Origin of the sequence: Actinoallomurus sp. CA-142502 (genome assembly GCF_050936355.1) — a bacterium.
Taxonomy (GTDB): domain Bacteria; phylum Actinomycetota; class Actinomycetes; order Streptosporangiales; family Streptosporangiaceae; genus Actinoallomurus; species Actinoallomurus iriomotensis.
This window is the reverse complement of sequence record NZ_JBNJMY010000001.1, coordinates 4,792,407-4,905,103: the sequence shown is the minus strand read 5'-3', so window position 1 is coordinate 4,905,103 and position 112,697 is coordinate 4,792,407. Positions and strand designations below refer to the sequence as shown.

The 112,697-nt window shown below is 69.9% G+C and carries 107 protein-coding genes and 4 tRNA genes (2 of these 111 cut by a window edge); 48 read left to right on the top strand and 63 right to left on the bottom strand.

The window, feature by feature from the left end; genetic code table 11:
• Together ACQEV1_RS23395 and ACQEV1_RS23390 are read right to left on the bottom strand one after the other, a co-directional pair.
• A protein-coding gene (locus tag ACQEV1_RS23395; RefSeq protein WP_433396094.1) for a class-II fumarase/aspartase family protein crosses the window boundary here: on the bottom strand, window positions 1-493 show its 5' end (the start). It extends 875 nt beyond the left edge of the window; the window shows 493 of its 1,368 coding nt (coding positions 1-493); the start codon lies at window positions 491-493; its stop codon lies beyond the left edge, outside the window.
• Between the two features lie 3 nt (window positions 494-496).
• Window positions 497-1,282 (bottom strand): SDR family NAD(P)-dependent oxidoreductase, encoded by a 786-nt coding sequence (locus ACQEV1_RS23390; protein WP_433396093.1) that lies wholly within the window; start codon window positions 1,280-1,282, stop codon window positions 497-499.
• A gap of 183 nt (window positions 1,283-1,465) precedes the next feature.
• Here ACQEV1_RS23390 and ACQEV1_RS23385 point away from each other — a divergent pair, with 183 nt between their 5' ends.
• The gene (locus ACQEV1_RS23385; protein WP_433396091.1) at window positions 1,466-4,240 is read left to right on the top strand and encodes a glycosyl hydrolase family 95 catalytic domain-containing protein; all 2,775 of its coding nucleotides are present in this window, start codon (window positions 1,466-1,468) and stop codon (window positions 4,238-4,240) included.
• Window positions 4,241-4,310: 70 nt separating this feature from the next.
• Here ACQEV1_RS23385 and ACQEV1_RS23380 read toward each other — a convergent pair whose 3' ends face one another.
• The gene (locus ACQEV1_RS23380) at window positions 4,311-4,832 is read right to left on the bottom strand and encodes a hypothetical protein (protein ID WP_433396089.1); all 522 of its coding nucleotides are present in this window, start codon (window positions 4,830-4,832) and stop codon (window positions 4,311-4,313) included.
• Window positions 4,833-4,957: 125 nt separating this feature from the next.
• Between ACQEV1_RS23380 and ACQEV1_RS23375 the strand changes: the two genes are divergently transcribed.
• Entirely contained in the window at window positions 4,958-5,662 is a 705-nt protein-coding gene (locus tag ACQEV1_RS23375; RefSeq protein WP_433396087.1) for a hypothetical protein, read from the top strand.
• Window positions 5,663-5,680: 18 nt separating this feature from the next.
• Here ACQEV1_RS23375 and ACQEV1_RS23370 read toward each other — a convergent pair whose 3' ends face one another.
• Window positions 5,681-6,043, bottom strand: a complete 363-nt coding sequence (locus ACQEV1_RS23370; RefSeq protein ID WP_433396085.1) for a hypothetical protein — start codon at window positions 6,041-6,043, stop codon at window positions 5,681-5,683.
• A gap of 127 nt (window positions 6,044-6,170) precedes the next feature.
• Complete coding sequence (locus tag ACQEV1_RS23365) at window positions 6,171-6,512, bottom strand: hypothetical protein (protein ID WP_433396084.1); 342 nt, start codon at window positions 6,510-6,512, stop codon at window positions 6,171-6,173.
• Window positions 6,513-6,713: 201 nt separating this feature from the next.
• Between ACQEV1_RS23365 and ACQEV1_RS23360 the strand changes: the two genes are divergently transcribed.
• Window positions 6,714-7,274 (top strand): EF-hand domain-containing protein, encoded by a 561-nt coding sequence (locus ACQEV1_RS23360; protein WP_433396082.1) that lies wholly within the window; start codon window positions 6,714-6,716, stop codon window positions 7,272-7,274.
• Window positions 7,275-7,290: 16 nt separating this feature from the next.
• Here the strand turns inward: ACQEV1_RS23360 and ACQEV1_RS23355 are convergent, their stop codons facing one another.
• From ACQEV1_RS23355 to ACQEV1_RS23345, 3 genes are all read right to left on the bottom strand, one after another.
• On the bottom strand, window positions 7,291-8,391 hold the full coding sequence (locus ACQEV1_RS23355; protein ID WP_433396080.1) for an MFS transporter: 1,101 nt from the start codon (window positions 8,389-8,391) through the stop codon (window positions 7,291-7,293).
• Window positions 8,392-8,795: 404 nt separating this feature from the next.
• Window positions 8,796-9,557 carry a glycosyltransferase gene (locus tag ACQEV1_RS23350; protein ID WP_433396078.1) on the bottom strand — a complete coding sequence of 254 codons (762 nt, stop codon included), beginning with the start codon at window positions 9,555-9,557 and terminating at the stop codon, window positions 8,796-8,798.
• A 96-nt stretch (window positions 9,558-9,653) separates the two neighbouring features.
• Window positions 9,654-10,589 carry a UbiA family prenyltransferase gene (locus tag ACQEV1_RS23345; RefSeq protein ID WP_433396076.1) on the bottom strand — a complete coding sequence of 312 codons (936 nt, stop codon included), beginning with the start codon at window positions 10,587-10,589 and terminating at the stop codon, window positions 9,654-9,656.
• A 170-nt stretch (window positions 10,590-10,759) separates the two neighbouring features.
• Between ACQEV1_RS23345 and ACQEV1_RS23340 the strand changes: the two genes are divergently transcribed.
• Both ACQEV1_RS23340 and ACQEV1_RS23335 read left to right on the top strand, forming a co-directional pair.
• Complete coding sequence (locus ACQEV1_RS23340; RefSeq protein ID WP_433396074.1) at window positions 10,760-11,539, top strand: hypothetical protein; 780 nt, start codon at window positions 10,760-10,762, stop codon at window positions 11,537-11,539.
• A 30-nt stretch (window positions 11,540-11,569) separates the two neighbouring features.
• The gene (locus tag ACQEV1_RS23335) at window positions 11,570-12,577 is read left to right on the top strand and encodes a polyprenyl synthetase family protein (protein WP_433396073.1); all 1,008 of its coding nucleotides are present in this window, start codon (window positions 11,570-11,572) and stop codon (window positions 12,575-12,577) included.
• A gap of 23 nt (window positions 12,578-12,600) precedes the next feature.
• Here the strand turns inward: ACQEV1_RS23335 and ACQEV1_RS23330 are convergent, their stop codons facing one another.
• From ACQEV1_RS23330 to ACQEV1_RS23315, 4 genes are read right to left on the bottom strand one after another with little or no spacing between them, the layout of a single operon-like run.
• Complete coding sequence (locus ACQEV1_RS23330) at window positions 12,601-12,876, bottom strand: hypothetical protein (RefSeq protein ID WP_433396071.1); 276 nt, start codon at window positions 12,874-12,876, stop codon at window positions 12,601-12,603.
• A 19-nt stretch (window positions 12,877-12,895) separates the two neighbouring features.
• Window positions 12,896-14,587: a sodium:solute symporter family protein gene (locus tag ACQEV1_RS23325; RefSeq protein ID WP_433396069.1), complete on the bottom strand. Its 1,692-nt coding sequence runs from the start codon at window positions 14,585-14,587 to the stop codon at window positions 12,896-12,898.
• Window positions 14,584-15,240 (bottom strand): nucleoside/nucleotide kinase family protein, encoded by a 657-nt coding sequence (locus ACQEV1_RS23320; RefSeq protein ID WP_433396067.1) that lies wholly within the window; start codon window positions 15,238-15,240, stop codon window positions 14,584-14,586. The genes ACQEV1_RS23325 and ACQEV1_RS23320 overlap by 4 nt, the downstream gene beginning before the upstream one ends.
• Before the next feature lie 20 nt (window positions 15,241-15,260).
• Complete coding sequence (locus ACQEV1_RS23315) at window positions 15,261-16,124, bottom strand: sugar phosphate isomerase/epimerase family protein (RefSeq protein ID WP_433396065.1); 864 nt, start codon at window positions 16,122-16,124, stop codon at window positions 15,261-15,263.
• A 169-nt stretch (window positions 16,125-16,293) separates the two neighbouring features.
• Between ACQEV1_RS23315 and ACQEV1_RS23310 the strand changes: the two genes are divergently transcribed.
• On the top strand, window positions 16,294-17,487 hold the full coding sequence (locus tag ACQEV1_RS23310; RefSeq protein WP_433396063.1) for an ROK family protein: 1,194 nt from the start codon (window positions 16,294-16,296) through the stop codon (window positions 17,485-17,487).
• Here the strand turns inward: ACQEV1_RS23310 and ACQEV1_RS23305 are convergent, their stop codons facing one another.
• The 4 genes from ACQEV1_RS23305 to ACQEV1_RS23290 form a co-directional block, all read right to left on the bottom strand.
• Window positions 17,488-17,793: a hypothetical protein gene (locus ACQEV1_RS23305; protein ID WP_433396061.1), complete on the bottom strand. Its 306-nt coding sequence runs from the start codon at window positions 17,791-17,793 to the stop codon at window positions 17,488-17,490. It lies immediately after the preceding gene.
• Between the two features lie 150 nt (window positions 17,794-17,943).
• Entirely contained in the window at window positions 17,944-18,198 is a 255-nt protein-coding gene (locus ACQEV1_RS23300) for a DUF3761 domain-containing protein (protein WP_433396060.1), read from the bottom strand.
• Between the two features lie 346 nt (window positions 18,199-18,544).
• Window positions 18,545-19,525, bottom strand: a complete 981-nt coding sequence (locus ACQEV1_RS23295) for an aldo/keto reductase (RefSeq protein WP_285619280.1) — start codon at window positions 19,523-19,525, stop codon at window positions 18,545-18,547.
• On the bottom strand, window positions 19,522-20,421 hold the full coding sequence (locus ACQEV1_RS23290) for an EamA family transporter (RefSeq protein WP_433396058.1): 900 nt from the start codon (window positions 20,419-20,421) through the stop codon (window positions 19,522-19,524). Before ACQEV1_RS23290 ends, ACQEV1_RS23295 begins: the two co-directional genes overlap by 4 nt.
• A 110-nt stretch (window positions 20,422-20,531) precedes the next feature.
• Here ACQEV1_RS23290 and ACQEV1_RS23285 point away from each other — a divergent pair, with 110 nt between their 5' ends.
• The gene (locus ACQEV1_RS23285; protein ID WP_433396056.1) at window positions 20,532-20,975 is read left to right on the top strand and encodes an Lrp/AsnC family transcriptional regulator; all 444 of its coding nucleotides are present in this window, start codon (window positions 20,532-20,534) and stop codon (window positions 20,973-20,975) included.
• A gap of 122 nt (window positions 20,976-21,097) precedes the next feature.
• The gene (locus ACQEV1_RS23280) at window positions 21,098-22,462 is read left to right on the top strand and encodes a cytochrome P450 (RefSeq protein ID WP_433396054.1); all 1,365 of its coding nucleotides are present in this window, start codon (window positions 21,098-21,100) and stop codon (window positions 22,460-22,462) included.
• A 163-nt stretch (window positions 22,463-22,625) separates the two neighbouring features.
• Here the strand turns inward: ACQEV1_RS23280 and ACQEV1_RS23275 are convergent, their stop codons facing one another.
• A complete protein-coding gene (locus tag ACQEV1_RS23275) occupies window positions 22,626-23,666 on the bottom strand; it encodes a hypothetical protein (protein ID WP_433396052.1) in 1,041 nt (346 codons plus the stop codon).
• A gap of 169 nt (window positions 23,667-23,835) precedes the next feature.
• Between ACQEV1_RS23275 and ACQEV1_RS23270 the strand changes: the two genes are divergently transcribed.
• A complete protein-coding gene (locus ACQEV1_RS23270) occupies window positions 23,836-24,381 on the top strand; it encodes a hypothetical protein (RefSeq protein ID WP_433396050.1) in 546 nt (181 codons plus the stop codon).
• Window positions 24,382-24,464: 83 nt separating this feature from the next.
• The gene (locus ACQEV1_RS23265) at window positions 24,465-25,472 is read left to right on the top strand and encodes a pentapeptide repeat-containing protein (protein WP_433396048.1); all 1,008 of its coding nucleotides are present in this window, start codon (window positions 24,465-24,467) and stop codon (window positions 25,470-25,472) included.
• Here ACQEV1_RS23265 and ACQEV1_RS23260 read toward each other — a convergent pair.
• The 3 genes from ACQEV1_RS23260 to ACQEV1_RS23250 all read right to left on the bottom strand — a co-directional run bounded on the left by ACQEV1_RS23260 (window position 25,452) and on the right by ACQEV1_RS23250 (window position 29,412).
• Window positions 25,452-26,720, bottom strand: a complete 1,269-nt coding sequence (locus ACQEV1_RS23260) for an MFS transporter (RefSeq protein ID WP_433396046.1) — start codon at window positions 26,718-26,720, stop codon at window positions 25,452-25,454. The genes ACQEV1_RS23265 and ACQEV1_RS23260 overlap by 21 nt on opposite strands.
• 368 nt (window positions 26,721-27,088) lie before the next feature.
• Window positions 27,089-28,327: a hypothetical protein gene (locus tag ACQEV1_RS23255; RefSeq protein WP_433396044.1), complete on the bottom strand. Its 1,239-nt coding sequence runs from the start codon at window positions 28,325-28,327 to the stop codon at window positions 27,089-27,091.
• Window positions 28,324-29,412 (bottom strand): HesA/MoeB/ThiF family protein, encoded by a 1,089-nt coding sequence (locus ACQEV1_RS23250; protein WP_433396042.1) that lies wholly within the window; start codon window positions 29,410-29,412, stop codon window positions 28,324-28,326. The genes ACQEV1_RS23255 and ACQEV1_RS23250 overlap by 4 nt, the downstream gene beginning before the upstream one ends.
• A gap of 1,072 nt (window positions 29,413-30,484) precedes the next feature.
• Here ACQEV1_RS23250 and ACQEV1_RS23245 point away from each other — a divergent pair.
• Window positions 30,485-32,014, top strand: a complete 1,530-nt coding sequence (locus tag ACQEV1_RS23245) for a Re/Si-specific NAD(P)(+) transhydrogenase subunit alpha (protein WP_285619353.1) — start codon at window positions 30,485-30,487, stop codon at window positions 32,012-32,014.
• A gap of 62 nt (window positions 32,015-32,076) precedes the next feature.
• Entirely contained in the window at window positions 32,077-33,534 is a 1,458-nt protein-coding gene (gene pntB, locus ACQEV1_RS23240; RefSeq protein ID WP_433396039.1) for a Re/Si-specific NAD(P)(+) transhydrogenase subunit beta, read from the top strand.
• Window positions 33,535-33,656: 122 nt separating this feature from the next.
• Here pntB and ACQEV1_RS23235 read toward each other — a convergent pair whose 3' ends face one another.
• The 3 genes from ACQEV1_RS23235 to ACQEV1_RS23225 form a co-directional block, all read right to left on the bottom strand.
• Window positions 33,657-34,100, bottom strand: a complete 444-nt coding sequence (locus ACQEV1_RS23235; protein WP_285619356.1) for a hypothetical protein — start codon at window positions 34,098-34,100, stop codon at window positions 33,657-33,659.
• Between the two features lie 156 nt (window positions 34,101-34,256).
• A tRNA-Val gene (locus ACQEV1_RS23230) sits at window positions 34,257-34,328 on the bottom strand.
• 79 nt (window positions 34,329-34,407) lie between these two features.
• Window positions 34,408-34,779 (bottom strand): TIGR02611 family protein, encoded by a 372-nt coding sequence (locus ACQEV1_RS23225; protein WP_433396037.1) that lies wholly within the window; start codon window positions 34,777-34,779, stop codon window positions 34,408-34,410.
• Window positions 34,780-34,977: 198 nt separating this feature from the next.
• On the opposite strand from ACQEV1_RS23225, the gene ACQEV1_RS23220 reads away from it, so the two are divergent.
• On the top strand, window positions 34,978-35,397 hold the full coding sequence (locus ACQEV1_RS23220) for an SsgA family sporulation/cell division regulator (RefSeq protein ID WP_285581039.1): 420 nt from the start codon (window positions 34,978-34,980) through the stop codon (window positions 35,395-35,397).
• 78 nt (window positions 35,398-35,475) lie between these two features.
• On the opposite strand, the gene ACQEV1_RS23215 is transcribed toward ACQEV1_RS23220, so the two are convergent.
• The 3 genes from ACQEV1_RS23215 to ACQEV1_RS23205 are packed head-to-tail and all read right to left on the bottom strand — an operon-like array spanning window position 35,476 to window position 39,065.
• On the bottom strand, window positions 35,476-36,309 hold the full coding sequence (locus ACQEV1_RS23215; protein WP_285581038.1) for an aminotransferase class IV: 834 nt from the start codon (window positions 36,307-36,309) through the stop codon (window positions 35,476-35,478).
• Window positions 36,306-37,280 (bottom strand): anthranilate synthase component I family protein, encoded by a 975-nt coding sequence (locus tag ACQEV1_RS23210; protein WP_433396034.1) that lies wholly within the window; start codon window positions 37,278-37,280, stop codon window positions 36,306-36,308. Before ACQEV1_RS23210 ends, ACQEV1_RS23215 begins: the two co-directional genes overlap by 4 nt.
• 15 nt (window positions 37,281-37,295) lie before the next feature.
• On the bottom strand, window positions 37,296-39,065 hold the full coding sequence (locus ACQEV1_RS23205; RefSeq protein WP_433396032.1) for a carboxyl transferase domain-containing protein: 1,770 nt from the start codon (window positions 39,063-39,065) through the stop codon (window positions 37,296-37,298).
• A 99-nt stretch (window positions 39,066-39,164) separates the two neighbouring features.
• Here ACQEV1_RS23205 and ACQEV1_RS23200 point away from each other — a divergent pair, with 99 nt between their 5' ends.
• Entirely contained in the window at window positions 39,165-40,871 is a 1,707-nt protein-coding gene (locus tag ACQEV1_RS23200) for a serine/threonine-protein kinase (RefSeq protein ID WP_433396030.1), read from the top strand.
• Between the two features lie 120 nt (window positions 40,872-40,991).
• Here the strand turns inward: ACQEV1_RS23200 and ACQEV1_RS23195 are convergent, their stop codons facing one another.
• The 6 genes from ACQEV1_RS23195 to ACQEV1_RS23170 form a co-directional block, all read right to left on the bottom strand.
• Window positions 40,992-41,378: a VOC family protein gene (locus ACQEV1_RS23195; RefSeq protein WP_433396028.1), complete on the bottom strand. Its 387-nt coding sequence runs from the start codon at window positions 41,376-41,378 to the stop codon at window positions 40,992-40,994.
• A gap of 24 nt (window positions 41,379-41,402) precedes the next feature.
• Window positions 41,403-43,541 carry a DUF3488 and transglutaminase-like domain-containing protein gene (locus ACQEV1_RS23190; RefSeq protein ID WP_433396027.1) on the bottom strand — a complete coding sequence of 713 codons (2,139 nt, stop codon included), beginning with the start codon at window positions 43,539-43,541 and terminating at the stop codon, window positions 41,403-41,405.
• Window positions 43,542-43,777: 236 nt separating this feature from the next.
• Window positions 43,778-44,905: a DUF58 domain-containing protein gene (locus ACQEV1_RS23185; protein WP_433396025.1), complete on the bottom strand. Its 1,128-nt coding sequence runs from the start codon at window positions 44,903-44,905 to the stop codon at window positions 43,778-43,780.
• A gap of 2 nt (window positions 44,906-44,907) precedes the next feature.
• Window positions 44,908-45,897, bottom strand: coding sequence for an AAA family ATPase (locus tag ACQEV1_RS23180; RefSeq protein ID WP_433396023.1), 990 nt, complete (start codon window positions 45,895-45,897; stop codon window positions 44,908-44,910).
• On the bottom strand, window positions 45,897-48,062 hold the full coding sequence (locus ACQEV1_RS23175; RefSeq protein WP_433396021.1) for a hypothetical protein: 2,166 nt from the start codon (window positions 48,060-48,062) through the stop codon (window positions 45,897-45,899). The genes ACQEV1_RS23180 and ACQEV1_RS23175 overlap by 1 nt, the downstream gene beginning before the upstream one ends.
• 243 nt (window positions 48,063-48,305) lie before the next feature.
• Entirely contained in the window at window positions 48,306-49,025 is a 720-nt protein-coding gene (locus ACQEV1_RS23170) for an ArsR/SmtB family transcription factor (protein ID WP_433396019.1), read from the bottom strand.
• A 149-nt stretch (window positions 49,026-49,174) separates the two neighbouring features.
• Here ACQEV1_RS23170 and ACQEV1_RS23165 point away from each other — a divergent pair.
• From ACQEV1_RS23165 to ACQEV1_RS23155, 3 genes are all read left to right on the top strand, one after another.
• A tRNA-Gly gene (locus ACQEV1_RS23165) sits at window positions 49,175-49,247 on the top strand.
• A gap of 28 nt (window positions 49,248-49,275) precedes the next feature.
• A tRNA-Cys gene (locus ACQEV1_RS23160) sits at window positions 49,276-49,346 on the top strand.
• Window positions 49,347-49,367: 21 nt separating this feature from the next.
• Window positions 49,368-49,442, top strand: a tRNA-Val gene (locus ACQEV1_RS23155).
• An 83-nt stretch (window positions 49,443-49,525) separates the two neighbouring features.
• Here ACQEV1_RS23155 and ACQEV1_RS23150 read toward each other — a convergent pair.
• The 4 genes from ACQEV1_RS23150 to ACQEV1_RS23135 all read right to left on the bottom strand — a co-directional run bounded on the left by ACQEV1_RS23150 (window position 49,526) and on the right by ACQEV1_RS23135 (window position 53,711).
• Window positions 49,526-49,723: a hypothetical protein gene (locus ACQEV1_RS23150; protein ID WP_433396018.1), complete on the bottom strand. Its 198-nt coding sequence runs from the start codon at window positions 49,721-49,723 to the stop codon at window positions 49,526-49,528.
• A gap of 489 nt (window positions 49,724-50,212) precedes the next feature.
• Complete coding sequence (locus ACQEV1_RS23145; protein WP_433396016.1) at window positions 50,213-51,166, bottom strand: alpha/beta hydrolase; 954 nt, start codon at window positions 51,164-51,166, stop codon at window positions 50,213-50,215.
• Window positions 51,163-52,653: a hypothetical protein gene (locus tag ACQEV1_RS23140; RefSeq protein ID WP_433396014.1), complete on the bottom strand. Its 1,491-nt coding sequence runs from the start codon at window positions 52,651-52,653 to the stop codon at window positions 51,163-51,165. The genes ACQEV1_RS23145 and ACQEV1_RS23140 overlap by 4 nt, the downstream gene beginning before the upstream one ends.
• The gene (locus ACQEV1_RS23135; protein ID WP_433396012.1) at window positions 52,653-53,711 is read right to left on the bottom strand and encodes an alpha/beta hydrolase; all 1,059 of its coding nucleotides are present in this window, start codon (window positions 53,709-53,711) and stop codon (window positions 52,653-52,655) included. Before ACQEV1_RS23135 ends, ACQEV1_RS23140 begins: the two co-directional genes overlap by 1 nt.
• 403 nt (window positions 53,712-54,114) lie before the next feature.
• Here ACQEV1_RS23135 and ACQEV1_RS23130 point away from each other — a divergent pair, with 403 nt between their 5' ends.
• Window positions 54,115-54,945 (top strand): ZIP family metal transporter, encoded by an 831-nt coding sequence (locus tag ACQEV1_RS23130; RefSeq protein ID WP_433396010.1) that lies wholly within the window; start codon window positions 54,115-54,117, stop codon window positions 54,943-54,945.
• A gap of 96 nt (window positions 54,946-55,041) precedes the next feature.
• Here the strand turns inward: ACQEV1_RS23130 and ACQEV1_RS23125 are convergent, their stop codons facing one another.
• From ACQEV1_RS23125 to ACQEV1_RS23095, 7 genes are all read right to left on the bottom strand, one after another.
• Window positions 55,042-55,185 (bottom strand): hypothetical protein, encoded by a 144-nt coding sequence (locus tag ACQEV1_RS23125; protein ID WP_433396008.1) that lies wholly within the window; start codon window positions 55,183-55,185, stop codon window positions 55,042-55,044.
• A 219-nt stretch (window positions 55,186-55,404) separates the two neighbouring features.
• Window positions 55,405-56,478, bottom strand: coding sequence for an AbrB family transcriptional regulator (locus tag ACQEV1_RS23120; RefSeq protein WP_433405953.1), 1,074 nt, complete (start codon window positions 56,476-56,478; stop codon window positions 55,405-55,407).
• A gap of 326 nt (window positions 56,479-56,804) precedes the next feature.
• Window positions 56,805-57,584, bottom strand: coding sequence for an ABC transporter permease (locus tag ACQEV1_RS23115; protein WP_433396006.1), 780 nt, complete (start codon window positions 57,582-57,584; stop codon window positions 56,805-56,807).
• A gap of 98 nt (window positions 57,585-57,682) precedes the next feature.
• Entirely contained in the window at window positions 57,683-57,949 is a 267-nt protein-coding gene (locus tag ACQEV1_RS23110) for a hypothetical protein (protein ID WP_433396004.1), read from the bottom strand.
• Between the two features lie 197 nt (window positions 57,950-58,146).
• On the bottom strand, window positions 58,147-60,411 hold the full coding sequence (locus ACQEV1_RS23105; RefSeq protein WP_433396002.1) for an alpha/beta hydrolase family protein: 2,265 nt from the start codon (window positions 60,409-60,411) through the stop codon (window positions 58,147-58,149).
• Between the two features lie 28 nt (window positions 60,412-60,439).
• Window positions 60,440-61,132: a hypothetical protein gene (locus ACQEV1_RS23100; protein WP_433396000.1), complete on the bottom strand. Its 693-nt coding sequence runs from the start codon at window positions 61,130-61,132 to the stop codon at window positions 60,440-60,442.
• Window positions 61,129-62,031: an ABC transporter ATP-binding protein gene (locus ACQEV1_RS23095; protein ID WP_433395998.1), complete on the bottom strand. Its 903-nt coding sequence runs from the start codon at window positions 62,029-62,031 to the stop codon at window positions 61,129-61,131. Before ACQEV1_RS23095 ends, ACQEV1_RS23100 begins: the two co-directional genes overlap by 4 nt.
• 80 nt (window positions 62,032-62,111) lie before the next feature.
• On the opposite strand from ACQEV1_RS23095, the gene ACQEV1_RS23090 reads away from it, so the two are divergent.
• The 5 genes from ACQEV1_RS23090 to ACQEV1_RS23070 all read left to right on the top strand — a co-directional run bounded on the left by ACQEV1_RS23090 (window position 62,112) and on the right by ACQEV1_RS23070 (window position 65,525).
• Window positions 62,112-62,411 carry a PadR family transcriptional regulator gene (locus ACQEV1_RS23090; protein ID WP_433395996.1) on the top strand — a complete coding sequence of 100 codons (300 nt, stop codon included), beginning with the start codon at window positions 62,112-62,114 and terminating at the stop codon, window positions 62,409-62,411.
• Complete coding sequence (locus ACQEV1_RS23085) at window positions 62,408-63,190, top strand: hypothetical protein (RefSeq protein ID WP_433395994.1); 783 nt, start codon at window positions 62,408-62,410, stop codon at window positions 63,188-63,190. Before ACQEV1_RS23090 ends, ACQEV1_RS23085 begins: the two co-directional genes overlap by 4 nt.
• Before the next feature lie 92 nt (window positions 63,191-63,282).
• On the top strand, window positions 63,283-64,053 hold the full coding sequence (gene uppS, locus ACQEV1_RS23080; RefSeq protein WP_433395992.1) for a polyprenyl diphosphate synthase: 771 nt from the start codon (window positions 63,283-63,285) through the stop codon (window positions 64,051-64,053).
• 6 nt (window positions 64,054-64,059) lie between these two features.
• A complete protein-coding gene (locus ACQEV1_RS23075; RefSeq protein ID WP_433395990.1) occupies window positions 64,060-64,608 on the top strand; it encodes a BlaI/MecI/CopY family transcriptional regulator in 549 nt (182 codons plus the stop codon).
• Window positions 64,605-65,525 (top strand): M48 family metalloprotease, encoded by a 921-nt coding sequence (locus tag ACQEV1_RS23070; RefSeq protein WP_433395988.1) that lies wholly within the window; start codon window positions 64,605-64,607, stop codon window positions 65,523-65,525. The genes ACQEV1_RS23075 and ACQEV1_RS23070 overlap by 4 nt, the downstream gene beginning before the upstream one ends.
• Window positions 65,526-65,539: 14 nt before the next feature.
• Here the strand turns inward: ACQEV1_RS23070 and ACQEV1_RS23065 are convergent, their stop codons facing one another.
• Complete coding sequence (locus ACQEV1_RS23065; protein WP_433395986.1) at window positions 65,540-66,226, bottom strand: phosphatase PAP2 family protein; 687 nt, start codon at window positions 66,224-66,226, stop codon at window positions 65,540-65,542.
• 142 nt (window positions 66,227-66,368) lie between these two features.
• Between ACQEV1_RS23065 and ACQEV1_RS23060 the strand changes: the two genes are divergently transcribed.
• Window positions 66,369-66,992, top strand: a complete 624-nt coding sequence (locus ACQEV1_RS23060) for a DedA family protein (protein ID WP_433395984.1) — start codon at window positions 66,369-66,371, stop codon at window positions 66,990-66,992.
• Window positions 66,993-66,999: 7 nt separating this feature from the next.
• Here ACQEV1_RS23060 and ACQEV1_RS23055 read toward each other — a convergent pair whose 3' ends face one another.
• From ACQEV1_RS23055 to ACQEV1_RS23045, 3 genes are all read right to left on the bottom strand, one after another.
• Window positions 67,000-68,130, bottom strand: coding sequence for a glycosyltransferase (locus tag ACQEV1_RS23055; RefSeq protein ID WP_433395982.1), 1,131 nt, complete (start codon window positions 68,128-68,130; stop codon window positions 67,000-67,002).
• A complete protein-coding gene (locus tag ACQEV1_RS23050) occupies window positions 68,123-70,945 on the bottom strand; it encodes a bifunctional glycosyltransferase/CDP-glycerol:glycerophosphate glycerophosphotransferase (protein WP_433395980.1) in 2,823 nt (940 codons plus the stop codon). The genes ACQEV1_RS23055 and ACQEV1_RS23050 overlap by 8 nt, the downstream gene beginning before the upstream one ends.
• Window positions 70,946-71,323: 378 nt before the next feature.
• Complete coding sequence (locus ACQEV1_RS23045) at window positions 71,324-72,601, bottom strand: ATP-binding protein (RefSeq protein ID WP_433395978.1); 1,278 nt, start codon at window positions 72,599-72,601, stop codon at window positions 71,324-71,326.
• 175 nt (window positions 72,602-72,776) lie between these two features.
• Between ACQEV1_RS23045 and ACQEV1_RS23040 the strand changes: the two genes are divergently transcribed.
• From ACQEV1_RS23040 to ACQEV1_RS23025, 4 genes are read left to right on the top strand one after another with little or no spacing between them, the layout of a single operon-like run.
• Entirely contained in the window at window positions 72,777-73,391 is a 615-nt protein-coding gene (locus ACQEV1_RS23040; protein ID WP_433395977.1) for a hypothetical protein, read from the top strand.
• On the top strand, window positions 73,391-74,068 hold the full coding sequence (locus ACQEV1_RS23035; protein WP_433395975.1) for an ABC transporter ATP-binding protein: 678 nt from the start codon (window positions 73,391-73,393) through the stop codon (window positions 74,066-74,068). Before ACQEV1_RS23040 ends, ACQEV1_RS23035 begins: the two co-directional genes overlap by 1 nt.
• Window positions 74,065-74,793, top strand: coding sequence for an ABC transporter ATP-binding protein (locus ACQEV1_RS23030; protein ID WP_433395973.1), 729 nt, complete (start codon window positions 74,065-74,067; stop codon window positions 74,791-74,793). The genes ACQEV1_RS23035 and ACQEV1_RS23030 overlap by 4 nt, the downstream gene beginning before the upstream one ends.
• Complete coding sequence (locus ACQEV1_RS23025) at window positions 74,790-77,447, top strand: FtsX-like permease family protein (RefSeq protein ID WP_433395971.1); 2,658 nt, start codon at window positions 74,790-74,792, stop codon at window positions 77,445-77,447. The genes ACQEV1_RS23030 and ACQEV1_RS23025 overlap by 4 nt, the downstream gene beginning before the upstream one ends.
• Window positions 77,448-77,467: 20 nt before the next feature.
• Here ACQEV1_RS23025 and ACQEV1_RS23020 read toward each other — a convergent pair whose 3' ends face one another.
• Entirely contained in the window at window positions 77,468-78,169 is a 702-nt protein-coding gene (locus tag ACQEV1_RS23020) for a response regulator transcription factor (protein ID WP_433395969.1), read from the bottom strand.
• Window positions 78,170-78,219: 50 nt separating this feature from the next.
• Between ACQEV1_RS23020 and ACQEV1_RS23015 the strand changes: the two genes are divergently transcribed.
• Entirely contained in the window at window positions 78,220-78,423 is a 204-nt protein-coding gene (locus ACQEV1_RS23015) for a hypothetical protein (protein WP_433395967.1), read from the top strand.
• Window positions 78,424-78,608: 185 nt separating this feature from the next.
• Window positions 78,609-79,781, top strand: coding sequence for a hypothetical protein (locus ACQEV1_RS23010; RefSeq protein ID WP_433395965.1), 1,173 nt, complete (start codon window positions 78,609-78,611; stop codon window positions 79,779-79,781).
• An 82-nt stretch (window positions 79,782-79,863) separates the two neighbouring features.
• Here ACQEV1_RS23010 and ACQEV1_RS23005 read toward each other — a convergent pair whose 3' ends face one another.
• From ACQEV1_RS23005 to ACQEV1_RS22995, 3 genes are all read right to left on the bottom strand, one after another.
• The gene (locus ACQEV1_RS23005) at window positions 79,864-80,607 is read right to left on the bottom strand and encodes a COG4705 family protein (RefSeq protein WP_433395964.1); all 744 of its coding nucleotides are present in this window, start codon (window positions 80,605-80,607) and stop codon (window positions 79,864-79,866) included.
• 114 nt (window positions 80,608-80,721) lie between these two features.
• Window positions 80,722-81,459 (bottom strand): hypothetical protein, encoded by a 738-nt coding sequence (locus ACQEV1_RS23000; RefSeq protein WP_433395962.1) that lies wholly within the window; start codon window positions 81,457-81,459, stop codon window positions 80,722-80,724.
• Between the two features lie 619 nt (window positions 81,460-82,078).
• Window positions 82,079-83,035, bottom strand: coding sequence for an alpha/beta hydrolase (locus tag ACQEV1_RS22995; protein ID WP_433395960.1), 957 nt, complete (start codon window positions 83,033-83,035; stop codon window positions 82,079-82,081).
• Window positions 83,036-83,211: 176 nt separating this feature from the next.
• Here ACQEV1_RS22995 and ACQEV1_RS22990 point away from each other — a divergent pair, with 176 nt between their 5' ends.
• Genes ACQEV1_RS22990 through ACQEV1_RS22965 form a run of 6 tightly spaced genes read left to right on the top strand, consistent with a single transcriptional unit; the run spans window position 83,212 to window position 90,852 of the window.
• Window positions 83,212-84,231 carry a LacI family DNA-binding transcriptional regulator gene (locus ACQEV1_RS22990; RefSeq protein WP_285619387.1) on the top strand — a complete coding sequence of 340 codons (1,020 nt, stop codon included), beginning with the start codon at window positions 83,212-83,214 and terminating at the stop codon, window positions 84,229-84,231.
• Between the two features lie 8 nt (window positions 84,232-84,239).
• A complete protein-coding gene (locus ACQEV1_RS22985) occupies window positions 84,240-85,847 on the top strand; it encodes an FAD-dependent oxidoreductase (RefSeq protein ID WP_433395957.1) in 1,608 nt (535 codons plus the stop codon).
• Window positions 85,848-85,857: 10 nt separating this feature from the next.
• Entirely contained in the window at window positions 85,858-87,117 is a 1,260-nt protein-coding gene (locus ACQEV1_RS22980) for an ABC transporter substrate-binding protein (protein WP_285619389.1), read from the top strand.
• The gene (locus ACQEV1_RS22975; RefSeq protein ID WP_285619391.1) at window positions 87,117-88,067 is read left to right on the top strand and encodes a carbohydrate ABC transporter permease; all 951 of its coding nucleotides are present in this window, start codon (window positions 87,117-87,119) and stop codon (window positions 88,065-88,067) included. The genes ACQEV1_RS22980 and ACQEV1_RS22975 overlap by 1 nt, the downstream gene beginning before the upstream one ends.
• Window positions 88,057-88,878, top strand: a complete 822-nt coding sequence (locus ACQEV1_RS22970; RefSeq protein WP_285619392.1) for a carbohydrate ABC transporter permease — start codon at window positions 88,057-88,059, stop codon at window positions 88,876-88,878. The genes ACQEV1_RS22975 and ACQEV1_RS22970 overlap by 11 nt, the downstream gene beginning before the upstream one ends.
• Window positions 88,879-88,923: 45 nt before the next feature.
• Complete coding sequence (locus ACQEV1_RS22965; protein WP_433395954.1) at window positions 88,924-90,852, top strand: hypothetical protein; 1,929 nt, start codon at window positions 88,924-88,926, stop codon at window positions 90,850-90,852.
• Window positions 90,853-91,218: 366 nt separating this feature from the next.
• Here the strand turns inward: ACQEV1_RS22965 and ACQEV1_RS22960 are convergent, their stop codons facing one another.
• On the bottom strand, window positions 91,219-91,455 hold the full coding sequence (locus ACQEV1_RS22960) for a hypothetical protein (protein ID WP_433395952.1): 237 nt from the start codon (window positions 91,453-91,455) through the stop codon (window positions 91,219-91,221).
• A gap of 95 nt (window positions 91,456-91,550) precedes the next feature.
• Here ACQEV1_RS22960 and ACQEV1_RS22955 point away from each other — a divergent pair, with 95 nt between their 5' ends.
• The 7 genes from ACQEV1_RS22955 to ACQEV1_RS22925 all read left to right on the top strand — a co-directional run bounded on the left by ACQEV1_RS22955 (window position 91,551) and on the right by ACQEV1_RS22925 (window position 96,768).
• Window positions 91,551-92,057: a MarR family winged helix-turn-helix transcriptional regulator gene (locus ACQEV1_RS22955; RefSeq protein ID WP_433395950.1), complete on the top strand. Its 507-nt coding sequence runs from the start codon at window positions 91,551-91,553 to the stop codon at window positions 92,055-92,057.
• Between the two features lie 209 nt (window positions 92,058-92,266).
• Window positions 92,267-92,902, top strand: coding sequence for a UbiX family flavin prenyltransferase (locus tag ACQEV1_RS22950; protein WP_285619398.1), 636 nt, complete (start codon window positions 92,267-92,269; stop codon window positions 92,900-92,902).
• Between the two features lie 119 nt (window positions 92,903-93,021).
• A complete protein-coding gene (locus ACQEV1_RS22945) occupies window positions 93,022-93,684 on the top strand; it encodes a UbiX family flavin prenyltransferase (protein WP_433395948.1) in 663 nt (220 codons plus the stop codon).
• Between the two features lie 93 nt (window positions 93,685-93,777).
• Window positions 93,778-95,199 (top strand): non-oxidative hydroxyarylic acid decarboxylases subunit C, encoded by a 1,422-nt coding sequence (locus ACQEV1_RS22940; protein ID WP_433395946.1) that lies wholly within the window; start codon window positions 93,778-93,780, stop codon window positions 95,197-95,199.
• Window positions 95,196-95,444: a non-oxidative hydroxyarylic acid decarboxylases subunit D gene (locus ACQEV1_RS22935; protein ID WP_285619404.1), complete on the top strand. Its 249-nt coding sequence runs from the start codon at window positions 95,196-95,198 to the stop codon at window positions 95,442-95,444. Before ACQEV1_RS22940 ends, ACQEV1_RS22935 begins: the two co-directional genes overlap by 4 nt.
• 77 nt (window positions 95,445-95,521) lie before the next feature.
• On the top strand, window positions 95,522-96,010 hold the full coding sequence (locus ACQEV1_RS22930; protein WP_433395944.1) for a hypothetical protein: 489 nt from the start codon (window positions 95,522-95,524) through the stop codon (window positions 96,008-96,010).
• 179 nt (window positions 96,011-96,189) lie between these two features.
• Window positions 96,190-96,768, top strand: coding sequence for a DsbA family protein (locus ACQEV1_RS22925; protein ID WP_285619410.1), 579 nt, complete (start codon window positions 96,190-96,192; stop codon window positions 96,766-96,768).
• A 244-nt stretch (window positions 96,769-97,012) separates the two neighbouring features.
• Here the strand turns inward: ACQEV1_RS22925 and ACQEV1_RS22920 are convergent, their stop codons facing one another.
• Complete coding sequence (locus ACQEV1_RS22920; RefSeq protein WP_433395942.1) at window positions 97,013-99,157, bottom strand: FUSC family protein; 2,145 nt, start codon at window positions 99,155-99,157, stop codon at window positions 97,013-97,015.
• A gap of 270 nt (window positions 99,158-99,427) precedes the next feature.
• Here ACQEV1_RS22920 and ACQEV1_RS22915 point away from each other — a divergent pair, with 270 nt between their 5' ends.
• Window positions 99,428-100,303 carry a Gfo/Idh/MocA family protein gene (locus ACQEV1_RS22915; protein WP_433395940.1) on the top strand — a complete coding sequence of 292 codons (876 nt, stop codon included), beginning with the start codon at window positions 99,428-99,430 and terminating at the stop codon, window positions 100,301-100,303.
• Window positions 100,304-100,541: 238 nt separating this feature from the next.
• On the opposite strand, the gene ACQEV1_RS22910 is transcribed toward ACQEV1_RS22915, so the two are convergent.
• Both ACQEV1_RS22910 and ACQEV1_RS22905 read right to left on the bottom strand, forming a co-directional pair.
• Window positions 100,542-100,877 (bottom strand): hypothetical protein, encoded by a 336-nt coding sequence (locus tag ACQEV1_RS22910; RefSeq protein WP_433395938.1) that lies wholly within the window; start codon window positions 100,875-100,877, stop codon window positions 100,542-100,544.
• Between the two features lie 24 nt (window positions 100,878-100,901).
• Complete coding sequence (locus tag ACQEV1_RS22905; RefSeq protein ID WP_433395936.1) at window positions 100,902-101,129, bottom strand: hypothetical protein; 228 nt, start codon at window positions 101,127-101,129, stop codon at window positions 100,902-100,904.
• A 704-nt stretch (window positions 101,130-101,833) separates the two neighbouring features.
• On the opposite strand from ACQEV1_RS22905, the gene ACQEV1_RS22900 reads away from it, so the two are divergent.
• From ACQEV1_RS22900 to ACQEV1_RS22890, 3 genes are all read left to right on the top strand, one after another.
• Window positions 101,834-102,010: a hypothetical protein gene (locus ACQEV1_RS22900; RefSeq protein ID WP_285619419.1), complete on the top strand. Its 177-nt coding sequence runs from the start codon at window positions 101,834-101,836 to the stop codon at window positions 102,008-102,010.
• A 100-nt stretch (window positions 102,011-102,110) separates the two neighbouring features.
• Window positions 102,111-102,596, top strand: coding sequence for a general stress protein (locus ACQEV1_RS22895; RefSeq protein ID WP_285619421.1), 486 nt, complete (start codon window positions 102,111-102,113; stop codon window positions 102,594-102,596).
• 20 nt (window positions 102,597-102,616) lie between these two features.
• Window positions 102,617-102,976 (top strand): DUF5335 family protein, encoded by a 360-nt coding sequence (locus ACQEV1_RS22890; protein WP_285619423.1) that lies wholly within the window; start codon window positions 102,617-102,619, stop codon window positions 102,974-102,976.
• 88 nt (window positions 102,977-103,064) lie between these two features.
• Here the strand turns inward: ACQEV1_RS22890 and ACQEV1_RS22885 are convergent, their stop codons facing one another.
• The 8 genes from ACQEV1_RS22885 to ACQEV1_RS22850 form a co-directional block, all read right to left on the bottom strand.
• Window positions 103,065-104,654, bottom strand: coding sequence for an FAD-dependent oxidoreductase (locus ACQEV1_RS22885; RefSeq protein WP_285619426.1), 1,590 nt, complete (start codon window positions 104,652-104,654; stop codon window positions 103,065-103,067).
• Window positions 104,638-105,063, bottom strand: coding sequence for a thioredoxin (trxA, locus tag ACQEV1_RS22880; protein ID WP_433395933.1), 426 nt, complete (start codon window positions 105,061-105,063; stop codon window positions 104,638-104,640). Before trxA ends, ACQEV1_RS22885 begins: the two co-directional genes overlap by 17 nt.
• Window positions 105,064-105,074: 11 nt before the next feature.
• Entirely contained in the window at window positions 105,075-107,660 is a 2,586-nt protein-coding gene (gene clpB, locus ACQEV1_RS22875; RefSeq protein ID WP_285619430.1) for an ATP-dependent chaperone ClpB, read from the bottom strand.
• Complete coding sequence (locus ACQEV1_RS22870) at window positions 107,651-107,974, bottom strand: chaperone modulator CbpM (RefSeq protein ID WP_433395930.1); 324 nt, start codon at window positions 107,972-107,974, stop codon at window positions 107,651-107,653. Before ACQEV1_RS22870 ends, clpB begins: the two co-directional genes overlap by 10 nt.
• Window positions 107,974-108,945, bottom strand: a complete 972-nt coding sequence (locus tag ACQEV1_RS22865) for a DnaJ C-terminal domain-containing protein (protein ID WP_433395928.1) — start codon at window positions 108,943-108,945, stop codon at window positions 107,974-107,976. The genes ACQEV1_RS22870 and ACQEV1_RS22865 overlap by 1 nt, the downstream gene beginning before the upstream one ends.
• The gene (locus ACQEV1_RS22860; protein WP_285619437.1) at window positions 108,929-109,417 is read right to left on the bottom strand and encodes a nucleotide exchange factor GrpE; all 489 of its coding nucleotides are present in this window, start codon (window positions 109,415-109,417) and stop codon (window positions 108,929-108,931) included. The genes ACQEV1_RS22865 and ACQEV1_RS22860 overlap by 17 nt, the downstream gene beginning before the upstream one ends.
• Window positions 109,410-111,344, bottom strand: a complete 1,935-nt coding sequence (gene dnaK, locus ACQEV1_RS22855) for a molecular chaperone DnaK (RefSeq protein ID WP_433395927.1) — start codon at window positions 111,342-111,344, stop codon at window positions 109,410-109,412. The genes ACQEV1_RS22860 and dnaK overlap by 8 nt, the downstream gene beginning before the upstream one ends.
• 225 nt (window positions 111,345-111,569) lie before the next feature.
• A complete protein-coding gene (locus ACQEV1_RS22850) occupies window positions 111,570-112,019 on the bottom strand; it encodes a DUF1931 family protein (protein ID WP_285619441.1) in 450 nt (149 codons plus the stop codon).
• A 354-nt stretch (window positions 112,020-112,373) separates the two neighbouring features.
• On the opposite strand from ACQEV1_RS22850, the gene ACQEV1_RS22845 reads away from it, so the two are divergent.
• Window positions 112,374-112,697, top strand: partial view of a GAF domain-containing sensor histidine kinase gene (locus ACQEV1_RS22845; protein ID WP_285619444.1) — the start only. The gene runs 918 nt beyond the window's last position; 324 of the gene's 1,242 nt are visible here — the first part of the coding sequence; it begins with the start codon at window positions 112,374-112,376; its stop codon lies off the right edge, out of view.

Genomic DNA, 112,697 nt, shown 5'->3' with positions numbered 1-112,697 from the left:
TCGTGGGAACCGCCTGCTGGGCGTGGGTGCGCGCGGCGATGACGGTGCCCGCGTGTTCCTCCACCAGCCGGGCGAGCGCGTCGCCGAACTCCCCGACCAGCACGAGCAGGCGGTCCAGCGCCTCCCCCATCTGAAGAGACAGGCCGCTGTCCATGATGTCCTGCGTCGTGGCGCCGTAGTGGACCCGGCCGTTGGGGCCCTCCGGCAGCGCGGCCGCGATCATCCGGACCAGCGGCAGGATCGGATAGCCCACGTTGACCGCCTCACGCCAGAGACGGTCCAGGTCGATGTTGGTGAGCACGCACGCCCCGGCGATGGCCTCGGCCTCGCTCTCGGTGAGCACCCCGGAGTCGGCCTGCGCCCGTGCGAGCGCCGCCTCGACCCGGAGCCACGCCGACACCGTGCGCTCGGCGGAGAAGACATCCGCCATGCCGCCGTCGCCGAACAGCTCGGGCAGCAGCTTGAAGGTCTGCGTCATCCTCGGCGTCGCCATCCGTCAGTCCATCTCCAGTCCGCCATCGACGTTGAGCGCCTGGCCGGTCACGTACGACGCGAGGTCGCTGGCCAGGAAGAGCACCACGGACGCGAGTTCCTCCGCGCGGCCGGGACGGCGCAGCGGCGCCCGGTCGCCGACCTCTTTCAGATAGCCCTGTCCCGCACCGGCGCCGAACCTCCGGTCCCGGTCGGCGATGATCTCCTCCCACATGGGCGTGAGGAAGACGCCCGGGCAGACCGCGTTGACCCGTACCGGCGCGAACGCCTCGGCCGCCGACTTCGTCAGGGACAGCAGCGCGGTCTTGGTGGCCGAGTAGTGCGGGGCGTTCGGCCGGCCGGACCGCGCGGCGACGGAGGCGAGCGTCACGATCGATCCGCCGCCGCGCTCCACCATCCGGCGGCCGGCCGCCTGCGTGATCCAGAACGTCGCGTTGAGATTGACGTCGACGATCCGCCGCCACTCCTGCGGTGACACCTCCAGGAACGGCGTGGTCCGCATGATCCCGGCGCAGTTCACCAGGATGTCCAGCTCGCCGACCTCCTCGATCAGCGCGGTCGCCCGTTCCTGGTCGGTCAGGTCGGTGGCCCGCACGCGCGCCTCGAGCCCGGCCGCGCTCCCGGCGAGCCGCTCCTCATCGAGATCGGTGAGGACCAGCTCGGCTCCCGCCTCGGCCAGCGCCCTGGCGCACGCGGACCCGAGACCTCCCGCCGCACCGGTGACCAGCGCGGTACGCCCCGTCAGGTCGATCGCGACCCCCATCCGGGCGTCCTCCTTCGCTTCGTTCAAACGATTGACTGGAACGTAACAGCGGAAACACGGCGAAAACAAGGGGGCGTCTGTGACGTGTGCCCGTTTTCGTCTCGCTCCACTCCTCTGGACCGCCAGACCTTGACGGCTCGACGGCACCAGGGTCACAATCCGGAACGCTCGACCTCAGTCAATCGATTGACCTACGAGGTGCATGACGTCATGAGACGCGGCCGGTTGTCCATCCTCATCGCCTGCGCGGCGGTCACGGCGGCGATGGTGGCTCCCATCGCCCCCGCCGGCGCGGCACCACCACCCACGACGGCCTGGCGGCACGGCGCGTTGCAGACGGATCCGCGCGGGGTCGTGTCACGTTCGGACCTGGTCCTCCAGAGCCCGCCGTGGCAGAACCACCAGAGCATGCCGCTCGGCAACGGCCGGCTCGGCGCCGCGGTCTGGTCCGCGGACGGACTCACCGCGCAGCTCAACCGCAGCGACACGTTCCCCGACCTCAAGAGCGCGGGCCAGCTGGTCGTCCCCGGGCTGTTCCCGCTGATGAGCGCCGCCGACTACCGCGGCCGGCTCGGCCTGTACGACGCCGACCTGGAGCAGCGCGGCGGGGGCATGACGGCGAGTGCCCGCGTCCGCGCCGGCGCGGACCAGTTCATCCTGGACGTCACCGGCGCCGACCCGGACCGGACGCAGACCGCCGACCTGAAGCTGTGGCGGGGCCGCAGCCCCGTCACGTACGCGTCGGGCGGCGTGGCGGCACTGGCCGAGACGTTCCACGACGATCCCTCCGGCACCACGTCGGGGGCGATCACCGCGGTGACCGCGGACGGACGCCAGGTGCACGCCTCGGTGACCGGCGACCTGACCGTCCACCTCACCTTCAAGCCCCGCCAGGACGGCCGCTTCCGCATCGTGGTCGGCGTTCCGGCCTACAAGGGCGGCGACGTGGCGAGTGCGGCGCGGTCCGCGGTGCGCGGAGGTTTCGACGCCGGCGCCGACGCGAGCCACCTGCGGTGGTGGCATCGGTTCTGGAACGACGCGGCGCCGATGGAGATCAGCTCGCCGGACGGCACCGGCGAGTACCTGGAGAACCTGCGGGCGACGCAGCTGTACATGTCCGCGGCGTCGATGCGCTCATCGGTGCCGAGCAGCCACGGCGGCGTCACCAGCCTGTTCTCTCCGTGGCGCGACGACATCCACTGGTCGGCGGCCAACTGGTGGCATTTCAACCTGAGGCAGCCGGTGTACACCAACCTCGGGGCCGGCACCGCCGCGCTCAACACTCCCTACTTCCGGCTGTACCTGGACCGCCTCGCCAAGATGCGGAAGTGGACCGCCGAGCACTGGCCGGGCGCCGAGGGCGTGTGCGTGCCGGAGTTCCTGCGCTTCGACGGCACCGCCGGATCGTGCGACAGCGGCATGGCCCCCGACTGGGTCAACCGCATCCTGTCGACCGGCCCGGAGGTCGTCGCCAACCTGTGGTCGCAGTACCGCTACACCGGTGACCGGGCGCTCCTCGACGCCGGGTATCCGCTGATGAGCGGGGTCGCCCGGTTCTACCTGTCCGTGCTGCGCCCCGGCGACGACGGGTACCTGCACCTGCAGCACGTCAACGCCCTCGAGGTGCAGTGGGACACCACCGACCCCACCCCCGACCTCGCCGCGATGCGGACGATCTTCCCGATCGTCGCCGGCCTGGCGGACCAGCACGGCGACCACGACCTCGCCAAGCGGCTCCGGCAGGCGGTCGCCAAGCTCCCGCCGTTCCGTACGACGACGCGGGGCGGCCAGCCCGTGCTCGCCTGGTCGGGCACGGACGAGGCGGCGCACAACACCCAGGACCCGGACCTGGAGGCGCTGTGGCCGTGGGGGCGGTACGGCGCGGACTCCTCGCTCATGCAGTCGACGTTCACCAACCGCGTGTACGTCCAGACGCGGGAATGGGCGTCGGACTCGGTGTGGGCCGCCCGGCTCGGCCGGGCCTCCGACATGAAGAACCTGCTGGTCCAGGGCACGTCCGACTTCCAGATCTTCCCGAACGGCTTCGCCGCGCACAGCCGCAACTCCGATCCGGTGCGCGGCGGCGGGTACTACGACGGATGGGGGGCCGTGGTGGCGTCCGCCTTGCAGGAGTCCCTCGTGCAGTCCTACGAGGGCACCGTCCGCGTCGCCCCGGCGTGGCCGGCGGACTGGAACGCCACGGGCGCCGTAGAGATCCCCGGCGGCCACCGCGTCAGCGTGGAGACGCGCGGCGGCACACCGTCACTCGTCGGCATCCAGGCCGGCAGCACGGACACGCTGAAGATCCAGAATCCGTGGCCCGGCCGGCAGATCCAGGTCGTGGACGGCGACTGCGCCTGCGGCCGACCCGTCGTCGCGGCGACCACGGCGGCGCAGATCACGCTGCCGATCAAGCGCGGCGCGAGCTACCTGCTGGAACGTACGGCACAGCCCTACTCGTCCTTCACGTTCGGCGAACTGGGCGGGCAGCCCGCGGACAAGGTGAAGACCCTCGGGCAGCGCACGCTCGGAGTCGCGCACAGCATCCCGCAGATCAACAGCGACCTGGTGACCGTCGAGCAGCCGGACAAGCTGCACGCCCTGGTCCGCGCGGCCGTCGGAGCCCCGGTCTACGTCGATCGCGGCTACACGGTCACGGATCTGCCGGGCGCCCTCGACGGCGCGGTCATGATCCGCGGCGCGAACGACGACTCCAAGCTGACCGAGCCCGCGGACTACCTGACGTTCGACCTGACGCGTCCGGCGACGGTGTACGTGGCCTTCGACACGCGCGGGGAGGGATCGTGGTGGCCGGGCTGGCCGGCCGGCCAGGGCTTCACGCGCACCGACATGACGGTCCAGACGAGCGACCGGCCACTCGCGGTCTTCAAGAAGACCGTGCCGGCCGGTCAGGTACGCCTGGGACCGAACTCGGGCGTGAGCGGCCAGGGCGGCTCCAGCTACGTCACGTTCGTCACCGGCTGACCGGGCCCGGCGGCGAGGCTTGTTCGGCGCCGGAGCGCGCCCGGGATTCCCGGGCGTGCTCCGGCGCCTTTCACCCGGCGGTCTCGGCAGGGTCGTCCCGCCAGCCCCGGGTCATGATCACAGCGGTTTTCGTCCGCACGGCCTCATCCAGATCGATCCCCAGCACCCGCGCGGTCTCGGCCCCGAGGTCGACGACACCCGCGAGACGCGTCGCGAGCGGCGGCCCGTCCCCGTCCCCGCGGTCGAAGGCCGCGACCACCTCGGCCGCCGCGCAGAACAGGGCTCGAACCTGCCGCAACACGTCGTGGGCCGCCGGCTCGCCGGCGGGCCGACGGGCGGCCTCCATCCCGTCGGCGAGCCCGAGGACGTTCGCGGCCACGTAGGCGGTCACGACCACGTCCGCGAGCTCCGCCATCACGTCGTCCCACGAGCCGGTACGGCGAGCCATGCCCGCCCAGCGGCGGTACGCGCCGACGAACTCCCCCGCCTCCTCGGCGAGACACAGCACCTGCTGCTGGGCGAGGTCCGTGTCCGGGAAATGCTCCCGCAGGCGTTCGGCGATCGCGGCGGCGAGCTCCTGAAGACCGGTCACTCCCGTCTCCTTCACGTTGAGCGGGGCACCACGCCCCGCGATCGTCCGGGCAGGGTCGGTCAACGGGGCCTGCCGCCAGTGCGTCCTAGTCAATACCCCGCCGAATCGGCCAGCGGAGCGTGGCAATGGAGACCAGGGCAGCACGGGCGGCGACCGTCGCGGTGGTCGCGGTGACGGCGATGACGGGATGTCACGGAGGTGAGAAGAGCGCGACGCCGGCCACGGCGTCGCCGCATGGTGGACAGAGCGGATCGGCATCCACGTCGCCGGGCCACACGGCGCGGCAGCTCGCCGGCGCGCTGATCGAACCACCTGCCGGAGCCGTCGCGGTCTCCCGAGGGAGCGGTCCGTTCGAGACGGTGACCAAGAAGCTCTCCGGGGGTGCGCCGCCGGTCACCGGCGACCTTTCGTGCGGCGGTCCCGGCCGTACCGGCATCAACGTCGCCGGCTCCGCGCCCAGCGCCTTCGTGAGTTTCGCGCAGGTGGGCCGGTCCCCTTCGGAACTGCTCGTCGCGGCCTCCGGCCCGGCGGCCGAGCAGGCGGTCACCCAGCCGATCCCGCGGGCGTGCCGGACCGTCAAGGCGCGTGCGGGCGGTACGACCATCACGGCCAAGGTGATCTCCGATCAGCCCCTCGACATCGGAGACGGCGGGCGGATCGTCCAGACCGATGAGGTCACCGGCGGCACGCGGCTGCGCGCGTGGCAGGTCCTGTTCACCGGCTCCGGGTACCTGGGGACGACGGAGCTCGTCGGCACGAACGTCACCAGGGCGGATGCCGTACGCCTGGCTCGGCAGGCGCACCGGAAGGCGCACGCGGCCCTGGAGTAGACGGGCTCCGCCCGGCCGTCATGACGACGGTCCGGCGGTTTCGGCTGCGCCTCGCTTGGATCGGCCCTCCCGGCCACACGGGGCGTACCGTGCCGGCCGTGAACGCCACCCCGCCCTCCGCACCGTCAGGACGCCATAGATCCGGTACGCGCGGCGGGCTTCCGCAGGTGCCATTCGGTCCATGTCCTGGGCAGCACGCGCAACGCCACGCAGGCGATGGCGAGCGCGGCCAGCCCGGCATCGATGACCGTCCAGGTCCAGCCGACGTGCCGTCCCGGCGATCACGGTGCCCAGCAGGATGAGCGCCCGGATCGCGCGCATCCCGGCTCCCGCGTTGATCGCGTCGGGCGGCGCCTCGGCCTCCACCGCCTTGATGACCATGAGCACCACCATGCCGGCGACCGCCTCGATCCCCCAGCGAGTACATGCCGATCAGCGAATGCAATGGCGCCGCCACCGCGAACATGACGATGAGCCCCAGCGGCCGCCCACCGGCACGGTCACACGTCTACCATCCATTCGGGAGAACGTATCCCTGCCCCTTGGGAATGCAGGTGTTCACGTTCCCGTGGAATTCACGCTTGGCGCCGTCGCTGCGCGGCCTGATCTGCGCGTATCGCTTCTTGCCGGCAATGAAGGAGTTCAAGTCCGAACGGTTCGCCGTTTTGATCAGCAGACCCGCATAGCAGTCGACCTGACCGTCCTTGTACAACCCCGGACCGACCGGGAAGAGCGAATTCTCGAGGCCGGCCTTGAGCTTCGCCCGGTCGACGTGGTCGCCGCCACAGGCGGCGGCGAAGGCAAGGATCGAGAGCACCAGGCCCGCGGTCAGCACCGCCCGCGCCGTCATCTCACGCCCCCTCTTTCGCCGGACCGCCTCCGCGGGGCCTCGGTCACGGGGGACGGTAATGACCGGCCTCTGCTCCGGCTCGCCGTTTCGCGCACGCCTTGTCGCCATTTCACGCGCTGGAAGCCCGGCGCCACCGAGACCTTCTCGCCGACACCTACTTAGTGTACGTTAATGGTCACATAAGGTGACCAGGAGGTCTCGATGAGTCACGGGTCCGCGCAGGACGGTTCCGGCGCCCGCGAGCGGGTGCTGCTACGGTTCCGCATCCTCGACGCCGACGGCAACGGCTACCTCGACGAGAGCGACTTCGACCGGCTCGCCGCCGAAGTGCTCAGCGCGATGGGCGAGCCGCGCGAGTCGGCCAAGGGCCAGGCGGTCCTCAACGGACATCGCCGCTTCTGGGCGGGCCTGCGCGCGACCCTCGACACCGACGCGGACGGCCGGATCAGCCGCGAGGAGTACCTCGCCAAGCTGGGCGACCCCGGCGACGCCGAACAGACCGTGACCGACTACGCGACCTCGATCGCCGCGCTGGTCGACCGGGACGACGACGGGTACGTCGAACGCGACGACTTTCTCACCTGCATGACCGCGAGCGGATTCCCGAGCGCCGCCAGCGCGACCGTGTTCGAGGAGCTGGACCCATCGGGCGAAGGCCGGATCGCGGTCGACCACTGGGCCGCCGCGATCGTGGACTGGTACCGCTCCGAGCGCACCGACATTCCCGGCCACGTCCTGGTGGCGCCGACGTCCGACACCTGACGCGGACTCCGGCGGGTCAGGCAGCGGGCGAAGTCGGTTCGCCGATCCGCTCGGTCCCCGGTGAGGGAGGGATCCAGGCGGCGGGCGTCGTCCGTACGGTCATGCCGGCGGCGGTGAGGGCCGCGAGCACGGTGACACCCGCGATGACCCACCGTACGTGGGTGAAGCCGGTCAGGGCCTGGTCGGCGCCGACCGGTGTGCCAAGGACGGCCACGAGCACGGAGACGCCGAGCACGGTGCCGATCTGGCGGCTCATGGTCACGACGGCGCTGCCGGTCGCGGTACGACCCGGCGGCAGATCGGAGGTCGAGGCCGACAGGATCGCGGGCAGGGCGAGTCCCACGCCGGCTCCGGTGATCAACCATCCGGGCAGCAGTTCGGTCGCGTAGTTCGGCTCGGTCCCGAGGCTGAGGACGATGACGACGGTGCCGGCGCCGAAGACGACGCACCCGGCGCCGGCGACCAGGGCGGCCGGGACGCGATGGGCGACCCGCTGGCCGACGGCCGCGAGGACCGGCAGCAGGAGCGGGCCGGGGACCACGCACAGTCCGGTGCGCAGGGCGCTGTAGTGCCACACGTCTTGGCTCCACATGATCATGCTGAGCACCGCGGCGCCGAAGGCCACGCTGAACAGCAGCGTGGTCACGTTGGCCCAGACGAAGATGCGCGGCCGGACCAGGGCGGGTTCGACCACGGGCGACGGGTGCCGCCAGGTCCGTACGGTGAACACAACCCCGGCCAGCACCGCGCAGACGAAGGCGGCCGTGATGCCGGTCGCCCGCCCTCCCCAGTCGGGTCCCTTCACCAGTCCCAGCGCCACCGCCCCGATCGCCACGGCCAGGTTGACGGCCCCGAACACGTCCGGCGTACGGCCGGCCGTCTCGTCGCGGGAGTCGGGCACCCAGCGGACGGCCCCGGCCATCGCGGCGACACCGACCGGGAGGTTCACCAGGAATACCCACCGCCACGAAGCGTCGACCAGCAGCCCGCCCACGACCGATCCGAACGCGCCCGCGAGCGCACCGATGGCCGACCAGACGCGGACCGCCCGCCCGCGCCGCTCGGGCGGCGTGGCGCGGTCGGCCATCCGGCCGAGGGGGGGCGAGCAGGGCGGCATAGACGATCGCGTAACCGTTGAGGATCCAGCTCAGGTCCGACAGCGAGGCGCCGCGGAAGGCCCAGCCGATGTCGGGGAACGCCACGTTGACGATGAGCAGATCGAGGGTTGCCATGAAGGCGGAAGCGGACAGCGCGAACGGGATGAGACCGGTTCTGGGCGGCACCGTGGAACGTATGGGAATGCCCTGAATTCCCTTTTCCATGGCCAGACCGTACGGGCCGGTCCCACCGAGGAGACGCCGGACGTGAAGACCTCACGCGAACTCGTGCGAGCGGCGCGGAACGCGTAGGCGTTCCGCACGCTGTAACCGCTGGGCGCCGCCCGCTTACCCCATGTCGTCGAGCTCAGAGGACGCGAAGCCCCGGCCGCGACCAGCAGCCCACCCCCGACCAGGCTCGGCGTCAGAACCTTACTTCGCCTTCTGGGGCCTTGTAGTCCCCGAACGGGTACTCCCACCGGGATCGGTCATAGACAGGTCCGTGCCGAAGCACGTGAAACGATGCCGACACCCAGATGCGTCCGATCGTCCAGAAACTCATCTTCTGGAGCCGCCTAGCCGACGCTATGACGAACGCAGAGAAGCAGAATATGTATGAGGCACCTGACTTGACCGCGCGTATCCCATAATCCGTATCCTCGCCGAGGACCGCGCCTTCAGCGAATCCCCCAATCGAATAGTGCACAGACTTGGTCGTAAGCAGGAAATCACCGTTGGTCACCGGTATTCGCATGAGTCTCGCCAGCAAGACAAAAAAGTACAAGACGGCGCCTAGTACGATGTCGGCGAGAGTGAGCGAAGCCGTACGGTGAGGGACGGCGAGTACGAATTTGTTTCGACCACGCACGCATTCCACCGTGGCCGCGAGCGCACGTGCCGGCAATCGGACGTCCGCGTCCAGGAAAAGAAGAAGATCGTGTGAAGCGTGCCGCACACCCAGGTTCCGCTGCGCGCCGATGTCAGCTCTCGGGGCGCGCAAGATCCTCACATCCAGCCGCGGGACGTACGCCTCTGCCCTGGCGACGGTCGAATCACTCGATCCACCGTCGACCACTAGCACCTCAAGCTCACCAGAATATTTCTGGCGGATTAAAGAATCGAGAAGGCGTGGTAAATAATGCTCCTCGTTCAGAGTGGGAATCACCACGGTCAGCGCCGAGCCCATGGCCGGACGGTAGCACCCTGCCACGAGGCTGCCAAGCTGTCCGGTGCGCCACAACCACATACGAAGCGCGACCATTGGGCCCTGAGCGGCCAAGAGCTAAGCCCCTCTCGCGATCATTCGCCGCACTTGGGACCGCAGCGTCTTACTAAACGCCCATATGGTCGTATAAAAAATCAAGATCACGCAGTAGATCAACAGCCCTGATCGAATCCACACCACCATCAACATAGCCGCAGGCCCAAGCACGACATCCGCGATGCCCAACCGCCAGGTACGATCATTCTCGGCAAACCTCAGAACGGCAACGGAAAACAGTGACATCGTCACGAGCTCCGTCAGCGCCGCCGCCACGATGACAGCCCGCGGGATCGCCTGCCCGGCTAGCATGACAGCACTGATCACAAGAACCGCCTGAGCAGCGTGGAGCATCAGCCCGTAGGCGATATATATTGGCGTGGGCTCGGTTCGTCGCTTCGCGGATGCCTCACCAAGAAAAAACGTCGCCGTGGTACGTACATGATGCGCGGAGTCATTCCGGTAATCACGAAGAGCACCATGAAAGCCATTTATAAGTGTTATATAGACAACCACTCCAAGCGTCATGAGCACAGTGGGCCAAGGCTCAAACCGCGCATTCTCCGCACCGAGAACCGTCAGACCACCCCAGCCGAATCCCTGAATGACGTCCATCACGGGCGGAAAAGGGCAGCACTTCCCGAAAAAGTTGTACGCCATGAGGCATATCACGGCGAGCAAATAGGTGCCCGCAGCCAGCACTCCATTTGCCAGCGCCACCAACGTGCCCGCTGAAATCATGCCCCCGCTCATCAAGCCCGCACTTTTCGACGAGACCTCTCCAGATGCGACGAGATCGCGAGCGCGACGCGCTTCCGTACGGTCCAGTAGAGCATCGACGGCGTCGTTGGCGATGTAAACACCAGCATGGAAGAACAGCACAGCAAGCGCTCCACGCGCCGACTTCGGCGACGGGCCCGCTCCAGCAATGGCGGCGCCAGCCACATAGAACGCCATGGTCGCGGATAACAGGGCCGGTCGAATGGATCGACCCCAGAGAGCAATGACCGATCTCGCCATACTCATCGATCCCTCGCCGTTTTAGCGCGGCATGTGAGTCTAGCGTCACCGATCCTTCCCCGTCTATAGTTGTCACGACTTACACTTTCTTGGCCGAGGACGAGCTCATGGCGAAGATGACGGCATGGACTGTGATCCTGCTGGCGGCAGGGTTGAGGTATTGCTTCCGCCGCCACGCCAACAACGAACGACGTACTGCCACCGCGCCGCGTTACACTGCTTCGCGGCAGAGCCCGAAGGCCTCCGACGACAGACGCCAGCAGTCCTTATCCGACTGGTCCGACCCCTACTGGGAGCCTTTCAAGATCGCACTGGGCACCCTGTATGCATTATGTCTGCAGCGTGGGTTCGACTCCGTCTATTCCTATTTTCAGCGGCACCCCGTCCCCTTCGACACACTGTTGACGCATAACAGTCCGTCGAGCGACAGCTCTCTGGTCGTGGCGCTTCTCGCAGGCTACGTATTGTGGCTGTCGCTGTTCTTTTTATACAACGCCCGGCTCTATATGTTGTTGCCCGAACGGCCGGCGCGAAGACGCATCATGTCGTACGCGGGCCTGACGCTCTCCTTCGGCGCCTTCTACTTCTTCGGCGCCTCCCTCGGCCCACCGTCACGAGTACAGGTCTTCGCCGTATGCCTCATCATCTCCGCAGACCTCATGCTCCCGGTCTATCTCGGCGTTGTCACCCAGAACAGTGCACGCGTCCTATGGGCATTCCGCGATCTTGGAGAACTGGCGGTCGCCATATCGGTTTTGACACTCACGAGTGATCATACCATTAAAAAGCCGATATGGGTCTATCTCCTCCTTGCGGTACTCATTATCCAGCTTTTCATCGCACCTCGGGAATTCAGATACCAACTGCGTTCTCGAGAGACGTTATGAGCTGAGTGATACAGAAAGGTCGTCCGATTGATGTCCACAGCCGACGTGGCGACGCGCATGGCGGAGATGGCCGGGTGGTTCAATGAGCGATTCTCACGACTTGTCACGAAGGAGTTGGGCCTCCCCGAGCAAGCGCGAGAGGTCATCCTCCCCGGGCGGCGGACCAGAGTGATCGGCTGCCTGTTGGCATGCCAGGCGGCCGGCGGCGAACCCGACCGAGCCTTTCCCTTTGCCGCATCCATCGAATTTATGCACAAGGCCTCGGTCGTTCGAGATGACATCGTCGATGACGACAAGTATCGCGATGGGTTTCCGACCCTACACGAGCGAATCGGAATCGACTCTGCCATCACGATAAGCGACCTTCTCCTCAGTGCGGCACTCCAGCTGGTGATGGCAGAATACGGGGGCGGAAGCAAAAGAACACTGTGTACGCTCATCGTCGAGGCCTATCGACGAATGGCCATGGGCCAGTTCCGCGACGCCATGCCTGATGCCGCAGCACCGGGCATGCCCCAAGCAGCGGTGGAATTCGCATTGGAGACCAACAACATGAAAACCGCATCATTGGTCAGCACCGCCTTTCGCGGCGGTGCGATCTGCGGTGGCGCACAGAGCGAGACAGCCGACGCGCTCGCCCGCTTTGGCAGCAGCATCGGTGACGCGCTACAGCTTCTTAACGATGTCGGCAATCTCGTGGGAGCCGTTCAACATCGTTCGCGCAGACAGGTCACGAATACCGACTTACGTAATCAGCGGAACAACATTCTCGTCGCAATGGCGAGAAGTGCGGCCGCCTATCACATACGTGCCCGAATGAACGATCTTCTCACCCAGACCTCTCCTTTGGCGGAGAGCAGCATCCGGGAATTACGTTCACTGATATTGGCGTCTGGAGCACACAAGAGGGCTGAGGCCATGGCCGAAGCGTTCATTGAGGACGCAAAGGACGCCTTGCGAGATGTAAGCTCCTCGGAAGCGAAGGACATTCTCCTGAACCTGTGCGATCTGTCGACGTTGAGCGCTCTCGTCCTATGAGAGCGGGCTGGGTGGCATCCACCTCACGTGTTGCCCGCTCCTGCGTCGTCGTGGTCGGCGGGTCGTAGCGGCCGTAGCCTCGCCCAGAGCAGGAAGACCAGGCCGAGGACCAGCATGGCGATGCCCAGCCAGAGGTTGATCCGGATGCCGTCGGCCTTGGCGAGTTCCGCGGCGGAGTCCAGCAGTCCCGTGACGACCTCGATCGCGCCGTAGACGAGGAACAGGCCGCTGATCAGGTACCGGAGGTCGAACAGCCGCCGCGAGCGGTTGGCCGAGCCGGTGCCGGATTGTTCGGACATCGAAGCACCCTTCCGAGGTCTACTTGACGAACAGCACGATGATCGAGAGCACGAGCGCGATGCCGAGTGCGCCGGAGCCCAGCAGGGGCTCGGACTCCCACCAGTGCCGGCGCGGCTCGCGCGCCTCCACCAGGCCGCCCTCCGACGGCAGCCGCCACACCAGGCCGGCGAGTTCGCGGTCCGGCTTCGGCCGGGTCACCGCGGTCACGGCGACGGTCACCATCACGTCGACCACGAAGGCCACGATCGCGCCGTAGAAGTTCGCCATCTGCGCGTTGATGGTGGCGTGCGTCGGGTCGAGATGCCCGCCCGGATAGAAGTATCCGATGTGGAAGGCCGCGAAGTGCATGGCGGCCGCCGCGGCGGTGCCCGCGACCAGGCCCCAGAAGCCGGCCCACGGCGTCGTGCGCTTCCAGAACAGGCCGAGCACGAACGTGGCGAACAGCGGCGAGTTGAAGAACGAGAACAGCAACTGGATGTAGTTCATGATGTTGCCGTAGCCGGACGCGATGAACGCCGTGCCCACGCTGATGAGGATGCCGACCACGGTGGCGATCCGGCCGACGTTCAGGTAGTAGCGGTCGGACCGGTCCCGGGCGACGTACGGCTTCCAGATGTCGTACGTGAAGACGGTGTTGAAGCCGCTGGCGTTGGCCGCCATGCCGGCCATGAACGCCGCGAGCAGGCCGGTGAGCGCGATGCCGAGCACGCCGTTCGGCAACAGCCGGCCCATCAGCGCCGGGATCGCGTCGTTGTAGTCGAGGCCGCCCTCGCCGCCGAAGTGCGGGATCGTGACCAGCGCGATCATGCCGGGGACGATCGTCAGGAGCGGAAAGAAGATCTTCGGGAAGGCGCCGATGAGCGGCGTACGGCGCGCGGCGGACATGTCCTTGGCGGACAGCGCCCGCTGGACCTCCGCGAAGTTGGTCGTCCAGTATCCGAACGACAGGACGAAGCCCTCACCGAGGACCAGGCCGAGCCAGTCGCCGAGCGGGTTCTTCCAGTGCCCGACGCCGCTCTGCTGCCAGGTGTCGAGCAGCGTACGGTCGTGCACCCGGTCCACCAGGCCGCCGAACCCGCCGACCTGGTGCAGCCCGATCACGACGATCGGGATCAGCCCGGCCAGGATGACGAAGAACTGCAGGACCTCGGTGTAGATGGCGCCCGACAGACCGCCCAGGGTGATGTACACGAGCACCAGCCCGGCCGACACGATGATCGCCAGCCAGAGCGGCCAGCCGAGCAGGCTCTTCACGACCAGCGCGAGGGCGTAGAGGTTGACCCCCGCGATCAGCACCTGGGCGACCGCGAACGTCAGCGCGTTGAAGAAGTGCGTCGGCGCGTTGAACCGCCGCCGCAGGTACTCCGGCACGCTGTGCACCTTGTTGCCGTAGTAGAACGGCATCATGAACAGGCCGAGGAACACCATCGCGGGGATCGCGCCGACCCAGTAGAAGTGCACGGCGGCGAAGCCGTACTGCGCCCCGTTGGCCGCGTTGCCCAGGATCTCCAGCGCGCCGAGGTTGGCGGAGATGAACGCCAGGCCGGTCACCCACGCGGGCAGGGATCTGCCGGACAGGAAGAAGTCCTCGCTGGTGGCGATCGCCCGTCTGGCGAGCAGGCCGATCGCCACGACGACGGCGAAGTAGATGGCGAGGATCGTGTAGTCCAGGCCGTTGACGTCCAGCGTTCCGGCGGCCGACACGTTCATTCGGCGATCACTTCTTCCTCCTCGGGGTCTCGCGGCGCCATCGGGGAGGTCACGACGAGGTCGGCGCGCTCACGCCCGGCCAGGATCGTGGCCGCGTTGCGCAGGTCCACCCGCCGAACCCACGCTCGGGCGGCCGGAGGGGACTTGCCGAAGCGGACGTGGCGGCGCACGAGGCGGTCGACGCGGGTCGCCTCGTCGGCGTCGACGAACCACACCTCGTCGAGCAGGTCGCGTACGGCGCGCCACGGCGGGTCGTCGAGCAGCAGGTAGTTGCCCTCGGTGATGATCAGCGGCACGGAACGGGGAACCGGGATGCTGCCCGCGATCGGCTGCTCGAGGTCGCGTTCGAACGCGGGGGCGTACACCACCTCGTCGGTGTTCTCGCGCAGGCGCCGCAGCAGCGCGACGTAGCCGGCGGCGTCGAAGGTGTCCGGCGCCCCCTTGCGATCGCGGCGGCCGAGCCGGTCGAGTTCGACGTCGGCGAGGTGGAACCCGTCCATCGGCACGTACGCCGCCGCCGCGCCGAGCCGCTGGCGCAGCGCCTCGGCCATCGTCGTCTTCCCGGCGCCTGGTGGCCCGGTGATGCCGAGCAGGGCGCGCCCTCCGGGCGGGGCGAGCGCGCGGGCCCGGCGAACGAGGGACTCTTGCGCCATGGGGGGGACGCCTCCGGGGGTCAGCGGCGGTTCATCCGGGCGGCGGTGAGCTGTTCGGTGACGAACGCGCGAGCGTGCCGCGCGAGGTCCGCCCCGTCGTCCCACAGGTTCCGCCAGATCGCGAGGTTGTTGGACAGGCCCTCCGCGACGACGGCGGAGGAGAAGCTCTCGAACGTGATGGGCCCCTGGTAGCCGATCGCCGCGAGGGCGCGGAAGAACCGGGGGAAGTCGATCGTCCCGGAGCCCAGGTAGCCGCGGTGGCTCTCGCCGACGTGGACGTAGCCGAGCCGCTCGGCGCACTCGTGCACCGGGCGGGCGAGGTCGCCCTCCTCGATGTTCATGTGGTACGTGTCCAGGTGGACCACCACGCCGTCGGCGCCGATGTCGTCGATGAGGTCGAGGGCCTGCCGGGCGGTGTTGACGACGTTGCTCTCGTACCGGTTCACGACCTCGAGCCCCAGCGTGACGCCGGCGGCCTCGGCGGCGAGGTCGCGCAGGACCGCCACGCAGTTCGCCCGCCCGCGGGCGGTGACCGGGCGGGGGTACTTGCCGAGCGCGCTGTACAGCGCCCCGCCGAAGTAACGGCCGCCCAGCTCGCGGGTCAGCCGTACCGACTCGGCGAGCTGGACGGCGCCGCGCCCGACGGTCCGCGGGTCGTCGCTGGAGATGTCGGCGTCGAAGTCGAGCCCGCGCGAGCAGGCGACGTCCAGGCCGGCCGCGGCGAGGGCGGCGCGCGTGTCCGCGACGTCCATGACGCCGGGGTCGTGCAGGGACAGCTCGATCAGGTCGAACCCGGCCTCGCGCGACCGTTCGACCGCGCCGCGCAGCGGTTCGGGCGACAGATCTCCGACCCACACCAGTGAGTGCACGCCCAGAGGGTTCACGGTCACCTCCTTGGCTCCTGCCACGCGAAGCTAGTCCGACTTATGCGTAATCGACAAGCAAAAGTGGATGTGATGCTGCGCATATTCGCCTGATGAGAACGCATAAGGCGGTTTATGCTCTCCCCGTACGGGCGGACGGACGCCCGGCGAGGTCGTGGAAGGGAGCGCCGTGGCACAGGTCGCCGCAGGCGGTCCGACGGGGCCGGGAGCGCTCCTCGAACTGATCCGTTCGGGGCGGGCCACCACGCGCGCGCAGATCATGGCGCACACCGGGCTCTCCCGGTCGACCGTCGCGCAGCGGCTCGACGCGCTCACCCGCGCCCGGTACGTCGTCGAGTCCGCCGGCGGCGACTCGACGAGGGGACGCCCGGCCGGATCGTTCGAGGTGGACGCCGCCGCCGGAGTGCTGCTGGTGGCCGACATCGGCGGCAGCCACGTACGCACCGCGGTCACCGACCTCGTGGCCCGCCCGCTCGCCCGCCGCACCGTGAACCTCGACGTGGCGACCGGGCCGCGCCGGGTGTTGGGCACGGTCCGCCGTCACTTCGGCGCACTGCTCGCCGAGTGCGGCCGCGATCGCGACGCGGTCCGTGGCGTCGCGCTGGGCGTGCCCGGCCCCGTGGAGTTCGGCAGCGGCACCGTGGTCAGTCCGCCGATCATGACCGGCTGGGACGACTACCGCGTGCCGGAGTTCTTCGCCGGAGAGTTCGCCGGCCCGTTGCTCGTCGACAACGACGCCAATCTCATGGCCCTCGGCGAACACCGCGCCTGCCATCCCGGCGAGCAGGACCTGCTGCTCGTCAAGGCCGCGACCGGCGTGGGGGCGGGCCTCATGCTCGGCGGCCGCATCCACCGCGGCGCGCTCGGCGCGGCCGGCGACATCGGCCACATCCCCGCGATCGAGTCCGGCCGCACCGGCGACCCGCCGCTGTGCCGCTGCGGCAACAGCGGATGCGTCGAGGCGTACGCCTCGGGCTGGGCGCTGGTCCGCGACCTGCGTGAGCTGGGCCGAGAGGCCGCGTCGGTGCGCGACGTCGTGCGCCTGGCCCGGGCCCGCGATCCCGAGGTACGGCGGCTGGTCCGCCGCTCAGGCCGGATCATCGGCCACGCCGTCGCCGACGTGGCCAGCCTGATCAACCCCCACGTGATCGCCGTCGCCGGCCCGCTCGTCGACGCGGACGAGTCGTTCCTCGCGACGGTCCGCGAGGTGGTCTACCGGCAGTCGTCACCGCTGGTGACGCGCGACCTGTCCATCGTGCGCACCGGCCTGGGCGAGGAGGCGGCCATCGTCGGTGCGGCCCATCTGCTGGGCGACGCCGTCTTCGCCCCGGCCGCGGTCGACCGGGCCCTCGGCTGGACCTGATCAGTCGAACTTCACGTACGGCGTGACGTTGCCGGTCATGTTCGGGGTCAGCGATCCCACCTCGTCAGAGCAGCCGGCCGAACGGTAGTAGTGCGCGGTGCTGTTGGTGACGTTGACCGCGTAGAAGGGGGGCCGGCTGCCCCGCAGGACGTAGCAGCGGCCGGACACCGGATTCGCGATCGAAGCGGACTGTACGCCGCTGCCGTCCGGGCTCCAGTAGAAACCTCCGGTGGCGGCCACGGCGCTGGTGGGCAGCAGAGTGGCGGCGCCCGCCGTGGCCGCGACGGCAAGAGTCCTGAGCTTCACGTCGGATCCCTTCAACCCGCACCAAAGAGCCGATGGCTCTCCTGTCACCTACCGGGTGTACGTGTTCGGGGGCCCGGCGAGCAGCGGAACCGGCCGGGGATCACCCGGATTTCAACGGCCGTTGGCCCGGCCTTGCACGCACGGGCGGCGTCACTTGTACCAGACCGCGACGCCGCCGTGGTGGGAGCACGTGCCCTGGTGGTGCTGGGAGTACGAGAAGGTGCCGTCATTGCATCTCGCGGTGGCACCGGACGGATGAGAGGGCACCTTCGGCGCGGACGCACGATGCGTGGGCCGCCGGCGGACGACGGGGCGACGCGTCACCGGGCGATGCGTCACCCGATGCGTCCTTCTCGGCGGTGAGCTCGGCGCCGTCCTCGATGGCGGATCCGACGGCGTCACCATCGACGGCACGGGGTCCGGCGAGCTTTCCGCCGAAGCCGAGTCCCCCGGCCACGCGGACGGCACCGGTCCGCTCGCGTCCTGTGGTGACTTACACCCCGTCAACAACAGCACACCCGCCATACACGCGGCGAGCAGCATGATCAAGGATCGGCGCATGAGATCTCCCGTCGTTGGTGCCTGTGTGACGCGAGTTGCGTCGACGCGGATGACGGGAGCGGGGGGCTGTGACCGGTGCCGGACATAGGGGAAACATCCTGCTTGCCCGGGGGGATGAGCATGGCGCCCGCGCGCGGGGCGGCCGTTCCAGGGCACCGCCTTTACGTAGTAAGTCCGGCGCTCAGGACGATCAGGAGTGGCCGATGACCGGGTGGGGCCGGTAGGGCGCCTCCAGCCGCGCGATCTCCTCTTCGGTCAGGGTGACCTCCAGGGCCGCGACGGCGTCGTCCACATGGTGCGGCTTCGTGGCGCCGACGACCGGTGCCACCACGCCGGGCCGGCCGAAGAGCCACGCGAGGGACACCTGGGCCGGAGCGAGGCCGCGTTCGCCGGCGATCGCCCGTACAACGTCGACGACCTCGAAGTCGGTCTCGTCGTGCCTCGACTCGGCGAGCGGGTCGCTGCCGGCGCGTACCGTGACGGGCCTGCCGTCCCGAGCGCGGTTTCCGGCCAGTACGCCGCGCGCGAGCGGGCTGTAAGGGATCACTCCGACCCCCTGGTCGCGGCAGAGCGGGATCATCTCCCGCTCCTCCTCTCGGTAGATGAGGTTGTAGTGGTTCTGCATGGACACGAATCGCGTCCAGCCCGCCGCCCGCGCGGTGTACTGCGCCTTGGCGAACTCCCAGGCGTACATGCTGGACGCCCCGATGTACCGGGCCTTTCCGGCCTTCACGATGTCGTGCAGGGCCTCCATCGTCTCCTCGACCGGCGTCTCACGGTCCAGGCGGTGGATCTGGTACAGGTCGACGTGGTCCGTGCCGAGGCGACGCAGCGACGCGTCGATGGCGGCCATGACGTGCTTGCGCGACAGCCCGCCGTCGCCCGGCCCGGACCCGGTCGGGTAATAGACCTTCGTGGCGAGCACATAGTCGTCGCGGCGCGGGAACAGCCGGGCGAGCAACCGTCCGGTGATCTCCTCGCTCATGCCGCCCGAGTACATGTCGGCGGTGTCGAAGAAGGTCACCCCCGCCTCGACCGCCTGCTCGACGATCGGCTCGGCGGCCTCCTCTTCCAGGTGCCACTTCCGGGTGGCCGTGTCGCCGAAGGTCATCATGCCCAGGCAGACCCGTGACACCTTCAGACCCGACGCACCGAGCCGGACGTACCTCATGGAGACTCCTTCCGTGCCGGTTCCTGGTGGAGCGCGACACCGGCCGTGATCAGCGCGATGCCGGCAAGGTCCTCGATGGTGGGGCGCTGGGCCAGCACCACCAGGCCGATGACGGTCGCGGTCGCCGGCAGGATGCTGAGCATGAGCGCGAATGTCGCCCGGCGCAGGCGGGCCATCGCGAGCTGGTCGGTGACATAGGGGATGACCGAGGAGCACACGCCGACGCCGATGCCCGCCGGCAACCAGGACGGGTGCGCGAAGACACGGGTCGCGCCGCCGAGGCCGTACGGCGTCACCGCGATGGCGGCGACCAGCATGGCGGCACCGAGCTGGTCGATCCCGTTCAGGCCCGCACCGGTGTTGGCGATCCGATGGCCGAGGATGACGTACACCACGAACAACGCGCAGTTCGCGAGGGCGAACGCGAACCCCAGCGGCGCGTCGACGAACCTGATCTCGGCGAGCATGGCGACCCCGCCGACGGCGAACGCGAGAGCGAGCAGGTTACGGCCGTTCCGCACACCGACCGCGGCCAGCAGCACCGTGCCGAGGAACTCGATCGCCCCGACCGTCGACAGCGGAATCCGCGCGCAGGCCAGATAGAACACCGTGTTCATCGCCGCCAGCACCACGCCCAGCGCGACGAGAACGCCGAGTCGCGCGGGCCGCATCCGCCCGACCAGCCGCCACGGGCGCCGCCAGACGGCGAAGACGACCGCCGCGCCGACGATCCGGAGCCACGCGACCCCGAGCACGCCGACGTGGGCGAACAGCAGGACGGCGAACGAGGGCCCGAGGTAGTGGAAGATCGCGCTCACACCGAAGTACGCCTGCGGGGGCACGCGGTCACGGAGGCGCGACGGCCCGAGAACCGGTGTGGTGATGGACGACTTCACCGGAGTAGCGTGACAAGCCTGGACGCGAACCTGAATGGCTCTTTGAAGGCGGGAGACGCGGATTGCCGTTGAATTCACGCCGTAACGGCCGTGACGCCTATGATCCCGGCATGATCGACGGGGTCAACGCGCGGCTCCTCGCCGAGCTGCACGCCGACCCCCGCCTGTCGATGTCCGAGCTCGCCCGCCGGGTCGGAATGTCCGCGCCCGCGGTCACCGAACGCGTACAGCGCCTCGAACGCGCGGGCGTCATCACCGGCTTCCACATGGACGTCGCGCCTGAGGCCCTCGGGATGGCCGTCACCGCGCTCGTACGCGTCCGGCCGGGCCCGGGACAGCTCCCCAAGGTCGCCGAGGCCGCCCTCCGCACCCCGCAGGTGGTCGAGTGCCATCGGATCACGGGAGAGGACTGCTTCTTCCTCAAGGTCCACGCACCGTCGATCGCCGAGCTGGAGGAGGTCATCGACCGCTTCCTCATCCACGGGCAGACGACGACCTCGATCGTCGTCTCCACGCCGGTCCCTCCTCGCCCGCTCCCCATTCCGGCGGATTGAGCGGTTTGCGACGGCAAGATCGCCGAGTGTAGGTTGTCGGCTTCAATGCGTGGCCCGATGATCACCATGAGCCTCTGACCCTGCACGAGGCTTCGTTCGCAGGCACATGGCCAGGAGCGCACATGACCTCGCCCGATCACAATCCGTCACCGTCGCCGAACGGTTCGCTGCTTTCGCTGCACGGCCCGGAGTTCGCGGCCGATCCCGAAGGCGTGTACCGCAGGCTCCGTGCGTACGGCCCGATCGCGCCGGTCGAGCTGTCCCCCGGCGTGCCCGGGATGCTCGTCACCGACTACCAGGTCGCCCTCGAAATCCTGCGCGACCAGGTGAGGTTCCCCCGCGACGCCCGCCGGTGGCAACAAGGGATCCCGTCCGACTGCCCGGTCCTGCCGATCATGGCGTACCGGCCGACGTGCAACCTGACCGACGACCCCCTCCGCTCGCGGCTGCGCGAGGCCGTGACCGACACCTTGGACCGGGTCGACCACAACGCGCTACGCACCTTCGTCGAACGCAGCGCGAACCGTCTCGTCGGCCGGATGAGCCCCTTGGGCGAGGTGGACCTGCGCACCGAGTACGCCCTGGTCCTGCCGTTGCTGGTGTTCAACGAACTGTGCGGCTGCCCGGCCGAGCTCGGCGAGCGGATGGTCGCGGCCGTACGGGAGGTCCTCAAGTGGGAGAACTCCGAAGAGGCGAACATGACTCTCGGCCTCGCCGTCCTGGAGCTCATGGCGCTCAAGCGCGAGAACCCGGGCCCGGACCTGACGACATGGCTGATGGACCACCCGGCCGAGCTCACGGACGAGGAGGTCGCGCACCAGATCGTGATGCTCGTCGGCGCGGGCAGCGAACTCGCGCAGAACCTGATCGTCAACACGTTGCGGCTGCTGCTGTCCGACGAGCGGTTCAGGGGTGGCCTGTCCGGCGGAAGCCTGTCCGTCGAGGACGCCCTCGACGAGGTCCTCTGGACGGACCCGCCGCTCGCGAACTTCGGCATCAGCTATCCGGTCGAGCCGCTCGACTTCCACGGTGTGAGGCTGCCGGCCGACCAGCCGGTCGTCATCAGCTTCGCGGCGGCCAACAACGATCCGGCGACCCGGGCCGAGGACCGAGCCGGCAACCGCGCCCACCTGTCGTGGGGCATCGGCCCACACGCCTGCCCGGCTCAGGGACAGGCGCGCGTCATCGCCACGGTCGCCATCGAGAGGCTCCTCGACGGGCTGCCGGACATGGAGCTGGCCGTCCCCGCCGAGGAGCTCACGTGGCGACCGGGCTTCATCCAGCGCGCCCTGTCCTCGCTACCGGTCCGCTTCCCGCCCGCTCCCGGACCCCCGCAGCCTCTGCCCGGCGACCCGGGCCCGCCGGCCGGACCAGGTGCCGTCGCGGAGCCGCCGGCCGGCCCCGCCGCCGAGGAGGCACCGATGCCCCGGCCACCGGCCCGCTGGTGGCGCCGCCTGGCGAACTGGTGGGCCGGCGACACAGCCTGACCCCCTGCCCGCTCAACGCGCCCTCATCCACTCCCCCGCCCACTCCAGGCGGGCCCGCCTCCGTCACCGTCTGGACCCTCCCGCTTTCCGGGAGTCGGCCCAGGGGTGGTGGGCAGGTGACGCCCGCTCCCCATCCCGGACCCGAACGAGAGCCGATGCCCGTCTAGCCGGGCTGACCGTGCGCCGCGTGTGCCCAGACATCCAGCAGCCGACGCGCGGAACCGCCGATCGGACCGACGGCGTCTGCCAGTGTGGTCGCGTCCGGAAGATGCGCCGTCTCGATCGCCGGTACCGCGTCCGCGGCGTCGTCGATCGTGGACGAGCACACCGAGAGTAGATAGTCGGGCACCGTCAGCGCGGGATCAACGCATCCGACCACCGGAGTGCCGACCGCGGTGATCATCGGGAACACCGTGCCGGGAATCCCGACCGCCGCCTCGGCGCGCGCCGAGGCCTGCAGCGTCGGCACCGTGCTGATCTCGTACTGCTCCCAGAGGCTGCGGTCCTCTCGGGGGTGGAGGCCGACCAGGATCGACCGCCCCGCCGCCCGCAGCCGCTCCGCGGACGCCAGCAGCAACTCGGCACCCGGCGCCGCGCCACCGGTCCCATCGGGGTGGGTCACGCTGGTGACGACCAGCACCAGTCCCGGCTCCGGCGTGCGCACCGGCAGCACGTCGGTCTGCGGCGAACCGACGACGCGTACAGGACGCCGGGTGCCCAGGTAACCGACGAACGCGCGGCCTTCCGCCCGCGACGACGAGGTGATGACGCGTAGCCGCCCCCGGAGCCGCCGGGCTCCGGCCGCCTCCTCGGGCCCGAGGTAGGCCAGCGAACTGGCGACCGCCGGCAGCCGCCGGAAACGCGCCGCGCACTCCAGCGGCCAGTCGCCCGCGCCGGTCACCACGAGCAGGTCGGCGAGCGGCGCATCGGCCGGCGTCGCGACCGGCACCGGGTCGCCCGGCGCGATCTGCGACAGGTCGGGAACCAGCTGGGTGAGCCGCGCGCCGCGCCGCGCGGCCTCGGCCAGCAGCGGCTGGACGTGATAGGTGCCCCACGGCTCGTTCGTCGCGATCAGTACGCGGAGCGGGCGCGGCCGTGGCGATGCCCACGCCGAGCCGCCCACCGCGACCACGCCCGCCGCACCGGCGACGCCCCCGAGCACGGCCCGGCGCGACAGCGCGCCGGCCTGCGATCCTTTATCCATTCGTCAGAACGTAGGGGCCCAGCCCGGCCAGCCGGTTAACGGCCTGGGACCAGCAGTGATCAGACCGGGAGCCGTGGAGGGGTCACGCCCAGGGGTAGTCGGCGGGTGACGCCCGTTTCTCCGCGCTCGGCACTGGCGGCTCCCGGCTGGAACGGGTAGGAATCGACCGATGAATACTCCGCGCGTTCCGCCGACGAAGGTCACGTATGAGACGCCGAAGGGCGGACTGGACCCGTTCGACGTCGATGAGGCCCGTACGCAGCACGTGGTGGAGGCACGCGGCTGGGGTTACGGCTGGGTGCCGGGGGACGAGCGGGTGGTACCCGGTTCCGTCTACGACGACATCCCGATGGGATACCGGTACCTCGCCATCGTGGAGAAGCTGGCGATCGTGGTCGATGGGCGCGTCGTCCGTGAATGGCCGGTCACCGAGGCCAGTGACCACTCCTTCCGCAGATCCGTCGCCTACGATCGCGGAGCGGGCGTGGGCGAGGTCATGACCGAGGCCGCGATCGACCGCTACTGGAGCAACGACGCGCCATGGGCCCCTTGGACCCACCCTTACCGGGTTCAGACCCAGAACCTGCGCGACCTGGACGAACCGTGCATCATCGGCGGCCCTGACTACGAGGCCGCGATCGCTCTCGCCTGCGAGCTGAAAGTCGCCACGCCCGCGATGGTGAGCAGAGTGCTCTCCCACCAGTCCTGGCACTGACGCGTCGAGCCGTGTCCCAGGGTTCCCAGGCCGGTGCCCGAGACGGGAAAATACCGGAGCAGCGGCGCGGAGAGGATGACCGGGTGCGGGTGTTCAACAGACGGTTCGCCACGGCGACGAGGCGGCTCGAACACGCCGACACCGCGGTACGCCTGGCCGGGGTTTACGCGCTGGCCGGCCTGGCCGACGACTGGCAGGACAGCCGGCAGACCTGCATCGACGAGCTGTGCGCCTATCTGCGGATGCCCTACGAACATCCGCCGGACGGCCCTCCGGCCGCCGAACAGCTGTCGTTCGGCGGCAGCCAGGAGGTGCACCACACCGTCATCTCGATCATCACCGCGCACCTGCGCGACGACGCTCGGGTCTCCTGGCGAGGCCATGACTTCGACTTCACCGGTGTCCGCTTCGACGGAGGCGACTTCAGCGGCGCGGTGTTCTCCGGCGGCACCGTCGACTTCCGTGAGGCCGTGTTCTCCGGCGGCACCCTCGACTTCACCGGCGCCGTGTTCTCGGGCGCCACGGTCGACTTCACCGGCGCGCGGTTCTCCGGCGCCGCCATCGACTTCACCGGCGCGGAGTTCTCCCGCGGCCCCGTCCACTTCGTCGGCGCGGAGTTCTCCGGCGGCACCGTCCACTTCGGCGACGCGACGTTCTCCGGCGCCACCCACCACTTCATCGGCGCGGTGTTCTCCGGCGCCTCCATCGACTTCTCCGGCGCCGTCTTCTCGGGCGGCGCCGTCGACTTCACCGGCGCGGAGTTCTCCGGCGGCACCGTGCACTTCACCGGCACGGCGCTCTCCGGCGGCGTCATCGGCTTCACCGGCGCGGAGTTCTCCGGCACCACCGCCGCATTCGCCGACGCGACGTTCTCGGGCGGCACTCTCGACTTCACCGACACGACATTGTCCGGCGGCACCCTCCGTTTCACCGACGCGGAGTTCTCCGGCACCGCCATCGCCTTCACCCGCGCGACCTTCTCCGGCGCCACCGTCGACTTCACCGACGCGACGTTCTCCGGCCGCCGGGGCGGCCTCAGCAAGGACCTCGCCACGGACCCGCCCCCGGGGCTACTGCTGCCTCCCGCATAGCAGCTGTCTGCGGACCGAGCGCAGCACGCCGAGGACGCTCACCGTGCCCAGCAGCCCGGCCGCGCAGATCACCATGAAGGGAGGGACCACGGCGGCGATGGCGCCGCCGACGGCCATACCGAGACCCTGGAGGGTCATGATGCCGGCGCCCAACAGGGACATGGCCTGACCTCGCATCGTTTCTGGAACCGCCTCGACGAACCACCTGTCCATGCCGAGCGTGTACGCGGCGCACAGCCCGGTGAGCAGCATCAATCCGGTCGCGAGCGGCAACGGCGGGTGGACCGCGAACGCGATCATCGGTAGCAGCGACACGGCCGCGAGCGGCAGCGTGAGGCGGTCGCGGGCGGCGGGGCCGAGCAGGGTGCCGATCAGCGCCTCGCTCACCACGGTGCCGACGGGCATCGCGGCCAGGAACAGGCCGAAGCCGGCGGAGCCCGCCCCAGAGGCGGCGGCCAAGGGCGCGGCGACCCCTTCGGCGACCACGAAGAACATCGGCGGCACCCACCACATCAGCAGCAGCGCGCGAATGCGAGCGTCGCCGAGCAACCGTCCGGCCGAGGCGATCGAGTCACGTGTCATCGCGCCGCCTCCCGACACCCGCGCGGGCCGGTCACGGGTGCCCAGGCGTAGCAACAGAGCGGAACAGAGGAACGTGAGGATGGTGACGCGAAGCGCGGTGCGGGGCGACACCCACGCCAGCGCCAGGCCGCCCAGACCGTAGCCGATGACCTGGGAACCCTGCGAGACGATCCGGATCAGCGAGCGCCCCAGGACGTACCGGTCCCCCTGCAGGATGTCCGCGAGGCTCGCCGCCCGGGTGCCGGTGAACAGCGGTGAGATCATCGAGACGGCGAAACGCAGCAGGAACAGGACGGCGATCGGGGTCGCCGGGATCGCCATCAGCATCACACAGCCCGCCGACAGCAGGTCGCAGGCGACCAGCACACGGCGGGGCGGATACCGGTCGGCGATGCCGGACAGCGCGACCCCGCTGAGCGCGTAGGGCAGGAAACCGAGGGCGAAGACGAGAGCCGTCAACAGCGCCGAGCCGGTCTGCCGGAAGACCAGGACGGCCAGCGAGACCTCGGCGAGGACGCCGCCCAGCACGGAAAGAATATGAGCGACGAAGACGGCACGGAATTCCTTGACCGCGAACACGGCGCCATATCCGGCCCTGGCGCTTTCGTCGCCCCGCGCGCCGGTGAGCGACTGGTCCGATTCAGTGGACGAAGAGGACGCCACCATGTAAATGATGCCCCACTTTCCCTACCGGCGCATATCTCATCGGCCGGTCCGGGGAGTTGTGTACCAGGGCATCGGAGCCCGCACCCCGGACCGGCATCGCTCCCAGAGAAACGCCTGGTCAGCGAGGCACCCAGTTCTTGGGAACCCAGTTCTTCGGGACCCAGTTCTCGGGAACCCAGTTCTGCGTGTTGTCCATTCCGTCTCACCCCCCACCTACACGTGGAAACGGCGCCCACAGCGGCCTCGTAAAGCGGACCGACCGGCTCTTGAATGGGCGCTCGCAGGCAACTTTGGCGGGCGCCTCCTTCTGTGTCAATAGGAAGTGGGACACATGGGATGAAGTAGCAAGAAAAGCTCCTTCCCGGTGCTCAGCGGCTGCTCCCGAGCCGATGGGCGACTTTTCGAGCGCGGTACTGACGCCATTTCGTACGGACCCAGAGGGCCTGCGGCCCGCCGAGAAAGAGCAGTACCGCGAGGCCGTCGAGGCGTTCGCCGGAGCCGTGGCCGGGCCCGGCGCGGCGGACGGCGTGGGACAGCATCGTGAGGTCGGTGGGGACGGTGACCGTGGCCAGCGCGGCCAAGGCCAGCGCGGTTCCGGTGAGGAGGACGACGCTGTAGACGCGAACCGCGTGTCGCTGCGCCGGGGCCAGTTGGCGACTGGGGTCCGCGACCCGGGGCTTGCCGCGCGACAGCACGCGACGGGCGAGGTAACGCATGTAGGCGCGGCCGTCCCCGAACAGATCGCGGCAGCCGGTGAGGTCCTGCACGACGAAGTACACGTCGGTCCGCATGAAGATCATGCCTTCGAACGGCAGCGGAATCAGCGCCAGAAGTACCAGGATCGCGAGCGCCCGGTAGGCAGGGGTGTGGGGACCGGTCGCTGCCAGCACGAGGATGCCCGTAGCGGCGATGGTGAGGTTGACGGTGCTGCCGGCAAGGTACGCGGTGAGCCGATGGCGGCGCGGGGCCAGGTCGATCCCGCTCATGTCGGTCTGCACGACCAGGAACTGCAACCGGGTTCCGAGTTCGATCCGGGCGGGCACCCCGGCCGCGCGGGCGACGATCAGATGCGCGGTCTCGTGGAGGAACAGCAAGGGCCAGCCGACCGCGAACACCACCAGCAGGACCAGGCTGCCGTACGGGCTCCAGAGCAGGTCGTGGTAACCGGGCATCAGGCGGGGGCGAGCGGCCAGGACGATCAAAGCGGCCGCGACCACCGCGCCCAGTGCGATCGGCACGATCGGGCTCAGCGACCAGGCCACGAGGCGGGGCGTGAGCCACGGGAAGGTGGCTCGTGGCGGCGCGGGATCGGGCAGAAGGACACCGTCGACCTCGGCCACGAAACCGAGCGCCGCCAGGTCACTGACGAAGTCGCAGATGTCGAGGTCAGCGCCGGTCTCTTCGGCAAGGACGCGCCGGGCCTCCCCGGCGGTCAGGTCCTGTTCGAGCAGCTCGATCGCCCGGGCGCCGACAGCGGGTAACACGACGAAGTCGCCGGTGTCGAGCCGCCCGACGATCACCTCCTCGCCGTCCGGCCGGGAGGCCAGCTCGTGCAGCCGGATGCGGGTGCCGTCCCCGACCTTCGGCGGGGAGACGCGGGTCGTCATCGCACCGCTCCGGCCGGCGGTGTCGCGTCACCGGCCGTCGACGATTCACCGCAGGCAGGACAGTCCGGCCGACGCGGGAAGCGCTGCAGGACCGTATCGTCCAAGGCTGCGAGGTTGATGCCGTACCGGAAGCCGGGCTCCATCGGCGGGGCGCCGGTGAGCAACGCCAGGGCGGCGTGCGCGACCAGCGAACCGGAAAGGCCGGCGGTGACCGCCGTGACAGGGTGCCACGCCATCCGCGGTGAAGCCGCCTCCTCCTCCTGACCTGGCGCCAGACCGAGATCGCGGCGGTCGGCCTCTCCCGCGCGCTGGCACTCCCAGCAGGCCCCGTCGCCGGGGACGTGTATGCCCGCGGTGGCCAGCGGGCCGTGGTAGCCGCCGTCGACCCAGGGCGTACCCGTGCCCAGGCAGACGCGGTTGGCCCAGCGGCGGATCTCGGGCGGCTGGTCGGCGCACATGACGAGCAGGTCGTACGGCGCCGGGCCGGCGTCCAGGAGCATCGCGAGGTCCTCGGGACCGGACACGCGGCGCTGCTCGCCGGTGATCTCCGGGTGGTGGTTGAGGGCTCGCAGATCCTCCAGCGCCGCGTCGAGCTTGGGCCGGCCGATGTCCCGTTGACGGTACAAAGGCTGGCGATTGAGATTGGACAACTCCACGGTGTCGTGGTCGACGCAGTGGAGGTGCCCGACACCCGAGGCCACCAGGGCCTGCGCGCAGAAACCTCCGGTGCCGCCCAGGCCGACCAGCAGTACCCGCCCGTCCCGCAGCCGTTCCTGCATCTCCCACGCGCTGCGGCGGGGGCTGCGGTCGAGCCAGCGCAGCAGCGTGACGCCGCGGCTGTAACGCTCCTGCTCCGCCGAGGACAACGACGGCGGCGGGGCGTCGACGTCTTCCAGATGGCCCGCCGCTTGAAGATCCGCCACGGCCTGAAGAACCTCCGCGACGGTCACCTCCGAGTGCGCCGCGGCGACCTGCTCCGCGATCTCGCCGGAAGTACGGGCACCGTCCAGAGCCTGCGTCAACGTCCAGACCCAGCCGTCCGGGTCGTCGATCTCCACCCCGATCCCGAAAATCACACTGCCCATCCGCACGGCGCCGGAGACCGTCCGGTAGGCGGCGTGCTCAGGTTTAATCCGCGGCCGCAGCATCATCGCAAAGAACCTCCGCTCCAGACGAAACCCTTGACACGTTCATACCTCACATTAATCATGAGGAGAAGGTAATTACCTGTTGTGTCAGTCGCATTACCACTCACACGGAAAGGAGGGCGACAATGGAGAAGATTAAGATCAAGCTGCTCGACAAGAAGCAGACCACCGGTGTCAGCGGCGAGGGCGGCTGAGTCTCAGCGCCAATCAGGCCGGCGGGCGGGCCACCGCCCGCCGAGCCACCGGAAGAACATGGCTGACCTGCACTAATGGAGCGCTCCGATGTGGCGCAGAAGACGGTGGCGCGACCGACGGAGATGACGGCATATCGAAGGACGCCTTCCATATCGCATTCACAGAATGATAGATACGTCCGCTAGACCCGTGCTCGTACAGCCGAGAGTCGATATCATTTCTTCAGACGGCGAAATAGCACCGCCCGCGATGGGCGGCTTCTTGCGTCCGACGCCGAAAAGCTCCTTTCTTTCTACGTCTGCGCTCACCCCCCAGCCGCGCTGCTCACCGCACCCCTCTGGGGACTGTTTCCGCCTGCTGAACCGCTGATCACGGCAAGCCGCCGCGAAGTGGTGGCGCCTCTCGGGAGCGGGAGCCACCGGTTCCCACAGATCGTCCGGCACGAGATCCGCGGCATGACACGCGATGCGCACGGAACCGGTCGAGGCCCCGGGATGTCGCCGGAAGCCCCTTGAGTCCGATCTTGGTCCGGCCGGAGACCGACGGCGTCCACGACGGTCGCCGTACTTCACGGCCGCCCTCGCCCGGGCGAAGAGCCGCGTGAGCGTCATGCTCCACCGAGGCGGCCTTCCCCACACGCCCCGCCCCGCCTGACCAGGCCGCGCCCGTGTGCTGGACCGCGCAAACGTCCCCTATACCACTGGTTCGGCAGACCCGGGGACACGTTGCCGCCACCGAAATGGTTGGATGACTCGGTCATGAAAATTCTGCGGCTGGCCTACGCGCCACGCCGGTTTCCGAATGGACCCGCAGGATGCTCATTGGTGTTGTCAACGAGAGCCAGGACGAGACTCGGGTAGCCGCGACCCCGAAGACGGCCAGGCAGTTACAGGGCCTGGGGTACGACGTGGTCGTCGAGGCCGGGGCAGGTGAGCGGTCGAGCTTCACCGATGACGCCTACGCCGAGGCCGGGGCCACGATCGGCGACCCGTGGGCCGCCGACGTCGTGTTCAAGGTCAACGCCCCGACGACCGAGGAGATCGCCCGGCTGCACGACGGCGCGATCCTGGTGTCGCTGCTGGCTCCGGCGCTGAACCCGGAGCTGCTCGATGCCCTGGCGGCGCGGCCGATCACCGCGCTGGCGATGGACGCGGTGCCGCGGATCTCGCGGGCGCAGTCACTGGACGTGCTGAGTTCGATGGCCAACATCGCCGGATATCGCGCGGTGGTCGAGGCGGCCCACGTCTTCGGCCGGTTCTTCACCGGCCAGGTGACGGCCGCGGGCAAGGTGCCGCCGGCCAAGGTGCTGGTGGCCGGCGCCGGAGTGGCCGGACTGGCCGCGATCGGCGCGGCGTCGAGTCTGGGCGCGATCGTACGGGCCACCGACCCGCGGCCGGAAGTGGCCGACCAGGTGCGGTCGCTGGGGGGTGAGTTCCTGGCCGTCGAGGCCGAGCAGAAGGCGTCCAGCGACGGCTACGCCCGGGCGACGAGCGAGGACTACGATCGGCGGGCCGCCGAGATCTACTCCGAGCAGGCCGCCGACGTCGACATCGTCATCACCACCGCGCTGATCCCGGGGCGACCGGCGCCCAAGCTGCTGAGCGCCGAACAGGTCGCGACGATGAAGCCGGGCTCGGTGATCGTCGACATGGCCGCGGCACAGGGCGGCAACGTCGAGGGCTCGGTGGCCGGAGAGGTCGTCACCACCGGCAACGGCGTGACGATCATCGGCTACACCGATCTCGCCGGGCGACTGCCCGCGCAGGCCAGTCAGCTGTACGGCACCAACCTGGTCAACCTCATGAAGCTGCTGACGCCGGACAAGGACGGGAAGGTCGTGCTCGACCTCGACGACGTCGTCCAGCGCGGCATCACGGTGGTCCGCGACGGCGAGAAGCTGTGGCCGCCACCGCCCGTCCAGGTGTCCGCGACCCCGGCCGCGGCCCCCGGCCCGGCGGCCGAACTCAAGCCGGCGAAGGCGCCTCGCCCGGCCTGGGTGAAGTTCGCCGCCGTGGGCGTCGGAATCGTCGTGCTGTGGCTGATCTCGGCACTGGCCCCGCCGCCGATCCCCGAGCACTTCACCGTGCTGATGCTGGCGGTGGTGATCGGCTACTACGTGATCGGCAAGGTGCACCACGCGCTGCACACGCCGCTGATGTCGGTCACCAACGCCATTTCCGGGATCATCGTCGTCGGCGCCATGTTGCAGATCGGCATCCAGGGCAGCGGCGACGACACCGTCGTCATCGTGCTGTCGGCCGTCGCCATCCTGCTGGCGTCCATCAACATCTTCGGCGGCTTCGCCGTGACCCGACGCATGCTGAGCATGTTCACGAGGGAGTAGCGCACTACGGCACGGTCCGACCACGAACCTCTCCACAGCCAGAAACACCACGGGGCGTCAAAGTGAGCACTCATTCGGTCGCGGACGCGGCGTACATCGTCGCCGCGCTGCTGTTCGTCCTGTCCCTCGCCGGCCTGAGCAAGCACGAGACCGCCAAGCAGGGCATCGTCTTCGGCATCTCGGGCATGGTCATCGCCCTGGCCGCCACCATCGGCGTGGCCACCGAGCACGCGCGTACCGTGGCCGTCGTGCTGCTGGTCGTCGCGATCGTCGTCGGCGCCGGCATCGGCCTGTGGCGGGCCCGGGTCGTCGAGATGACCGGCATGCCCGAACTGATCGCGCTGCTGCACAGCTTCGTCGGCCTGGCCGCCGCACTGGTCGGCTGGGACGGCTACTACTCGGTCGAGCACAACAGCGGCCAGCGCGAATTCGCCGGATCGCTGCTGCGCATCCACCACGCCGAGGTGTTCATCGGCGTCTTCATCGGTGCCGTCACCCTCACCGGTTCGATCGTCGCCAACCTCAAGCTGTCGGCGCGGATCAATTCGTCCCCACTGATGCTGCCGGGCAAGAACTACATCAACCTCGGCGCCCTGGCCGCGTTCGTCGTGCTCACCGTCTTCTTCGTCCACTCACCGAACCTGCCGTTGCTGATCGCCGTCACCGCGGTCGCGCTCTCCCTCGGCTGGCACCTGGTCGCCTCCATCGGAGGCGGCGACATGCCGGTCGTCGTGTCGATGCTCAACAGCTACTCGGGCTGGGCCGCGGCGGCGTCGGGTTTCCTGCTCGACAACAACCTGCTCATCGTCACCGGTGCGCTGGTCGGCTCGTCCGGCGCCTACCTGAGCTACATCATGTGCCAGGCGATGAACCGCTCGTTCATCTCCGTCATCGCCGGCGGCTTCGGCGTCGAAGCCGGACCGGCCGACGACACCGACTACGGCGAACACCGCGAGATCGACGCCGTCGGCGCGGCCGAGTTGCTACGCGACGCCTCGTCGGTGGTGATCACGCCCGGCTACGGCATGGCGGTCGCCCAGGCGCAGTACCCGGTGGCCGAGCTGACCAAGAAGCTGCGCGAACGCGGCGTCGACGTCCGCTTCGGCATCCACCCGGTCGCCGGACGTCTGCCCGGGCACATGAACGTGCTGCTCGCCGAGGCCAAGGTGCCCTACGACATCGTCCTGGAGATGGACGAGATCAACGACGACCTCGCCGACACCGATGTCGTCCTGGTCATCGGCGCCAACGACACCGTCAACCCGGCCGCCACCGAGGACCCCGACTCCCCCATCGCCGGCATGCCGGTGCTGCGGGTCTGGGAGGCCAGGGATGTCATCGTCTTCAAGCGCTCGATGGCGGTCGGCTACGCCGGGGTGCAGAACCCCCTCTTCTTCCGCGACAACAGCCAGATGCTCTTCGGCGACGCCAAGGCACGGGTCGAGGACATCCTTGTCGCGCTGTCGACACAGCCGGACCGACTGAGAGGCCGAGGCCGAACGCTCGACCCGGTCGGCTAGGCACCACGGCACGCGGGCGGTTCGTCATGCACTGCCGCACCCGGAACGAGCGCCGTGGCCACCCCAGCAGTGCCTCCGGCCGGCGCCGTTCGGCTTGTCCTGTCTCGGATCTCGCTAGTAAGTCAGAATGCCGACCAAGCCGCCAGAACGGCCACCCAGAATGCTCCGGCGCCCAACGCGCCGATCACCAAGCCGCACAGGCTTAGATAGAGGACGTTACCGACCGCATTCTGCGTCCGCACCGGCCAACGATCGGCGTTCCGGGGGTTGCGGCGGCTGTAGACGATCTCCACGGGCTCTCCCGTCTCCGGCAACAGCGTGCCGTTCCACCCGTAGACGCTCGCCGTCCGAGTGGTCCCGGCGAGGTCCTCGAACCGCACCGCCACTCCGCTCCCGTACCGTCCGGGGACACTCCCGACGCACGTGCCCCGTGCCCGAACACCGCGCAGCTTGAGGTACATGCCGGATGATGCCGCCACCAACACGGCGCGCGCCATGAAGAATGCGAAACCAGCGACCGCCAGAAGGATCACCGCGCTGACTATCCTCAGATCCGCCCCCTCCACGCGTTCTCACCGCGAGCGGCAGCGCGCCCCGCGGCGAGCCGCACGACTGACCCGATCGGATCGTATCCGCCGCCGCTACCAGCCCTACCGCTGGACCACGCGGCCGTACGCACAGAAAAGGCCGGTTCCTTGATCGGAACCGGCCTTCGAGGTGGGTGGGCGATACTGGGTTCGAACCAGTGACCTCTTCGGTGTGAACGAAGCGCTCTCCCACTGAGCTAATCGCCCCGGACGGGTTTCCCCGTCGCCAGCAAAGATTAGCGCATTCCGGCACCTCTTCGCGCGCCGCCCGGTGGTGCGGTGTCGGTCAGCGCGCGGTCCACGGCAGGTTCAGGCCGTACCGCTCCAGGTAGATGATCACGCTGGCCGCGATCGCCACTCCCCCGCCGATGGCGATCAGTTGGTTTCTTCTGCGGGTCTCCGGGTCGAGGGCCTTGTCCTTCGCCTTGGTGGCCGTGTCCTTGGCCCACAGGAGGGCGACGCGGGCCCAGGCGAACTCCGTGGCCAGGATGGCGAAGCCGACGAAGATCGCGGCCCAGCCCGGGCCGGGCAGGACGAGCATCGCGACGCCGGCCAGCAGCACCGCCGTGCCCACGGTGAACACCGCGACACGCCACGCGTTGTTCAACAGAGTGTTACGTCGTACGCGCTCGCGCCAGCGGGTCAGGTGCTCGGACACGCATCGACCATAGCGCTTCCGCGCAGGTCAGAGCGGGTATCAGGTCGGTGAGGCCGGTCAGCTCTGTGTTCGGGGGGCGGAATGTTCTTAGGAGTTCTCGCAGTTACGGGTCAGAGACCGAAGGGGACACCCGTTGGAGGGAGCGACGTCCTCACCCAGAGCCCGCGATGCGGGTCCGATGCCTGAAGGAATGGCCCGATGAACAGCAGCAGCACCGCCTCGGCCGAGGTCGGCCTTCGGCTCGTCGTTCCCGACCGCACGACGGTCCCGCTGCTCGCGACCCTTGAATACGCCGCCGACGACCCCTATGCCATCCGTGTCGCGTTTCACGTCGGTGATGATGATCCAGTCGAGTGGATCTTTGCTCGCGAGTTGCTGACCGTTGGTGTGGTGCGGCGGGTCGGGGACGGGGACGTTCAGGTGTGGCCCGCGGACGACGTCCGCGACCGCTCGTTGAACCTGTCTCTTTCGTCACCCTTTGGTACCGCCCATTTCGAGGCTCCGCTCACGCCCCTGACCGACTTTCTCAACCGCACGTACGAGATCGTGGCCGCGGGCCGGGAGTCGGACTTCATCGACATCGAGGCGGAACTGGACGACCTGCTCTGGCACTCCTGACCCAACGGACCGTACGGCCCCGCGCCAAGCGCCTCCCAGCGCTGGCCCACACCCGACGGCGCGGGGCCGTACGCACGATCACGGGTCGAGGTCGGCCGCGCCCCGCTCGGCGAACGCCTCGATGGCCTTGCGGGTGACGGGACCCGGCGCGGCCGGCAGCACCGTGCCGTCGACCGCCCTGATCGGCTGCACGTCACGGGTCGTGGAGGTCAGGAAGGCCTCCTCCGCCTCGGTGAACTCCCCCAGCGGCACGTCCGTCTCCTCCCCGCCGACCCACTCGAGCACGAGCGCGCGGGTGATCCCGGCAAGGCAGCCGGAGGACAGCGGCGGGGTGATCAGCCGGCCGCCGCGGACCAGGAAGACGTTGGAACCGGTGCCCTCGCAGAGGTTTCCGGCGAGGTTGCCGAAGATCGCCTCGGCGCCGCCGTGGTCGTGGGCGTACGCGAGGGCCTTGGCGTTGTCGCCGTAGGAGGTCGTCTTCAGCCCGGACAGGGCGCCCCGCTCGTTGCGCGGCCACGGCACGACCGAGACGTCGCCGGTGGCCGGGAACGGCTGCTGCTCGGCGACGGCCACGATCGCGGTCGCGCCGGTCGTGCCGCGGTCGGAGCCGAGCGGGCCCTCGCCGCTGGTGTAGGTGATGCGGATGCGGGCGAGCTCCCACTTGGGCGCGGCCTCGAGGACGTCGAGGGTGCCCTGGCGGATGGCGTCCAGGTCCGGCTCGGGCAGGCCGAGCCCGGCGGCCGAGACGGCGAGCCGGTCCAGGTGACGGGTGAGGGCGAACGACCGGCCGCGCACGGCCTTGATCGTCTCGAAGACGCCGTCACCCACGAGGATGCCGTGGTCGAACACGGATACTCGTGCGTCCTCGGGGGCGTGCAGCGCCCCATTGATCCATACCGGACCGGAACTCATCGCGAAGCTACCTCCAATAGCCGAGCCGCCTTCAGCTCGGTCTCCTGCCATTCGCGCCGGGGGTCGGAATGCCACGTGATGCCCGCTCCGGTGCCGAACCTGAGCAGATCACCGGTTGCCCAGAAGGTACGGATGCCGACCGCGAGCGCACCACGCCGGGAATCCGCGTCCACCCAGCCGATGGCTCCACAGTACGGGCCGCGGGGCACCGGTTCGAGCTCATTGAGGAGGGTCAGCGCGCTGGACTTGGGCGCGCCGGTCACCGATCCGGGCGGGAAGGTCGCGGCGATCAGCTCCGGCCACCCCGTTCCGGCCGGGAGCCGACTCCGTACCGTCGAGACAAGGTGCACCAGACCGGGATGTTCCTCCAGCGCGCACAGGGCGGGAACCGAAACCGACCCTGGTTCGGCCACCCGGCCGAGATCGTTGCGGACCAGATCGACGATCATGACGTTCTCGGCCCGGTCCTTGGGCAGGAGCTCCTCCGGCGTACGGGCGGTGCCCTTGATCGGGCGCGACTCGACCACGTCTCCCGCACGGGACAGGTAAAGCTCCGGCGAGGCGGAGGCGATCTGGAGCCCCGGCAGCCGCATGACCGCGCCGTACGGGGAGGGATTGCCGCGGGCGAGGGCGTGGCCCAGCCCGAGCAGGTCGCTCCCGGGCAGCGGCGCGGACAGCACGCGGCACAGGTTGGCCTGGTAGACGGTGCCCTCCGCGATCGCCGCGCGGATCGTCTCCACCCCGGCGACGTAGGCGTCCCGGCCGAGCGAGCTGGTCCAGGACTCGCGCGGCGGCCCCTGCCAGGGCGCGTACGGGAGCGGTGCCCGGCGTACGGTGCCGAACCGCGCGCAGGTGACCTCGCCCTCGTACGTGACGACGACGGCCCAGTGCCCCGATGAGTCGAGGGCGGTCAGATCGCTGGTCACATCTGTCAGTTCGGTGGCCAGCAACCCGCCGGCGTGGGCGAACATGGCACCAGTCTGCCGTCACCAGGTGTCGAGCGGGGTCCGGCGTTCGCGGCGCGGTGCCGCGTGCAGCGCCATGGCGATCCAGCGGCGGGTCTCGGCCGGGTCGATCACGTCGTCGATCTCATAGACCGTCGCGGCGGACAGGGCCCTGCCCCGCTCGTACGCGCGGGCGACGAGGTCGTCGAACAGGGCGTCGGGGTCCTCGGCGGCGGCCAGTTCCCGGCGGTACCCCAGGCGCACGGCGCCCTCCAGGCCCATGCCGCCGAGTTCGCCGGTCGGCCAGGCCACGGTCGCGACCGGCACCTTGAGGCTGCCGCCGGCCATGGCCTGCGCGCCGAGCCCGTACGCCTTGCGCAGGATGACCATGACGAGAGGGACGCCGAGGTTCGCGCCGGTGACGAACATGCGGGCGAAGTGCCGTACGGTCGCGGTCTTCTCGGCGTCCGGGCCGACCATGAACCCCGGCGTGTCGCACAGCGACACCAGCGGCAGGCCGAACGCGTCGCACAGCTTCATGAACCGGGAGGCCTTGTCCGCGCCGTCGGCGTCGATCGCGCCGCCGAGATGGGCGGGGCTGTTGGCGATCACGCCGACCGGCACGCCCTCGATCCGGGCGAGGGCGGTGACGATCCCGGGCCCGTACGCCGCCCTCAGCTCCAGCACCGAGCCGGCGTCGGCGAGCGTCTCGATCACCGTACGGACCTCGTAGACGCGCTTGCGGTCCAGCGGGACGAGGTCGCGCAGCGCCTCCTGCCCGGTGACCTCCCAGGCGTCGGCCGGTCCCTGGAAGTAGCCGAGGTAGCGCCGGGCGACGCGGACGGCCTCGGCCTCGTCGGCGACCGGGACGTCCACGACCCCGTTCGGCACCTGGACCGCCATCGGGCCGATCTCCTCCGGCGCGAACACGCCCAGGCCACCGCCCTCGATCATGGCCGGTCCGCCCATGCCGATGTTGGCGTCCTCGGTGGCGATCACGACGTCGCAGCAGCCGAGCAGCGCGGCGTTGCCGGCGAAGCACCGCCCCGAGGCGATGCCGACCAGCGGCACCTGGCCGCTGAGCCGCGCGAACAGGTGGAACGCCATGGTGTCCAGACCCGAGATGGACGCGGTGTCGGTGTCGCCGGGCCGCCCGCCGCCGCCCTCGGCGAACAGGACGACGGGCAGCCGCCGGCGCTCGGCGAGCTCCAGCATCCGGTCCTTCTTGTAGTGGTTCATCGCGCCCTGCGTGCCCGCCAGGACCGTGTAGTCGTAGGCGAGCACGACCGCGTGCCGGCCGTTCACGTCCCCGACCCCCGCGACCAGGCCGTCCGCGGGGGTCTTGTCGATCAGCTCGTCCAGGGGCCGGCGCGCCCGCTGCGCGGCGACGGCCAGCGCGCCGTACTCGGTGAACGTCTCGCACAGGTCCGCGACGTTCTCCCGTGCCGTACGGTGCCCGGTGGCGCGCCGGCGCCGTACGGCGTCCGGGCGCGCGGCGTCCAGGCCGATCTCGTGGCGGCGGCGTACCTCCGCCAGGTCGGGCCGCTCCCCCGCCGCGGCGTCGGCCGGGGCGTCCTCCGCCTCGACCTCTCCCTCCTCGATGGCGACCAGCGTGTCGTTCTCGCCGACGAGCGCGCCGGCGACGGCCGCGACGTCGCGTACGACACCGGGGACCGGCGCGACCACGACGTACTCCATCTTCATCGACTCGAGCACGACCAGCGGGGCGCCGGCGGGAACGGATTGGCCGGGGGTCACGTCGATACTGACGACAATGCCCTGCAGGGGCGCCGTGACGGGGGTCGTGTCCATGCGCTGCAACCTCTCTCCGTTGTCAGGGACACGTACTACCATCAACACGACACACCCCCCGCTGCCTCTCATGCCCGTGATCGACGAAGAAGGGACCGCATGATCGACGAGGTCCCCGGCTACCGCATCCTCGAACGGGCGGGGGAAGGCGGCTTCAGCGTCGTCTACCGCGCCCACCAGGAGCGACTCGACCGCATCGTCGCGCTGAAGGTGCTGTCCGTCGACGCGGTCGACGACGACACGATGCGCCGGTTCGAACGCGAGTGCCAGATCACCGGGCGTCTCACCGGTCACCCGAACGTCGTCACCGTCCTCGACACCGGCATGACGAGCTCCGGTAAGCCGTACATCTCGATGGACTACTTCGAGCACGGCTCGTTGCGCGACCGGCTGAGGAACGAGGGCCCGCTGCCGCTGCCGGACGTCCTGCGCATCGGCGTGAAGATCGCCGGAGCGCTCGCCGCCACGCACGAGGCCGAGGTGCTGCACCGCGACGTAAAGCCGCAGAACATCCTCGTCTCCCGCTACGGCGAGCCGGCGCTGGCCGACTTCGGCGTCGCGCGGCTGGTCGACTCCTCCGAGGCCACGCACACCAACGCGTTCACGCCGCACCACGCCGCGCCGGAGGTGGTCAACGGGCAGCCGCCGGGCGTGACCTCCGACATCTACGCGCTGGCCTCGTCGATGTACCAGCTGCTGGCGGGCCGGCCGGCCTTCCGCGCCGGTTCGGGCTCGGGCATCGGCCCGCTGATGATGCGCATCCTCAACGAGCCGCCGCCGCCGATCGACCGCGCGGACGTGCCACCGCAGGTCTTCGAGGTCATCGCCAAGGCCATGGCCAAGTCGCCCAGCGACCGCTACCCCAGCGCGGTCGCGTTCGCCACACGGCTGCAGCACCTGCAGATGGAGCTGCGGCTGCCGGTGACCGAGCTGGCGAGCAGCGGCGCCGTCTCCGGGCCGGCCGCGTCCCCGTCGGAGGTCGACCACTCCGGCTTCACCGGCCCCGGGTTCGACCTGCTGGTGCGCTCGTTCGAGCCGCACGTGCCGGCCGCCCACCCCAATGCCGCGCCGCAGCGGCCGCCGGGCTCCGACACCGGACCGTCCGGGCCGCCGCCGAAGCCCCCGACGACGCCGCCGGCGCCGTCCCACCCGCAGGCTCAGCCTCAGGCACAACCGCAGGCGCAGCCGATGACGCAGACGTGGGCGCCTCAGCCGCGGCCCGCGCTGGGGCCGGCGCAGACGACCTCTCCCCCGACGCACACGCCGACGCCCCGCATGCTCCAGCAGACCGGCGGCACGTCCCCGTCCGGCGGCCTGAAGGGCCGCGCCGGCCTCATCGCCGGTGTGCTGGCGGTGGTGGTCGTGGGGACGGGCGCCGGCATCACCGGTGTGCTGATGTTCGGCGGCGACAAGAAGCCGCCGACGCCGACGCCGAACCCGACCACGGCGGCTCCGACGACGCCGTCGACCCCGAACACGAGCCCCGCGGTCCCGACGGCCGTCATCCGCGCCGCGACGCCCCGCTCCGTCCACGCGGTCGGCAAGGGCCAGCTCGTCAGCCTGCGCTGGAGGCTGGCGAAGAACAACGACTACCCGATCTTCGTGCAGCAGGCCGACCAGGCGGGCTCGGAGCCCCCGCAGGCCCTCCCGCCTCGCACGCTCAGCACCACCATCAGCGGCCTCGACCCCACCAAGGGCTACTGCTTCGTCGTGGGCGCGATGGTCGCCATGGGGCAGGGCGACCGCCAGCCCGCCACGGTCGCCTGGTCGAAACCGGCCTGCGTCCGCGGCGCGCACGCGGGATAGGGCCCGGCCTGCCCGGCCATTGGGGTTCCCGAGCCCCGGCCCGTTCGAGACGAGACCACCCGGGCCGTCGAGGCGGCCGGCCGCCGGTCCGTCACGAACCGAACCTGACGGCCGCGCGGCCTACGCCGTGCCGGACGGGGCCCTGCTCAGGTCCACGACGCAGAAGGCGTTGCCGTCCGGGTCCGCGAGGACGACGAAGTCGGGGTTCGGCGGGTACAGGTCCCAGGCGATCCGGTCGGCTCCAAGCTCGATCAGGCGTTCGACCTCGGTTTCCTGCTCGGCGGTCGTGTCCACCAGCAGGTCCAGATGGATCCGCGGACGCGCCTGGGCGGGTGACTCGCTGCGCATCAGCCCGAGGGCCCGGCCTGACCCGTCCGCGTGTTCCAGTGTTCTCCAGGTCTCGCTCTCCCACTCCGAAGTGGGCACCAGGTCCAGCGCGGACGTCCAGAAGGCCACTGCGCGGGGAAGGTCGGTCACACCGATCACCGGGAATCCGAGTCTGAGCATGATCCCGACTCTAGGACACGCCGCTCAGCGCGCTCGCAGCCTGCGCGGGTGCAGGCGGCGGCCGGCGCGGCGTAGCGGGCTCGCCGCGCGGGCGACGAGACGGCCGATCTGGTCCGTGTGCCGCCAGGCGGCCTCCGCCGCGGCCGGGTCCGGTGGCCGCTCCGCGTACTCCGCGCGGTTGACCAGGTCCGCGAGCGGGCGCAGGTGGGACTCGGTGCCGGCGACGGCACGCCCGCCGAAGCCGGCCACCTCGTGCGCGGTCAACGAGGTCGCCCGCGGGAGCCCGACGGCGTTCAGCGTCTCGACGGTCTGCTCCCACGCTCCGGCGATCCGCTCGGCGGGCGTGGCCGCCGAGCGCCTGCGGCGACGCCGCAGCATCGGCAGGACGAGCACGGCCACCAGGTAGACGATCGGGATGAGCGGAGCGGCGGCCGAGGCGTACATCCACCAGGGCGTCGCCTTGTGCGGCGTCTTCTTGGTGGCGGGCGGCGGGGTCGGCTGCTTGGGCTGCGTGGAGCCGCCGTTGCCCTTGTTCTTGGCCGCGGCGTTCTTCTGCGCCTGCTCCAGCTTCTGCTGGGTGTCCCCCGCCGGCACCGAGCCGGACTTCTGCGAGCGGCCCTGCTGTTCGGGCGTCGGGTAGAACGGCACCCAGCCCAGCCCGGTGAAGTCGACCTCCGGCCAGACCAGCACGTCGCCGGAGCGCACCTGGAACTCACCGTCGCCGCCGACGCCCGGACGGAAGCCGACGACCACGCGCGTGGGCAGGCCGAGCGAGCGGGCCAGGACGGCGTACGCGGTGGCGAACTGCTCCGACGTGCCGCGCTTGGACCGGGTGAGGAAGTACTGGAGCTGCGCGTAGGTGTGGCCGGGCAGGCCGGACACGTCGTACTTGTCCGTCGCGCGCAGGTAGTCGGCGAGCTTGGCCGCCCGCAGGAAACCCGTGCTCTGCCCGGCGGTGATCTGCTCGGCGAGCTTGTGGAACGCCGGCACCTGGGCGTTCGCGGCGGTCGTGCCGGGCGACTCGGGCAGGGACGTCGCGGCCAGCGCCTCGGGATCGCGGGCCGGCTCGGCGTCGGCGAGCTCGTCCGCGTCGTAGTCGCGGGCCGCCGATCGCACCGCGTACGTCTGGCCCGTGCGCAGCGGCTGGACGGTGGTGAGCACACCGCTGCCGGGGTCGACCGTGACGCCCAGGCCGGTGATGGTCGTGGGCCGGTCGGCGGCCGGCACCCACACGCCGGGCAGATTCTGGATGGTGAAGCGCTGGTCGACGCGGGTGCTGGACCGGTGCCTGGTCACGTGCTCCGGCGCGGGGATCCGGTTGCCGGCCGCGACGAAGTTCCCGCCGGAGGTCCAGGTCACGCCGTCGAACCGGTCGAGCACGGCGAGCCGCCAGTTCTCCGGCGCGGTGGTGTGCACGGTGAACATCTGCTGGTCCGGCGTCTGTAGCCACGCCGAGACCCGGTCGAGCGGGCTGACGCTGTCGCGCTGTTCCGGCGGCGGCGCCTCCACGGACTGGCGCGGGTCGTACGGCGTGCCGGCGACGGGCAGGAGGGGCCCGGCGAACACCGCGACCAGGCCGAGCGCGACCGCCGCGGCGACACCGACGGGCGCGCGCCCGGCCCGGCCGTCGCCCCGGACGACGACGAGCACGGCGGCGAGGCCGACCAGCGCGGCCGCGACCGGCAGGTTCGAGCCGGGACCGCCGACGCCGAGCAGGAGCGCGACCCCGAAGACGGCCACGGACGGCAGCGCCGGGAGCGCCTTCGTCCTCGACCGCAGCACCGTCTCGGCCCCGGTGGCCGCCGCGAACCAGGTCAGCGCCTGCGGCAGCACGAGCAGCTCCGGGCGGCCCGGAGCGGGCATGAGCGTGGTGAGGATGGCCTTCCAGGAGTCGCGCAGGGACCCGCCGATCACCCCGAAGTCGCCGTGGAACAGGACGAGGCCGGTGACGAGCGTCCAGCCGCCCACCGTCAGCAGGATCGCGATCCAGAGCGGCCAACCGCGGCGCCGGGGCCACGAGACCAGCGCCGACAGGAGCACGGGGACGACGGCCGCGACCGCGACGACCGGTCCGATGTCGCGGAGGGCGAAGACCCGCTGGAAGCCGAGTCCGGCGGCCGCCGCCAGCGCCGCCGTGACGACGAGCGCGAGGCCCAGGCGCACGGCGGAGACCGGCCGGGGAGCCGGAGCACGCCGTACGGGCGGGGTCTTCGCGGCTGGCCGCTCCGGCCCGTTCCCGGCGGAGCCGTGGGCGCTACCAGGGCCCGGGCCGTACGGTCCGGGGTCCGGCGGCGCCTCGCCTTTGGACCGGTCGTCGGCCGGAGGAGCGGCCGCCGGTTCCGATTCCGGTGCCGGCGGGGGGCCGGGGGCCTGAGGCGGCGGCGCGTCGTCCGGAGTGGTCATCGAACGGCTCCCGCCCACGCCGCGCGCAGCTCGTCGAGGTTCGCCATCTCGATCAGCGCGATGCCCGGCAGCCCGGGGCCGGGGGCCTCCGGGCGGATCCGCACGCACACGACCCGGTCGAACCGGCGTCGCAGCGTGCCCGCCCGCGAGATCTCCCCCCGCGCGCCGGTGAGGACCACGAGCGACCCGCCCGCGCGTACCCGGCGGGCGACGTCGAGCGCCTCGTGCGGCACGTCGTGCGCCTTGAGCACGGCCAGGCGGTCGAGGATCAGCTCGATGTCGTGCGGCCCGCCGCGGGTCTCCACGAGAGGCCCGTCGCCGGTCAGGATGCGTACCGGGAAGTTCGCGGCGGAGGCGCCGGCCGCGACCGAGGCGGCGGCGTCGACGGCCAGCTCGAAGTCGTCCGGGTCGGGGTAGGCGTTCTCGTTCGTGTCGATCACGATGGTCGTCTGCGGCAGGCTCGCGTCCACGAGCTGGCGGACCATGAGGGTGCCGGTGCGCGCGCTGGACCGCCAGTGGATGTACCGCAGGTCGTCGCCCACGACGTACTCGCGCAGCGCGTGGAAGGTGACCGTGCCGGCCGGGGCGGTGTCGGTCGTCGGGCCCTCCAGGTGGTGGTTGCGGCCCGAGGGCATCAGCGGGAGCCCGACGGTCCGCGGGCGTACGAGGAGGTTCTGGACGTCACCGTACTCCCGTACGCGCCGTGCCAGGCCGAACGGGTCGGCGCGCACGAGACGCAGCGGACCGACCGGGATCTCCCCGCGCCGGTCCGTGGGCAGCGCGTACCTCACCGTCTCGGGCCGGTTCGGCCGCAGGCCGGGCAGCTCGACGTCGATGGCGTCCGCGCCGCACGCGTCGTGGGCGCGCATCCCGGCGCGACGGAGCCGCCCGGTGTTGGTGACGTGCAGCACGCCGCCGGCCGCCTCGCCGCGCGCGACCCGGTCCGGCGTGATCTCCCGCCGGACGGTGAGCCGCGGCCGCGGCAGCGTCCACAGCACGGCCGCGACGACGGCCACCAGGCCACCGGTGGCCAGCACGACCGGCTCGGCGTACCCGAGCCACGCCCCGGCGGCGTACAGCAGCACCGAGAGCACGGCGATCCCCCAGCCGAGCCGTGTCAGCACGGTCAGACCCCGGCCGCCTGCGGCACGGGAACCCGGCCGAGCACCTCGGCGACCAGCTCGGCGGCCGTACGGCCGCGCAGCTCCGCCTCCGGCGTGAGCATGAGCCGGTGCGCGATCACGTGCGGCGCGAGGGCCTTGATGTCCTCCGGGACGACGTACGACCGGCCGGCCGCGGCGGCGCGGACGCGGACCGCGCGCAGCAGCGCCAGGCTGGCACGCGGGCTCGCGCCGAGCCGGATGTCGGGGTGCTGGCGCGTGGCGGCGACGATGTGCACGAGGTAGTCGTACAGCGGCGGCACGACGTGGATCCGGCTCGCGAAGTCGATCATGTTCTTGACGTCGTCGCGTCCGGCGACCTTGGGCAGGTGGTCGACGGCCGGCCCGGACGGCATGCCGGTCAGGACGGCGACCTCCGACGTGTGGTCGGGGTAGCCCATGGAGATCTTCATCAGGAACCGGTCGAGCTGCGCCTCCGGCAGCGGGTACGTGCCGTCCATGTCGACCGGGTTCTGCGTCGCGATCACCATGAACGGCCGCGGCACCGGCTGCGGCCGCCCGTCCACCGACACCCGACGCTCCTCCATGACCTCCAGCAGCGCCGACTGGGTCTTCGGCGAACCGCGGTTGATCTCGTCGGCGACGACGATGTTGGCGAAGATCGGCCCGGGATGGAACTCGAACTTGCTGGTGGCCTGGTTGAAGATCGAGACACCGGTCACGTCGGAGGGCAGCAGGTCGGGCGTGAACTGGATGCGCGTCCACTGCGCGTCCACGCTCGCCGCGATCGCACGGGCGAGCGTGGTCTTGCCCACGCCCGGCACGTCCTCCAGGAGCAGATGCCCCTCGCTGAGCAGGCAGAGCATCGCCAGCTCGACGTTCTCCCGCTTACCGCGGATCACCCGCTCGATGTTGCCGGCGAGCGCGCCGAACAACTGGGCGAACCGTCCGACCAAGGCCTCCGCGTCAGGCGCCCCGTACGCCTCCGCCGTCATCAGTCAGCACACTCCCAGATCGTCGGTCCGGCGAGCTCCTGCCACGGGGTGTGGGGTGTGTTCGGCAGGTAGCCGATCATGTAGCCGATGTGACCGTTGTGGTCGATGTAGTCGTACAGGCTCCCGGCGAAATCCGGATCGCCGTTGGAGTGTGCGTAGTGCGTGCCCATCTTCTGGCACCTGACCTGGATGGTCTGGGTGTTGGCGTTGGGGATCTTCTCGGAGACGTTGCTGTCATTGAGGTTGTTGGCGTCCGGCGTCTTTGTGACGTAGCTGATGTCCGACGGGTTGCCGCCGTGGTGGATTCCGTAGGTGTTCACCGGGCCCGCGAGGTCGACGGACTGGGTGGCCGTCTTGGTGCCCGCCGGGTTCGTGGCGGTGACCTTCACGTTGTACGTGCCGTTCTTCCAGATGTCGCCGAAGGTCACCGAGGTGCCGGTGAGGTTCGGGTTGGAGCCGGTCTTCGGGCCGGTCACGTTCACCGCGTAGGTGACCTTCTTGTTGTCGGCGTTCGGCGGCGCCTGCCAGTCGATCTTCGCGCCCTGGGCCGTGCCCGTACCCGTGATGTTGCTCGGCGCGTCCGGCTCGGTGCACGACAGGGTGGGCGTCGTGTACTCGGAGTCGACCTCCGAGTCGTGGTCGCGGTTGTGGTACAGCGCGGCCACGGCGAACTGGTACTCCTGGCCGCAGGTGCCGCCGTTGACCGTGAACGTGTAGTCGGGACCGTTCGCGCCGATCTTGTCCGGCGTGGCGGTCAGCCCGTCCGACGTGAGCAGCTTGTACCCGGTCGCGTCGCCTCCGCCGCCCGGCTGGAAGTCGACCTTGATCGTGCCGTCCGGCTGCGGGGTCGCCCGCAGGTTGGTCGGCGCGTTCGGCGGCGTGACCTTGGGCGGGTCGGGCTTGTGCGTCGGCGGGGTCACGGGCGGCTTGGTGGGCAGCCGCGGGTGACTCGGGGCGGTCGGGGCGCCGCCGCCGGGCTTCGGCCGGCCGCTGGCGCCGCCGGCCGGCACGCCCACTCGGGGCACGGGGCTCTTCTGGCTGCCCGGCACGTCCGGCGTGTACTTCTGGATCGGCTTGTGCCCGCCCGCGCCGTCGACCACGACGCCCTTGGCGCTGTCCGGGCCGTTCACCCAGAGCAGGCCGTCCTTGACGAAGGCGTCGAGCGGGCCGGCCTGCCCGGTGACCGGCACCTGCGGGGCCATCCGGTTGGTCGCCGAGTCGTACACGATGAGGCCGCCCGAGCTCTGGTCCGGGATGTAGACCTTCTGGCCGAGGGCCTGCGGCGCGGCGAGCTTGTGCTTGGGCGGCAACTTCAGCGCGACGCTGCTGATCGAGCCACTGCCCGTGTTCAGCACGACGAGGGAGTTGCCGGCGAGCAGCGGGACGAGCTGGCCGTCGGTGCTCGCGGGCGCCAGCACCGAGCCCTTGCCCACCTGGGCGACGGTCGAGGGCAGGCGCACCTTGATCTGGGTGCCGTTCTTGCCGATGATCACGGCCTGCGCGGACGTGAAGTCGGTGATCACCGGAGCGCCCGCGGCGATCGTGAGCGACAGGTCGTCACCCGCCCGGCCGATGCCGATCGGCTGCGCGGCCTGCCCGCTGCGTACGGGCGCGGCCTGGCCGTTGGTGGGCACCGGGACCCACAGCACCGAGGTCGCGTCGATGCCGGCCGAGCCGAGCGGGCCGGTGAGGCCGAGCGGCGAGCCCATCGTCGCGAGAGTCATCGGGTCGAGCCGCTGAACGCTGCCCTTCTGCTGGTCCAGCGCGTACGCCTGGCCCGATCCGGACACCACCTGCATACCGGCGGCGCCGCGGAACGTGGCGCCCTGCACGACGTTGAGATGCGCCGGGTCGACGCGGCTGACCACGCCGGTCACCTCGTCGACGATGAGGACGACGCCGCCCTGCTGGATCACCTTCATCGGGTGACCGGTCGAGCCGGACAGCGTGACCTTGCCGTCCACCTTGCCGGACAGCCCGTTGACGTGGACGAGCTCGCCCCGGTGGACGGAGGTCAGCCAGCCGCCGACGTCCGACAGGTGGTACTTCGCACTGGCCATTCCGACGCCGAACACGACGGCGGCGGCGCACAGCACGCCCACGACTCCGATCGCGATATGCCCGGTCAGCCGATCACGACGGAAGAACCTGCGCTCCCCGCTCACCGTTTCCTACCTCCCGCGCGTCGCACCCCGGCCCATCGGTGATGCAAGGGTCACCTTAATGTGTCCAAGCCGGTCAAATGTCGGTAGTGCCCAATTGGTGACACACTTCTCTGACCAGCGACGGTGAGTGACCGAAATGGACGTCGCTTTCCGTGGAAGAGGACGTCCTGTAGGCCCCTGCTTCGAGCGCTTGGACGTACGAACAGGCGAGCCGGTTCCTCCGCTTCTCCGCCGGCTCCGTTCTCAGATGACGCAGCCGAAAACGTCGGCGAGGCCGGTGCGCCCGCTCTCGGTGAGGAGGAGGGAGCGGCGGGACCGGCCCCGCTCGAACCAGCCGTGCTCGATCATGCCGGCCGTCACCGCGGCGCCGAGAGCGCCGTTGAGGTGTGGACGGCGCTCGGTCCAGTCGAGACAGTGCCCGGCGAACCTCCGCCGCGACGCGCGGACCGCGGCCACGTCGACGCCGATGGCGCCGAGACTCTTCTCCCCCTTGTCACTCACCTCGTACGCGCTGCGCTCAGGCTCGTCGGCGACGGCGTCCAGCGCGGGTTCGAGCAGCCCACGGGTGATCATCGCGTCGAACAGCGCGACCCCGGCCCGGCCGGCGAGGTGGTCGTAACAGGTACGCGCCTCCCCCAGCGCCACCGCCTGCCTCGACTGCCGCAGGCTGCGCACCTGCACCCGCGGGCTGATCAGGCTCAGCGTCTCGATCACCGAGGCGACCTCGGCGCCCTTGAGCCGGTAGTAGCGGTGCCGCCCCTGCTTGACGACGCTCACGAGCCCACCGTCGAGGAGCTTGCCGAGATGCGAGCTCGCCGTGGCCGGACTGACCCCGGCCGTACGGGCCAGCTCACCGGCGGACAGCGGCCTCCCGTCGAGCAGCACCGTGAGCATCGCCGCCCGCGCACGATCGGCGAGCAGCGCCGCCACCGGCGCGATATCGGAGCCGTAGGGTTCGGGCATAGGACGACGTTACGCCCAGGATGCTTAGACGCCCGTCGAAAGAACGCCACGCCGGTGGGCCCGAAGGCGTAACCGAGTTGGGGGTAGGGCTGAGAATCCGCTAGTGTTTGGCGTGTCGCCAGGGGGGACAGCCTCCCAGGAGACACCACGCGGACGTGGCTCAGTTGGTAGAGCATCACCTTGCCAAGGTGAGGGTCGCGGGTTCGAATCCCGTCGTCCGCTCGGAGAGGTCTTGCCAAAGGCCTCACTCGGTGGAGTGGCCGAGAGGCGAGGCAACGGCCTGCAAAGCCGTGTACACGGGTTCAAATCCCGTCTCCACCTCTGAAGCACTCGGCTTCATGAGGGCGATTAGCTCAGTGGGAGAGCGCTACCTTGACACGGTAGAGGTCACTGGTTCAATCCCAGTATCGCCCACCAGGTAATGCCTGGTCAGCAGCCCGGACACCGGATACGGTGGCCGGGCTTTCGCTCGTTCGACCGTCATTTGACCGTGGCCGGTGTCACGACGCCACCGTTCGGCCGGCGCCGGCCCGGGTCCGTGCGAAGGCCGCCAGGGCCGTGTCGTCGGCGTCGGGCAGGGTGTGCAGGTAACGTTCGGTGGCCCGCAGGCCGGCGTGCCCAAGTCGTTCCGTGACGATCTGCAGGTCCGCTCCCCCAGCCGGTACCCAGGACGCGTGCGCGTGCCGCGGATCCCGCACACGGCGTCCGACGTTGGCGGCTCCGATCGTCGGGTCCCATGCCTGCTTGCGGAACCAATCGCGCGGGCTATGCCCATCGGTGTCCGGCAGGCGTCGGGACCGTGGATGGTCCATACCGGCCGCGCGACGCATCGCCCGGTAGCGAACGTACGTACCTCGGCAATGCGGACATCGACATCGGCCCATCGAGTATCCGCTCAACGTGCCATGCCGATACCGGCGCCCCGCCGCATTCGGAGCCGTAACACCGAGATCCCCAGGAGAGGACGGGACCCGTGACAGTGATCTCCGGGGCTCAGTAGGCGCAGCTCGACCAGCTCACCCCAGCGCAACCCCCACCGATCACGACCTCGGCCCGCCGCGCCGAGAATCAGATCACGGTCGTCGACGTGCCTGCCAAACCGGCCCGCCGAGTGGGAATCATCCGCGCGATGGTCTGATCCCTCGGCCGCCGGGCGGTGCGCCTCGCACGATCAGGGTCGGGACGGCCTATCGGGAGGAGGGGCCGGCCAAGTTCCGGGTGAGGAACTCCAGGATCGCCGGCAGGAGTTTCTTCAGGTCGGAGGTCTGGTGCAGGCCGTGTGGCTGGATGTAGGTGGTGACGGCGGTGGGCGGCCGGAGCGTCTTGGTCAGCGCCTCGATCCGCACCACGTCCGCGTGGATCTTCGGGTCGCCGCCTGCGAGGAGGAACAGCCGGAGGTCGGGCCTGGTCCGCTGGAGGATCAGGTCCGGGCGGTTGGCCTGCCGGTCGCGCTGGGACCAGCTCAGGGTCGTGTCGGGCGTGAAATAGCCGCCCCACGACACTGCCGCCGTGTACGTGCCAGAGCGCTCGGCGGCCATCTTCACGGCGCAGAAGGCCCCGGACGACGCGCCGACCGTGCCCCAGCCGTTCCGGCTCGTCAGGGTGTGGAAGGACGCGCGCACCAGAGCGGGCACGTCGTCGGCCAGCCAGGTGCCGATCCGGACGTGTCCGGGGATGTCACTGCACTCGGTGTCCTCGCGCGTGGACGGCTGCATGATCGGCATCACCATGATGAACGGGTGGGCCCGGCCCTGCCGGGCGAGAAGCATGTCTTCCTCCTGGATCGGCTCGACCTTCGGGTCGGTCCAGTAGTTGTAGCCGGCGCCGCTGCCGCCCGGGTACAGCATGAGCACCGGGAAGCGCGTCTTGGCGTACGCGGGATCGCGGTACTGCGGCGGCAGCCACACCCAGACCTTGCCGGTCATCCCGGACTTGGCGCCCTTCAGCGACGTGACGAGAATCGGGCCGGCCGAGGTCCGGCGGGCGATCCGGAACCGCGCCGCCTGCGTCGGTACCGAGGCTTGGCTCGTCGTCGGCGCGGGAGCGGGCGGCTGCGCCGGATGCGCGCCGTCGCCGGTGCACCCGACGAGCAGGAGGCCGGCGGCCAGCGGCCCCGTCACGCGCAGCACCGTCGCGATCACGACGGCCGATACCAGGGCGGAAGGTAGACCGACCAGTGCCGGCCGAGCCCGGACAGCGGATGCCGGACCCAGTCCGCCGCGTAGACGGGCGGCCGGGCGCCGCGCACCAGGACGCCGGTCGGCACGCGGTGTGCGTCCGCGACGATCCGTTCTGGCGTCGTCGACTGGAGGATCCCGCCCGGCTGGTCCGTCCGGCAGCCCAGGTAGAACGCCACCGGCACGGAGCGCGAGCCGCTTAGCAGGCAGGGTGCCCGCAGGCCGAGCCGGCGCAGGCCCGCGGCGCCGTTCGCGTAGATCCTGCGCTGGGCGGCGTTCTGCCGCGCCGTCCGGAGTAGCTCGACCTGCTGGCTACCGACCTGGGCGACGAGCGCAACGCCGACCAGGCCGGCCACGGCCCAGCGGAACCTCGGCAGGCGTGACGGCAGGTCCGCCAGGCAATCCGCGACGGGCAGCGCCAGCAGCGCGTACGCGGGCAGCAGGAATCGCGGTGCGGAGTACCCGACCAGCAGCAGGTAGGGCACTCCTGCGGACACGCCGCACACGGCGGCCATCACCGTCGGCTCCGCCCGGCGGGCGCGCACGGCCAGGACCACACCTCCCGCCGCGAGCAGCGGGACGGCGAGCCACCACAGGATGATCGGGGTGTGCGGGACGCTCGTGCCGCACGGACGGCACTCAAGCGGCCCATTGATCGCGTGCAGCTCGAACAAGATCGCCCGCGGATGCCAGCCGAGACCACCCTCGATCGCGCTCGACCGCCGCAGCCGTTCGAGCGGCCCGCCGTACCGCTGGAACGACTCGACGGTCCACTGCGCGAGGCCGAGCACCGGCGCCGCCACCACGGCGAGCAGGAGCCCCGGCCGCCGCCACCGGCGCACGAAAAGCGCGGCCACCGGCAGCGGCAGCCAGATCCAGAAGGCGTCGCCCGGCCGCATCAGGGCCGCGACCGCTCCGGAGACCACCAGCCCGGTGTGAGCGGCCCGCCCGCCCGAGCGCGCGCATCGGACGAACCAGCCGGTCATGGCGAGGCCGGCCACCGCGACCCAGAAGTTCGGGATGACCTCGGAGCCGTAGAACCCGGTGACCCAGAGGCCTCCGAACAGCAGCGCCGCCAGCGTGACGATCGACCGCCGCGAGGTCAGCGCGAGCCATGGCCAGTACGCGAGGAAGAGTGCCGCGCCGCCGAGCACGGTCAGGTAGGCGCGGAGAAGGTTCAGTGACCCGGTCAGTTGGACCGCGGGGACGATGAGGTAGGTGATGCCGCGCGCCCGCGGCGCGCTGAACGCGGCCGCCGGGAACCGCGGGCTCACCTGGCTGATGTACAGCGCCTCGTCCCAGCCCACCCCGCCGTGCCGGGTCACCACGGCGAGGTGGGCCGCGGTCAGCAGCGCTGCCACCCCCGCGAGCGGCAGCGCCGGCCACCGAAGCGGATCGGCCAGGGACGCGACCGGCGGCCGCGTCGTCTCTTGCGTCGTGGCCTCTCGCATCAGTGTCCGTGCGCCAGTTCCGTCGTCAGCCACTGAAAGCACTTGGGCAGCATGGCGGCCCAGACTCCGGTGTTGTGCCCGCCGCGGGGCACCACGTACGTGTAGACGAGCGTCGGCGGCCTGGCCACCTTCACCATGGTGCCGACCGAGCCGACGGTGCCGGGGTCCTGCTTGCTCGCCGCGAGGAGCAGGTCGACGTGGGGATGCCGCTGCCGGATCAGCGCCGGTACGTTCTCACCGGGCAGCCTCGCGAGAGCGGAGGTGAACGGGCTGAAGTACCCGGCGATGCTGACCCCGGCGCGGAACAGCTTCGGGTACTGGACCGGCAGTTTCGCGGCGCAGAACCCGCCCGTGGAGTACCCCATCGTGCCCCAGGAGTCCGTGCCGGGCAGTGTGCGGAAGTTCGACGTGATGATCCGCCGTACGTCCTCGGTCAGCCAGGTGGCGACCTTCGGGCCGTGCGGGACGTTGACGCACTCGGTGTCGTGGCCCGGCTGCACGGTGATCGTCGGCGCCACCAGGATGTACGGCTGCGCGGCCCCGGTGTTCATGGCCTTCTGCAGCTTCTTGGGCCCCTGCATGGCGTGGAACCACGTTTCCGGGGTGCCCGGGTAACCGCTGAACAGCTCGACCACCGGGAATCGCCGCCGCGGCTGGGTGCGGTACTGCGGCGGCAGCCACACCCAGATCTTGCTGCGGATCCGCGATCCCGTCCCGACGACCGTCGCCTCCAGCGTGTGGTCCGGACCCGGGCGGAAGTCGTTGCGCGGCGGGCCGCCCGCCATCGGCGGGCCGCCGTAGTTCGGCTGCTCGATCGGCGTATTCGTGCCGTTCTGCCCGCCGATCAGGTCACTCCACGAGGCGAAGAACTGGTACTTGTCGTTGACCACCACGCCCACCGCGAGCACGGCCGCGACCTGGCTGGCCACGACCAGCGACACGCGTGCCGGCAGCGCGAACAGACCGTGTACGCGCACCCACAGCAGGACGCACGCCGCCGGGCATCCCACGGCGAGCATGAGCATCAACGCAAGGAGCGGCCAGCCCAGCAGACCCACCGCACCCCCCCTGACTCCGATACGGCCGCCGCGGGCTCGCAAGACGGCTAGACCCGGTCTACCGTGTCCAGACCAGCGAATAGAAGGGCGTTTGCCGTCCGTTGACGCACCGATATCCCCGTCGTAACGGATCTTTACCGGGCGTGATGGTTGGCTCTCGGCGGGTGCCTCATCCGGAGGGCGGGCTCGGTGATCTGTGGGACCGATGGCCAGGGCGGCCTTGCCGGTGGCGGAGGCGACCGGGCGCTGGTCCCCGCACGACGCCACTGTGACATGCCTGGGGAGTAGGTCGTCGGCGAGCGCGAAGTGGGTGTCGACCAGCAGAAAGCCGGACTCGACAAAGAATTAGGAGAGGCTTACCTTATCGGATGATCCACTGTCGTCATCCAGGGAACACGTGCTCATGTCGGCTGAGAAAATCGCCCTGCTCGGAGCCATCGCCGGGTTCACAATCTACCTCGGGCTGCCAGTAGGCCGCCTGCGGTCCCCGATCCCCCGACTCCGCGCGATGCTCAACGCGGTCGCCACGGGCGTGCTCATCTTCCTGCTCTGGGACATCCTGGCCCACGCTTGGGAACCCATCGACGGCGCCCTGTCCAATCACCACTACGGCCCCGCGGTGGGCAACGGCGTCGTGCTCATGATCGGTGTTGGCGCCGGGCTGATCAGCCTGGTGCATTTCGACCGATGGGTGGCACGGCGCACCCGGCGGGGTGCCGGGCCTGGCACCCCGGCCGCCGTCGAACTCGGCACAGACCGTCCCTCCGGCGCGCGCGGCCAGGCCGGCGAGCTGGCGATGATGATCGCCGTCGGCATCGGCCTGCACAACTTCGCCGAGGGCCTGGCCATCGGCAACTCCGCGGCCAAGGGCGAGCTCGGCCTCGCCCTCCTGCTCGTCATCGGCTTCGGCGCTCACAACGCCACGGAGGGATTCGGCATCGTCGCTCCAATGGCGGCGGGGGGATCTCGCCCGTCCTGGGGCTACCTCGCGCTGCTCGGTCTGATCGGCGGCGGCCCCACCTTCGTCGGCACGCTGCTGGGCCAGCACCTCGTCAGCGACACTCTGTCGATCGCCTTCCTCGCGCTGGCCGCAGGCTCCATCCTGTACGTCGTCATCGAGCTGCTCGCCGTCGGCCGCAGGTTGAACCTCAAGGTGATCACCACCTGGGGGATCTTCCTGGGCTTGGTCGCCGGTTTCGTCACCGACGCCATCGTCACCGCCGCCGGCGCCTGACCAAGACTCTTCTTCCTGCCAACCCACAGGCGTTCCCGGTGCTCAGGTCAGTGCACCGCTGCCGCAGGATCCCGGTACACCGGTCCAGCAAAGGGGTCAGCCGCCGTGGTTCGCTGGGCCGTGACAGCGCCGCGATCCGGCGTCGGAGTAGTTCAGCACCTTCGGGTCCTGGCCCTTGTCGGCTGCGGCCGACGTGAACTTCCGCAGGTAGCCGCTGCGTTCCAGGGGCAGCTTCAGCACCCCCGTACGTATTGTCCTCACCGGTCACCACGTGCGCGGCCGTCAGCGCCTGTCCGGTCAGCAACCTGTCGAGTTCCTCACCGCCGGTGCCGACGGTGAACCGGGTGATGCCTTCTTGGCGTCCATACCACCGGCCGGGTTCATGGGCTGGAACCGGGGCGTTGACATACTCGCACGCCCGGTACCCATTGCCAGCCCGACCATCCGCAGGCCAGCGTGTCAGTCGTCACGGCGTGGGCATGGCCGGTCGCTCCATCGCGCCGTCATACGGATGAGAAGTGGGGCGAGCAGCACCATGGAGAACAGGCGCAGGCTCTGCACGCTTGAGATCAAGGAGATGTCGGCGTGGGAGGTCGCGGCGGTGGCGAGAACGGCGTTGATGCCGCCGGGCGTGGTGGCCAGGTAGGCGTCCAGCAGCGGGATGTGCGCCAGCCTGGACAGCACCCAGGCCGCAGCGGCGCAGCCGATGCTCACCGCGACGGTGCATGCCAGTGCCAACGGCAGGAGGCGTCCCATCCGGGTGATGGCCGACCGGTTGAACCGCAGGCCGACATCGAGGCCGATGATGGTGAACAGTACGCTCCGCAACGCGCCGGAAGGGGCGAACCCGGTGGCCGCTCCGGTCATGGTGAGTGCCGCGGCGATCAGCATCGGTCCCAGCAGCCCGGCGCTGGGCAGGCGAAGCCGGCGGCCGGCCTTCGCTCCGGCGAGGGCGACGGCCGCCAACAGCATCAGCCCGGCGCCCTGATTCGAGCCGGATACGGGATACCAACCCGGCTGTGCGGTGTGACCGGCGCCGGCGGGCGGACCGGGTGAGGTCAGCAACCAGCCGGTGAGTACGGGAGCGGTGGCGGCGACCAGGCCCACGCGGAGGTATTGCATGATGGCGACCATCCGTGCGTCGGCCTTCAGGTCTTCAGCACAGGAGAGCACGGCGGCGGATCCTCCCGCGATCATGCCCAGGAACGCCGTGGCGCGGTCGACCCGGCCGGCAAGGTGCAGCAACAGCGCGGCGGCCAGGCTGAACAGCACGGTCATCACCGTGACAGCGACCAGCGGGAGAATCGCTCCGGCCGACTGGTGCAGGGCCGCCGGGCTCAAAGAGGCACCGATCATCACCCCGAGCACCGCGTGGGAGATGTGGTTGACCCGCGGTGGGACCTGACCGGTGATGAGTCCGCTGATCGCTGCCGTGAACCCGATGGCCAGCGGGATGAGCAGATGCGAGGCGGGTACGACCGATTCTGCGGCCTCTCCTGCCACACATGCCAGAAGGATGATGGGCAGCCACACCAAACGGCGACGAAACGAAAGCTGATTTCCTACCCGCAAAGAAGCGTTGACCACGGGAAATTACTCCATGAAGCACGTTGCGATTTCTGGTCGGGTGCCGAGGATCATCAACGCGCATGACCACAATCCGATCTGCACCGTCCACGGTCGGCTACCAGCGCAAACGCTCACCGGCGGGCGTCCGATTCCTCATGGTCCCCGCCCGTGAAGACGTTGCATTCTGGCGTGCCCAACCGCGGATGCGGCACCAGTTCGCAGGGCTCATTCGCACGCACTGTTTTCGTGCGCCCCGCGGAGGACGCGCCGTCTCGCCGATCGCGACCGGATCAACTGAATCTCCCGCGTGCGGCCAGTTCGATGGTGAGCACGATCGCGACGGCCTCGACCGCCAGCAGGGCGATGAGGACGAACAGTTGGACCGCGCCGGCGGCGATCGGCGACGCGCCGCCCAGCAGCATGCCGACGAAGGCGCCGGGCAACGTGACCAGGCCGACGGTCCGGGTCTGGTCCAGGGCCGGGATGAGCGCGGTGGCCGCGTGGTGCCGGCAGATCTCCATCGCGGCGTCACGGTCGCTCAAGCCGATGGACAGGGCGGCTTCGACCTCTCCGCGCCGGTGGATCAGCTCCTCGACGGCGCGGCGGCCCGCGAGGGTCGTGGCGGTGAGGGCGCCGCCGATGAGGATGCCGGCGATCGGGATCACGGTGATGCCGTGCGGCGGCACCAGACCGGTCGCCAGCAGCAGGACGATGACCGGCGCGGTGGCGACGCCGATCGGCACCGCCGCCCACCACGCGGCGCGGCCGGTGGTGATCCGCCGCCCGGCGACCCGGGCGGCCACCAGGTACATCAACACGACGAAGGCCGCCGTCAGCGGAATCGACCGGGTGATCGTGGCGATCACGACGGACACGAGCGCGAGTTGCACCGCCGCGCGCACGGCGGAACGCAGCACGGCCGGACCGTGCCCCAGCCGGCCGACGGCCGCCACGGCGGTCGCGGCGAGCGCCAGCACCACCATCACGACACCGAGAACCGGGCTGACCGGCAGCAACGTGGAGAACTTCGTGACCTCCGTGGCCGAGCCGAGCCCGTTCTGTACGGTCATGCCACGATCCTGCTGGGTGATCGAAACGGCCCGGCAACCGACCCCACCGCAGTCGTGATCGAGTGACGGGGGCGACGTAGAGATGGTGCAGTGCCCCCTCAGTCTCGGTCGGCGGATCCGATCGCCGTGACGAGCGGCGCGACCACGATGGTGAGTAGCAGGGGGGCGATGAGCCGCAGGCTCGCCATCGTGTGGTTGAGCGCGGAGTAGGTGGACGCGCCGAACAAGCCGCCCTGGGTGTCATTGCGGTGCCCGGCATGGGAGGCCGTCGCGAGCCCGGCCGTCACCGGGCCGGCGGCCAGGCAGGCGAACGCGATGAGGGTGCGGATGCGGAACAGTTGGGCGGTCCGTTCAACACGCAGCATGCCTGCCGTTTCCTTGGGGCATGGCGAGAAACGCGCTTCCTTCAGGGACCGGCTCGCGCGATGTATGGCGGTGACGCCAATGCCGGCTGTGACCAGTGGGCGCGTTGGTTCGCTTGGGGGAATCCGGGGGCGTGACGGTGACTCGCCGCCTTGGCCGTGATGGTGTCGACGCCCGCCATCCGACTGTGGCCGCTCGTTCACGGCCTCGTTTGCTGAGCCTGTATCTGCGGGTAGGGCGAGGCTTGTCCGGTGAGGAGCGGTTCGCGGCTGGCGTGCAGGGTGTGGTCGACGAACGCGCTCAGGTAGGCGTTGGTGATCTGGAGCCCGAGGTCGCCGTCGATGGTGCCCAACGCGAGCAGGTGGTGAATGGGGGCGGCCAGGTAGTAGGCGGCGTAGTCGGTGAAGTTGAAGTGCCGGGCTCCCACGATCTGGAAGCGCCAGGCGGGTCCGGTGCCGGCGGTGACCATCGCGCGGGCCGTGGCGCGGTCGGATCGGGTCGCGGTATCGGTGGGCCCGCAGATACCGGTCACGCAGGAGTCCTGGGCCGCGATGATCATCATGGGCTTGTTCAGGCCGGTGCGCGCGACCGGTCCGTACTGGGTGCCGTCGAGGTCGACGGCACTCGCGCAGTGCGGGTCGGTGCGGCACGCTTCCAATGCGGCCGCGCCGCCGAAGGAATGGCCGACATAGGCGGTGCGCGCCACGTCGACGCGCCCGGCGAACCGGCCGCTTGTGCCTAGCCGTGCGACCTGGGTGGTGGCGAAGCGCGCGTCGGCGGCCCAGATTTCGGCCAGCCGGTCACCGGCCCGGGTGGCGGCGACGCCGTGCAGGTCGGTGCCGTCGAACGCCGGCGGGTCTCCGGAGGTGGTCGCGTGAACCGGATGCCCGCGCAGAAGGGTGACGTTCGCGCTGTAGGTGGGAGTGACGCCGGCGACGAGGTAGCCATGGCTCGCCAGGTTCTCGGCCAGCGTGGTGTACTGCGGTGCGGCGAACCCGAGGCCCGGTAGGAGCACGACGATCGGGAAGCGGCCGCCGGCCGGTGGGACGTCCTCCAGCGCGTGTGTCCGGACCGCGGTGAAGTCGGTCTCCCCCAGCCCCGGCAGGCTCGGCAGATGCAGTCGGTTCCAGCCGCCCGGGGCGTATGGCGCACGGCGGCTACGGGCGTCGGGCGCTGCGGGGTACCACACCCACACGGACAGCTCCCTGGCGTTCCGAACTGTGGGGGCGAGCGGATCGGCGCGGGTGTGGTCGGTCCAGTCGAACATCGTGCGGCCGACGCGGTACGGACCTGTCGGGGCGGGAAGCGTGACCGGTTGCGCGTGCAATGTCGCCGCGGCGGTGACGTAACCGGCGCTCGCGACCACCAACACGATCGCGGCCGCCGTGATCGATCTGACCGTACGGCGAACCCACCTGCGCCACCCTCTCGACTGTCGGTGCCGCCTGGCCGGTCGGCTGAGGATCAGGACGGTCCCGAAGATGACCAGCGTGGTGATGGCCGCGCCGGTGAAGGTGATCGTGGCCAGCACGACCGGTTCGGGCAGCCGGCCTCCGCCTCCGAGCATCGGCCGGATGCCGCCGCGAAGCACCGCGAACGTGGGCAGGGCCAGTGCTCCGCTGACGGCGGCGATCCGGGCCGAGCGGCGTGCTCTGCCCGGGCGCCCGGACAGCGTTCGATCGTCCGCATGCGGTACGACGATCCGTAGCGCCCTGTTGCAGACCATGAACAGGCCGAAGAACCCGCCCGCGCCGATCGCGGTCGCGGTGGCGAACAACAGGGGGTCGGTCCAGTGTTCGCCGAGCGTCATCCCGGTGCTGAGCATGAGTCCGATGACCAGCGCGGCTGCCGCCGCGAGCGTCATGACGTACCGCCGGGCGAATCTGATCACGTCGTCACGGCTCACCACGCCGGCGATCCGACGTGTGGTCCGAGACGCCTCGGTCAGGGCCGGGAGATCGTCCAGCCAGTCGCCTTCCGGACCGCGGGCGTCGCGGGGCGGCAGCCGGCGGAACGCCCACCGCTGCGTCAACAGTCCTGCTGCCACCGCCGCGGTGAGGGGGGCAAGCGCTGCTATGAGCCAGGGTGTGGTGTGGTTCCAGAGCCGGTGGTCGGCCCGTACGGTGACCGCGAGCCAGTCGGTGACGACCGTGGCCGCGACCAGCAGGGTGCATACGAGCGCGGCCCGCAGCAGCTGTGCGACCCGGAACACCGGCTGGGGGCCGCGTCCACGCAGCAGCCGAGCGCGCATCATGGTCAACACGGCCAGCCCCGGGACGATGAACTGGGTGAAGGACACGACACCGTCGTAGGGGTCGTCCTGCCAGGGGCTGCCCGCGCGAACTGCGTGGACCTGGGTCGTGAGGAAGGCGAACACCGTGAAGGCCGCTGCCTCGACGACCGAGACCCACAACGCCGTCGCCACGGCCGATCGTGCCCGGTGCCCGGCTGGGAGTACCCGCATTTCAGATTCCGTCGACAATGGACGCCTTTCAGCTGTTGATGTCACGGCGCAGGAAGAGCACCAGCGCGGCCGCGTCCAGCAGGAGAAGCGGGAGGGTGGCATGGAACACGGCCCCGGCCGTCGTACCGCCCGGCGCGACGTGACCGAGGGTGAGGTCGTGTAGGACAGAGCCCGGCAGCCACCTGTCCAGTTGGGCGGAGCGGCCTTGCAGGACGGCTTCGGCGGGCAGGATCCAGCCGAGGGTCACGGTGAGGGCGACGGGCACCGACCGGGTCATCACTCCCACGGCGTGCCCGAAGACCGTGAGGGCCGCGCAGGCCACAGCAAGTTGCGCCGTCGCGATCGCCGTCGCTCCGCCGGAGGGAACAGGGCCGAACACTCCGCTGACCAGGTAGGCGCTCAACCCCATGATGAGGGCGGTGCCCACCGCGATGGTGAGCGAGGCGGCGAGCTTTCCAAGGAACACCGGGCCTCGCGATCGAGTGGAGATGATCCACGGGCGGATGGTCCCGCTACTGAAATCGCCGGCCGTGACGGTCGCGGCTCGGCCCATGAGCAGAGTCGCGACGAAGATGGCGGCCTGGCGGAATCCCCACAGTGGCGGCTCGTGCTGTGGGCCGGCGTTCGACATGCTGAAGATGGCCAGGCAGAGGCAGAGCAGCAGCAGGCAGCCGGTGGCTCGGCTGGTGGAACGGAGTAGTTCGGCGCGGTAGGTCCTCATGAGCGGGCTCCGGAGATCGCTGCGTGGAACGCCTCTTCCAGAGTTGGTGTGAGGTGGCCGAGTTCGACCAGGCCGATGCCGGAGGCGGCCGCGGTGGTGAAGATCCGCCGGGCCGTCCGGTCGGGGTGTCGGCCGTCGGCCGGGACTCGGACGCCATCCGTGACCTGCCGTGCCGGGATTCCCTCGTCCCGGAGCAGTGCGGTGAGCCGGGCCGTCGCCTCGGCGTCCTGCGCTCGGACGCGCAGGCTTGGCGGCCCCACGAACGAAGTGAACGGGCCGTCGTAGAGGACCTGACCGTCGTGCAGGACGGCGAGGGTGTCGGCGACCCCTTCGAGCTCTCGGAGCATATGCGTCGACACGATCACCGCGGTGCCGCGGTCGGCGATGCGTCGGATCATCAAGCGGAGGTCGGCGGTGGCCTCGGGGTCAAGGGCGTTGGTCGGCTCGTCCAGCAGGAGCACGGCCGGTGACCCCAACAGTGCGACGGCGATGGCCACTCGCTGCCGATAGCCCTGGGACAGAGCACGGACGCGGCGCGACATGACCTGCTCGATCCGAGTGAGCGCCGCCACGGATTCGACGTCGTCCGGGTTCGCGCCGGTGAGGATGCGATGAATACGAAGGTTGTGACGCACCGTCAGCCCGGTGAACAGCGCAGGAGCCTCGATCATCGCCGACAGCGGGCGTCGTCCCTGCCCGGTCGGCACCGTCACCGAACCCTGCGTCGGCTTGATCAGGCCGGTCATGACGCGCATGAGGGTCGATTTGCCGGCGCCGTTGAGGCCGACAAGGGCTGTCACCTCGCCGCGCTGGGGCGACCAGGAGACCGAGCGGACGGCGGTCGCGGATCTGAACTTCTTGGTCACGCCCGTTACGGCCACGGGAGATTCGTCGTTCATGGCCGCAGATAGTACACGCCGCGTAGTACTCATCGCGTAATACTCGGTGCGTAGTAAGGTGACTTCGGAAGGAGCCACTGATGCAAGCCAACGACGCTCAAACGCTGGTGTTGTGTGTGCTGGCCGAAGGGCCGCTGCACGGTTACGCCATCAACACCGCGATCGAGGAGCTCGCCGGGCGGCGGTTGGGGCCCGGCAGCCTGTACGGGGCCCTGACCCGTCTGGAGGCCAAAGGGTTGATCGAGTCGCTCGACGAGAGCGGCCGTCAGCGTCCAGTGCGGCTGACGCCCCAAGGCCGCCAGGTCCTGGAACAGGAGCTGCGGACCATGGAACGGGTCGCCACCGAGGGCCTGCGGAAACTCGGGTTCGGTCCGGCGTGAACCTCGCGAGGACGCTGGTCGGGCTCTACCCGGCGGCCTTTCGGAGTCGATGGGGTCCGGCCCTGGAACACGAGATCCGGGCCGGCGGGTGGAGGTCCTGGCCCAACCTGGTGGCCGGGATCGCCGACATGTGGCTGCACCCGGTCGTCTGGCCCGCCGAGTCCCGCGCGCAGCGCTGCCAGCGGGCGGCGACGATGGCGGTCGCGATCTCGGCCGTCTGCTGGTTCGTCACGCACGCGGTCGTGGAGTTGCACACCCCGCCGTCGGCGAAGGTCGCCCGGTCCTGGCCGATGAGCGCCTGTAGCCTCCTGATGCTCCTCGGGCTCGGCCTCGTCGCACCTCGTCCCCGCATGACCCTCAAGGCCGTGATCGCGGTGGTCCGCTGCGCCGCCATGCGATTCGCCGTACCGGTGACGGTCGGCGCGGGCGTGGTGCTCTGCGTCAACACCCGCGTCTACGTCGCCGCACCGACGCTGCTGAAACCGGCGCTGCTCGCCTGCTGGTGGACCGTGCTGGCGCTCGCGGCGATCCAGAGTTGTCGGATCGTCGCAGCGCTTGGTCAGGCCGTGGTCGTGCCACCCCACCCCGGACGCCTACGGATCGGCCTGTGGGTCCTGGCCGCCGCGGTGACCGCGCCTGGCCCCATCCTCCTCCGGGCTTCCACGACCAGCGGACACCTCGACCTGCTGTCCGCCGCGTCGGGTGCCGGGCTGCTCGTCCTGGCGCCGGCCTTCGTCGGAACACTTCACGACATTCGCCACCTGTCGCCTGCCGACTGAAAGACGCTCCACAGCGTTCCCGGGCCAGTCGCACGTTCCCCTCACGACTCCGAAGCGCGCCGGTGACGGCGCCCGAAAGCGAAAGGTGTCCGATGATCGGTCCGTTCTACTCGTTCTACGCGCGTCGCCTGCGCAGGCAGGTCATGGCGGGTCCGCTGCCCGAGCACGTCGGGATGATCATGGACGGCAACCGCCGCTGGGCCCGGCAGATGGGCCTGGAGAACCCGAGCCTCGGGCACAAGTACGGCGCCGAGCACGCCGAGAACGTCCTGTCCTGGTGCGAGAGCGTGGGGATCAAGCACGTCAGCGTGTTCCTGTGCTCGACGGAGAACCTCCAGAACCGTGGTGACGCCGAGGTCGCCTTCCTCATGCGGGTCATCGAGCAGATGGTGGCGAACCGGCTCGGCCGCCGGGACGCCCGCTGGCAGGTCCACGTCGCCGGCATGCTGGATGCGCTGCCCGATACGACGGCCCGTGCCCTCAAGGACGCGGTGGAGGCCACCCGCGACTGCGCGACCGGCGCACACGTCACCCTCGCCGTCGGCTACGGAGGCCGGCAGGAGGTCATCGACGCCCTGCGCGAGCATCTGTACGAGCGGGCCGAGGCCGGGGAGTCCTTGGCCGACGCGGCCTCGGCCCTGACGGTGGACGACATCGCCCGGCATCTCTACACGGCCGGGCAGCCCGACCCGGACCTCATCATCCGCACCAGCGGCGAACAGCGGATGTCGAACTTCCTGCTCTGGCAGAGCGCCTACTCGGAGCTGTACTTCTGCGAGGCCAACTGGCCCGCGTTCCGCGAGATCGACTTCCTCCGGGCCCTGCGCAGCTTCGCCGCCCGACAACGCCGTTACGGTGCCTGAGGAATCGTGCCAACGACGCTCGAACTCTCCGTTTCCGATCGGGCGCTGCCACAATGGCCAGTGGGCGGTTCCGCCTCCAGGGGGCATGCGCTGCACCAGACGACATCAGAGCTGGGAGAGGGGATGGCTGGCCGACCTAACCCACGACCGAGCGGGAGCCTTGAGAGCGAGATCGTGGCCTGTCTTGCGGCCGCCGACCGGCCGCTGACGCCCGCGGAAGTCCAGGCCGAGCTCGGTGGCGATCTGGCCTACACGACGGTCATGACCACCTTGACGCGTCTGTACTCAAAGCGCGCGTTGACCCGGAAGCCGCACGGCCGTTCCTACGCTTACGAACTGGTCGGCGGTCCAGACGGGGTCTCGGCGAGCATTACCGCACACCAAATGCAGAAGCTGCTCCAGGCCGGCATCGATCGAGCCAGTGTGCTCTCGCGCTTCGTCGATGGTCTCGATGAAGAAGCGGAGCAGATTCTGCTCAGCCTGCTCACGCGGGGTTCGGCTGACGATCAGAGCCCGGCGGACAGCGCCCAGGCCCACAGCCGGCGAAAGTCATGATCGGGCCGATCGCGGTACCGCTGCTCGCCGTCGTCCCGGCACTCATCGGCATCGCCTGTTCCCCGGTTGCGACGCGGTTCGCCCGGCACATCCACCCGGTGGCCGCGACCGTGCTGCTGACCGGACTCGCGCTGACGGTATCGCTGGCCACCGGCCTGATGCTGTGCCTGGCCGCCTACCTCGGAACACTTGAGCTGCTGCCCGCGCTGCACCCGCACGACTGGTCCGTCACGGTCCTCCACGCCTCCATCCCGATCCCAGCCGCAGCCGGCATGGCGGCCGGCGCGCTTGCCGTCGTCCTCCTCAGCCGAGCCTGCATCCACGTCGCGCGGGTCGTAGCCGGCACACGACGAACCGCGATCGCGGCCGCCGCCCTGTCGCCGTTGGGCGATCTTGCGATCGTCGACGACGACGCCATGCATGCCTATGCGGTTCCTGGCCGTCGTCAGCTCATCGTCGTCTCCAAAGGGCTGCTCCGGTCCCTGTCCGGGCCCCAGCGACGGGCTCTCCTCGCGCACGAGCGCACACATTTGCGTTATCACCATCACCTCTACGCACAGCTGGCGAGGCTCGCGGCGTCAGCCAACCCCCTCATCCATCCCGTCGCGCGCGCCGTGGACGGCTCTCTCGAACGGTGGGCCGATGCCGCGGCGGCCCGTGCGGTCGGCGATCCGAGCACAGTGGCTCATGCGCTCGGCGTCGCAGCCCTTTCCCGAAGCGCCCCGCCGGTACGGTCTCTCGGCGCGGCTCACCACGATGTCGTGGATCGAGTTCGTGACCTGCTGGAACCCCCGAGGCGACGTATCGATGCCGCTGTCGCACTGGCCATCGCCACGATGCTGTGCTGGACCAGCACAGCCGCAGTGGTCCTGTATGTCCACAGGCTGATCGAGCTGGCCGAGACGGTATCGCGGTGATGCGTCCGCTGACCTCAGGGCGCTGACTCGGCAGTGGGGCGATTACGGCTTGAGGCATCTTCCTCCACCCGATACCCAGGTTCTTCGCCGATGCGATCGTCGTCTCGGCCAGCGCACGAGCTGGCCGAATCCCGCGTCCCGCTCCCACGTGGCCGCAGTCGAGCTGGGCCGGCGAAACGCTTCACGATGGGCAGGCCGACCTGTTCTCCCGCCCATGCGACGAGGGCGCCGAGCAGTAGCCCGGCCACGACGTCGTGAGGGTAGTGCACACCGATGTACACACGGGAGGCGGCGATCACGACGGCGTTCACCGCGGCCACGACTCCGAGCCTGCGATCGATCCGCCATACGGCAACGGCGGCCGCCGCCGCGAGGACGGCATGGTTGCTCGGGAAGGAGTAATCGCCCAGCGGCGGGCAGGCGCTCACAATGTGCCCGACGGCCGGCAGCGTCCGACACGGGCGTTGCTCACCGATCCCTAGCTTGACGACGGCACTGACCAGGTAGGCCACCGCCATCGCTCCCGGGACCCACAAGGCGCGCCAGACACCACCGCCCCGCCGGAGTCCGGCCGCCGCCAGCACTATGAAGAGCACCAAGCCGTAGTCGCTCCACAGATTCACCGCCGCGTTCAGCCACGGGGTGTGGCGGGCCAGCGTGACCATCTCGCGGTAAGCGCCGTCGTCGAACCCTGAGAACACCAGGACCGCGCCCCTCCCAAATCTCTACATCGATGTAGATGCCAGATGAAGATCCCACGATGATCGCCCGGACGTCACGCGATCACAGAGTGCTGCATACTATCTCAGTAGTACTATCGGCTCGATAGTTTCAATGACGGCCATGCGTGGATTCGAGGCAATGCAGCACTTCATCGCTACTTACACCTACCTCGCGGTCTTCCTCCTCATGGCCGCCGAGTCGGCCTGTATCCCGGTGCCCTCAGAACTCATCATGCTGTTCGGCGGTGCACTGGCCGCAGGGGCGGTGAACGGCGCCCACCCCGACATCACCCTGATCATCGTCGCCGGCGCACTCGGCAACGTGGCCGGCAGTTACGTCGCATGGGCGGCGGGCCGGTACGCCGGCCAGGCGACACTGCGCCGTTGGGGCCGCTACGTCTGGCTCAGGGAGGATGACATCGATCGCGCCGCCCGCTGGTTCGACCGCTACGGCGCGGCGGCGGTGTTCTTCGGCCGCATGCTGCCGGTGGTGCGCACGTTCGTCTCCCTGCCCGCCGGGTTCGCCGCCATGCCCCCCGTGCGTTTCGGCATATACACACTTGCCGGTTGCATTCCATGGACGGCGGCGCTGGGTGTCGCAGGCTACGCGGTCGGCCGGAACTGGCAGCGTATCGCCGACGCCTTTCACGGTCCGACGTACGTCGTCGCCGGCGTCGTCGCCGTCATCGCCCTTGTCGCGGTAGGCGTTTTCGTCCGACGGCGCCGGGCGCAGGACGCGGCCTGACCTTTCCTCAGATGGTCAGGCCGGCGCGTTCGGTCACGAGCGTGAACGTCCGTTCCCAGCGGTCGACGACGATGTCCGGGGCGTATCTGCGGACCGAGACACGGGCCGCCTCCCCGAACGAGTCGCGCAGGTGCTCATCGTCCATCAGGCGCTCCAGCGCGGCGGCGAACGCGGTCACGTTTCCCGGTGTCGCCACCAGCCCGTCTTGCCCGTCCGTGAGCAGTTCCCGTACGCCCGGCGCGCAGTCGAAGGCGACGGTCGGCAGCCCGTACGCCATCGCCTCGATGATCGACATCGGGAAGCCCTCCTCGCGCGAGGACAGCGCGAAGATCGATGCGCCGGTCAGCGCGCCCTCCAGGTCGGAGGTCGGGCCGGGGAACTCCACACTCGCTGCGACGCCGAGTTCGGCCGCGCGGCGGCGAAGGGCGTCCTCCTCCGGGCCCGATCCGTACAGGCGCAGCCGCCACGATGGGTGGCGAACGGCGATCTCCGCCCAGGCTTCGAGCAGCATGTCCTGCCCCTTCTCGAAGGACAGCCGCCCGAGCCGTACGACCACCGGATCGGTACGCGGGGAGGTCGACGCCGGTTCGACATGGAGGGGGTTGGGCATCGCGGCGGCGTTCGACATGTCGTCGAAGGCCCATGCGTCGGCGTCGGCCTGCGTGAGCGCGAGCAACTGGTCGGCCCGTGCGAAGTAACGTTTGACGCGCCGATACCGCGAGGACTGCCGGGTCGCGGCGTACGACTCATGGCTCATGCCGATCACCGGCATTCCGGCGGTGTCGGCGCGCGCGACCCACTCCATCGCCCAGACCTGCGCCGCGATCACGATGCCGCCCGGTGAGGCGGTCCGGAACAGCGCGCTCAGCCGCGCGGCGCCGCGGCGGACCGTGGCCCGATGCGCGAGCCGGGACGCGGCCCCGCGCCGCGGCCGGGGCCGGCGCTCGTGCAGCACGGTGACGGCGTACGGCGGGTTCTCGCCATAGTCGTGAGCACGGTCGGCACGGGTGACGCCGACGAGATGGACGCGATGCCCCTGCTCGGTGAACAGGCGTGCGATCTGATGCGCCCAGCGCTGCAGGCCGCCGAGCTCGTCCACGTTGTTGCACACGATGAAGATGTCGCGAGCGTCAGCCACGGGGGCCTCCGGAGAAGAAGCGTTCGACGATGGCCTTGGCGGCGGTGCCGGTGTCGTACTCGCCGAACCGCTCGACGAACCGGTGCCGCCGCTCGGCGTGGTCACGATGGACGCGGTCGAGATCGGCGAGGATGGCGAACAGCCCTTCCTCGTCGCGGATCACCGGCCCGGGCGCGTGCTCGGCGAGGTCGAAGTACGTGCCCCGCCGGAGGACGTATTCGTCGAGGTCGGGGGTGTAAAGGATCACCGGGCGGTCACGGAGCGCGTAGTCGAACATGACCGACGAGTAGTCGGTGATCAGGGCGTCGGCGAGGAGCAGCAGCGGCGTGACGTCGTGCACGCCACTCACGTCGATGACGGTGCCGCGCAGCCCGGGAGGAACCACCGCCGTGCTCAGGTAGTGCGAGCGAACGAGGAGCACGTGGGAGTCCCCGAACTCACGGGCGAAGCGTTCGAGGTCGAACGGCGCCGCGAAGCGCCGGGTCGGCCGGTCGTTCTCGTCCGCGCGGAACGTGGGTGCGTAGAGCACGACGGTACGGGTGTCGTCCGCGAGCCCCAAGCTCTCCCGCAGCGCGGCCGTCTCTTCCGGGTCGCCGCCGTTCACCAGCCGGTCGTTGCGTGGGTATCCGACCCGCATCATGGGTGAGGTCACGCCGAGACCCGTGGCCAGTGTCCGGACGTCGTGCTCGGACCGTACGAGGAAGTGGTCGAACCGGCCGGCCATCAGCCGCCGGCGTACGTGCTCGGCCCAGGTGCTCTGCTTGACCGAGGGCTCGTCGAAGCCCATCCGTTTGTACGCCGAGCCGTGCCAGGTCTGGAGGTAGGTGGTCTGGCGGCGTTTGGTGAGTCCGGTCGGAAAGCCCTGGTTGTCGACCCAGTACTCGGCCCGGGCGAGCGCGTGGAAGTACGCCCACGAGCCTCGCCGGACCAGGGTCGCCTCGGCCGGGAAGCCCTGCTTGCTGGTGCTGTAGGACCAGATCGCCTGGTGCGGTGTGCCGCGCTCGCGCAGTTCCCGGTAGATGTACTTCGGGTTGTCGGAGTACTGGGCGCCGAGGTGGCTCTCGAACACGACAGTGCCCTTCTTGACCGGAAGCCGTACCAAGACCCGGTTGAAAACCGCGATTTTCGTGGCACGGCCGGTCAGCCGCTTGACCAGCATTTTCTCGGCGTGGACAAGGAATCGCCACACCTTGACGCCGAGGTCCGTACGGGCCAGCCCGCGCAGCAGGGGCAGGACGGTCCGGGCGGGAAAGCGGCGACCGACGATACGGAAGGCGAGCTCGCCCGAGTCGGCGACGTACGCCTCCAGGTGGTCGCCGACGACCCGGGTCAGCCGTGGCCGTACCGGCACCGTGATGTCCTCGTGGGCGGTCCACGGAGAGGTCACGCGAACGCCGACCGTCTCATCGCCGGCGTCCACGCGCAGCCACAGTCCCCAGGTCTGGTCCACGAGGCCGATCGGCCGTATGGCGCGGCCCGGCGTGAACCCGGCCCGCCAGCCGATCCGCTCGCCGTCGTGCCACAGCGTCACCGGAACGCGGAAGGCACGCCCCTTCCTGCGGCGATCCCGGATCTCCAGCTTCCCGGCGAGCTCCGTGCCGGCATCGATCCGGCCAAGCGGGTTGACGAAGTCACCGGTGAGGAGAAGTTCGCGCCCTGCCTGCCGCGCCTCGGTCAGCCGGCCGCCGAGGGTGAGCGTGCCGAGCGGCGCGGAGTGGATACCGAGATCGGTGACGTCGAGAATCCGACGGCCCACCTCCGTACTGAGGTAGGCGCCGGACCAGTAGATCCGCCCGTCTCGCTCGACCGGACTGATCGACAGCGTCGGCGCGCTGCCCTTCCTCGGCGCGTGGTCGGCCGCCGCCATCGCCGCACGCAAATCGCCCTGCACGATCAGATAGGCGGCGACGCCCATCATCGGGTTGCACTCCTCGAAGACCGCGGTGTCCATCGTCTCGAGGTATGCCTGGGCCAGGTCGAGAAAGGTTTCGCGATACTCCCGATCGCGACTACCCAGCTCGCGGAGGTAGAGCAGCAAGTCGTGGTTGAGGAACTTGACGTTCTTGTGCTTGATCAGGTCTGTGGCACCGCGCAGCCGGAAGGTCGCGTCGATCCGCCGGTGGATCTCCAGCCGATCGGCGAAGTTACGCAGTTCGGACCGGCGGTGCGTGATCGAAAGGGTCTCGCCGCGCGGGACGACGATCCAGTTGTAGACCCGGTGCGGGATGATCGCGATCTTTCGTGCGCCGGCATAGGCCTGCGCGCTGAACAGCAGGTCCTCGTAGTGGAGCCGGTCGACGAATCGCAGGTCCTCGCGATCGAGGAACTCGCGCCGATAACACTTGTTGGTCGAGAGGGTGTCGTAGAGCAGGTCGGGTTCGTCCGAGATGCTCGTGAGGACTCGTGACTCTCGATACAGGGACGGGTACCAGCTCTGCTCACGTTCCGGCTGCACGCGGACGCAGCGTCCGGAGACCAGATCGGCGCCGGTCTCCTCGGCGGCGGTGACGAGGTTCCGGCACGCGTGCGGGTCGAGCGTGTCGTCGCTGTCGAGGAACATCACGTACCGGCCGTTCGCGTGATCCATTCCGACGTTGCGTGGCCGGCCGCAACCGCCGGAGTTCTCCGGCAGGGTGACCACCCGCACGCGGTCGGGCCGGGCTGCGGCCAGCCGCTCCGCCACCCGTGGCGTCGCGTCGGTGCTGGCGTCGTCAACGATGACGATTTCGACTTCGGCCAGCGACTGGTCCAACGCCGATTGGACCGCGCGAGCCAGGCGGCCTGCGTCGTTATAGACGATGACGATGATCGTCACATCGGGTTCTGAAACCAACAGGCTCACACTCATCGCCCTGATTCGAGGGGGAATTGTCACTATTGCGGCAGTACTACCGGGACCGTAGTAGTGCGATGGTTACCTGGAGGCAAACCGCGAACCCGACCTCAGGCGCCAGTTGCCCGGTGGAACGGTGACGAAGAGGGCGCCCGCCATGCGCGCGAGTTCGGTCAGCACCTCGCGGAGTCGGTGACACTCTCTCGACTGGTCACGGTCAGATGGCCCGGCGGCGCCACAGGACGGCGAAGGTGCAGGCGGCGGGCGGCAACGGCAGCCAGACAGTGATCACCCGGTACCCGAGCACCGCCCCGATGGCGACCACCGAGGAAGCGCCGGATAGTGCTTCTGCGAGCCGCCTCACGCACCGGGGAGCAGGAGGGTGAATGTCGGCGGTGACGGGCGAGCCAGGCGCAGGCGTCCGCCTTCGGCCTCGGCGAGGCGGCGGGCCATGGCCAGGCCGATGCCGTGCCCGGCGGTCGCCGTACGGCGGCGGAACAGTTCATCGTCTGAGCGGTCGATGCCCGGTCCCTGGTCGCTGACGTCGATCGCCAGTGCGTCGCCGGCGTCGCGGACGTTGACCGTGACGGTGCCGGCGCCGTGGCGGATGGCGTTTTCGAGGAGCACGCGGAGGATCTGGCGGGCGGCGGCGGTGGAGGCATCCGTGGTGGGCAGGTCGGGAGCGACCCGGATCCGCAGTGGGCGCCCCTTTTCGGCCAGGTCGGCGTGCCAGGTCTCCCGTGCCTCTTCGAGGAGGCCGTCCAGGTCGAGCGGCTCTTTGTGGCGGGGTACGTCGCGGGCCAGGGCGAGGAGGTCGTCGATGGTCCGCTGGAGCCGGTCCGCTTCGGCCATGGCCTGGTTGATCTCCTCCGCCCGCGTCTTGTCCGGGGCGTCGAGCATGCTCTCCAGCTGGAGCCGCAGGCCGGTCAGCGGCGTGCGCAACTGGTGTGAGGCGTCGGCGGAGAAGGCGCGTTCGCGGGCGAGAAGGTCGCCGAGACGTTCGGCCGTGGTCGAGAGGCTGGCGCCGGTGGAATCGATCTCCGGTATGCCGCTGGGCCGGGCGCGCACGCTGAAGTCACCGTCGCCGAGCCGTTCGGCCATTGCCGACATCTCCTCCAGCGGCCGGGCGAGGCGCCGGGCCTGCCGGCGCGCGAGCAGGGCGGTGATGAGGACGGCCGCGCAGGCGACCGCCAGCATCAGGAGCCAGCTCCTTGCAATCCGCCGATAGACGAACATCTTGCCGGCGGCCGCGCGTATCGCACCGGTGACGTGCTCGTTGTTCGCGACCGGCACGGTGACGATGAGGTCGGATCCGTCCTGCCCGTTGGCGGGGACGCCGTGCAGGGCGCCGCGCACGGCGGCATCGGCCACCGCGGGCCCGTGGCCCCCGATCCGCCGCCCGGCGCGGTCGTAGACGGCCAGTTGGACACCTGGCTCGGTCGATGGCAACTCGGTGGGGTCTCGCCCGCTCAGCTGCGCTCCGGAAACGGTCACGGTCGCCTCGGTGGCGAAACGCGTCAGCTCGCTTCGCTCATCGGCCATGTAGTAGTGGGCGACTCCGGCGGCGAGCGGAATGCCGAACAGGCTGATGGCCAGGACGGCCGACAGCACGGTGAGCATCACGATCCGCCTGCGCATACGGCCTCCCCTCGAGCCTTCCGACCATGCTTGGGACAGTCTGCCTTCCCCCGCCTGCGCGGAAGGCCGCCGATGCCCGATTTTGCCGTCCGCTGGCCCTCGGTGAGGGCTCCTCTGGCCGCCACGTTCCTAGCGTCGTCGGCGCTGGCCCTGTCTCGTAGATAGGAGGGCGACCATGACGTATGCCCGCCGTGCTCTTCTTTGGAGCGGCGGCCTCTTGGCCGCGACCGCCATCTTCAGCGCCTGCGGAGACGGCTCGTCCGGCTCCTCCTCCACAAAGGCGCCACCGACCACACCGGTTCCCTCGTCGACATCGGAGAACAATCCGGCCGGCGACATCCCCGACAATCAGGTCTACGTACCGTTCTCCCCGCCCGGTGGCGGGTTCTCGATCAAGGTCCCCGAGGGCTGGGCGCGCAGCCAGAGCGGTACGGCCACCACCTTCACCGACAAGCTGAACAGCATCCGAATCGAGACGATGAGCGCCTCGGCCGCGCCAACGATCGGCTCGGCCACGACACAAGAGGTGCCGAAGATCAGGTCCGGGGCACACGGCTTCGTCCCCGGCAAGGTCACGACAGTGCACCGCAAGGCCGGGCAAGCGGTGCTCATCACCTATCGCGCCGACTCGGCACCCGACCCGGTGACCGGCAAGACGGTCACCGACGCCGTCGAACGCTACGACTTCTGGCACGCCGGCCGGGAGGTCGTCCTCACCCTGTCCGGCCCGACGGGAGCGGACAACGTCGATCCCTGGAAGCTGGTCAGCGACTCGCTGCGGTGGACGTGATGACCACCGAACAGCGTCCGAGCGCGCTCCAGGCCCGCACCCTCTACCGGTTCTTCCGGGCCGGTGAGGAGGAAACGCTCGCGTTGCAAGGCGTCTCCCTGACCCTGGAGCCGGGTGAGCTGGTCGCGGTGACCGGGCCGTCGGGATCGGGTAAGTCGACCCTGCTGTCGTGCCTGGCCGGCATCGACGAACCCGACGGCGGCGCCGTCCTGGTCGCGGGGCAGCGGATCAGTCACCGGTCCGAACCGATCCGCGCCGGCCTGCGCGCCCGCCATATCGGCCTGCTCTTCCAGTCCGCGAACCTCTTCGCGCACCTGACCGTCCGGCAGAACGTCGGCCTGGCCCAGCGCCTCGCGGGCCGGCGCGGCGCCCTCGGCATCGGGTCGCTGCTCGACTCGGTCGGCCTGGCCAAGCGAGGCCACGCCTATCCCGGCGAGCTGTCCGGCGGGGAGTCGGCACGGGCGGGCCTGGCTCTCGCCCTGGCCAACGACCCCGCCGTGCTCCTCGCCGACGAGCCGACCGGAGAGGTCGACTCGGCCGCGGAGACACAGATCCTCGACCTGCTACTCAGCCGCGCGCGAGAGGGGGTGGCGGTTCTGGTGGCCAGCCACAGCCCGGCCGTGTCCGCCGCCGCGGACCGCGTCATCCGGCTGGACGACGGAAAGGTACTGGCATGACCTCGGGCCACAGCCCCGTCTCGGCCACACCGGACACACCACCCGACCCCTCCGACCAGGCGCTGGCACGCTGCACCGGTGTCGCCCGCACCTTCGGGTTCGGCGTCGCGTCCGTCGTCGCCGTGCACGACCTGTCCTGCGCGGTGTGGCCGGAGGCGCGGATCGCGGTGACCGGCCCGTCGGGATCAGGCAAGTCGACTCTCCTGCATCTGATCGCCGGACTGGAGATCCCGACCGGCGGCACGGTCGACTGGCCCGGGCTGGGCGGCCTCCCGCAGGGACGCCCGGGGCTGATCGGGATGATCTTCCAGGGGCCCAGTCTGATTCCCACGCTGAACGTCACCGAGAACGTCGCGCTCCCCCTGCAGTTCGCCGGCATCTCGGCCGCCGCCGCGAGCGAGCGTGCGGCGCGCGCGCTCGACCAGCTCGGGATCGCGGAGATGGCCGCCAAACTCCCCGAGGAACTGTCCGGCGGTCAGGCCCAGCGTGTGGCGGTCGCCCGCGCGCTGGCGAGCCGTCCCCGGCTCATCCTGGCCGACGAGCCCACCGGTCAGCTCGACCACGAGGCCGCGGACCACGTCATCTCCGTGCTGCTGCGGGCCGCCGACGAGCTCGGCGCGGCCGTCGTCGTCAGCACCCACGACCCGAAGATCGCAGCACGCCTGCCGGAGCGGTGGACCATGTCCGACGGCGAGCTCACGCAACAGAACGGCTCTGCGCGATGACCTGGATCTGGCTGTACGGCCTGCTTCGCAGGCGTTCTTCCCGGCTGGTCGCCACTGCGGGCGGCATCGCCGTCGCCGTCGCCCTGCTCGGCTCTCTGGGAGCCTTCCTCGCGGCGTCCAAGGCGACGATGACCAGGCGAGCGGCAGCCGACGTGGGAGTCGACTGGCAGGTGCAGGAGAGCGGCGGCGCCGATCCGAACGCCGTACTCGCCGCCGTCAGATCCGCCCCTGGCGTCCGTACGGCGCTGCCGGTGAACTTCGGTCAGAGCAGCGGGTTCTCCACCATCGGCGCCACGACGCAGACGACCGGTCCCGGTGTCGTCCTGGGCCTTCCGGACGGCTACGCGCGCGCGTTCCCCAAAGAGCTGCGCTCGCTCGCCGGCTCCGCGTCCGGCGTGCTGCTCGCCCAGCAGACGGCGGCCAACCTGCACGCCCGGCCCGGCGACACGGTGAGCGTCGGCCGGGCCGGGCTCGGCACAGCACAGGTCCGCGTCGACGGCGTGGTCGACCTGCCACAGGCCGACTCCCTCTTCCAGAAGGTCGGCGCGCCCCCTGGTTCGCAGCCGTCCGCGCCACCGGACAACGTGCTTCTCCTGCCTCAGGCAGGCTGGCATCAGATCTTCGATCCGCTCGCCAAGGGCCGCCCGGACCTGGTCACCACCCAGATCCATGTCGCGCGCTCGCATCGGCTGCCCGCCGACCCCGCGGCCGCTTATACCGTCATCACCGCGGCCGCGCACAACCTCGAGGCGCGCGCGTCCGGCGGCGCGGTCGTCGGGAACAACCTGGGGGCAGCGCTGGACTCCGCCCGGCAGGACGCGGCGTACGCCCAGGTGCTGTTCCTGTTCCTCGGGCTGCCGGGTGCGGTCCTCGCCGCGCTGCTGACCGCGGCCGTCACCGGCGCCGGTGCCACACGACGCCGCCGGGAACAGGCGCTGTTGCGGGCCCGCGGCGCCTCCTATGGCCGGTTGATGCGGCTGGCCGCCGTCGAGGCAGCGGCTGTCGGTGTCGCCGGCAGCCTCGGAGGGCTGGGCGGCGCCGCGATCGTGGGAATCCTGGCGTTCGGGTCGGCACGGTTCGGCGCCACCACCGCGACCGCCGTCGTCTGGACGGCGATCGCGGCGGCCCTCGGCCTGGCCATCGCCGCTCTGACCGTGCTGCTGCCCGCCCGCCGCGACGCGCGCACCTCCACCGTCGCCACTGGTCGTCTGACGGTCGGCCGGGTCCGCGGGCCGTGGTGGCGTCGGTACGGGCTGGACCTGATCCTGCTGGCCGCAGCGGGTGCCGTCTTCGTGCTGACCGGAAACAACGGATACCAGTTGGTGCTGGCTCCCGAAGGGGTGCCGACGATCTCGGTCTCCTACTGGGCTTTCGGCGGACCGGCCCTGCTGTGGGTGGGCGCCGGGCTGCTCACTTGGCGCCTCTTCGACCTGCTGCTCGGGTGTGGCCGACGCATCGTCGGAGCCGGCTTGCGCCCGCTCGCCGGCGGCCTGTCCGGCACGGTCGCGAGCGGCATGTCGCGGCAACGCCAGGTGCTCGGCCGCTCGATCGTGCTCGTCGCCCTGGCCGTGTCGTTCGCCGCCTCCACCGCCGTCTTCAACGCCACCTACCGGCAACAGGCCGAGGCCGACGCGCTGCTCACCAACGGCGCCGACGTAACCGTCACCGAGTCCCCCGGCGCCTCTGCCGGTCCTGACCTGGCCGGCCGGCTGGCGGCCGTACCGGGGGTCAAGGGAGTCGAGCCACTCCAGCACCGGTTCGCCTATGTCGGCGCGGACCTGCAGGACCTGTACGGCGTGAGGCCCAGCACGATCACCCGGGCCACCGCGCTGCAGGACGCCTACTTCACCGGTGGAACCGCCCGGGAGCTCATGCGCACTCTGGCGGCCAGACCCGACTCCATCCTGGTATCAGCCGAGACGGTCAAGGATTTCCAGCTCAGCCCGGGCGACCTGTTCAACCTACGGTTGCAGGACGGGCGGACCAAACAGTTCACAACGGTCCCGTTCCACTACGTAGGCGTGGTCAAAGAGTTTCCGACCGCGCCCAAGGACAGTTTCTTCGTCGCGAACGCCGCCTATGTCGCGCAGCGGACCGGCAACGACGCCGTCGGTGCCTTCCTCGTCGACACCGGAGGCCACCGCATCGCGACGGCCGCGAACCGCGTCCGCGGCGCGCTCGGACCATCGGCAACGGTGACCGACCTGGCCACCACGCGTACGGTGGTGGGCTCCAGCCTCACCGCGGTGGACCTGGCCGGCCTGACCCGCGTCGAGCTCGTGTTCGCGTTGCTGCTGTCGGCGGTGGCCGGAGGGCTGGTCCTAGCGCTGGGTCTGGCCGAACGCCGTCGCACGTTCGCGATCGCCACAGCGCTCGGCGGCACGAGACGCCAGCTCCGCGCGTTCGTCTTCGGTGAGACGGCGGTCCTCGTCGTCGGTGGTCTCGCCGCCGGCGCGGCGATCGGGACGCTGCTGTCCCAGATGCTGGTCAAGGTGCTGACCGGGGTCTTCGACCCGCCGCCGTCAGTGCCTGCCGTGCCGTGGCCGTACCTCACGACGGTCGGCGTGGTCACCATCGCCGCCTTGGCGCTGGCGTCCGCCGCGGCGGTGCGGACGGCTCGACGGCCCGCCATCAGCGTTCTGCGGGAACTGTGAGACTCCGGCGGACGGGCGCCTCAGCGGCGCGGGCCGTCCAGACGATAGCCGTGACCGCGAAGCGTGACGATCCTCGGCATGGTCTCCGACTCGCCGCCGGCCGCCTCGGTCAGCTTCGCCCGTACCGCCGCGATATGGACGTCGAGCGTCTTGGTCGACCCGAACCAGTTCTCGTCCCACACGTCCGCCATCAGATCCTCGCGGCTGACGGCCTTGCCGGCGTCCGCGGCGAGACGGCGCAGCAGGTCGAACTCCTTCGCGCGCAAGGCGACCTCGCGATCACCGATGAAGCACCGGCGAGCCCCGGCGTCCACCATCAGGTCACCGATCCGGAGCTCCTGGCGCGCCGGGCCGGACGGGGCACCACGGCGCAGGTGCGCCCGGATGCGGGCCAGCACCTCGGCGAGGCTGAACGGCTTGGTGAGATAGTCATCGGCGCCCGCCTCCAGCCCCACGATGATGTCCATCTCCTCCTGCCGGGCGGTGAGCATCACCAGCACACACTCCGGCTGGACATGGCGAATCTGCCCGCACACCTCGATGCCGTCCAGATCGGGCAGGCCGAGATCCAGCAGCACCAGATCGAAGTCCGTGACGGTCGCCTCGCGCACCGCCCCCCGGCCGGTGCGTTGCCACACCACCTCGTGATCATGCATGCGGAGACGCGACTCGAGCATGTTCCCGATCGTCTCGTCGTCCTCCACGATGAGCAGCCGTGCCATGCCCACATCGTAGGGCGGCGACCGGCGTCCGACGGCGACGGGTGCGTACGGTGACCGGGCGAACGGACCAGGTGGCGGCCCATCCGGTGCTGGTCGTGGAGGACGATCACGGCGTACGTGACGTGCCGGCCCGCAGCCCGGGCACCGTCGTGACCAGCGCACTCCTCCTGGTAACGATCCTCGTGCTGGTCATCTACCCGGCCGTCTCACGGACGGAGGAGTGCCCGGCGGACGGCCGGCATGTTCAAGTCTGACCAGCACCAGTACGAACCGAGCGCGACGTTACCTGGCGACTGCCCGCTTACTCCGCGGCTCCAGTAAGCCGGTCGCTTGCCGCCGTCTTTCCAGCCTCTTACCCGGCTCTCCCTACGTTGGCCACACCACTAGGGAGGAGCCGGAGAATGCACAGGTCATCATGGCATCACCACGACGTGGCGCGATGATCGAACAGGAGGTCGTACACGGCGGAGCCTCACCTACGGCCAGCGAAACGAGCCCGGATCACGATCGGCGGTCCCGAGCCGTGTGGTGGTGCCTGTGGACCTGGACGGCGATATGGACCGGCCTGCGCCTGCCGGGCGGCGGCGGCTCGTGGCACTATTTCGCCCAGGGCAGCCGGCTGTTGTTCGGCGACGATCCAGGCCAGGGCCTCCACCTGTACGCCGCCCATCCCGACCTGCAGATCGGGCCGATCGCCTTCCTGGTCGCAACACCACTGCGGCTACTCGGAGCCACACCTGGCCGTCTCCTGGCGCTCACCGCGATGAGCCTCACCGGGCCGCTCGTCCTGTACGCACTGTGGCGCCTGGCCCCGGCGGGTACGCGGCAACCATCACGGCTGCTCACCACCGGACTGCTCTTCCTTCCGGTCTGGGCCGAACTGGTCACCCACGCCGGCCACCTGGACGACGTCCTGGCGCTGCTCTTCGCGGTCGCGGCCCTGCACGCGGTCAGATCCGGCCATCCGGTCGCCGCCGGCCTGCTGGTCGCGGCCTCCGCCGACGCCAAGCCGTGGGCCGCGGCCTTCGCTCCCCTCCTGCTCGCGGTCGCGCGCCCCGGTCGATGGCGTGCGGCGGCCGCGTGCGCGGCCGGCGTGGCGGTGGCCTGGCTGCCGTTCCTGCTCTACGACGGGCACACGCTGACCGCGGCGAGCTTCACCATCCCGACAGCGACGTCGTCGGGCCTGCGCGCGCTCGGCTTCACCTACCCGCGCACCCCCTCATGGGACCGGCCGGCCCAGCTGGCACTCGGCTGCCTGCTCGGTACGCTCGCGGTGATCCGAGGCCGATGGCCCGCGGTCATCGTGCTCGCCACGGCCGCGCGGATCCTGCTCGACCCGGAGGTGTACTCCTACTACACGGCCGGAATCCTGCTCGGCGCCGTAGCGTACGACCTGGTGGTCTCCGATCGGCGATGGCCCTGGCTGACGACCGGCGGTCTGCTGATGCTGCACGTCGCACGTCTCGTGGCACACGTCGCACCGATCTCACTGCATGTTCTCGGGTTGCTGCGGGTCGGATACGTTCTCGTCGTGGTCGCGGTCACGCTGCTTCCCGGCAGCCGCCGTCCGATGAGCGGACATGATGCGGGCGCCGCTCACGCCTGCGGCTAGATCAGGTAGACAGGCGTGGCGGTCAGCGGCCCGGCAGGCGGAACGGGATGGCGCCGCCCACCGGCTACGCCGTTCCGGCGGCTCACCTGCGGCGGTGCGAGCCTCGCTCGACGTCCTTCCGGCTGACGGCGAGATAGCCCACGAACACGACGATCACGACGGCCAGGGCGAGGCTCACCGGTCCCGTGCCCAGGCCGAGGCCGCCGCGCGCTCGCGACACTCCCGCCCAGTCCGCGAACGAGGCGCCCAGCGGACGGGTGATCACGTACGCGAGCCAGAAGGAGAAGACGGGGTTCAGGCCGAGCCGGTAGGCCACGGCGGGGACGGCGATCAGCGCGGCGAACATCAGGCCGGAGGTGAAATAGCCCAGGTGCAGCGTTACCGCGGTCATGTCACCGGTGGCGGTGCCGAGGGCGAAGGTCGCGATGACCGTGGCCCAGTAGAAGAACTCTCTCCGCCAGGTGTGGATGCTGTGGATGGACAGCGTTCTCTCGGTGCAGTACCAGACCACGAAGATCACCGCCAGAACGACGATGAAGACAGCGGTCGAGGCGAAGTACGGAACGCCCAGTCCGACGTGGAGCACGTCGGCCGCCATCGTTCCGAAGACGCTCACCGCGACGATGCCGCTCCAGTAGATCCACGCAATATACCGCCGCACATAGAATTGCACTGAAAGAGAAATCGCCAGAACGGCTCCCGCGCAGCCGACGGCGATGATCGGATTGATTTGATGGGCGAGGAAGTCCGAGGTGGTCTCACCCATCCCGGTGGTCAGAACCTTTACGATCCAGAAGTAGATCGCGACTTCCGGCACCTTGCTCATCGCACGCCGCGAATGAGCAAAACTTCCATTCCGGTCGAGTTGCGTTGTTGTCACGAAAAGGAATGATTGCACATTCTTAGACGACCCAAGTAGGGCCATTAAGTAAATGAAATTTTAGGATCGGGAATCCGCCACCTCGCGGAGACTCAGGACATCCGTCGCGACAGACGCGGGAGACCACTTCCCAGAGCTCGCCGTCCAGGTGTCACCGCCGAAGCTCACCTGCTCGATACGGAGCCGCGCCGCGTGGGCGACCAGCCAGCCGCTGAGGGCCCAGCCGCGCGCGCGGCCATGCGTGCCACTGATACTCGTGGTGCCGAGCTCGGTGAGCGCGGTCGACCTCAGCGTGACCGCCGCCGTGGTGGCCGCAAGGTCGTGACAGCTCAGCGCGGCGGCCCTCTCACCGGTGAGAGCGCTCGCGAGGGCTCGCGCCTCCGGCTCCCATTTGGCGTACGCGTCCGGCTTCGCCGAATGCTGGACGAGCTGGGCGGCCCGGGTGAAGCTGATCGTCATCCAGCCGGGCTGCCGCAGCAGATGCTCATAAAACGCCATGCTCGCGTGCACGGGATCGGTGACTTGCCCGTGGGTCCCCCAGCCTTCACTCGGGCGTTGCTGGAAAAGCCCGGCAGAGTCCCGATCGCCGCCGGCCAGGTTAACGAGCCCGGACTCCTGCATCGCCGTGGCAAGCGCGACGGACACGGCGCGATCGGGAACGCCCATCCGCATACCGACGCCGGCGATCGTCGCCGCGTTGTCGGCCTGCGTGGTCGTGAGCGTGTAGTCGCCCGAGCCCGTGCCCGACACGGCGGTGACCACGCAACCCGGCCCGGACTTGAGGACAACGCGGAACACATACCAGCCGACCGTCGAAGCGATGACGAGGAGAAGGACGGCACCGGCCAGGACACCAAGACGAGCACTCGACATCGACAGACGTCCTCACCACGGGAGACACGCGATCTACTACCCGAATAGTAGCAAGGCGCGATCCCAAGACGACCACCAACGCGGGGACTGTAGAACTAGCAGCTGACCAAGCGGGTACTGGAGTCGGCTTTGGAGCGTGAGATCACCGATCACGTCGGCTATGACAAGCACGATGCGGCGGGGAGGCGTTCGTGGTCGCGGGCCAGGCGGCGGTGGGTGGTGATTCAGGCACAGGGTCCGTTCGACCGCCCACCGGCGCGGTAGGACATTGAAACCTTTCCGGCCTTCGGATTTGCGGACGATGATGCCGAGCACGCGGGCCGCTCATTCGACCAGCCGGCCCGCGAAACCGGCGTCGGGCGAAGACGAGGCGGCAGCGGCGAGCGGACAGGTATGTCTCCAGCAGCGTAGGACCGATCGGGCCGGGACATCGAGCTCGCCGGCTGCCCCTGTCCATCGCCGACTGGCGCATCGCAGACCCCGCCATGCTGTCGCCATCGTTCCTGGCCTACGTATCGTTCCTGGCTTACGTCGGCCATCCGGCCTATGGGCCGACGCCGGGACCGTACGGGGAAGAGGGACAGGGGGCGACGCGCTCGCGCAGGGCCCGGATCCGCTCCCGGACCGCGCGGCGACTGAGGGCCGCGTCGGGCACAAGGGAGTCCCAGCCGTGGTAAGCGCCGGGGTACAGATGGAACTCGGTCGGCACGCCGGCCTGGGCGAGACGGCGAGCGTAGTCGAGGCACTCGTCCCGGAAGATGTCCACCTGGCCGACGTCGATGAACGCGGGCGGCAGTCCGGACAGGTCGGTGGCCCGCGCCGGCGCGGCGTACGGCGGCACCTCGTCGGGAGAGGGGCCGAGCAGGGCCGTCCAGGCGAAGACGTTCTCCCGCCGGCCCCAGGACGGAACCTCCATGAAGCTGGACGGCGTCTCGTTGCGGTCGTCGAGCATCGGGTAGCACAGCAGCTGGAACACCAGGTCGGGGCCTCCGCGGTCACGCGCCAGCAGCGCGGCCGCGGCCGCCAGGCCGCCTCCCGCGCTCGCGCCGCCGACGGCGATCGCGCCGATTCCGAGCTCGTCCGAATGGTCGGCCGTCCACACCAACCCCGCGTAGCAGTCCTCCACCCCCGCCGGGTACGGGTGCTCCGGTGCCAGCCGGTAGTCGACCGACACCACCACGCAGCCCACGGCGAGCGCGTACTCGACGAGCCGGGCGTCGTCCGCCTCGACGTTCCCCATGATCATGCCTCCGCCGTGAATCCAGTACAGGCACGGAAGCGTCCCCGGCGGGCCGACCGGGCGGTAGATCCGAAGTCGGACCGGGGTGTGGCGCTCGGTGATGGTGATCCGCTCGTCGGACGCCTCGGGGACCACGAGGGCCGCGCGCTCCTTCCGGAACGCCGGCAGGTCCTCGTACCGGACCTCGGACGCGTCGAACGGGCGGACCGGTGCCGCGGCCAGGCCCGCGGCCAACTCGGGGTCCAGGTACATCTCGGGCATCGCCGGCCTCCTTGCTCGAAGCGCGAGTTTCCCGGAGAGTCTCGACTCTCGGCGATCGGATGGTCAATGGCACGGCCGATCGCTAATTCGTATTAGCACCCTTGACGCAGCCCGTGCCCATCCTCCAAGATCCGTTCATTAGGCCAGGTTAATACGTATTAGCAGGAGGGGGCCGGATGTCGGACGCGGCGTCGAGACGGATCACCCAGCGTGACATCGCAAGACTCGCGGGGGTCAGCCAGACGACCGTCTCTCTGGTGCTCAACAACCGGCCCGGCGACGAGACACGGATTCCCCGGGAGACGAGGGACCGGGTGCTCTCGGTGATCCGGGAGACCGGATACGTGGCCGATCCCGTCGCGCGACGCCTGGCGGACCGACACAACCGGATCCTTGGCGTCTTCACGTACGAACCGGTCTTCCCCAGCGCCACGGCCGACTTCTACCATCCGTTCCTGGTCGGCATCGAGGAATGCGCCGAAAGGCTGGGCTGCGACCTGCTGCTGCTGACCAGCGTGCCGGTCATCGACGGGCGGCGCCGCATCTACCACGAGGCCAACCGCCTTCGTCTCGCCGACGGCTGCGTCCTGCTCGGCCGCTCTCTCGACCGCGACGAGCTCGCCCGCCTGGTCTCGGAGAACTTCCCGTTCGTCTCGGTCGGGCGGCGCGACGACGCGGGCGGCCCCGTGCCGTACGTCGGGACCGCCTACGGTCCGGCCGTCCGCGCGCTCGTCGAGCGGGCCAGGGCGCTCGGGCACACCCGCCTCGCCTACCTCGGCCATGGCGAAGGAGCCGAGTCCCTGGCGGACCGGATGGTCGGCTTCCGCGAAGGTGCGGGTGACCTGCCGGTACGACACGTACGCCCGACCGCCGGCGGCCCGGCCGAGTGGCTCGACGCGCTGGAGGGGGTCACGGTCGTCTTCGCCGAGGAGTACGCGGACGCGGTGGCGCTCGTCGACGAGGCCTTCGGGCGCGGTCTTTCCGTACCGGCCGACCTGTCGATCGTGACCCTGGGCGATCCGACGCGCCCGGCGCGCACCGACATCGACTTCACCGGCTTCCGCATCCCCCGCCGGGAGATGGGCCGGCAGGCCATCCAGGTTCTGACCCGGCTGCTGGAGGGCGGCCCTCTCGTGCAGCGACTGCTGCCCTGCGAACTGGTCGTGGGCTCGACACTCAGCGGCCCCGCGGCGTGAAAGGAGCCATGTTGACGGAGATGGAGACCGACGTGCTGGTCGTCGGGGGAGGGCTCGGCGGAGTCGCGGCGGCGCTCGCCGCGCTGCGCGCGGGGCGCCGTGTCGTCCTCACCGAGGAGTACGACTGGCTGGGCGGTCAGCTCACCAGCCAGGCGGTGCCGCCGGATGAGCACACCTGGGTGGAACACTTCGGCGTCACCGCCGGCTACCGGGAGCTGCGGAACGGAATCCGCGCGTTCTACCGGAGGCACTTCCCGCTCACCGAACGGGCACGTGCATGGCGGGAGCTCAATCCAGGGGCCGGCTGGGTCAGCCCGCTCTGCCACGAGCCGCGCGTCGCCGTGGCCGTGCTGGAGGCGATGCTCGCACCGTACCGGGGCGGCGGCAGGCTTGTCGTGCTGCAGCCGTACCGGCCGGTCGCGGCGGACACGGACGGGGACCGGGTGACGGCGGTACAGGTCGCCCATCGGTACGGCGGCGACGAGATCACGATCTCCGCGCCGTACGTCCTGGACGCCACCGAGACCGGGGAGCTGCTGCCGCTGACGGGCACCGAGTACGTGACCGGGTTCGAGGCGGAGTCCGACACCGGCGAACCCGGCGCTCCCGCCGAGGCGCAGCCGCACAACATGCAGGCGGTCTCCGTATGCTTCGCGATCGACCACGTGCCCGGGGACCACACCATCGACCGGCCTCCGAACTACGCGTTCTGGCGCGACTACGCCCCGCCGTTCTGGGGCGGCAACCTGCTCGGCTGGCGTTCACCCCACCCTCGCACGCTGGAGATCACCGAGCGGAGCTTCACCCCCAACCCGGACGACGATCCCCTGGCCGTCCGGGCCGACCAGCGGCGCAACCCCGGGGACGGCAACCTGTGGACCTTCCGCAGAATCGCCGCTCGCCGGCTGTTCACCGAGGGGGCGTACGAAAGCGACATCACGCTGGTCAACTGGCCGATGATCGACTACTTCCTCGGCCCGGTCTTCGACATCGACGACGCGGACCGGCATCTCCGGGGAGTCAGGGAACTGTCCCGGTGCGTGCTCTACTGGCTGCAGACCGAGGCACCGCGTCCGGACGGCGGCACCGGCTTCCCCGGCCTGCGGTTGCGCGGTGACGTCACGGGGTCACCCGACGGGCTGGCGCAGGCACCGTACATCAGGGAGAGCCGCCGGATCCGGGCCGAACGCACCATCGTCGAGCAGGATCTGTCGATCGCCGTGCGCGGCGACAAGGGCGCCGTACGCTACCCCGACTCGGTCGGCATCGGGATGTACCGCATCGACCTGCATCCCTCGACCGGCGGCGACAACTACTTCGACGTGGCGAACAGCCCGTTCGAGATCCCTCTCGGCGCGCTCCTCCCCCAGCGTGTCGACAACCTGCTCGCCGCCGGCAAGAACATCGGCACGACGCACATCACCAACGGCTGCTATCGCCTGCACCCCGTCGAATGGAACATCGGCGAGGCCGCCGGCGCGCTGGCCGCCTTCTGCCTGGATCTCGGGACCACCCCCAGGGCGGTCCGTGAGGATCCCGGGCTGCTCACCGACTTCCAGGCCCGCCTCGAGGACCAAGGAGTCGAACTCCACTGGCCGGACATCGTCGGCTACTAAGGAGCCCCCAATGAAGATCACCAGGTTGCTGAGCCTCGGGCTCGCGATCCTGCTCGGCCTGGCCGCCTGTGGGGGCGGCGGGTCGGGCAAGGACAAGGGCGAAGTCTCGCTGCGCATGACCATCTGGACCAACAACGCCGACCATCTCAAGCTGTTCAACGGGATCGCCGACGAGTACCGCCGGACGCACCCGAACGTCGCCTCCATCAGGTTCGACCCGTTGCCGGTGGAGACCTACAGCACCGCGCTGACCACGCAGATCGCCGGTGGAAACCCGCCGGACCTCGCCTGGATCCTGGAGAACACGGCGCCCGACTTCGTCGCCTCTCACGCGCTGCTCCCGCTCGATGACAAGCTGAAGAAGTACCCCGGCTACCAGTACGGCGACCTGGCCGCCGGCCCGACCCGGCTGTGGCGCCAGGACGGATCGCTCTACGCCTACCCGTTCTCCACCTCGCCGTTCGGCGTCTTCGTCAACACCGACCTGCTCAAGAAGGCCGGCCAGAAGCCCCCCGCCGCCGGCTGGACCTGGGACCAGGCGATCGCGTCCGCGTCCGCGGTGCACCAGCGGACCGGAAAGGCGGGCCTGGTGGTCCGCGACTTCGACTACAAGGCGTGGGACAACCTGGCCACCGTATGGGGCGGGTGGGGCGCCGAGGCGTGGAGCGAGGACGGTAAGACCTGCGGCTTCACCAAGCCCCAGATGGTCCAGGCGATGACCTTCCTGCACAAGGCGATCTTCGACCAGAAGGCGATGCCCGGCCCCGGCACGTCACCGGACTTCTTCGCCGGCGACGCCGCCATGACCATCACCCAGATCAGCCGAGCCGCCCTACTCAAGGGCGCGAAGTTCCACTGGGATCTGGTGCCGCTTCCGGCCGGGCCGAACGGCGCGTACAACGTCATCGGCCAGGGCGGGCTCGGGGTGCTGAAGAATGGCAAGCATGCGGACGCGGCGGCGGACTTCCTGGCCTTCTTCACCGACCCGGCCAACTCCGCCAAGCTCGCGCAGTACTTCCCGCCGCCGCGCACATCGCTGCTGACGGCCGACGCCCTGGCCAAGAGCAACCCGCTGCTCAAGCCCGACCAACTGCAGAAGGTCGTCCTCGACGGCATCGCGAACGGCCGGGTCAAGCCCAACCACACCGGCGAGGCCGAAATCGCCCAGACGGTGCGCGCCGCGCTCGACCCGCTCTGGCGGCCGGGGGCCGACGTCCCGAAGGTGATGGCCTCGGTGTGCGGCTCCGTCCAACCGCTGCTGGCCAAGTGATGACGGTTCGGACTCCCGCTCGTACGGCCGTCACCGGCCGTACGAGCGCCCCCCGAAAAGCCGGGCGGTTCTGGACCGCCCGGCGCCGCGACCACCTCGTCGGCTACCTGTTCGTCGCGCCACAGCTCATCGGCAGCGTGATCTTCGTCCTGGTGCCCCTCGGCATGGTGGTCTGGTACAGCCTGAACGAGTGGAATGTGCTGGCGGGCACGTTCGACTTCGTCGGCGCGGACAACTACCGGCGGCTGGCCGAGGACCCCAAGCTGCCCTCCGTACTCACGGCGTCGGCCCTGTTCTCGGCCGGGCTGGTCGCGGTCAACCTGACCCTGGCCCTGCTCCTGGCGGTCCTGCTCAACCAGAGGCTGCGCGGCACCGCGGTCTTCCGCACCCTGTTCTTCTCCCCGGTGGTCGTCTCGCTGGTGGCGTGGACGATCGTGTGGGGTTTCCTCCTGCAGAAGAACGGCGGGATCAACGGTCTGCTGTCCGTGGTCGGCGTGACCGGTCCCAACTGGCTGCGCACGGGCGGCGGGGCCATGTTCTCCGTGATCATGGTGCAGGTCTTCAAGAACGTGGGCCTGAACATGGTGCTGTTCCTCGCCGCTCTCCAGGACGTGCCGGCGTCGGTGTACGAAGCGGCGCGGATCGACGGGGCGGGGGCCTGGCGGCGGTTCCGCTCCATCACCGTGCCGCTGATCAGCCCGACACTGCTGCTCACCTCGATCATCACCGTGGTCGGCTCGCTGCAGGTCTTCGCCCAGATCGCGGTCCTCACGCAGGGCGGGCCGGGCACGTCGACCACGGTGCTCGTCTACTACCTGTACCAGCAGGCCTTCCAGTTCCACCAGTTCGGCTACGGGTCGGCCCTCGCGGTGCTGCTGTTCGCGATCGTCCTGGTGCTCACGCTGCTCCAGTGGCGCCTCCGGAGGAGGTGGGTCTTCCATGAGGCGTAAGACCGTGCTGTACGGGCTGCTCTGCGTGCTGTGCGTCCCGTTCGTCTTCCCGACCTGGTGGATGGTCACCTCGTCGCTCAAACCGGTCGGCCAGATCTTCGCCTCGCCGCCGTCGCTGTTCCCCTCCGGCATCGACGCCGGGGCCTACCGCCAGGTCTTCACCCTCCAGCCGTTCGCACGGCAGTACGTCAACAGTCTCTACATCGCCGCCGTCGTCACCATCGGCACGATGGCGGTCTCCTCACTCGCCGGGTACGCGTTCGCGCGCATCCGGTTCCGCGGCGCGAACGCCCTGTTCTTCGTGATCCTGGTCGGCCTGCTGATCCCCAGCGAGGTCACCATCGTGCCGCTGTTCCAGATGTTCCACCGGTGGGGCCTGATCAACACGCACTGGCCGCTGATCCTGGTGCCCATCTTCGGTGCGCCGAGCGTGCTCGCCACCTTCATCATGCGCCAGTTCTTCCTGGTCCTGCCGAAGGAACTGGAGGAGGCGGCTCAGGTCGACGGGCTGGGCCGGCTGGCCACCTTCTGGCGGATCGCGCTGCCCCTGGCGCGCCCCGCGCTCGGCGCGGTCGCCATCTTCACCTTCCTGCAGAGCTGGAATCTCTACCTCGAACCGATCGTCTACCTCTCCTCACCGGAGAGGTTCACCCTGCCCCAGGCGCTCACCCAGTACGTCGACGCGTACGGCGGGCCGATGTGGAACGTGCAGTTGGCCGCGGCCTCGCTCACGGCCGTTCCAGTGATCATCGTCTTCGTGATCGCGCAGCGGCAGTTCATCGAAGGACTCGCGCACACGGGCCTCAAGTAACCGACGAATCCCGGAAGTGTTCCGTCCCCAAGGAGTTGGTCTTCCGTGAAACCGCACTCTCCCCTGCCCTCGACACGCCCCCTGAGCCGCCGTGGCCTGCTCACAACGGCCGGTGGAGCGGCCCTGCTCGTCGCCCTGCCGGTGAGCCGGGCGGGCGCCTCGGCGCCGGGCGCCCTGCCGGACCTGGCGCCGTTGCCGCCGGGAGCGCCGGACCGCAAGGTGTTCGCCCCGGCCGAGCAGCGCTACGCGCCGTACCTGGTGACCCTCGCGCCGATGGTCGACGACATGGACGACGACGGCTTCTTCGCCGGCGGCTGGTGGCGGTCGCCCGCCGCGCCGTACAACGCTCGCGTCCAGGAGCACGTCTACACCCTGAGCTGGTTCTACGCGAACGCCCGGCGTTGGAACCCCTACGCCGGCGACTCCGCGCTGCTCGCCGCGCTGGACGCCGGCCTCGGCCACTACCTGAGCCTGCAGCACGGCGACGGTTCGTGGCCGGAGTACTCCATCGGCGAGCACTCGATGCCGGCCACCGGCTTCGCCATGGGGTACCTGAGCAAGACTCTGGGCATCCTGCGGAAGGCTCGCGTCCTGCCCGAGCGTCAGGCTCAGATCCGGACGGCCCTGCGGTCCGCCATGACGTGGTTTCTGGATCCGGCCACCACCGCGATCTGGCAGACACCTCTGGCGTACGCCAACCAGGCCACCGCCGGGCTGGCCGGCGCGTCCCTCGCGCTGAACCTCGACCCCGACTCGTTCCTGCGGCAGCGTCTGACGGACGCCATCGCGCGGCTCGCCCGCACGGGCCAGAGCCCCGCCGGGTTCTTCATCGAGCAGCGCGGCATGGACATGAACTACAACTTCGAGGTCATGCTGCCGGAGACGGCCGACGCCTATCACCAGACCGGAGACAAGACGTTCGTGTCGATGGCGCGCGCCTTCGCCGACTGGCTCGGCTACAACCTGGTTCGCGAGCCCGACGGTTCCGGCTACATCGCCAACATCGCCCCGTCCACGCGCACCAGCAGCCGTTACTACGACGACATCCGGTCCGACCCTGACCGGACCGCGCTGAACTGGACGTTCGTCCGGGAGGTGCCCGAACTGGGCGCGTTCCTGACCACGCGGGAGGACCTCGCCGCCACGCGTGCCGCCTGGGCGGCCGACCCGGCACCGGTGCCCCCGCTGCAGAAGCAGGACACCTCACCGCGCATCCTCACCCACGCGATCTACGGCGAGAACTTCCCGACCAGGAAGGAGAAGAAGAAGGCCGTCGCGGACCTGCCGTACCTGAAGAAGACCCACTTCGTGGAGTTGCGCAGTGACCTGGGGCAGGACTTCCTGTACGTCCGGCGTCCCGGCCTCTACGTCGGTGGCTACTTCGGCACCCGCGCGACGACCCACACGCGTACCGGCCTGACCTTCCTGTGGCATCCCGCCGCAGGCATGGTGGTGCACTCGCTCAACGACAGTAACGAAACCTGCTGGGCCACGGTGCTGAGCAACGGCAACCCGGACGCCGCGGCGAACCAGCCGGCGGAGTACTTCGACGGCGAGCCGGGCGGACCGGCCTGGACCGGGAAACGCTCGCACAGCGAGGGCACGTTCGGGATCCGTTACCACACGGCGAACTCCAGCGTCCGAACCGACGTGATCCTCACTCACGACACCGTACGCCGCTCAGTGCAGGCCACATCGGCCGCCACCGAACAGATCCCGCTGATCCTGCACCCCACCGACAAGGTGACCTTCACCGACGGCACCCGCGCGACGTACGGCGCCGACACCGGCGCGACCGCCACGGGCCTGGACCTACGCCGCGGAAACACCGTGATCGCCATCCGCTGGGGCACGGCCCGGCCCGCCACTCTCCAGCACGGCGCGTCGACGTACTTCCGCGACGGCGAACGCCTCATCCACGTGCTGCGCATTCCTCATGGGGGCAGGCTGGACACCGTCATCAAGCTCGCCTGACGCAGTCTCTTCCGACTTTCGGGTCGCTCCCTCTCCCGTAACCGCGACATCCGCACGCGGTCCGGCGATGTGGGGCGGGAGCCACCCGTTCCGAGGATCGGGGACCGGTGTCGAGCCGGTGTCATCGGCGGTCTCCATCGCCCGTTCTGGGCGTGCCCGGTGCGGCGGCGAGTCCCGGCCGCGCGCGGGAACAGGTGGGCGAAGGCGCCCTCGACCGTGCCGCTGCGCGGCACGGTCGAGGGCGGTCCGGAGCTTCTTTGACGTGTCGGCGATGGTGTCGGAACCCGCCGGCGGGTAGTCCGTGCGGCCTCGAAACGGCTGTCGCCGAAGTACACGCCGTCGTAGTTGGTCACGGCGGCGAACCCGTCAGCCTGCAGCTGATCGGTCGCGTAGCGGATCTCGTCGACGGCCCAGGCTCCACTGCTCGCCGGGCAACGCATCGACGATCGACTCGAACTCAGTCGGCGTAACGATCCGCAGCGGTTTCTTCGCCACCGGCGGACCCGTCACCCCACGGCACGGATGCAGGAAAACGATCTGATCGTTCAACGCGGTCGTGAAGATCGACGCACTCTCGCAGATGTTGGCCGAGCACGTGGCCATGCCGTTCCCGCCAGGCTACTGCGGCCTGGACATCGTGCGGAGCAACGCGCGCTCTATACTCCGTGCACGTCCGAAGAACGCGAAGGAGTGCCCGCATGACCGGTGCGGACGACACACCCGGAGTCGCCGGCTCCAGTCCGGCCACCCGCCCCGATGAGGGGGAGATCCGGGCGCTCGTACAGCAGGGGACCAGCGGCGCGGGGCACATCATCCGGCGGCTGTACCAGCTCCGGACGCGGATGTGGCAGGAGACGGTGCCCTACGACCTCACGGGCCCGCAGTTCACCGTGCTGGGCACCTTGTACGTACACGGCAGCATGGACCAGGGCACCTTGGGCCAGCATGCGGGTCTGGACAAGTCCACCGCCGCCCCGATCGTCGAACGGCTGCGCGGTCGCGGCCTGCTCGTCATCACACGGGACACCGCCGACGCGCGGCGCAAACTGCTGGACCTCACCCCGGAGGGCCGGCAGATCGTGACCCATACCGCTCCGTTCGCCGCCCATGTCGACGAACAGCTGCTCGGGGCGCTGAGCGCGGCCGAGCGCGAGGAGTTCTTGCGGCTGACGGACCGCGTGCTGGACACCGAAGAATCGCGCTGAGCCCGGACGCTCCGGGAGGTCGTGCACGCGTCGTGCGCACGGCGCTCCGGTGTGCGCATTTGGTCCCGAGGGCAGCCATATCCGCCCTGGTCAGGGCATCCCCTACCGGGCGCGACGCGCAAGGTTTTCGCTGTCTTCCGCACGGGAAGTCTTGCGATCGACCTCCTCGGATATCCGGGACTGCCTGCGCTCGCGAAGGAGCGGACACCATGCCCGAAGACCGGAGAATAACGGTGGCGGTCACCGGCGCCGGGGGCACCGGTGCGGCCAAGCGGCTGCTGGCGGCACTCCAGGAGGATGACCGCGTCACGCACGTTGACCTGCTGGTGTCAGCCAACGGCCGCAAGCTGGCGGCGCTGGAGTTCGGTACGCAGGAGGATCCGGAGTCGGTCGCGCAGGCGCTGGGGGGCACATCGCCGAAGGTACGGATGCTGGACCCGACTGACCTCGCAGGCCCCGTGACCAGCGGCAGCTACCCGTATGACGCGATGGTGATCCTGCCGTGCGCGGCCGGAGTGCTCGGCCGCATCGCCCAAGGCCTGGCGCTGGACCTGATCGAGCGGGCGGCCGACGTGGCACTGAAAGAAGGCCGCAGGCTCGTGCTCTGCCTGCGGGAGACGCCCCTGCACCTGATCCACCTGCGCAACATGGTCTCGGTCACCGAGGCCGGCGCCATCGTGTATCCGATGATCCCGACCTATTACAACGTCCCGCAGACGCTGGGCGAGCTGCAGGACGAACTCGTCGAGCGCGTGTTGCAGCTGCTGGGACTGAGGCACACCGACCGGTACCGGTGGGACGGCTCCAGCACGCCGGCCCGGCGAGAGCACACCGGGGCACCGTAACCGGCCAGGCGGCCTTCCGAACCCCGGACTTGCGTTAGGACGTACACGGAGTATCGTGTGAGCGTATTAGGACGTACACGTTCTAACTGTGTGTGACTGATCTGTTCTGGAAGGTTGCCGTGCGACTCGTTGTTGGCATGACGGGGGCCACCGGCGCGATCATCGGGGTACGCCTGCTGACTGCCCTGCGTGAGCTCGACGTGGAGACCCATCTGGTGGTGAGCCGCTGGGCTCGGGCCACCATCACGGAGGAGACTCCGTACACCGTGCGCGAAGTGACCAGCCTGGCGAGCGTGAGCTATCCGCCGGACGACCAAGGTGCGGCCATCTCCAGTGGCTCGTTCCGCACGGACGGCATGGTGGTCGTGCCGTGCAGCATGAAGACGGTCGCCGGCATCCGTACCGGCTACGCCAACGACCTGATCGGCCGTGCGGCGGACGTCACGCTGAAGGAGCGTCGCCGGCTGGTGCTGCTGGCACGCGAGACCCCGCTGTCAACGATCCACCTGGAGAACCTCCTCGCGCTCTCCCAGATGGGCGCCACGGTGCTGCCCCCCGCGCCCGCGTTCTACAACCACCCTTCGACCATCGGCGACATCGTCGAGCACATCGTCGGACGCACGCTCGACCAGTTCGAGCTGGACCTGCCCACGGCGCGCCGCTGGACTGGAATGCGGGAGGGCGCGCGCCCAAGAGCCTCCGCTCCGTCCTACGACCGGCGCACAGCGACCGCTGCCGCCGGCCACGCGCCGATCGACGACACCGTGGTCGCCACGGCCTGATGGGCGCGGCTCCACCGCCTCACCGGCCCGGGCTCCCAGACCGATGGGAAGCCTCGCTCTCCCGGGCCACTCCACTCGAAAGAAGATCCGAACATGGCCTATGCCGATCTGCGGGAGTTCCTCGCGACACTGGACCGCGACGGTCAGCTGCTCCGTTACTCCGACCCCGTCAACCCCGAGCCCGACCTGGCAGCGGCGGCCCGCGCCACCGCGAACCTCACCGACCGCGGTCCGGCCCTGCTGTTCGATGACATCAACGGCTACGAGCCCGGCAAGGGACGTGTGGCCCTCAACACCGTCGGGTCCTGGCCCAACCACGCACTCATGCTGGGCCTGGACAAGAACACCACGGTCAAGGACCAGTTCTTCGAGTTCGCCGGCCGCTGGGACGCCTTCCCCGGTCCGATCGAGCGGCGTGACGACGCGCCGTGGCAGGAGGTGACCCTCACCGAGGGCATCGACCTGTTCCAACTGCTGCCGCTGTTCCGGCTCAACAGCTACGACGTCGGCTGCTACATCGACAAGGCCGCCGTCATCAGCCGGGACCCCGACGACCCGGACAACTTCGGCAAGCAGAACGTCGGCATCTACCGGATCCAGGTCAAGGACAAGGACCGGCTCGGCATCCAGCCCCTCGCGGCGCACGACATCGGACTGCATCTCCAGCGGGCAGAGGAGCGGGGCGAGAACCTGCCCGTCGCCATTGCCCTCGGCAACGAGCCGGTGATCACCACGGTGGCCGGCATGCCGCTGGCCTACGACCAGTCCGAGTACGAGATGGCGGCCGCCATCCAGGGCGCCCCGTACCGCATCACGAAGGCGCCGGTGACCGGCCTCGACGTGCCATGGGGCTCCGAGGTCGTCATCGAGGGCGAGATCATCGCCGGTGAGCGGGAGATCGAGGGACCGTTCGGCGAGTTCACCGGCCACTACTCCGGTGCCCGCCGGCAGCCGGTGATCAAGATCCACCGGGTGATGCACCGCCATAACCCGATCTTCGAGCACCTCTACCTCGGCATGCCGTGGACCGAGATGGACTACACCCTGGCGCTCAACACCAGCGTGCTGCTGTACCGGCAGCTGAAGGCCGAGTTCCCCGAAGTGGCGGCGGTCAACGCCATGTACACCCAGGGCCTGCTGGGCATCATCTCGGTCAAGCAGCGCTTCGGCGGGTTCGCCAAGGCGGTCGGCATGCGGGCGATGACCGTCCCGCACGGCCTGGCCTACTGCAAAGTGATCATCCTGGTCGACGAGGATGTCGACCCGTTCAACCTCGCGCAGGTGATGTGGGCCCTCTCGGTGCACTACCACCCCCTGCACGACACCGTCACGATCCCGAACCTCTCGGTGCTCGCGCTGGACCCCAGCTCCGACCCGGCCGGCATCACGCACAAGGTCGTACTGGACGCCACGACTCCCGTCGCGCCCGAAGAGCGCGGTCACTACTCCCAGGTGGTCGGCAACCCCGAGGGCACCGCCGACTGGGAGAACATCATCAAGGGACTCCTGAAGTGAACGACACCACAGTGAACGACACCATCTGCCCGCGCTGCGACGCTGAGAACGTCCGGGTCCTGACCACCTCGCCCGTACCCGGCCGGTGGACCATGTACGTCTGCGACACCTGCATCTACAGCTGGCGCTCGACCGAGCCCCGCTCCGCCACGGACCCGCTGGCCTACCCCGCGGAGTTCAAGATCGACCCTGCGGACATCCCGTCCATCCCCGCGATCCCGACCGTCCCCCCGCGACGCCGCTGACCGCCGCCGGACGCGCCCACCCCGGTCAGGGTGCCCCTCACCAGCACGCGCGTCCCCGACACGAAAGGCCGATCAGCATGGCTGACACGCTCGGCGACCGGCTCCCGGACGAACTCGTCCACGCCCTGGACGACGAAGCGCTCACCGACGAGGACCAGACCGGCTTCCTGCTGGTCACCACCGACGAGAACGGAGCGCCGCGGATCTGCGTTGTCAGTGCCGGCGAGCTGCTCATATGCGACGAGCGGACCCTGCGGGTCGCGTTGTGGCACGGCTCGCGCACCGCGCACAACCTCGGCCGCAGCGGTACCGCGCTCCTGGCCGCCATCTCCCCCGGGTCCGTAATCTACGTCCGGGCCGAACCCGCCCCGCTGGCGGTCCCGGAGACGGCGAACCTGGAGTGCTTCGAACTGACCGTGAAGAGCGTCGAGGCGGACGTCCACGCCGGAATGCCCGTTACCAGCGGCATCACGTTCCGCGCCGATCAGCCCGACCACGCCACCGCGATCGCGGACTGGCGCCGGCAACGTGCGTTGCTCGCGAGCGCGGAGGTATCCACGACCTGATCTCAGACATCCGACGCGGAACGCGCCTGCCGGGCACCCGGCGGCTCCTAAGGTTCAGGCTCTCTCATCCCTTTGGCGTGGGTGAACGCGGGACCGGAGAAGCACCCCGGACCCGGCCACGTAGCATGGAAAGACCTGCAAGGTCAAGCCACATGTCCTGCCGCGATAGGGAGGATCGCATGACCACATGGATGCCACAAGCGCCAGCGCCGGAGCGCGTTCCGGCCGGGGCGTCGGCGGAGGGAGACGGCATCGTCATCGGCGCCGGCCCGGTCACCATCGACACCTACATCGACTTCCTGTGCCCGTTCTGCAAGCAGTTCGAAGAGACGGCCGGACCGACGCTCGACCGCCTGGTCGCCGAGGGGTTGACCACCATCGTCTTCCACCCGATGACGTTTCTGGATCGTCTGTCGACCGACCACTACTCGTCCCGTGCGTCGTCCTCCTCAGGCTGCGCGGCAGACGGCGGCCGGTTCAGGGAGTACGGCCGCGCGCTGTTCGCCAGGCAACCGCCGGAGGGCGGACCGGGCCTCACTGACGAGACGCTGGTCGAGATCGGCCGCTCAGTCGGACTGGCCGAACCATCGTTCGCGCGATGCGTGCTCGGCCGGGCGTACCTGGCCTGGTCCGCCTACGTGACCTTCATGGCCGGTCGGCGCGGGGTCGGCGCGACACCCACGGTCACTGTCGACGGCATGTCCGTGCCGGCCAACCCACGGGCGATTCTGACGGCCGTGGCGACCGTCGCCGGCTGACGTCACCGGTCAATCGGTGTGAGGAGCGGCAGCGTTTTCGGAGGCCGATCGCCAAGGGGCTGTCGAGAGAGGACGCCGCCGATCACCTTCTCGCTCTAACGAGCGCCGATCCGAGACGGGAATCAGGCATGATTCCCCCGCAAGGGTGAGATCCGCCGGCCGGTGCCCAGTTCCCCGGTTCTCCGCCTCCCTGTTCCTCGCGAGCCGCCATCGACGCGAGCGCAGCCACCCATGCGTCGCGCGGTCAACGTCCGCCGGGCCGGCCGGTCACCGTCGCGTGGCTGAGTTCCCTGAGTCGCTCGGCGTCAGCGATCAGCCCGGACACCATGTCGCGGGTGCCCGCAGCACCCGCAGGCTCCGCCGAAGTCGCATCGGGGGCGATGTGGCCGCGGAGTCCGGGCCGGCTACGGCCGGGTGGCGCCGGTGGGCGCTGATCGCGGATGCCGACTTCGGCCTGCGGCGTTGCAGAGCCCGGATCAGGACCCGGATCAGGAAAGGCGAGGACCTCGTCGGCGCCCTGGTCAAGATGGTCGGCGACTTTACGCGCGGCCGTAGCGATGGGACCGACCGGGACGGCGGCGAAGGACGCCGGCGACGTCAGGCGATCTCGTAGCCGCCGCGCGGCTCTGCCCGTCTCACCGATGCGCGAGATCTGTTCGTCGGGTGACCCGGCCTTCCGCCTGAGTCTGGTGCCGGCCGCTTCGAGCGTGGCGGCGGCCGACGCCGCCTTCCGGTCCGCGCCGCGGATCCGGGCCTCGCGGCCCCTGGACGGTTCGGCGACCGCACGCGCGAGAGCGGCATGGGTATGCAGCAGCCGAGCCAGCCGCTCGGCTGTCCGCCGCTGGATCCCGGCCGGAAACAACAGCTGTGCGAAGAGCAGCGCGAGCAGGGCGCCCGCGAGACTGAGTACGATGCGCAGGATCCCGGCCTGCCAGTTCAGCGGCGCGGTGAAGTCGATGAGGAGCATGGTCATCGGCGTGCCGAACATGATCCAATAACCCGTGTTCACCGGTTTGAGCGTGAACCCGAGTGCGCCACTGATGAAGATCAAGGCGAGGAGGGTGATCCGCCCAGGCATGAGTGCCAGGGCACCGGCGGCGGCTGTGGCGCCGACTGTGGTGCCGACGGCCTGCTGCAGGACCATCCGTACCGTGCCGGTGTACGAGTCGCGCAGGCTGAACAGTACGGTGAGGATCAGCCAGTGCGGGTGAGACAGGTGCAGTCCGACAGCCAGAATCATGGTCAGCGCCAGCGCCGTACCCAGGCGTGCGGCGTGCCGGAACCGGGGTGACCGGATCCTGACCGCTTCGACGCACCGCCCCCACCAGGCCCGGATCCCGGGCAGTCGTCGCCCGGCGATGCGCCGCTCTTGCGCCAGGGCCCGGCACGCCGTGTCGGCCGACGCGTTCATCCGGCCGATGATCCGGTCAGCGTGGAGGCGCAGCGCGATGGTGGGCGGACCGGCCCTCCCGCTGATACCCCGGCTGTCGTGTTCGCCCGACCGGCCCATCGGGACCGAGCCCGCCGCCACAGTGTCGGGCGGCGCGTCCGTATCCGTCTCGATCGCCAGGCCGAGCGTGCGCAGCCGGACGGCGACGGTGGTGAGGGCGGCCCCGAATTCGGCCTGCCACTCCGTTGGATACGGTCGGCTTTCCAGGCGCAGCGCGCCCAGGACGGCTGCCTCGTCCATCATCTCGTGGATCGCCGCGATGATCCGAGCCGGTCGCCGCTGTTCCTCGAAGCCGCCCGAGCGGTAGAGGCCGTAGGCGACCCGAGCGGAGTGAAGGTCCGAATACGCGGTTGCGCGCCGACGGGACCATTCGCCCGGGTCCAGGTCAGGGCCCGCCAGACCGTCGAGCATGTCGGCGACCGAACATGCGGCGGCGACGACACCGGCGCGCAGCGGCCGAAGCCTCTGTGCGACCCACGGTGCCAGCAGCAGCACACAGATCCACACACCGCCCAGCGTCTCCAGCAATCCGCCATACAGCGCTGGGCTGGTCGCCGGTCGCAGCGCCGCAACCAGCGTGCACAGCGCCGCCATCGGTCCCAGCTCGGGAATGGCCGCGCCCAGCGCTGCGACCGCGGATGTGACCACAACCATCAGCCAGTCATGGCCGCTGACCAGGCCGCCGAGCCAGGAGAACAGTGTCACGACGGCCACCCTGATGATCATCGAGCGGGCCCGGGCTCCCTGGCGCCCCTGCGGGGCGATGACCCCGACGTAAAAGGCACCCAGGGCGACGAGCTGGCTCTCGGCGACACGCCCGGTGATCAGGCCCGCCACCAGCGGGACACACACGCCGGCCGCGGTCACCAGCCCGTAGACCGGCGCCGCGCCGCCCTCGAACGTGGCGAACGCCCGGCGCAGCCACAACAGCGATGACACGGCCTGCTCCCCTGGCGACGTGGCGGCGGTCTCCGTCCCTTACCCACCACGATGCCCGGCGCTGCGGTCGGCTAAGGCGCTTGGCCCGCGTGGCCGGGGCGGGGGCCCTTAGGCCTCTAGCCGGCCGAAGTGCTCGGCCGGCTAGGGTCGGTCACATCAGCCCTTACGTTCAGGCCGGGCCCGCGTATATCGCCGATGAGTTCCCGCCTGGGTGAAGGGCACAGGCCTTCCCGCCTCCTCCGCGACGTGGCCGGTGATTACGGTGGGTGTATGAGGGTGTCGGTGGGGCTGGCCGGCGCGGGCCGCTCGGCGGCCGAGTTGTACGCGCCCTCGCTGACGTCCGCCCCCGCGAGCCGGTTCGCGGGCGTCTGGTCGAGGTCGCCGGAAACCGCGCGGAGCCTCGCCGCGCGATATTCGGTCCCCTCCTTCGGCGGCTTCGCCGAAATGCTCGACCATTGCGACGCGGTCGCGTTCGCCGTGCCGCCCGCCGCGCAGCCGTCCCTCGCCGCGACGGCGGCGGGACGGCATGTGGCCCTCCTGCTGAGCAGGCCGATCGCCGGCGACCTGGCCGGGGCTGAGGAGCTGGCCGAGGCCGTCGCCGACGACGTGGTCTCCCAGGTGGCGTTGACGTGGCGCTACGCACCCGCCGTTCGGACCTACCTCGGCACGCAGGTCAAGCGGGCGCGGCCCATCGGCGGCACCGCCCGCCTGATCTCCGCGACGCTGGCCTCGGACGCGCCGGCGTGGCGGGCCGAGCGGGGCGTGCTCATGGACGTGGGGGTGGACGTGGTAGACCTTCTCGACGCCGCCCTCGGCCACACGGCGCTCGTCCGCGCGCACGGCGATCCGCGCGGCTGGGTGGGCCTGCTGCTGGAACACGAGGGCGGCCGGTACAGCGAGGCCTCGCTGCTGGCCACCGCGCCGGCCGACCAACCCGCCCGCGCGGAGATCGAGATCTTCGGGCCGGGCGGCTCCGCCGTGATCGACTGCGGCGACGTGACCGAGCGCGAGGCTGTCGGGACGATGGTCGAGGAGTTCGCGGACGCGGTCGGGCACCGCAGGCCGCACCCGTTGGACGTGCGACACGGTCTCCACCTTCAGCGGCTGCTCGACGCCGCGGAGACCGATCTGCTCGCCGGCCACTGACCAGGAGATGCCGGCGGCCAGATCATCGGGTCATTACTGACGCCGTATCTCGCGTTCGTCCCGGCCGACCGGCTCGGCCTGTCCGGGGTCCTCCCCACCGTTACCGCGGGCTTCTCCCTCGGCACCCGCGGCGAGGGCATGCTGCCATCCGGGACGTCGAATGACCGGTGGAGCACGCCCGGCCCGCCGACCGCGACCACCCCGCCGCCAGGCCGGCACCGGCACCGGGCCAGATCCCCTATGTCCGGCTCACCACGGCCGGCAGGTGGGGGGCGGTCGCGCGGCGCTGTTCGCCGGTGGTGGTGACGCGGAGGCGGGGCTCGTCGCTGTCCAGCCGCGCGGGCGAGCTGTCGCGACGCCCCTCGGGGATCACGGCGACCCCCATGGCACCGCAGTTCGGACAGGTCACCTCGCCTCCGGTAGGCGGTGGCACCGGCACGCCGTCCAGCCGGTAGAACGCGAATGTCGCGCCGACGTCGTCGCTCACGTACTGCACGTCGTAGTCGGCGGTCCAGGCACGGCCGCAGCGCCCGCACACGAACCTGTAGCGCTCGACCGCGACATCGACCAGCATGGTCATCGCACCTCCGAGTTCATCTCAGATCATGCTCAGGGGACCGCGCACGACGACACTCCGCGGCCACCCCTGGAGGGCCTCTCGGTAGACGTCATCCGGTTCGAGGCGCCGCAGTTCCTCGGCGAACAGTTCGGCCTCGCGGCGCCGGTGCAGCCCGCGCGAGAACGACGGCTCGCATGACACGCCGAGCCGGCCGGGCCATCCGCCCAGCAGCACGGCGCTGGGGTTGCGCGGCTCCGCCTCGGTCACCGCGCCGGTGACCTCGTCGTGGGGCCGGTCGAGCTCGGCGGCCGCAGGATCCCGCCCACGGGGAAGACGAACAGATCGGCGGTTCCGTACGGCCCCACTCGCGCCGTGACACCGGACGATTCCCATCCTGCCACGGCGCCTTTCGGCCACGGCCCGGGAACAGCCCGATGTCCTGGCTTGTGGTGTCCAATCTAGCCGGGCCGAGTGGTCGTCCCCCGGCCCCGGCTCTCCACACGGATTCCGCCGCATGGCGCCCGCCGCTCTGGGCGGTCCGGCACGCGGTCAGGACAGGTGCCCGGTCCCGCCGCAGGCCCTTTCGCAGGCGTGCTCGGTCATCGCCTGGGCACGCGCCCCAGTCTGCCGGTACCCGCACGGCGGTATGGCTGGAGGCTTGTCGGCCACTCCCCCGAACACCGGGCATTGGGAACGCGTTTTTCCACGCCCCGGCCCGATCAGGGGACTGCGCGCGCCCGCGCCATGGCCGGGCAACAGAACCGCCATGTCTACCCAGGCTGAGGATGCGACCGGCCCCACGATGGGCCGCTCTAGGTGACCTCGCGGGTGGAGCTGATCCCGCTCGTCGTGAAGGCGGGCAAGTGATCAAGGACGGGACCACCGATTCGGCCGGTGACCCAGGACCCATCTGGGACGGTCTGGCCGATTAGGGGATGTCGCCCGAGGCCGCAGTACGTAGCGTTCAGAGCATGGAAACCGTTGAGGACCACACGAGCGCCGCCCGTCTCTTCATCACGGAGGCGCTCACCTTGGATCCCAGGATGAGTCACGAGAAGCTCATTGCCGCTCAGGTCGAGGCCACACTCGCGATCGCGTCGGCGCTGGACGGTGTGGCGACGGCGGTCCGAGACGGCAGGGAGGCGTGACGGCGTAGACGCGGGACCGGGTGGGAGCCATCCCGTCGGCGCGCGCAGTGCCGCATTCGACCAGGCATCACGGCATCATCCGAGAGGAGGTCGACGGCACATGTCAACCGGCAGGGCCGAGGAAGGCCCGCACAAGGCAGTGCTGGGTACGTACGGTAGCCACGAGGCGGCCCAGCACATCGTGGACGTTCTGGCCGAGAAGAAGTTCCCGGTGGAACACGTGGAGATCGTGGGCACGGGCCTCAGGCTGCAGGAGGCCGTACTCGGCCGCCTCACCCTGGGCCGGACCTTGGCCTCCGGAGCGGTCACCGGCGGCTGGATCGGGCTTCTGGTCGGGTTCGTGTTCCTGATCGTCAGTCCGTGGGCGGCGGCAGCGGTGATCTCCGCCGTCGTGATGGGCATCGTGTTCGGCCTCATCTGGGCGGTGGTCGCATACATGTGGCGGCGGCGGTCGTTCGTCGCGGTGCCCGCTGTCGTCGCCGACCGTTACCAGGTGCTGGTCGACGCACCGTTCGCCGAGGAGGCGCGACGCGTGCTGGCCGCGGCCCGGGTGGCCCCGGCCGACAGCGCGAGCCGGCCGCTGTGACCCTTCGGGAGGAGATCGAGATGAGCCAGGCCACGACGGTCGACCACGGCAAGTGGACGGAGTTCTTCGACACGCTGAGCGCGGATCACGCCGGTCAAAGCGCCGCCATCGAACTGCTCGATGCCGACTTCGGCGACCAGTTCGAGACCGAGCGGCTGCCGTTCGCGTACGCCTCCTACGATCCCCGCGACGATGTGGTCGTCATCGGAGTCGGGGGGAACTCGGCACGATTCCCGGTTCTGCTCCGTCACATGATCGACCATCCCACGGAGATCGACTTGACGGTCCCCGAACCGGCCGAGACCGACGTCCGGATCGTCGGCGACGACGGGACCACGACTCTGCTGCGCCTGCGTCCGAAACCCGCCCTGCCTTCCTGAGCACACTGGTGGACGCCGTGCGGCGACCGTCTGGTGCCGCCGGCCCCGGCGGGCCATGAAGACCATACGCTCCGGGCGGCGCTCCGAATCAACCGCTGAGACGCTCGTGGACCAGGCGTACGGCCATCGCGCCTTCACCCACGGCCGACGCGACCCGCTTGATGGACCCGCTCCTGACGTCGCCGACCGCGAACACGCCCGGCAGGCTGGTCTCCAGGGGCAGCGCGTCGTCACCGGTGCGGATGAAGCCTTTCGCGTCCAGCTCCACCTGGCCGGCCAGCCAGCCGACACAGGGGTCGGCACCGATGAAGATGAACAGGTTCCGGGCCTCGTGGACACGCCGTTCGCCGGTGCGGTCGTCCTCGACGACGACCGCCTCCAGCGTCTCGTCGCCGACCAGTTCGCGTACCTCGGTGCGCAGGTGGACTTCGATGTTCGGGGAGCGCTCGATCTGGTCGATCAAGTAGCGGGACATGTTCTTGCTCAGGTCACCGTCCCGGACCACCAGCCTGACCCGCTCCGCGCGCTTGGCGAGATAGAGGGCGGCCTGGCCGGCCGAGTTGCCGCCGCCGACGACCGCGACGGGCACATGGACACACTGCAGCGCCTCGACCTCGGTGGCGGCGTAGTAGACGCCGCAGCCCTCGAACCGTTCGAGGCCAGGGACGTCGAGCCGCCGGTAGCGGGCACCGGTGGCGAGCACCACCGTGCGGGCTTTGATCCGGCCGCCGTCGCCGAGGGCGATGCCGTAGCCGGCGTTCTCGACCTCCAGCGCGGTGGCCTTCGCCGGGACGCCGAGCCGCGCGCCGAACTTCTCGGCCTGGATGACCGCGCGCTCGGCGAGCTCGGCGCCGGAGATGCCAGAGGGGAACCCAAGGTAGTTCTCGATGCAGGAGGACGTGCCGGCCTGGCCGCCGATGGCGATCGCGTCGACGGCGACCGTGCTCAGGCCCTCGGAGGCGCCGTAGACGGCGGCGGCCAGCCCGGCGGGCCCGGCACCGACGATCACAAGGTCGGCGACGTCGCCGTGGGCGGCCGGTGTCGGCAGGCCGATCGCGCGAGCCAGCTCGGCGTTGCTCGGGTTGCGCAGGATCCGGTCGCCGTTGAGGATCACCATCGGGGTGTCCTCGGGCCGGACGTGCAGCCGCCGCAGCGCCTGCTCGGCCTGTGTGTCCTGTTCCAGGTCGATCCACCGATGCGGGAGCCGGTTGCGCGCCGCGAAGTCCCGCAGCCGCCGGGTGTCGGGTGAGAACCGGGAGCCGATGATCCGCAGCCCGGCGCCGAGCTCGATCAGCAGCGAACGCCGGATGAAGTAGGCGCGCAGGACGAGGTCCCCGAGCGTGGGGTCCCGGGCGATCAGCAGGCGCAGGCGATCCACCGGGATCCGCAGGACCGCACCCGGCTCGTCGACCACGGCGCCGACGAGCGCAGCCTGCCCGGTGAGCAAACCGAGCTCGCCGAGGAACCGGCCAGGGCCGTGCACACGGATGACCTCGTCGGCGTCGACCATCGCGACCGAGCCGTCCACAACCACGAAGAAGTCGTAGTCCGGCTCCCCCTGCCGGAACAGAACGTCGCCCTGCCGGGTCGGGATCCGCTCACCGTGCGCGGACAGGCGCTGGATCTGCTCGGGGTCCAGCCGCGGCCACGCGCCGTGCACGTCAGGTGTCTCTTGCAATGTTCTTCTCCACCCATGCGCGCAGGACCGGAGCGGGCGCGGCTCCGGCCTGCCGATCGATCACCTTGCCGTCCCGCATGAGGAGCAGGGTCGGCACGGCCTGGACGGCGAACCGCTCCTGGACCTTCGGCGCCCGGTCGACGTCGACCTTCACGAGCTTGAGCCGGCCGGCCATCTCGCGGGCGAGCTGTTCGAGCGCCGGGCTGACCATGCGGCATGGACCGCACCAGGTCGCCCACAGGTCGACCACGACCGGCACGGAGGCGCGCTCGGCGACGTCGGCGAAGTCGTCGTCGCCGGCGTCGGCGATCCATGGAAGCGGCCGGTGGCAGTTTCCGCACCGCGGCGTACCGTCGGCCACCGCCGACACGCGGTTGCGCTTGCCGCAGTGCGGGCATTGGACGGTCATCGATGCCCCCCTCACGGGTTCTCGTAGGAGACCTTGAGCTCGCCGTCCTCCAGGTCCACGCGGATGACCGCGCCGTCGAGGATCTCCCCGGACAGCAGTGCGCGGCCGATCCGGGTCTCGACCTCGTGGGCGATGAACCGGCGCAGCGGCCGGGCACCGTACACCGGGTCGAAGCCCTGTCGGGCGATGAAGGCGCACGCCTCGGGTGTGACGTCCAGCGTCATCCGGCGGTCGGCGAGGCGAGCCCGCAGGTCGTTGAACATCAGATCGACGATCTGTTCGATCTCGCGCTGCGTCAACGGTTTGAACAGCACGGTGTCGTCGACCCGGTTGAGGAACTCGGGCCGGAAGTGCGAGCGCAGCGCGTCCATGACGGCCTCGCGCGCGTCGGGCTTGAGCTCGCCGTCGGACGTGACGCCGACCAGCAGGTAGTCCGAGCCGATGTTGGACGTCATGATCAACACGGTGTTGCGGAAGTCGACGGTGCGGCCCTGCGCGTCGGTGAGCCGGCCGTCGTCGAGCACCTGCAGCAGCGTGTTGAAGACGTCGGTATGGGCCTTCTCGATCTCGTCGAGCAGCACGACGGAGTACGGCTTGCGCCGCACGGCCTCGGTGAGCTGGCCGCCCTCCTCGTAGCCGACGTAACCGGGCGGGGCGCCGACCAGGCGGCTGACGGTGTGCCGCTCCTGGTATTCGCTCATGTCCAGCCGGATCATGTTGTCCTCGGTATCGAACAGCGCCGCGGCCAGTGCCTTGGCCAGCTCCGTCTTGCCGACGCCGGTCGGGCCGAGGAAGATGAACGAGCCGATCGGGCGGCGTGGATCCTTGATCCCGGCCCGGGCCCGGATGATGGCGTCGGTGACCAGCCGCACGGCCTCGTCCTGGCCGACGACGCGCTGGTGCAGCACCTCGTCGAGCCGGAGCAGCTTCTCGCGCTCGCCCTCTTTGAGGCGGCTCACCGGGATGCCGGTCCAGCGAGCCACGATCTCGGCGATCTCGTCCTCGGTCACGACCTCGCGCAGCAGGCGCCGGCCGCCCTGCTTGTCGGACAGCCGCCGTTCCTCGGCCTCCAGCCTGCGCTGCAGCTCCGGCAGCAGGCCGTGGCGCAGCTCGGCGGCACGGTTCAGATCGTAGTTCCGTTCGGCCTGGTCGGCCTCCCGGCGGACGCGTTCGATCTCCTGGCGCAGGTCCTGCACCTTGCGAAGCGCCTGCCGTTCGGCCTCCCACTGGGCCCGCATGGCGTCGGCCTCGGCCCGCAGGTCGGCCAGCTCCTTGCGCAGGTCATCCAGCCGCGCCCGGCTGGCCGGGTCCTCCTCCTTGGACAGCGCCGCCTCCTCGATCTCCAGGCGCATCACCCGCCGCGTGAGCTCGTCGAGCTCGGCGGGCATCGAGTCGATCTCCGTACGCAGCTTCGCGCACGCCTCGTCGACCAGGTCGATGGCCTTGTCCGGCAGGAACCGGTCGGAGATGTAGCGGTGGCTGAGCGTCACCGCGGCGACGATCGCAGAGTCCTGGATCTTCACCCCGTGGAAGACCTCCAGGCGTTCGCGCAGTCCACGGAGGATGGAGATGGCGTCCTCGACCGACGGCTCGTCGACCATCACCGGCTGGAAGCGGCGTTCGAGGGCGGCGTCCTTCTCAATGTGCTTGCGGTACTCCTGCAGCGTGGTGGCGCCGATCATGTGCAGCTCGCCGCGGGCGAGCATGGGCTTGAGCATGTTGCCGGCGTCCATCGCGCCCTCGGCCGCGCCGGCGCCGACGACGTTGTGCAGCTCGTCGACGAACAGCAGGATGCGGCCCTCGGCCGCCTTGACCTCGTTGAGCACCGCCTTGAGGCGTTCCTCGAATTCGCCGCGGTACTTCGCGCCCGCGACGAGCGAGCCCATGTCGAGAGCCCAGACGGTCTTGTCCCGCAACCCTTCCGGCACGTCGCCCTGGTCGATGCGCTGGGCGAGGCCTTCCACGATCGCGGTCTTGCCGACGCCCGGGTCGCCGACGAGCACCGGGTTGTTCTTCGTCTTGCGGGACAGGATCTGGATGACGCGGCGAATCTCGGTGTCCCGGCCGATGACCGGGTCGAGCTTTCCGGTACGGGCCTCGGCGACCAGGTCGCGGCCGTACTTCTCCAGGGCCTCGTAGGCGGCCTCCGGCATCGACGAGGTAACCCGCTGGTTGCCGCGGACCTTCGTCAGCTCCTCGAGGAACCGGTCACGGGTGACCCCCTTGATCAACCCGTCCTCGATGAGAGCCAGGACGAGGTGCTCGACCGAGACGTACTCGTCCTTCAGCCGTTTCGCCTCGCGCTCGGCCGTGTCGAACAGCCGGGAGAGCCGCTGCGTGACGTAGACCTGGCCGGGCGCGGCGCCCGGGCCGCTGACCCGAGGACGTCTGCCGAGCTGCGATTCGACCTCCTTCTGCAGCAGGTCGGTGTCCACGCCGGCCCCCGCGAGCAGCCGGGGGGCAAGGCCGTCCGGCTGGTCGAGCAGGGCCAGCAGGAGGTGCTCGGCGTCCACCTCGGTGTGCCCGAAGCGCAGGGCCTTGGTCTGCGCGTCATGCAGGGCTTCCTGGGATTTCTCGGTCAGTCGGTTCAGGTCCATGGTCGGCCTCCGGAGCGTATGTGGGCGCGTCGTCTCTGCGCCGCCTCGAGAGCGGCGATGCGGTCGAGTAGGTCGCATACGAGGCCGAGCGCGGCGTAGTTCAACGAGAAGCCGGCGTGGAGCCGCTGGATGCGTGCGAGGGCCGCGAGCTGGTCGCGGGTGAACCACAGCGCGCCGGAGGCGTCCCGTTCGGCGTCGAGAACGCCCAGGGTGACCAGACGGCGGACCAGCTCCGGATGGACGCACGCGTCGCGGGCGAACGTCTCGAGGTCGAGCCGCACGGGACGGGCCGGCCGCACCAGCGCGTATCTCATCAACGCCTCCTCGGATCGAAGGAGGACGTGGCGGCGAGCTCCTGGAACAACCGTCTCTCCTCGGGGCTCAGCTGGTGCGGCACCATGATCTGCACCTCGGCGAACAGGTCGCCCGGCCGGCCGCGCGGATTGGGCAGCCCGCGTCCGCGCAGCCGCAACCGCCGGCCGCACGACGTGCCGCCCGGCACCTTGACCTTCGCCTCGCCACCCGGCGTGTCGACGGGAGCGGTGGTGCCGAGCGCGGCCTCCCAGGGAGTGAGCGGCAGCCGTACGGTGATGTCGCGGCCGTCGACGCGGTACCGCGGATGCGGCATGATCCGGACGACGAGGTAGAGGTCACCCCGCTGCCCGCCGTCCGAGCCGTGACCGCCCTGCCCGCCGAGCCGGATGCGCTGGCCGTCGGTGACGCCGGGAGGAATGTCCACGTCGATGGTGTGCGGGCCGCCGGGCCCGGTGAGCGTGATCCTGCGGTGCCCGCCGCGGTACGCCTCCTCCACGGACAGCTCCAGCTCGGCCTCCTGGTCGGCCCCCTGGATCGTGCCCCATCCGAAGCCGCCTTGGCGGCGCCTCGCCCCCGCGCGCCCGCCGAAGATGCCGCCGAGCAGGTCCTCCAGGTCCACCTCCTCGGCCCCGCGGGCGCCGAAGCCGCCTCCGAAACCGCCGAACCCTCCGGCCCCGGCACCCGCCCGCCCGCCGGCGCCGGCGCCGGCGCGGGCCCAGGTCTCCGGGTCGACGTCCGGCGGCACCCGGCGAAAGTCCTCGCCGAACGCGTCATAGCGTTTGCGCTGCTCCGGGTCGGACAGAACGGCGTACGCCTCGGACGCCTCCTTGAAGCGGTCCTCCGCTTCCGGGGCCTTGTTGACGTCGGGGTGGTACTTGCGGGCCAGTTTGCGGTACGCCCGCTGGATCTCATCCTGGCTCGCCGTCCTCGGCACCCCGAGGACCTCGTAGAAGTCACGAGCCGGGGCCATCGGCCTGTGGTCCCTTCGATACCACGACCTGCGCCGGGCGCAACTGGGCGTCCCCCGAGCCGTACCCGGGGCGGGTCACCTGGACGACCGTCCCCTCCGGCACGTCCGCATCGGGAACGGTGGCCACCGCCTGATGCCGGGTCGGGTCGAACGTCCGCCCCACATCGTCCTGCTGCGGGAAGCCGAGCCGGGTGAGCAGCTCGAGCGCCTGGTCGCGTACGGCCCGCACTCCCTCGAGGAGTACCGCGCAGTCGGCGCCGCCGTGCTCGATCGCCCGTTCGAGGTTGTCCACGACGGGCAGCCACTCCGCGACGGTACGGGCCCGTTCGGCGAAGCGCTGCCGCTCGGCGTCGCGGGCGGCCCGCTTGCGGTGGTTGTCGAGATCGGCGAGGGCACGCTTCCAGCGGTCCTCCAGCTCGGCGATCTTCGTCGCCGAGCCCGTGCCCTCTTCCTCCGGCCGCATCTCACTCATCGGTCGTGAACTCCGCATCGATCACGTCCTCGTCGCCCCCGGCCCCGGGACCGCTTTCGGGGCCCCCACCGGCGCCCGGTCCGCCCGGCGCGCCCGGTCCGCCCGGTCCGCCGGGCCCGGACGGGCCCGCCCCGGCGGCGGCACTGGTGAGGCCGTAGAAGACCTGCTGCAGCTCGGCGGCCAGGTTCCGGAGCCGCTCGACCGGCGCCTCCTCCTTGATCGCCTGGCGGGCGTCGCCGACGAGCATCTCCGCACGCGCCTTCTCGTGCGTGGGGACGCTCTCGCCGAGCTCCTGCAGCCGCTTCTCGACCTGGTACGCGATCGAGTCGAGCTGGTTGCGAGCGTCGATCATCTCGCGCAGGCGCTCGTCCTCGGAGCGGTGCTGCTCGGCGTCCTTGACCATCCGCTCGATCTCGGACTGGTCGAGGTTCGTGGTCTCGCTGATCGTGACCTTCTGCTCGGCGCCGGTGTCCTTGTCGCGGGCGGAGACGTTGAGGATGCCATTGGCATCGATGTCGAAGGTGACCTCGATCTGCGGTACGCCGCGCGGGGCCGGCCGAATGTTCTCCAGCCGGAACCGTGCCAGGACCCGGTTGTCGGCGGCCCGCTCGCGCTCGCCCTGTAGGACCACCACGTCGACAGCGGTCTGGTTGTCTTCCGCGGTGCTGAAGGTCTCCGTGCGCCGGGCGGGAATCGTGGTGTTCCGCTCGATGATCTTGGTCATGACACCGCCGAGCGTCTCCAGGCCCAGCGACAGCGGGGTGACGTCGAGCAGGACGACGTCCTCCACCTCGCCCTTGATGACGCCGGCCTGGGCCGCGGCGCCCAGCGCGACGACCTCGTCCGGGTTGACCGTCATGTTCGGGTCCTTGCCGCCGGTCAGGCGCCGCACCAGAGCCTGCACAGCCGGGATGCGTGTGGACCCACCGACGAGGATCACCTCGTCGATGTCGTTCGCGGTGACCTTGGCGTCGGCCATGACCGTCTCCACCGGGCCGACGGTGCGTTCGATCAGGTCACCCGTGATCTGCTCGAACGTCGAGCGCATCAGCGTGGTGTTCAGATGCTTGGGGCCGGTCGCGTCCGCGGTGATGAAAGGGAGGTTGATCGTCGTCTGGGTAACCGAGGACAGCTCGACCTTGGCCTTCTCCGCCGCCTCGAACAGGCGCTGCAACGCCTGCGGATCATTGCGCAGGTCGATGCCGTTGTCCCGCTGGAACTCATCGGCGATGTGGTCGACGATCCGGCGGTCGAAATCGTCGCCGCCGAGGTGCCCGTCACCGGCCGTCGCGAGGACCTCCACGACCCCCTCGCCGATGCTGAGCAGGCTCACGTCGAACGTGCCGCCGCCGAGGTCGAAGATGAGGACCGTCTCATTCGCGCCCTTGTCCAGCCCGTAGGCCAGCGCCGCCGCGGTCGGCTCATTGATGATCCGCAGCACCTCGAGGCCGGCGATCTTCCCGGCGTCCCTCGTGGCCTGGCGCTGCGCGTCGTTGAAGTAGGCGGGGACCGTGATGACCGCCTCGGTCACCCTCTCGCCGAGGAACTTGCCGGCGTCGTCGGCGAGCTTGCGCAGCACCAGCGCGGAGATCTCCTCCGGTGCGTACAGCTTGCCCCGCACATCGAAACGGACGGCTCCGTCCGGGCCGGACACCACGTCGAACGATACGGCGTTGATCTCGCTGGCCACCTCGTCGTACCGGCGGCCGATGAACCGCTTGGCCGAGTAGATGGTGCCTTTGGGGTTGAGGATCGCCTGCCGGCGCGCGAGCTGCCCCACCAGGCGCTCGCCCTGTTCGGTGAAGGCCACCACAGACGGCGTCGTACGCGACCCCTCGCTGTTCGGGACCACGGTGGGGTGGCCGTCCTCCGTCGTGGCGATGACGGAGTTCGTGGTACCGAGATCTATTCCGACTGCCTTAGCCATGCCATCCTCCCGGCCGGTCCGGCGGAGCCTCGACTTCGGAGGGAACCTGACCGGCTCAGATGCCCGAGGTCCTGTGTCGATACGCCTACATCTCGACGCTCGCCCATCGTGGGGCCGGTCGCATCCTCAGCCTGGGTAGACATGGCGGTTCTGTTGCCCGGCCATGGCGCGGTGTGACATCCCCGATCGTGTAGTGCGGCCGGCGCCGGGTGGCCTCGTGCCGGCCTACAGCAGGAGGTCGAACACGCGGGCGACGCGTTCCCAATGCTCGGTTTGCGGGTTCTTCAGCTTCGGATCGATCAGTTTGAACGCACGAGCGAGCGCGACACTCAGCCCTCCGGCGATCTGTGGCAGGCCGGCCTCGGTCTCGTCCGCGACCATCAGCTCGAACGGCGGATGCTTGGCGAGCCGCTCGAGGAGCGACGCGAGCTCGATCTCCTCCTCGAGCTTGCGGAACTCATGGATGCTCTCCTGCAAGCCCTTGGTCACGGGTAGATCGTGCGGCTGAATGATGTCGCGGGCGTTGGCCTTCGCGTGTGCCTGACCGATGAGGATCAGGTCGTAGATCTTGCCGTCGACGAAGTCGTCGTAGCGCTTGAGGTCGTCCTTGTCGATGTCCAGGCTCGCGGCCGCACGAAACAGGCGCTGAAACTGCGGGATGCCGGTCGGGGGCATGGGTATCACCTCCTGCCCCCAGCCTTGACTCGGGACGGGTTCGCGGCATCCCACGATCGGACGGGGTATCAGCCGCGGCGGCGTCCAGGCGCGTCTCGGTCCCAGTGCTTCCAGTGACCGACGACCAAGCCGCGTGACCGCAGGTCGACGTCGACGCGCGGATTCGGGCCCCCGCGCCCCAGCCAACTGCTAGGCGCATCGGTTTCACCCAGCGTCGTACGCTGCCATTATGCGGATCGATGACCGGTATCCAGCGGTGACGCCCCGATGAAAGTCCGGCGCCCTCGCGCACAGACCGCTGACCACAGGTTCGCCCGGGCCGTCCGCGCCATCCTCGCGCCCCTCCGCCGATGCGTGACGACCGCGGAACGGGACCCTGAATCCGACGAACCCGACGGCCCTCTGGGCGAGGCCGACTGCGAAGGCGCCTTCGAGTCTCTGCTGGCGAAGCTGGAGCTCTGCCAGATCCAGGTCAGGAGTCTCGCGGACGAGCAGGTGGCGCTCCGCCGGATGGCGGTGCTGGCCGCCCAGGCAGTACCGCCGGAGAAGATCTTCGGCGCGGTGTCCCGCGAGATCGGCGAGCTTCTCGGGACCGACTACGTGGTCATCAACCGCTACGGGCCGGACGACACCACGACATCGGTCGGCCACTGGGGCAGGCCGGGGAGCCCCGACGTC

Bases quoted from the DNA above. Each gene is read 5' to 3' on its own strand.
- ACQEV1_RS23385 (WP_433396091.1), top strand. From the start codon at position 1,466: ATGAGACGCGGCCGGTTGTCCATCCTCATCGCCTGCGCGGCGGTCACG.
- ACQEV1_RS23375 (WP_433396087.1), top strand. From the start codon at position 4,958: ATGGAGACCAGGGCAGCACGGGCGGCGACCGTCGCGGTGGTCGCGGTG.
- ACQEV1_RS23370 (WP_433396085.1), bottom strand. From the start codon at position 6,043: ATGGTCATCAAGGCGGTGGAGGCCGAGGCGCCGCCCGACGCGATCAAC.
- ACQEV1_RS23365 (WP_433396084.1), bottom strand. From the start codon at position 6,512: ATGACGGCGCGGGCGGTGCTGACCGCGGGCCTGGTGCTCTCGATCCTT.
- ACQEV1_RS23360 (WP_433396082.1), top strand. From the start codon at position 6,714: ATGAGTCACGGGTCCGCGCAGGACGGTTCCGGCGCCCGCGAGCGGGTG.
- ACQEV1_RS23355 (WP_433396080.1), bottom strand. From the start codon at position 8,391: ATGCCGCCCTGCTCGCCCCCCCTCGGCCGGATGGCCGACCGCGCCACG.
- ACQEV1_RS23350 (WP_433396078.1), bottom strand. From the start codon at position 9,557: ATGGGCTCGGCGCTGACCGTGGTGATTCCCACTCTGAACGAGGAGCAT.
- ACQEV1_RS23345 (WP_433396076.1), bottom strand. From the start codon at position 10,589: ATGGCGTTCTATGTGGCTGGCGCCGCCATTGCTGGAGCGGGCCCGTCG.
- ACQEV1_RS23340 (WP_433396074.1), top strand. From the start codon at position 10,760: ATGGCGAAGATGACGGCATGGACTGTGATCCTGCTGGCGGCAGGGTTG.
- ACQEV1_RS23335 (WP_433396073.1), top strand. From the start codon at position 11,570: ATGTCCACAGCCGACGTGGCGACGCGCATGGCGGAGATGGCCGGGTGG.
- ACQEV1_RS23330 (WP_433396071.1), bottom strand. From the start codon at position 12,876: ATGTCCGAACAATCCGGCACCGGCTCGGCCAACCGCTCGCGGCGGCTG.
- ACQEV1_RS23325 (WP_433396069.1), bottom strand. From the start codon at position 14,587: ATGAACGTGTCGGCCGCCGGAACGCTGGACGTCAACGGCCTGGACTAC.
- ACQEV1_RS23320 (WP_433396067.1), bottom strand. From the start codon at position 15,240: ATGGCGCAAGAGTCCCTCGTTCGCCGGGCCCGCGCGCTCGCCCCGCCC.
- ACQEV1_RS23300 (WP_433396060.1), bottom strand. From the start codon at position 18,198: ATGGTGACGCCGTCGGATCCGCCATCGAGGACGGCGCCGAGCTCACCG.
- ACQEV1_RS23295 (WP_285619280.1), bottom strand. From the start codon at position 19,525: ATGAGGTACGTCCGGCTCGGTGCGTCGGGTCTGAAGGTGTCACGGGTC.
- ACQEV1_RS23285 (WP_433396056.1), top strand. From the start codon at position 20,532: ATGATCGACGGGGTCAACGCGCGGCTCCTCGCCGAGCTGCACGCCGAC.
- ACQEV1_RS23280 (WP_433396054.1), top strand. From the start codon at position 21,098: ATGACCTCGCCCGATCACAATCCGTCACCGTCGCCGAACGGTTCGCTG.
- ACQEV1_RS23275 (WP_433396052.1), bottom strand. From the start codon at position 23,666: ATGGATAAAGGATCGCAGGCCGGCGCGCTGTCGCGCCGGGCCGTGCTC.
- ACQEV1_RS23270 (WP_433396050.1), top strand. From the start codon at position 23,836: ATGAATACTCCGCGCGTTCCGCCGACGAAGGTCACGTATGAGACGCCG.
- ACQEV1_RS23260 (WP_433396046.1), bottom strand. From the start codon at position 26,720: ATGGTGGCGTCCTCTTCGTCCACTGAATCGGACCAGTCGCTCACCGGC.
- ACQEV1_RS23255 (WP_433396044.1), bottom strand. From the start codon at position 28,327: ATGACGACCCGCGTCTCCCCGCCGAAGGTCGGGGACGGCACCCGCATC.
- ACQEV1_RS23250 (WP_433396042.1), bottom strand. From the start codon at position 29,412: ATGGGCAGTGTGATTTTCGGGATCGGGGTGGAGATCGACGACCCGGAC.
- ACQEV1_RS23245 (WP_285619353.1), top strand. From the start codon at position 30,485: ATGCTCATTGGTGTTGTCAACGAGAGCCAGGACGAGACTCGGGTAGCC.
- ACQEV1_RS23220 (WP_285581039.1), top strand. From the start codon at position 34,978: ATGAACAGCAGCAGCACCGCCTCGGCCGAGGTCGGCCTTCGGCTCGTC.
- ACQEV1_RS23215 (WP_285581038.1), bottom strand. From the start codon at position 36,309: ATGAGTTCCGGTCCGGTATGGATCAATGGGGCGCTGCACGCCCCCGAG.
- ACQEV1_RS23210 (WP_433396034.1), bottom strand. From the start codon at position 37,280: ATGTTCGCCCACGCCGGCGGGTTGCTGGCCACCGAACTGACAGATGTG.
- ACQEV1_RS23205 (WP_433396032.1), bottom strand. From the start codon at position 39,065: ATGGACACGACCCCCGTCACGGCGCCCCTGCAGGGCATTGTCGTCAGT.
- ACQEV1_RS23200 (WP_433396030.1), top strand. From the start codon at position 39,165: ATGATCGACGAGGTCCCCGGCTACCGCATCCTCGAACGGGCGGGGGAA.
- ACQEV1_RS23195 (WP_433396028.1), bottom strand. From the start codon at position 41,378: ATGCTCAGACTCGGATTCCCGGTGATCGGTGTGACCGACCTTCCCCGC.
- ACQEV1_RS23180 (WP_433396023.1), bottom strand. From the start codon at position 45,897: ATGACGGCGGAGGCGTACGGGGCGCCTGACGCGGAGGCCTTGGTCGGA.
- ACQEV1_RS23170 (WP_433396019.1), bottom strand. From the start codon at position 49,025: ATGCCCGAACCCTACGGCTCCGATATCGCGCCGGTGGCGGCGCTGCTC.
- ACQEV1_RS23140 (WP_433396014.1), bottom strand. From the start codon at position 52,653: ATGCGAGAGGCCACGACGCAAGAGACGACGCGGCCGCCGGTCGCGTCC.
- ACQEV1_RS23130 (WP_433396010.1), top strand. From the start codon at position 54,115: ATGTCGGCTGAGAAAATCGCCCTGCTCGGAGCCATCGCCGGGTTCACA.
- ACQEV1_RS23115 (WP_433396006.1), bottom strand. From the start codon at position 57,584: ATGACCGTACAGAACGGGCTCGGCTCGGCCACGGAGGTCACGAAGTTC.
- ACQEV1_RS23110 (WP_433396004.1), bottom strand. From the start codon at position 57,949: ATGCTGCGTGTTGAACGGACCGCCCAACTGTTCCGCATCCGCACCCTC.
- ACQEV1_RS23105 (WP_433396002.1), bottom strand. From the start codon at position 60,411: ATGCGGGTACTCCCAGCCGGGCACCGGGCACGATCGGCCGTGGCGACG.
- ACQEV1_RS23100 (WP_433396000.1), bottom strand. From the start codon at position 61,132: ATGAGGACCTACCGCGCCGAACTACTCCGTTCCACCAGCCGAGCCACC.
- ACQEV1_RS23095 (WP_433395998.1), bottom strand. From the start codon at position 62,031: ATGAACGACGAATCTCCCGTGGCCGTAACGGGCGTGACCAAGAAGTTC.
- ACQEV1_RS23090 (WP_433395996.1), top strand. From the start codon at position 62,112: ATGCAAGCCAACGACGCTCAAACGCTGGTGTTGTGTGTGCTGGCCGAA.
- uppS (WP_433395992.1), top strand. From the start codon at position 63,283: ATGATCGGTCCGTTCTACTCGTTCTACGCGCGTCGCCTGCGCAGGCAG.
- ACQEV1_RS23070 (WP_433395988.1), top strand. From the start codon at position 64,605: ATGATCGGGCCGATCGCGGTACCGCTGCTCGCCGTCGTCCCGGCACTC.
- ACQEV1_RS23060 (WP_433395984.1), top strand. From the start codon at position 66,369: ATGCGTGGATTCGAGGCAATGCAGCACTTCATCGCTACTTACACCTAC.
- ACQEV1_RS23045 (WP_433395978.1), bottom strand. From the start codon at position 72,601: ATGCGCAGGCGGATCGTGATGCTCACCGTGCTGTCGGCCGTCCTGGCC.
- ACQEV1_RS23040 (WP_433395977.1), top strand. From the start codon at position 72,777: ATGACGTATGCCCGCCGTGCTCTTCTTTGGAGCGGCGGCCTCTTGGCC.
- ACQEV1_RS23035 (WP_433395975.1), top strand. From the start codon at position 73,391: ATGACCACCGAACAGCGTCCGAGCGCGCTCCAGGCCCGCACCCTCTAC.
- ACQEV1_RS23030 (WP_433395973.1), top strand. From the start codon at position 74,065: ATGACCTCGGGCCACAGCCCCGTCTCGGCCACACCGGACACACCACCC.
- ACQEV1_RS23025 (WP_433395971.1), top strand. From the start codon at position 74,790: ATGACCTGGATCTGGCTGTACGGCCTGCTTCGCAGGCGTTCTTCCCGG.
- ACQEV1_RS23020 (WP_433395969.1), bottom strand. From the start codon at position 78,169: ATGGCACGGCTGCTCATCGTGGAGGACGACGAGACGATCGGGAACATG.
- ACQEV1_RS23010 (WP_433395965.1), top strand. From the start codon at position 78,609: ATGATCGAACAGGAGGTCGTACACGGCGGAGCCTCACCTACGGCCAGC.
- ACQEV1_RS23005 (WP_433395964.1), bottom strand. From the start codon at position 80,607: ATGAGCAAGGTGCCGGAAGTCGCGATCTACTTCTGGATCGTAAAGGTT.
- ACQEV1_RS22995 (WP_433395960.1), bottom strand. From the start codon at position 83,035: ATGCCCGAGATGTACCTGGACCCCGAGTTGGCCGCGGGCCTGGCCGCG.
- ACQEV1_RS22990 (WP_285619387.1), top strand. From the start codon at position 83,212: ATGTCGGACGCGGCGTCGAGACGGATCACCCAGCGTGACATCGCAAGA.
- ACQEV1_RS22985 (WP_433395957.1), top strand. From the start codon at position 84,240: ATGTTGACGGAGATGGAGACCGACGTGCTGGTCGTCGGGGGAGGGCTC.
- ACQEV1_RS22980 (WP_285619389.1), top strand. From the start codon at position 85,858: ATGAAGATCACCAGGTTGCTGAGCCTCGGGCTCGCGATCCTGCTCGGC.
- ACQEV1_RS22975 (WP_285619391.1), top strand. From the start codon at position 87,117: ATGACGGTTCGGACTCCCGCTCGTACGGCCGTCACCGGCCGTACGAGC.
- ACQEV1_RS22970 (WP_285619392.1), top strand. From the start codon at position 88,057: ATGAGGCGTAAGACCGTGCTGTACGGGCTGCTCTGCGTGCTGTGCGTC.
- ACQEV1_RS22960 (WP_433395952.1), bottom strand. From the start codon at position 91,455: ATGGCCACGTGCTCGGCCAACATCTGCGAGAGTGCGTCGATCTTCACG.
- ACQEV1_RS22955 (WP_433395950.1), top strand. From the start codon at position 91,551: ATGACCGGTGCGGACGACACACCCGGAGTCGCCGGCTCCAGTCCGGCC.
- ACQEV1_RS22950 (WP_285619398.1), top strand. From the start codon at position 92,267: ATGCCCGAAGACCGGAGAATAACGGTGGCGGTCACCGGCGCCGGGGGC.
- ACQEV1_RS22940 (WP_433395946.1), top strand. From the start codon at position 93,778: ATGGCCTATGCCGATCTGCGGGAGTTCCTCGCGACACTGGACCGCGAC.
- ACQEV1_RS22930 (WP_433395944.1), top strand. From the start codon at position 95,522: ATGGCTGACACGCTCGGCGACCGGCTCCCGGACGAACTCGTCCACGCC.
- ACQEV1_RS22925 (WP_285619410.1), top strand. From the start codon at position 96,190: ATGACCACATGGATGCCACAAGCGCCAGCGCCGGAGCGCGTTCCGGCC.
- ACQEV1_RS22915 (WP_433395940.1), top strand. From the start codon at position 99,428: ATGAGGGTGTCGGTGGGGCTGGCCGGCGCGGGCCGCTCGGCGGCCGAG.
- ACQEV1_RS22910 (WP_433395938.1), bottom strand. From the start codon at position 100,877: ATGCTGGTCGATGTCGCGGTCGAGCGCTACAGGTTCGTGTGCGGGCGC.
- ACQEV1_RS22900 (WP_285619419.1), top strand. From the start codon at position 101,834: ATGGAAACCGTTGAGGACCACACGAGCGCCGCCCGTCTCTTCATCACG.
- ACQEV1_RS22895 (WP_285619421.1), top strand. From the start codon at position 102,111: ATGTCAACCGGCAGGGCCGAGGAAGGCCCGCACAAGGCAGTGCTGGGT.
- ACQEV1_RS22890 (WP_285619423.1), top strand. From the start codon at position 102,617: ATGAGCCAGGCCACGACGGTCGACCACGGCAAGTGGACGGAGTTCTTC.
- trxA (WP_433395933.1), bottom strand. From the start codon at position 105,063: ATGACCGTCCAATGCCCGCACTGCGGCAAGCGCAACCGCGTGTCGGCG.
- clpB (WP_285619430.1), bottom strand. From the start codon at position 107,660: ATGGACCTGAACCGACTGACCGAGAAATCCCAGGAAGCCCTGCATGAC.
- ACQEV1_RS22870 (WP_433395930.1), bottom strand. From the start codon at position 107,974: ATGAGATACGCGCTGGTGCGGCCGGCCCGTCCCGTGCGGCTCGACCTC.
- ACQEV1_RS22865 (WP_433395928.1), bottom strand. From the start codon at position 108,945: ATGGCCCCGGCTCGTGACTTCTACGAGGTCCTCGGGGTGCCGAGGACG.
- ACQEV1_RS22860 (WP_285619437.1), bottom strand. From the start codon at position 109,417: ATGAGTGAGATGCGGCCGGAGGAAGAGGGCACGGGCTCGGCGACGAAG.
- dnaK (WP_433395927.1), bottom strand. From the start codon at position 111,344: ATGGCTAAGGCAGTCGGAATAGATCTCGGTACCACGAACTCCGTCATC.
- ACQEV1_RS22850 (WP_285619441.1), bottom strand. From the start codon at position 112,019: ATGCCCCCGACCGGCATCCCGCAGTTTCAGCGCCTGTTTCGTGCGGCC.